At 63.2% G+C, this 114,425-nt stretch carries 100 protein-coding genes and 4 tRNA genes; 51 read left to right on the forward strand and 53 right to left on the reverse strand.

Translation table 11 applies throughout. The features are described 5' to 3' along the window. Positions 1-66: 66 nt before the first annotated feature. From Cth01_RS03720 to Cth01_RS03760, 9 genes are all read right to left on the reverse strand, one after another. Positions 67-1,041 carry an NAD(P)H-dependent flavin oxidoreductase gene (locus tag Cth01_RS03720; protein ID WP_045838564.1) on the reverse strand — a complete coding sequence of 325 codons (975 nt, stop codon included), beginning with the start codon at positions 1,039-1,041 and terminating at the stop codon, positions 67-69. Positions 1,042-1,048: 7 nt separating this feature from the next. After that, entirely contained in the window at positions 1,049-2,062 is a 1,014-nt protein-coding gene (locus Cth01_RS03725; RefSeq protein WP_034392121.1) for a Bug family tripartite tricarboxylate transporter substrate binding protein, read from the reverse strand. Positions 2,063-2,319: 257 nt separating this feature from the next. Continuing rightward, positions 2,320-3,336: a Bug family tripartite tricarboxylate transporter substrate binding protein gene (locus Cth01_RS03730; protein ID WP_045838565.1), complete on the reverse strand. Its 1,017-nt coding sequence runs from the start codon at positions 3,334-3,336 to the stop codon at positions 2,320-2,322. Positions 3,337-3,550: 214 nt separating this feature from the next. Then, the gene (locus tag Cth01_RS03735; RefSeq protein ID WP_034356038.1) at positions 3,551-4,798 is read right to left on the reverse strand and encodes a CaiB/BaiF CoA transferase family protein; all 1,248 of its coding nucleotides are present in this window, start codon (positions 4,796-4,798) and stop codon (positions 3,551-3,553) included. Between the two features lie 40 nt (positions 4,799-4,838). After that, positions 4,839-5,630 carry an oxepin-CoA hydrolase, alternative type gene (locus Cth01_RS03740; protein WP_045838566.1) on the reverse strand — a complete coding sequence of 264 codons (792 nt, stop codon included), beginning with the start codon at positions 5,628-5,630 and terminating at the stop codon, positions 4,839-4,841. Positions 5,631-5,809: 179 nt separating this feature from the next. After that, positions 5,810-6,937, reverse strand: a complete 1,128-nt coding sequence (locus tag Cth01_RS03745; protein WP_045838567.1) for an acyl-CoA dehydrogenase family protein — start codon at positions 6,935-6,937, stop codon at positions 5,810-5,812. 139 nt (positions 6,938-7,076) lie between these two features. Beyond that, complete coding sequence (locus Cth01_RS03750; protein ID WP_034377742.1) at positions 7,077-8,276, reverse strand: acyl-CoA dehydrogenase family protein; 1,200 nt, start codon at positions 8,274-8,276, stop codon at positions 7,077-7,079. A 148-nt stretch (positions 8,277-8,424) separates the two neighbouring features. Further along, positions 8,425-9,621, reverse strand: coding sequence for an acetyl-CoA C-acyltransferase (locus Cth01_RS03755; RefSeq protein ID WP_003062624.1), 1,197 nt, complete (start codon positions 9,619-9,621; stop codon positions 8,425-8,427). 260 nt (positions 9,622-9,881) lie between these two features. Then, positions 9,882-11,999 (reverse strand): 3-hydroxyacyl-CoA dehydrogenase NAD-binding domain-containing protein, encoded by a 2,118-nt coding sequence (locus Cth01_RS03760; protein WP_045838568.1) that lies wholly within the window; start codon positions 11,997-11,999, stop codon positions 9,882-9,884. A gap of 112 nt (positions 12,000-12,111) precedes the next feature. Between Cth01_RS03760 and Cth01_RS03765 the strand changes: the two genes are divergently transcribed. Beyond that, entirely contained in the window at positions 12,112-13,029 is a 918-nt protein-coding gene (locus Cth01_RS03765; protein WP_034356056.1) for a LysR family transcriptional regulator, read from the forward strand. Positions 13,030-13,083: 54 nt separating this feature from the next. Here Cth01_RS03765 and Cth01_RS03770 read toward each other — a convergent pair whose 3' ends face one another. Continuing rightward, positions 13,084-14,100, reverse strand: a complete 1,017-nt coding sequence (locus tag Cth01_RS03770) for an AraC family transcriptional regulator (protein WP_045838569.1) — start codon at positions 14,098-14,100, stop codon at positions 13,084-13,086. A 349-nt stretch (positions 14,101-14,449) separates the two neighbouring features. Here Cth01_RS03770 and Cth01_RS03775 point away from each other — a divergent pair, with 349 nt between their 5' ends. Then, the gene (locus tag Cth01_RS03775; protein ID WP_003062631.1) at positions 14,450-15,292 is read left to right on the forward strand and encodes a TauD/TfdA dioxygenase family protein; all 843 of its coding nucleotides are present in this window, start codon (positions 14,450-14,452) and stop codon (positions 15,290-15,292) included. A 750-nt stretch (positions 15,293-16,042) separates the two neighbouring features. Here Cth01_RS03775 and Cth01_RS03780 read toward each other — a convergent pair. Continuing rightward, the gene (locus Cth01_RS03780) at positions 16,043-17,101 is read right to left on the reverse strand and encodes a beta-keto acid cleavage family enzyme (RefSeq protein WP_034356064.1); all 1,059 of its coding nucleotides are present in this window, start codon (positions 17,099-17,101) and stop codon (positions 16,043-16,045) included. A gap of 299 nt (positions 17,102-17,400) precedes the next feature. Continuing rightward, a complete protein-coding gene (locus Cth01_RS03785; protein ID WP_034377747.1) occupies positions 17,401-17,880 on the reverse strand; it encodes a VOC family protein in 480 nt (159 codons plus the stop codon). Between the two features lie 452 nt (positions 17,881-18,332). Between Cth01_RS03785 and Cth01_RS03790 the strand changes: the two genes are divergently transcribed. From Cth01_RS03790 to Cth01_RS03805, 4 genes are all read left to right on the forward strand, one after another. Then, positions 18,333-18,941: a (2Fe-2S)-binding protein gene (locus tag Cth01_RS03790; RefSeq protein WP_034377748.1), complete on the forward strand. Its 609-nt coding sequence runs from the start codon at positions 18,333-18,335 to the stop codon at positions 18,939-18,941. A gap of 2 nt (positions 18,942-18,943) precedes the next feature. Beyond that, a complete protein-coding gene (locus tag Cth01_RS03795; protein ID WP_045838570.1) occupies positions 18,944-21,238 on the forward strand; it encodes a xanthine dehydrogenase family protein molybdopterin-binding subunit in 2,295 nt (764 codons plus the stop codon). Positions 21,239-21,261: 23 nt separating this feature from the next. Then, positions 21,262-22,557, forward strand: coding sequence for a c-type cytochrome (locus Cth01_RS03800; protein WP_034392141.1), 1,296 nt, complete (start codon positions 21,262-21,264; stop codon positions 22,555-22,557). Between the two features lie 168 nt (positions 22,558-22,725). Next, positions 22,726-23,799, forward strand: a complete 1,074-nt coding sequence (locus Cth01_RS03805; RefSeq protein ID WP_034358116.1) for an XdhC family protein — start codon at positions 22,726-22,728, stop codon at positions 23,797-23,799. A gap of 11 nt (positions 23,800-23,810) precedes the next feature. Here Cth01_RS03805 and Cth01_RS03810 read toward each other — a convergent pair whose 3' ends face one another. Further along, positions 23,811-24,539, reverse strand: coding sequence for an aspartate/glutamate racemase family protein (locus tag Cth01_RS03810; RefSeq protein ID WP_045838571.1), 729 nt, complete (start codon positions 24,537-24,539; stop codon positions 23,811-23,813). Between the two features lie 57 nt (positions 24,540-24,596). Between Cth01_RS03810 and Cth01_RS03815 the strand changes: the two genes are divergently transcribed. Together Cth01_RS03815 and Cth01_RS03820 are read left to right on the forward strand one after the other, a co-directional pair. Then, positions 24,597-25,397, forward strand: coding sequence for an AraC family transcriptional regulator (locus tag Cth01_RS03815; RefSeq protein WP_034377756.1), 801 nt, complete (start codon positions 24,597-24,599; stop codon positions 25,395-25,397). Positions 25,398-25,515: 118 nt separating this feature from the next. After that, on the forward strand, positions 25,516-26,559 hold the full coding sequence (locus Cth01_RS03820) for a DNA/RNA non-specific endonuclease (RefSeq protein WP_045838572.1): 1,044 nt from the start codon (positions 25,516-25,518) through the stop codon (positions 26,557-26,559). Positions 26,560-26,900: 341 nt separating this feature from the next. Here the strand turns inward: Cth01_RS03820 and Cth01_RS03825 are convergent, their stop codons facing one another. The 4 genes from Cth01_RS03825 to Cth01_RS03840 form a co-directional block, all read right to left on the reverse strand. Next, the gene (locus tag Cth01_RS03825) at positions 26,901-27,257 is read right to left on the reverse strand and encodes a DsrE/DsrF/TusD sulfur relay family protein (protein ID WP_034358124.1); all 357 of its coding nucleotides are present in this window, start codon (positions 27,255-27,257) and stop codon (positions 26,901-26,903) included. A gap of 149 nt (positions 27,258-27,406) precedes the next feature. Continuing rightward, a complete protein-coding gene (yedF, locus tag Cth01_RS03830) occupies positions 27,407-27,646 on the reverse strand; it encodes a sulfurtransferase-like selenium metabolism protein YedF (RefSeq protein ID WP_034358126.1) in 240 nt (79 codons plus the stop codon). A gap of 17 nt (positions 27,647-27,663) precedes the next feature. Beyond that, positions 27,664-28,920, reverse strand: coding sequence for a selenium metabolism membrane protein YedE/FdhT (yedE, locus tag Cth01_RS03835; protein ID WP_072248277.1), 1,257 nt, complete (start codon positions 28,918-28,920; stop codon positions 27,664-27,666). A gap of 189 nt (positions 28,921-29,109) precedes the next feature. Continuing rightward, positions 29,110-31,320: a hypothetical protein gene (locus Cth01_RS03840; protein WP_034377823.1), complete on the reverse strand. Its 2,211-nt coding sequence runs from the start codon at positions 31,318-31,320 to the stop codon at positions 29,110-29,112. 267 nt (positions 31,321-31,587) lie between these two features. Between Cth01_RS03840 and Cth01_RS03845 the strand changes: the two genes are divergently transcribed. From Cth01_RS03845 to Cth01_RS03865, 5 genes are all read left to right on the forward strand, one after another. Beyond that, entirely contained in the window at positions 31,588-32,322 is a 735-nt protein-coding gene (locus Cth01_RS03845) for a GntR family transcriptional regulator (protein ID WP_034377758.1), read from the forward strand. Beyond that, positions 32,319-33,140: a 3-hydroxybutyrate dehydrogenase gene (locus Cth01_RS03850; protein WP_045838573.1), complete on the forward strand. Its 822-nt coding sequence runs from the start codon at positions 32,319-32,321 to the stop codon at positions 33,138-33,140. The genes Cth01_RS03845 and Cth01_RS03850 overlap by 4 nt, the downstream gene beginning before the upstream one ends. A gap of 118 nt (positions 33,141-33,258) precedes the next feature. Continuing rightward, the gene (gene fahA / locus Cth01_RS03855; protein WP_045838574.1) at positions 33,259-34,572 is read left to right on the forward strand and encodes a fumarylacetoacetase; all 1,314 of its coding nucleotides are present in this window, start codon (positions 33,259-33,261) and stop codon (positions 34,570-34,572) included. A 98-nt stretch (positions 34,573-34,670) separates the two neighbouring features. Beyond that, positions 34,671-35,936 (forward strand): SPOR domain-containing protein, encoded by a 1,266-nt coding sequence (locus Cth01_RS03860; RefSeq protein WP_034377761.1) that lies wholly within the window; start codon positions 34,671-34,673, stop codon positions 35,934-35,936. Between the two features lie 156 nt (positions 35,937-36,092). Then, positions 36,093-36,440 (forward strand): I78 family peptidase inhibitor, encoded by a 348-nt coding sequence (locus Cth01_RS03865; protein WP_224648727.1) that lies wholly within the window; start codon positions 36,093-36,095, stop codon positions 36,438-36,440. Positions 36,441-36,454: 14 nt separating this feature from the next. On the opposite strand, the gene hemW is transcribed toward Cth01_RS03865, so the two are convergent. The 4 genes from hemW to Cth01_RS03885 all read right to left on the reverse strand — a co-directional run bounded on the left by hemW (position 36,455) and on the right by Cth01_RS03885 (position 40,500). Beyond that, positions 36,455-37,684, reverse strand: a complete 1,230-nt coding sequence (gene hemW, locus Cth01_RS03870; RefSeq protein ID WP_012839580.1) for a radical SAM family heme chaperone HemW — start codon at positions 37,682-37,684, stop codon at positions 36,455-36,457. Positions 37,685-37,873: 189 nt separating this feature from the next. Continuing rightward, entirely contained in the window at positions 37,874-38,473 is a 600-nt protein-coding gene (locus Cth01_RS03875; protein ID WP_034377763.1) for a non-canonical purine NTP pyrophosphatase, read from the reverse strand. Positions 38,474-38,566: 93 nt separating this feature from the next. Further along, positions 38,567-39,472, reverse strand: a complete 906-nt coding sequence (locus tag Cth01_RS03880; RefSeq protein ID WP_012839581.1) for a PP2C family protein-serine/threonine phosphatase — start codon at positions 39,470-39,472, stop codon at positions 38,567-38,569. Continuing rightward, positions 39,469-40,500, reverse strand: a complete 1,032-nt coding sequence (locus Cth01_RS03885) for a serine/threonine protein kinase (protein ID WP_034358139.1) — start codon at positions 40,498-40,500, stop codon at positions 39,469-39,471. Before Cth01_RS03885 ends, Cth01_RS03880 begins: the two co-directional genes overlap by 4 nt. 89 nt (positions 40,501-40,589) lie before the next feature. Between Cth01_RS03885 and Cth01_RS03890 the strand changes: the two genes are divergently transcribed. From Cth01_RS03890 to Cth01_RS03910, 5 genes are all read left to right on the forward strand, one after another. Next, the gene (locus Cth01_RS03890) at positions 40,590-41,483 is read left to right on the forward strand and encodes a YicC/YloC family endoribonuclease (RefSeq protein WP_034377826.1); all 894 of its coding nucleotides are present in this window, start codon (positions 40,590-40,592) and stop codon (positions 41,481-41,483) included. Positions 41,484-41,544: 61 nt separating this feature from the next. Continuing rightward, positions 41,545-42,174 carry a guanylate kinase gene (gene gmk / locus Cth01_RS03895; RefSeq protein WP_003062692.1) on the forward strand — a complete coding sequence of 210 codons (630 nt, stop codon included), beginning with the start codon at positions 41,545-41,547 and terminating at the stop codon, positions 42,172-42,174. Positions 42,175-42,192: 18 nt separating this feature from the next. Continuing rightward, complete coding sequence (gene rpoZ, locus Cth01_RS03900) at positions 42,193-42,396, forward strand: DNA-directed RNA polymerase subunit omega (RefSeq protein WP_003052081.1); 204 nt, start codon at positions 42,193-42,195, stop codon at positions 42,394-42,396. Positions 42,397-42,500: 104 nt separating this feature from the next. Next, positions 42,501-44,756, forward strand: a complete 2,256-nt coding sequence (locus tag Cth01_RS03905; RefSeq protein WP_034358144.1) for a RelA/SpoT family protein — start codon at positions 42,501-42,503, stop codon at positions 44,754-44,756. Positions 44,757-44,876: 120 nt separating this feature from the next. Beyond that, positions 44,877-46,211, forward strand: a complete 1,335-nt coding sequence (locus Cth01_RS03910) for a lytic murein transglycosylase (protein ID WP_034358146.1) — start codon at positions 44,877-44,879, stop codon at positions 46,209-46,211. A gap of 131 nt (positions 46,212-46,342) precedes the next feature. Here the strand turns inward: Cth01_RS03910 and greB are convergent, their stop codons facing one another. The 3 genes from greB to Cth01_RS03925 all read right to left on the reverse strand — a co-directional run bounded on the left by greB (position 46,343) and on the right by Cth01_RS03925 (position 47,310). After that, the gene (greB, locus tag Cth01_RS03915; protein WP_045838671.1) at positions 46,343-46,909 is read right to left on the reverse strand and encodes a transcription elongation factor GreB; all 567 of its coding nucleotides are present in this window, start codon (positions 46,907-46,909) and stop codon (positions 46,343-46,345) included. Between the two features lie 101 nt (positions 46,910-47,010). Beyond that, positions 47,011-47,087, reverse strand: a tRNA-Arg gene (locus Cth01_RS03920). Positions 47,088-47,233: 146 nt separating this feature from the next. Then, a tRNA-Arg gene (locus Cth01_RS03925) sits at positions 47,234-47,310 on the reverse strand. A 276-nt stretch (positions 47,311-47,586) separates the two neighbouring features. Between Cth01_RS03925 and pdxR the strand changes: the two genes are divergently transcribed. Further along, a complete protein-coding gene (pdxR, locus tag Cth01_RS03930; RefSeq protein WP_034377768.1) occupies positions 47,587-49,110 on the forward strand; it encodes a MocR-like pyridoxine biosynthesis transcription factor PdxR in 1,524 nt (507 codons plus the stop codon). 52 nt (positions 49,111-49,162) lie between these two features. Here pdxR and Cth01_RS03935 read toward each other — a convergent pair whose 3' ends face one another. Continuing rightward, positions 49,163-50,599, reverse strand: a complete 1,437-nt coding sequence (locus Cth01_RS03935; RefSeq protein ID WP_012839587.1) for an amino acid permease — start codon at positions 50,597-50,599, stop codon at positions 49,163-49,165. A 189-nt stretch (positions 50,600-50,788) separates the two neighbouring features. After that, positions 50,789-51,187 (reverse strand): nuclear transport factor 2 family protein, encoded by a 399-nt coding sequence (locus Cth01_RS03940; RefSeq protein ID WP_012839588.1) that lies wholly within the window; start codon positions 51,185-51,187, stop codon positions 50,789-50,791. Between the two features lie 754 nt (positions 51,188-51,941). Here Cth01_RS03940 and Cth01_RS03945 point away from each other — a divergent pair. The 4 genes from Cth01_RS03945 to Cth01_RS03960 all read left to right on the forward strand — a co-directional run bounded on the left by Cth01_RS03945 (position 51,942) and on the right by Cth01_RS03960 (position 56,664). Next, positions 51,942-53,363: an NAD(P)/FAD-dependent oxidoreductase gene (locus Cth01_RS03945; protein WP_034392176.1), complete on the forward strand. Its 1,422-nt coding sequence runs from the start codon at positions 51,942-51,944 to the stop codon at positions 53,361-53,363. Between the two features lie 564 nt (positions 53,364-53,927). Next, entirely contained in the window at positions 53,928-54,935 is a 1,008-nt protein-coding gene (gene tauA / locus Cth01_RS03950; protein WP_003062701.1) for a taurine ABC transporter substrate-binding protein, read from the forward strand. Between the two features lie 66 nt (positions 54,936-55,001). Further along, entirely contained in the window at positions 55,002-55,790 is a 789-nt protein-coding gene (locus tag Cth01_RS03955) for a taurine ABC transporter ATP-binding protein (protein ID WP_034355629.1), read from the forward strand. Beyond that, positions 55,783-56,664 (forward strand): ABC transporter permease subunit, encoded by an 882-nt coding sequence (locus Cth01_RS03960; protein WP_034392179.1) that lies wholly within the window; start codon positions 55,783-55,785, stop codon positions 56,662-56,664. The genes Cth01_RS03955 and Cth01_RS03960 overlap by 8 nt, the downstream gene beginning before the upstream one ends. A gap of 147 nt (positions 56,665-56,811) precedes the next feature. On the opposite strand, the gene Cth01_RS03965 is transcribed toward Cth01_RS03960, so the two are convergent. Genes Cth01_RS03965 through Cth01_RS03975 form a run of 3 tightly spaced genes read right to left on the reverse strand, consistent with a single transcriptional unit; the run spans position 56,812 to position 60,309 of the window. Continuing rightward, positions 56,812-58,512, reverse strand: a complete 1,701-nt coding sequence (locus tag Cth01_RS03965; RefSeq protein ID WP_045838577.1) for a cobaltochelatase CobT-related protein — start codon at positions 58,510-58,512, stop codon at positions 56,812-56,814. Then, complete coding sequence (locus Cth01_RS03970) at positions 58,509-59,492, reverse strand: AAA family ATPase (RefSeq protein WP_045838672.1); 984 nt, start codon at positions 59,490-59,492, stop codon at positions 58,509-58,511. Before Cth01_RS03970 ends, Cth01_RS03965 begins: the two co-directional genes overlap by 4 nt. Further along, entirely contained in the window at positions 59,485-60,309 is an 825-nt protein-coding gene (locus tag Cth01_RS03975) for an IclR family transcriptional regulator (RefSeq protein ID WP_034377779.1), read from the reverse strand. Before Cth01_RS03975 ends, Cth01_RS03970 begins: the two co-directional genes overlap by 8 nt. A 134-nt stretch (positions 60,310-60,443) precedes the next feature. On the opposite strand from Cth01_RS03975, the gene xsc reads away from it, so the two are divergent. Continuing rightward, positions 60,444-62,255, forward strand: a complete 1,812-nt coding sequence (gene xsc, locus Cth01_RS03980; protein WP_003052049.1) for a sulfoacetaldehyde acetyltransferase — start codon at positions 60,444-60,446, stop codon at positions 62,253-62,255. 223 nt (positions 62,256-62,478) lie between these two features. Next, entirely contained in the window at positions 62,479-63,444 is a 966-nt protein-coding gene (locus tag Cth01_RS03985) for a bifunctional enoyl-CoA hydratase/phosphate acetyltransferase (protein ID WP_045838578.1), read from the forward strand. A 124-nt stretch (positions 63,445-63,568) separates the two neighbouring features. Here Cth01_RS03985 and Cth01_RS03990 read toward each other — a convergent pair. The 5 genes from Cth01_RS03990 to Cth01_RS04010 form a co-directional block, all read right to left on the reverse strand. Continuing rightward, positions 63,569-63,645: transfer RNA gene (locus tag Cth01_RS03990), tRNA-Arg, on the reverse strand. 2 nt (positions 63,646-63,647) lie between these two features. Then, positions 63,648-63,737, reverse strand: a tRNA-Ser gene (locus tag Cth01_RS03995). A gap of 31 nt (positions 63,738-63,768) precedes the next feature. Next, positions 63,769-65,085 carry a serine--tRNA ligase gene (gene serS / locus Cth01_RS04000; protein WP_003065910.1) on the reverse strand — a complete coding sequence of 439 codons (1,317 nt, stop codon included), beginning with the start codon at positions 65,083-65,085 and terminating at the stop codon, positions 63,769-63,771. Between the two features lie 182 nt (positions 65,086-65,267). After that, complete coding sequence (gene ispH / locus Cth01_RS04005; RefSeq protein ID WP_003065908.1) at positions 65,268-66,257, reverse strand: 4-hydroxy-3-methylbut-2-enyl diphosphate reductase; 990 nt, start codon at positions 66,255-66,257, stop codon at positions 65,268-65,270. Between the two features lie 164 nt (positions 66,258-66,421). Further along, the gene (locus Cth01_RS04010; protein WP_003052041.1) at positions 66,422-66,892 is read right to left on the reverse strand and encodes an FKBP-type peptidyl-prolyl cis-trans isomerase; all 471 of its coding nucleotides are present in this window, start codon (positions 66,890-66,892) and stop codon (positions 66,422-66,424) included. Positions 66,893-67,008: 116 nt separating this feature from the next. Here Cth01_RS04010 and radC point away from each other — a divergent pair, with 116 nt between their 5' ends. After that, positions 67,009-67,701 carry a RadC family protein gene (radC, locus tag Cth01_RS04015; RefSeq protein ID WP_034355793.1) on the forward strand — a complete coding sequence of 231 codons (693 nt, stop codon included), beginning with the start codon at positions 67,009-67,011 and terminating at the stop codon, positions 67,699-67,701. Further along, complete coding sequence (locus tag Cth01_RS04020; RefSeq protein WP_034355642.1) at positions 67,698-68,354, forward strand: Smr/MutS family protein; 657 nt, start codon at positions 67,698-67,700, stop codon at positions 68,352-68,354. Before radC ends, Cth01_RS04020 begins: the two co-directional genes overlap by 4 nt. Before the next feature lie 66 nt (positions 68,355-68,420). On the opposite strand, the gene Cth01_RS04025 is transcribed toward Cth01_RS04020, so the two are convergent. The 5 genes from Cth01_RS04025 to Cth01_RS04045 all read right to left on the reverse strand — a co-directional run bounded on the left by Cth01_RS04025 (position 68,421) and on the right by Cth01_RS04045 (position 74,202). Then, a complete protein-coding gene (locus Cth01_RS04025; protein ID WP_034355645.1) occupies positions 68,421-69,449 on the reverse strand; it encodes a M48 family metalloprotease in 1,029 nt (342 codons plus the stop codon). Positions 69,450-69,453: 4 nt separating this feature from the next. After that, complete coding sequence (locus Cth01_RS04030; protein ID WP_034391628.1) at positions 69,454-70,041, reverse strand: LemA family protein; 588 nt, start codon at positions 70,039-70,041, stop codon at positions 69,454-69,456. A gap of 97 nt (positions 70,042-70,138) precedes the next feature. Further along, positions 70,139-72,229 carry a bifunctional 2',3'-cyclic-nucleotide 2'-phosphodiesterase/3'-nucleotidase gene (locus Cth01_RS04035; RefSeq protein WP_034355651.1) on the reverse strand — a complete coding sequence of 697 codons (2,091 nt, stop codon included), beginning with the start codon at positions 72,227-72,229 and terminating at the stop codon, positions 70,139-70,141. A 94-nt stretch (positions 72,230-72,323) separates the two neighbouring features. Further along, positions 72,324-72,728, reverse strand: coding sequence for a group II truncated hemoglobin (locus Cth01_RS04040; RefSeq protein WP_003065899.1), 405 nt, complete (start codon positions 72,726-72,728; stop codon positions 72,324-72,326). Continuing rightward, positions 72,718-74,202, reverse strand: coding sequence for an MFS transporter (locus tag Cth01_RS04045; protein ID WP_045838579.1), 1,485 nt, complete (start codon positions 74,200-74,202; stop codon positions 72,718-72,720). Before Cth01_RS04045 ends, Cth01_RS04040 begins: the two co-directional genes overlap by 11 nt. 216 nt (positions 74,203-74,418) lie before the next feature. Between Cth01_RS04045 and Cth01_RS04050 the strand changes: the two genes are divergently transcribed. Beyond that, positions 74,419-75,294 carry a LysR family transcriptional regulator gene (locus tag Cth01_RS04050; RefSeq protein ID WP_045838580.1) on the forward strand — a complete coding sequence of 292 codons (876 nt, stop codon included), beginning with the start codon at positions 74,419-74,421 and terminating at the stop codon, positions 75,292-75,294. Positions 75,295-75,307: 13 nt separating this feature from the next. Here Cth01_RS04050 and Cth01_RS04055 read toward each other — a convergent pair whose 3' ends face one another. After that, a complete protein-coding gene (locus Cth01_RS04055; protein ID WP_082085631.1) occupies positions 75,308-77,878 on the reverse strand; it encodes an ABC transporter permease in 2,571 nt (856 codons plus the stop codon). Positions 77,879-77,923: 45 nt separating this feature from the next. Here Cth01_RS04055 and Cth01_RS04060 point away from each other — a divergent pair, with 45 nt between their 5' ends. The 6 genes from Cth01_RS04060 (at position 77,924) to Cth01_RS04085 (ending at position 81,667) form a co-directional block, all read left to right on the forward strand. Then, on the forward strand, positions 77,924-78,709 hold the full coding sequence (locus Cth01_RS04060) for a sulfite exporter TauE/SafE family protein (protein ID WP_034377784.1): 786 nt from the start codon (positions 77,924-77,926) through the stop codon (positions 78,707-78,709). 50 nt (positions 78,710-78,759) lie between these two features. Next, on the forward strand, positions 78,760-79,830 hold the full coding sequence (locus tag Cth01_RS04065) for an adenosine deaminase family protein (protein ID WP_034377787.1): 1,071 nt from the start codon (positions 78,760-78,762) through the stop codon (positions 79,828-79,830). 101 nt (positions 79,831-79,931) lie between these two features. Beyond that, on the forward strand, positions 79,932-80,300 hold the full coding sequence (locus Cth01_RS04070) for a hypothetical protein (protein ID WP_034377788.1): 369 nt from the start codon (positions 79,932-79,934) through the stop codon (positions 80,298-80,300). Beyond that, the gene (locus Cth01_RS04075; RefSeq protein ID WP_080747099.1) at positions 80,297-80,788 is read left to right on the forward strand and encodes a low molecular weight protein-tyrosine-phosphatase; all 492 of its coding nucleotides are present in this window, start codon (positions 80,297-80,299) and stop codon (positions 80,786-80,788) included. The genes Cth01_RS04070 and Cth01_RS04075 overlap by 4 nt, the downstream gene beginning before the upstream one ends. A 12-nt stretch (positions 80,789-80,800) precedes the next feature. Then, a complete protein-coding gene (locus Cth01_RS04080; protein ID WP_034377839.1) occupies positions 80,801-81,340 on the forward strand; it encodes a CbrC family protein in 540 nt (179 codons plus the stop codon). 3 nt (positions 81,341-81,343) lie between these two features. After that, complete coding sequence (locus Cth01_RS04085) at positions 81,344-81,667, forward strand: hypothetical protein (protein WP_052052998.1); 324 nt, start codon at positions 81,344-81,346, stop codon at positions 81,665-81,667. 272 nt (positions 81,668-81,939) lie between these two features. Here Cth01_RS04085 and hppD read toward each other — a convergent pair whose 3' ends face one another. The 4 genes from hppD to Cth01_RS04105 form a co-directional block, all read right to left on the reverse strand. Then, a complete protein-coding gene (gene hppD / locus Cth01_RS04090) occupies positions 81,940-83,028 on the reverse strand; it encodes a 4-hydroxyphenylpyruvate dioxygenase (protein WP_003065874.1) in 1,089 nt (362 codons plus the stop codon). A 41-nt stretch (positions 83,029-83,069) separates the two neighbouring features. Continuing rightward, on the reverse strand, positions 83,070-83,450 hold the full coding sequence (locus Cth01_RS04095) for a RidA family protein (protein ID WP_003065871.1): 381 nt from the start codon (positions 83,448-83,450) through the stop codon (positions 83,070-83,072). 68 nt (positions 83,451-83,518) lie between these two features. After that, positions 83,519-84,919 (reverse strand): amino acid permease, encoded by a 1,401-nt coding sequence (locus Cth01_RS04100; protein ID WP_034377789.1) that lies wholly within the window; start codon positions 84,917-84,919, stop codon positions 83,519-83,521. A 48-nt stretch (positions 84,920-84,967) separates the two neighbouring features. After that, positions 84,968-86,293 (reverse strand): NAD(P)/FAD-dependent oxidoreductase, encoded by a 1,326-nt coding sequence (locus tag Cth01_RS04105; RefSeq protein WP_034391646.1) that lies wholly within the window; start codon positions 86,291-86,293, stop codon positions 84,968-84,970. Between the two features lie 228 nt (positions 86,294-86,521). Between Cth01_RS04105 and Cth01_RS04110 the strand changes: the two genes are divergently transcribed. Further along, a complete protein-coding gene (locus Cth01_RS04110; RefSeq protein ID WP_034355669.1) occupies positions 86,522-87,157 on the forward strand; it encodes a TetR/AcrR family transcriptional regulator in 636 nt (211 codons plus the stop codon). A 113-nt stretch (positions 87,158-87,270) separates the two neighbouring features. Here Cth01_RS04110 and Cth01_RS04115 read toward each other — a convergent pair whose 3' ends face one another. From Cth01_RS04115 to apbC, 6 genes are all read right to left on the reverse strand, one after another. After that, positions 87,271-88,170 (reverse strand): DMT family transporter, encoded by a 900-nt coding sequence (locus tag Cth01_RS04115; protein ID WP_034405189.1) that lies wholly within the window; start codon positions 88,168-88,170, stop codon positions 87,271-87,273. A 159-nt stretch (positions 88,171-88,329) separates the two neighbouring features. Then, the gene (locus Cth01_RS04120; RefSeq protein ID WP_045838581.1) at positions 88,330-88,569 is read right to left on the reverse strand and encodes a formate dehydrogenase subunit delta; all 240 of its coding nucleotides are present in this window, start codon (positions 88,567-88,569) and stop codon (positions 88,330-88,332) included. Then, on the reverse strand, positions 88,569-91,499 hold the full coding sequence (fdhF, locus tag Cth01_RS04125; protein ID WP_045838582.1) for a formate dehydrogenase subunit alpha: 2,931 nt from the start codon (positions 91,497-91,499) through the stop codon (positions 88,569-88,571). The genes Cth01_RS04120 and fdhF overlap by 1 nt, the downstream gene beginning before the upstream one ends. 10 nt (positions 91,500-91,509) lie before the next feature. Then, entirely contained in the window at positions 91,510-93,654 is a 2,145-nt protein-coding gene (locus tag Cth01_RS04130; RefSeq protein ID WP_045838583.1) for a formate dehydrogenase subunit gamma, read from the reverse strand. 113 nt (positions 93,655-93,767) lie between these two features. Beyond that, on the reverse strand, positions 93,768-94,709 hold the full coding sequence (locus Cth01_RS04135; protein ID WP_034391654.1) for a LysR family transcriptional regulator: 942 nt from the start codon (positions 94,707-94,709) through the stop codon (positions 93,768-93,770). Beyond that, positions 94,709-95,800: an iron-sulfur cluster carrier protein ApbC gene (apbC, locus tag Cth01_RS04140; protein WP_045838584.1), complete on the reverse strand. Its 1,092-nt coding sequence runs from the start codon at positions 95,798-95,800 to the stop codon at positions 94,709-94,711. The genes Cth01_RS04135 and apbC overlap by 1 nt, the downstream gene beginning before the upstream one ends. 123 nt (positions 95,801-95,923) lie before the next feature. On the opposite strand from apbC, the gene Cth01_RS04145 reads away from it, so the two are divergent. From Cth01_RS04145 to soxZ, 11 genes are all read left to right on the forward strand, one after another. Then, a complete protein-coding gene (locus Cth01_RS04145) occupies positions 95,924-96,493 on the forward strand; it encodes a restriction endonuclease (protein ID WP_003065830.1) in 570 nt (189 codons plus the stop codon). 93 nt (positions 96,494-96,586) lie between these two features. Further along, a complete protein-coding gene (locus Cth01_RS04150) occupies positions 96,587-97,873 on the forward strand; it encodes a patatin-like phospholipase family protein (protein WP_045838585.1) in 1,287 nt (428 codons plus the stop codon). Between the two features lie 75 nt (positions 97,874-97,948). After that, positions 97,949-99,694, forward strand: coding sequence for a GGDEF domain-containing protein (locus tag Cth01_RS04155; RefSeq protein ID WP_045838586.1), 1,746 nt, complete (start codon positions 97,949-97,951; stop codon positions 99,692-99,694). 229 nt (positions 99,695-99,923) lie between these two features. Next, positions 99,924-102,071, forward strand: a complete 2,148-nt coding sequence (gene metG / locus Cth01_RS04160; protein WP_034377801.1) for a methionine--tRNA ligase — start codon at positions 99,924-99,926, stop codon at positions 102,069-102,071. Between the two features lie 184 nt (positions 102,072-102,255). Further along, positions 102,256-102,525 carry a hypothetical protein gene (locus Cth01_RS04165; protein WP_231905935.1) on the forward strand — a complete coding sequence of 90 codons (270 nt, stop codon included), beginning with the start codon at positions 102,256-102,258 and terminating at the stop codon, positions 102,523-102,525. A 339-nt stretch (positions 102,526-102,864) separates the two neighbouring features. Then, positions 102,865-103,194 (forward strand): c-type cytochrome, encoded by a 330-nt coding sequence (locus Cth01_RS04170; RefSeq protein WP_034391663.1) that lies wholly within the window; start codon positions 102,865-102,867, stop codon positions 103,192-103,194. After that, a complete protein-coding gene (locus Cth01_RS04175) occupies positions 103,194-104,471 on the forward strand; it encodes an NAD(P)/FAD-dependent oxidoreductase (RefSeq protein WP_045838587.1) in 1,278 nt (425 codons plus the stop codon). Before Cth01_RS04170 ends, Cth01_RS04175 begins: the two co-directional genes overlap by 1 nt. Positions 104,472-104,658: 187 nt before the next feature. Then, entirely contained in the window at positions 104,659-105,681 is a 1,023-nt protein-coding gene (locus Cth01_RS04180) for a YeeE/YedE family protein (RefSeq protein ID WP_034355697.1), read from the forward strand. Positions 105,682-105,865: 184 nt separating this feature from the next. Next, on the forward strand, positions 105,866-107,197 hold the full coding sequence (locus tag Cth01_RS04185) for an NAD(P)/FAD-dependent oxidoreductase (protein WP_034355815.1): 1,332 nt from the start codon (positions 105,866-105,868) through the stop codon (positions 107,195-107,197). A 159-nt stretch (positions 107,198-107,356) separates the two neighbouring features. Then, entirely contained in the window at positions 107,357-107,857 is a 501-nt protein-coding gene (locus Cth01_RS04190; protein WP_045838588.1) for a thiosulfate oxidation carrier protein SoxY, read from the forward strand. Between the two features lie 190 nt (positions 107,858-108,047). Next, positions 108,048-108,377, forward strand: a complete 330-nt coding sequence (gene soxZ / locus Cth01_RS04195) for a thiosulfate oxidation carrier complex protein SoxZ (protein WP_045838589.1) — start codon at positions 108,048-108,050, stop codon at positions 108,375-108,377. Positions 108,378-108,522: 145 nt separating this feature from the next. Here the strand turns inward: soxZ and Cth01_RS04200 are convergent, their stop codons facing one another. Next, complete coding sequence (locus Cth01_RS04200; RefSeq protein ID WP_003065804.1) at positions 108,523-109,230, reverse strand: YitT family protein; 708 nt, start codon at positions 109,228-109,230, stop codon at positions 108,523-108,525. A gap of 318 nt (positions 109,231-109,548) precedes the next feature. After that, entirely contained in the window at positions 109,549-110,055 is a 507-nt protein-coding gene (locus Cth01_RS04205) for a hypothetical protein (protein WP_045838590.1), read from the reverse strand. 106 nt (positions 110,056-110,161) lie between these two features. On the opposite strand from Cth01_RS04205, the gene Cth01_RS04210 reads away from it, so the two are divergent. The 5 genes from Cth01_RS04210 (at position 110,162) to Cth01_RS04230 (ending at position 113,118) form a co-directional block, all read left to right on the forward strand. After that, entirely contained in the window at positions 110,162-110,623 is a 462-nt protein-coding gene (locus tag Cth01_RS04210; RefSeq protein WP_045838591.1) for a hypothetical protein, read from the forward strand. Between the two features lie 62 nt (positions 110,624-110,685). Then, complete coding sequence (locus tag Cth01_RS04215) at positions 110,686-110,892, forward strand: DUF3460 family protein (RefSeq protein ID WP_003051953.1); 207 nt, start codon at positions 110,686-110,688, stop codon at positions 110,890-110,892. Between the two features lie 70 nt (positions 110,893-110,962). Beyond that, positions 110,963-111,820, forward strand: coding sequence for a segregation and condensation protein A (locus Cth01_RS04220; RefSeq protein ID WP_003065796.1), 858 nt, complete (start codon positions 110,963-110,965; stop codon positions 111,818-111,820). Positions 111,821-111,956: 136 nt separating this feature from the next. After that, on the forward strand, positions 111,957-112,595 hold the full coding sequence (gene queE / locus Cth01_RS04225; RefSeq protein ID WP_034355711.1) for a 7-carboxy-7-deazaguanine synthase: 639 nt from the start codon (positions 111,957-111,959) through the stop codon (positions 112,593-112,595). A 157-nt stretch (positions 112,596-112,752) separates the two neighbouring features. Next, on the forward strand, positions 112,753-113,118 hold the full coding sequence (locus Cth01_RS04230; protein WP_003065792.1) for a 6-pyruvoyl trahydropterin synthase family protein: 366 nt from the start codon (positions 112,753-112,755) through the stop codon (positions 113,116-113,118). Between the two features lie 165 nt (positions 113,119-113,283). Here the strand turns inward: Cth01_RS04230 and Cth01_RS04235 are convergent, their stop codons facing one another. Then, on the reverse strand, positions 113,284-114,312 hold the full coding sequence (locus Cth01_RS04235) for a porin (RefSeq protein WP_034355713.1): 1,029 nt from the start codon (positions 114,310-114,312) through the stop codon (positions 113,284-113,286). Positions 114,313-114,425 lie beyond the last annotated feature (113 nt).

Genomic DNA, 114,425 nt, shown 5'->3' on the forward strand with positions numbered 1-114,425 from the left:
GACACGCTTGACGGGTACAAGGATTTTCATGAGAAAGCTCTTTCCTGGTTTTGAAGAGTGAAAGGCTTAGCGGGCCAGGCCCGCTAGCCGCTCGTTGATCAGTGCATGGGCCTCGCCCATGATGCCGTCGATCAGTTGCGCAACCGTCGGCACATCGTGGATCAGGCCAGCCACCATGCCGCAGGACCAGACGCCCGCGTCCATGTCGCCGTCGTGCATGATGCGCGGATAGACGCCAGCCACTTCGGGCGCAATGTCGGCAAAGGTGATGGCCGCGCCCAGCTCGCGCTCTTTTTGCAGCAGGCGTTCGGTGGCGGAGTTGGTCAGCACGCGCTCGGTGTTGCGCAGCGGGCGCATGACCAGGCGGGTGTCCAGCTCGCTGGCTGCAACGATAGCCTGCTTGACCTTGTCGTGTACGGGTGCCTCTTTCGTGGCGATGAAGCGCGTGCCCATGTTGATGCCTTCGGCGCCCAACGCCAGCGCGGCCACCAGGGAGCGACCGTCGGCCATGCCGCCCGAGGCGACAAAGGGAATCTTCAGTTCTTCGGCAGCGCGCGGCAGCAGGATGAAGTTGGGGATGTCGTCCTCGCCCGGATGGCCGCCGCATTCGAAGCCGTCCACGCTGATGGCATCGCAGCCGATGGCCTCGGCCTTGAGCGCATGGCGCACCGAGGTGCACTTGTGGATGACCTTGATGCCAGCTTCCTTGAGCGCGGGCAGCCATTTCTGCGGGTTGTTGCCGGCCGTCTCGACCACCTTGACGCCGCCTTCGATGATGGCCTTGACATAGCCCGGATAGTCAGGCGGGTTGACCGAAGGCAGAAAGGTCAGGTTGACGCCAAAGGGCTTGTCCGTCATCTCGCGGCAGCGCGCGATCTCGCGCGCCAGCAACTCGGGCGTGCGCTGTGTCAGGCCCGTGATGATGCCCAGTCCTCCGGCATTGGAGACGGCAGCGGCCAGCTCGGCCAGGCCCACATGGTGCATGCCACCCTGGATGATGGGGTGCTCCATGCCAAAGAGTTCGGTGATGCGTGTCTTCATGTAGTTGTCACTCCACTGCAATGCCCTTGTCGCGGATCAGCTGGCCCCAGCGCGTGTAGTCCTGCTGGATGCGCTGGCCCAGCTGGGCGGGATTCTGGAAGGTGGCGATGGCGCCCGCGTGGAGCAGCTTGCTCTGGATGTCCTTGTCGGCCAGTATCTGCTGGACTTCGGAGGCGATGCGGTCAACCACGGCCTTGGGCGTGTCCTTCGGCGCGAGCAGACCACCCCAGGAAACGGCGTCATAGCCCTTGATGCCCTGCTCGGCAATGGTCCTGGTGTCGGGCAGCATGCTCACGCGCTGGGGCGAGCCCACGGCGATGGCTCGCAGCTTGCCGGCCTGAATATGAGGCAGCGCAGCCACGAGGTCTGCATACATGATGGGCACCTGGCCGCCGATGGTGTCGGTGATGGCGGGCACGCCGCCCTTGTAGGGCACATGCTGCATGTCGAAGCCGGCCATCTGCTTGAGCAGCTCCATGCTCAGGTGGCCGAAGCTGCCGGCGCCCGAGCTGGTGTAGTTGAGCGCTGATTTCCGGGCCTTGGCGTGGGCGATCAGGCTCTTGAGATCGGTGACATCGGGCAAAAGCGTGGGATTGACCACGATGACGATGGGCAGGTCATAGACCGTGGCCACGGGCGCGAAATCCTTGACGGTGTCGTAGCCGGCCTTCTTGTACAGATGGGGGGCCAGCAGCGTGGGCGTGGCCAGCATCATCAGCGTGTAGCCGTCGGCCGGACTCTTGGCGACCTGCACGGCCGCGATGGAGCCCGAGGCGCCGGGGCGGTTTTCCACCACCACGGTCTGCTTGAGGCGCTCGCCCAGCTTCTGGCCCACGATGCGCGATGCCGTATCGGTAGGGCCACCGGCCGGAAAAGGCACGACCAGGCGCAGCATCTTGGCTGGCCAGTCGGTCTCGGCCAGTGCGCCGCCGGCCAGGCCGGCCAGCAACGGCGCGGCAGCCAGTGCCAGAACGCTGCGCCGGCTGGTGCAGGCCTTAAGTGCGGGATTGCGCTTGTGCATGAAGTCTCCTGTCAAAGCTGTCTCAGCAGTCGTCGGTGGTGGCCCACTGCCGCAGGCCGTAAAAATCAGTCACTCAGTGATCCATGGCGCTGCGCGCCACCCGCAGCCCATGAACCCGGCGCAGCCCAAAGCCAGGGGCAGCGAGCAAGGGCCTACGCCGGCCGCGCCGCCCCGCAGCGAGGGTGTCGCCGGCCGCCCGTATGCCCCCCTTCAAGGGGGAAGGCGCGGGGCCGCCCAGGCGAAGCGACTCAGGGGGTTCAATCAAGCTTGGCGCCAGCCTGCTCGACCAGCGCTTTCCAGACCGGCATATCGCGCTGGTAGTTGTCGCGGAAGGCCTGGGGGCTGTTCATCATGGGGATGAAGCCGGCGCCCGTGATGCGCTCCAGCACCTTGGGGTCCTTGATGATCTCGCGCAGGTGGCCATAGAGCTGGTCCACGACTTCCTTGGACGTGCCGGCAGGCGCGCCCATGGCCACCCAGCCGTAGATCGAATAGGCGTCGTCGGTCACGCCCTGCTCGAAGATGGTTGGAACCTTGGGCAGGATTTCCATGCGTTCCTTGCCGGTCACGCCGATGGCCTTGAGGCGGCCCGAATCGATGAAAGGCTTGGTGTTGAGGGCGCTGGAAAAGCACAGCTGCAGCTGGCCGCCGATCAGCTCCTGGATCATGGGTGCCTCGCCCTTGTAGGCCGCATGGTTCATGTCGGCATCCATGGTCTTGCTCATATAGGCACCGGCCAGATGGGCGTACGAGCCCACGCCCCAGGAGCCATAGGACAGCTTGCCCTTGTGTGCTTTCACATAGGCCAGCAGCTCCTTCATATTGTTGGCCGGCACCGAAGGATGGACGACCAGCGTTACGGGCGCCGCGGCGATCTGGCTGATCAGCGCGATGTCTTTTTGCGGGTTGTAGGGCAGCTTGGTGTAGAGGAACTGGTTGATCAGCATGGAGGTGCTGAGCGAGACCATCAGCGTATGGCCATCGGGCGCGGCCTTGGCCACGGCCTCGGTGCCGAGGATGCCGGCCGCGCCGCCGCGGTTGTCGATGACCACGGGCTGGCCCAGGCGCTTGGCCAGGACCTCGCCGATGGTGCGCGCGATGATGTCGGTGGCGCCGCCCGCGTTGAAGGGCACGACCACGCGAATTGGCTTTGCGGGCCAGGCCGGCTTGCCTGCCTGCGCAAGGGCGCTGCCGGCACCCGTGGCCAGCAGGCTGCCGCCGCCGATGGCGGCCAGCCCTTGCAGAAGATCGCGGCGTGTGACTTGGATGCTCATGGTTTGTCTCCTATGAAGTCGCTGTCTTTATCTGCCGTCTTGCGCGGCCTTTAATCTTGCTTTTGAGTTATTTATGGCTCTAGAAGATGTCCGCGGCCTGTGAGCCTGACACGGCCCAACAGGGACACCGAGCAAGGGCCGCCCCCGCAGCGAGGGTGTCGTCCCCTCCCGCGAAGCGAGAGAGGGGAAGCCGCACAGCGGCTCAGGGGGTGCTTCATGAAGGCTCCTGGGGCAGCGTGAGAACGCCCTTGGCTTGCAGGTCCTGCAATTGCGCATCATCGAGCGTCAGCAGGCGCTGCAGCACTTCTCGCGTGCCCTCACCCAGCGTGGGCGGTGCATGGCGGATGGGCAGACGCTGTCCGTCCAGGCGGTAGGGCGGCGCGAACACGGGCGTGGTGCCGACCACGGGATGGGGCATGTCGCGCAGCAGGCCGCTGCGGCGCGTGCGCTCGCTGGTCAGGGCCTCGTGCAGGCCGGCCACACGGCCGCAGGGAATGCCTGCAGCCGTCAGGCGCTCCAGCAACTGGTCGCGCGGGAAGCTGCCAATCAGCGTCTTGAGCATGGGCAGCAGCTCCAGCCGGTTCCTGGCCCGGTTGACGTTGGTGGAGAAGCGCTGGTCCTCGACGATGTCAGGGCGCATGATGACTTGACGGCAGAACTTGTCGAACTGACTGTTGTTGCCCACGGCAATGATCAGCGGACCGTCGGCGGCCTCGTACATGCCGTAGGGCACGATGGAGGGGTGGGCATTGCCGTAGCGCTCGGGGTCGCGCCCCAGTTGCAGGGCATCCAGGCCGTAGTAGCCTGTGACCGTGATGCCGCTGTCGTACAGCGCCATCTCTATGAGCCGGCCCTTGCCCGTGCGCTCGCGGCGGAACAAGGCGGCCAGCACTGCCTGGGCTGCATACATGCCGGTTACCAGATCCACCACGGCCACGCCGAATTTGAGCGGCGGCATGCCTGCCTCGCCGTTGAGCGCCATCAGGCCCGCCTCGCCCTGAATCACCAGATCGTAGCCGGGGCGCTTGGCCTCGGGGCCGCTGCTGTCATAGCCAGCCACTGCGCAATAGATCAGGTCGGGCTTGATGGCCTTGAGCTGCTCGTAGCCCAGACCCAGCTTCTCGGCGCCGCCGGTCTTGAAGTTGTGGATGAGCACGTCGAACTGAGGCAGCAGTTCATGGAGGATCTTCACGCCCTCGGGCGTTTGCAGATCCAGCGTGATGGACCGCTTGTTGCGGTTCATGCTGTTGTAGTAAGTGGTCTCGGTCTTGCCGATGCGAATGCCCCAGTCACGCGTATCGTCGCCGCGGCCCGGGTGCTCGACCTTGACCACCTCGGCGCCGAAGTCGGCCAGAACCATGCCGCACAGCGGCCCGGCGAAGACGCGGGACAGATCAAGTACTCGCACCCCCTCCAGCGGGAAGTCGATGTCCTGGTTCTGTTCGGTATTGCTGTCGGCCATCTGCCTTTTCTCCTTGGAAAATCTTGGTTTCGTCGAGCGCTCAAGCACGCAGTTTGGTGAAATCGGCGCTGCGCTTTTCGAGAAAGGCTGCAATGCCTTCACGGGACTCCTCGCTCCCCTGCGAGCGCACCATGTGCTGCGCTTCCAGCTCCAGTTGCTGCTCCAGCGTATTGCGCGGCGCCTGCCGGCACAGGTCCTTGATCAAGGCCGTGGCCTGGTCCGGGCCGGTAGCGATCTGGGCGGCCAGCGCGACGGCATCGACCAGAGCCTGGCCGGGCTCGGCCAGGCGGTTGACGGGGCCCAGAGCGTACATGCGTTCGCCGCTGATGCGCTCGCCGGTCAGGCACAGCTCGGTCAAGACCTGCCGCGAGACGAACTCGGCCAGAAAGGCCGTGGCGCCACCGTCGGGCGTCAGACCCACTTTCACATAGGCCACTGAGAACAGGCTGTCGCGGGCGGCCACCAGCATATCGCAGGCCAGGGCCAGCGACAGGCCCGCGCCCGCTGCCGCGCCTTCGACGGCAGCGATGACGGGTTTGGGGCAGTCGCGCACGGCACGAATCAGATCGTGCAGGCCTTCGAGCTTTTCTCGGCGCTGCCCCACGGGCAGTTCGCGGCGCCTGGCCAGTTGGCGCAGATCGCCACCGGCGCAGAAATGGCCGCCCTCGCCCGTGAGCACGACCGCGCCCACACTGGCGTCAGCCGCAGCATCCGCCAGCGCGGTCGTGACGGCCGCGTAGAACGCGGGCGACAACGCATTGCGCGCAGCCGGATTGTTGTTGCTCAGCACCAGTACGGCACCTTCGCGGCGGGTCAGCAGGACTTCACTCATCTTCGTTCTCCAGTTTTAGGCAGCACTTACCGCCTGTAGCCGCCCCCCTCCGCCAAGGACAGCCAGCAAGGGCCTACGCCGGCCGCGCCGCCCCGCAGCGAGGCTGTCGTCCCCCTCCCCTAGCGCGCAGCGCGTAGAGAGAGGGGGAAGGCGCGAAGCGACTCAGGGGGTAGCTCATTTCAGCCCAAGGCCATGAAACGCGCCAGGTGATGATCCTCGTCGCCAAACTGGTGGTCGATCATGACCAATCGCTTGGCGTAATGCGACAGCGGCAGCTCCCAGGTCATGCCGATGCCGCCATGCATCTGTATGCTTTCCTCGGCCACCAGGGTCCCCACGGAGCCCACGGTGTACTTGGCGGCTGACAGCATCTTCTCGCGCTCCGTGCCCTGGGCGTTGTCGATGGCATCGGCCGCATTGATGACGGTGGAGCGCACCTGCTCCACCTCCAGCAACAGATCGGCCATGCGGTGCTGCAGCGCCTGGAAGCTGCCGATGACCACGCCGAACTGCTTGCGCGTCTGCAGATACTCCAGCGTGTTCTGCTTGGCCACATCCATGGCGCCCAGGGCCTCGGCAGCCAGCGCCAGCAAGGCAAAGCCCTGCACATGCTCTAGCACGGCATGGCCCCGGCCCTCGGCACCCAGCAGCGCATCCTCACCCAGCTGCACGTTTTCGAAAGTCAGCTCGGCGGCGCGGCCGCCTTCCATACGGCTGTAGCCACGCTTGACGATGCCGGCGGCGTTGCCGTCGACCAGGAACAGGCTGATGCCGGCAGTATCGAACATGCCGCCTGCAGTGCGCGCCGACACCAGCAGCAGACCGGCCTTTTCGCCAAAGGCCACCACGCTCTTGGCGCCGTTGAGCACCCAGCCCGTGGCGGTCCTGGCCGCCGTGGCCGTGACCTTGTTGAGCTCGTAGTGACTGCCCGGTTCGTCGTGCGCCAGGGCAGCGATCACGCCGCCGGCGATGATGTCCTCCAGTTGGCGCTTCTGCGCTTCGGTGCCGGCCGCAATCAGGGCCTGGCCCACGACCAGCGCCCCCAGCAAGGGCTCGGCCACCAGGCCACGGCCCAGCGACTCGAACACCACGCTGATGTCAAAGCCCGATCCGCCAAAGCCGCCCTCCTCTTCGGGGAACAGCGCGCCGATCGCGCCCAGCTCGGCAAATTGCGCATACAGCGCCGGGCTGTGACCTTCTGCACCATAGGCCAAATGGTTGCGCTGTTCGATACCGTACTGCTCGGCCACAAAGCGGTTCAGGCTGTCCGCCAGCATGCGGCGGTCTTCGGTGTGTGTGAAGTTCATGACAAATTCTTTCTACCCAATCGAACGAATCGGTGTCGCATGCCACCGCCCGGTTCGCCAGGGACGCCCAGCAAGGGCCGCCCCGCAGCAAGGGCGTCGTCCCCCCGGGGGGAAGGCGCGCAGCGACTCAGGGGGGATTTCACAAGCCCAGAATCATCTTGGAGATGATGTTCTTCTGGATTTCGTTGGAGCCACCGAAGATCGACAGCTTGCGGTAGTTGAAGTAGTTGGCCGAGGCCGTGGCGGCTTCGTCGATGCCGCCTACGGGCGCCTGGTCATGGCCTTCGTACTGGGCCTCGTCGATATAGGGCACGGCATACACGCCCATGGCGCGGCGGATCAGCGACAGGATTTCCTGGCGGATCTCGGTGCCGCGAATCTTCAGCATGGAGCTTTCGGCACCGGGCACGCCGCCACCGGCCACGGCGGCAATCACGCGCAGATTGGTGGTCTTCATGTTCTCCAGGTCGATCTCGACGCGCGCCATGCGGGCCGCGAACAGCGGGTCCTGGTTCAGCGGCTGGCCGTTCTTGTGCACCTTGGCGGCGATGACCTTGAGCTTGGCCAGAGCCGAGATGCAAAAGCCCACGCCAGCAATGCCGGTGCGCTCGTAGGTCAGCAGATACTTGGCATAGGTCCAGCCCCGGTTTTCCTCGCCCACCAGATTCTCGACAGGCACCTTCACATCGGTGAAGAAGACTTCGTTGACTTCCTTGTCGCCGTCCAGCGTGCGGATGGGGCGCAGCTCCACGCCGGGGCTGTTCATGTCCACCAGCAAAAAGCTGATGCCGGCCTGGGCCTTGGCCTCGCGGTTGGTGCGCACCAGGCAGAAGATCATATTGGCGTGCTGGCCCTGGGTGGTCCAGGTCTTCTGGCCGTTGACGATGTAGAAGTCCCCATCGCGCACGGCCGTGGTCTTCACCGAGGCCAGATCGGAGCCCGCGCCGGGCTCGGAATAGCCCTGACACCACCAGTCCTGCCCGCTCAGAATGCGCGGCAGCCAGTACTTCTTTTGCTGCTCGTTGCCGTACTTGATCAGCACCGGCCCCAGCATGTTCACGCCGAAGGGCACGATGCGCGGGCCACCGGCCAGGGCGCATTCGGTGTCGAAGATGAACTTCTCGACCGCCCCCCAGCCCGGGCCGCCATGCTCCTGGGGCCAGTGATTCGCATACCAGCCGCGCTCGTTGAGAATGGCATGCCATTCATCCTGATCAGCCTTGCTCAGGCGCTGGCCGGCCTTGACCTTGGCAGAAATATGCTTGGGCAGCTTTTCCTTGAGAAAACTCTGCACCTCGGCGCGAAACGCCTCTTCCTGGGGGGTGAATTGCAAATCCATTGCTATTTCCTGGTAGTCCATGGCGCTGCTTCTGGCGCCTTTAATCTTCAAACTGGCATGCTCTTGCGCCAGAGGCTGCAAGCAAGGGCCGCCCCGCAGCAATGCAGCCGTCCCCCCTTGGGGGAAGACGCGCAGCGGCTCAGGGGGATCAAAAGATCTCGAACAGGCCAGCAGCGCCCATGCCGCCGGCGATGCACATGGTCACCACGCCGTACTTGACCTTGGGGTTGCGGGCCTTGCGGCGCTGACCTTCGAGCAGAATGTGGCCGGTCAGGCGTGCGCCCGTCATGCCGAAGGGATGACCGATGGCAATCGCGCCGCCGTTGACATTGAGGCGCTCGTTGGGAATGCCCAGCTGACGCTGGCAATACAGGGCCTGCGAGGCAAAGGCTTCGTTCAGCTCCCACAGGTCGATGTCATCCACCGTGAGGCCGTGGCGCTTGAGCAGCTTGGGCACGGCAAACACGGGGCCTATGCCCATCTCGTCAGGCTCGCAGCCGGCCACGGCAAAGCCGCGGAAAGCGCCCAGGGGCTTGAGACCCAGACGCTCCGCCAGCCTGGCTTCCATCACCACGCAGGCGCTGGAGCCGTCGGACAGCTGCGAGGCATTGCCGGCCGTGATGAAGTTGCCCGGGCCCTTCACAGGCTCCAGCTTGGCCAGCCCCTCCAGCGTGGTGCTGGCGCGGTTGCAGTTGTCCTGCGTGGCCACCACGTCGCGGTAGGTGACTTCGCCGGTTTCCTTGTTCTTCTCCATCATGCGTGTGGAGCAGGCAATGATCTCGTCCTTGAACAGATCGGCGGCCTGGGCCGCAGCCGTGCGCTGCTGGCTTTGCAGCGAGAACGCATCCTGGTCTTCCCGCGTGATGCCGTAGCGCTTGGCCACCACATCGGCGGTGTCGATCATGGCCATGTAGAGTTCGGGCTTGTGCTCCACCAGCCAGGGGTCCATGTCGGTGGGCAGATTGTTGCCGGCGCGGATGCCGGAGATGGTTTCGATACCGCCGGCCAGCATCACGTCCACGCCTTCGGCCACGACGCGCCCCGCCGCGATGGCGATGGATTGCAGACCCGAGGCGCAAAAACGCGTGATGGTGGTGCCGGCGATCGACAGCGGCAGCCCGGCGCGCAACACGGTCTGGCGACCCAGATTGCGGCCCTGGAAACCGTCGGGGTTGCCGCAGCCCAGAATCAGGTCCTCGATCATTTCGGGATCGACACCCGATCGCTCCACCGCCGCCTTGACGGAGAAAGCAGCCAGCTGGGCGGCAGGAGTGATGTTGAACTCGCCACGATGCGACTTGGTCAGCGGTGTGCGGGCGGTGGAAACGATAACGGCTTCACGCATGGTGCTTGTCTCTGTGAATGTTGAAAACTATTTTTGATAGCTTTTATCGCTTGCCATTCATTGATTTCAGATTCTTTTCATACTGAAACCCATACAAATCAAGCGCTAGCAGCTACTTTTTTAAATTAACCGGGCGATAAAAACTGGCGCACTCCAAGCGCGAGACGCCGAGCAAGAGCCGCCTCGCGGCGGGGCCGCCCAGGCGATGGCGTCGTCCCCTCCCGAAGAGAGAGGGGAAGCCGCGCAGCGGCTCAGGGGTGTTACTTGTTCAGGCTTTCGAAGTTGCGCCCCTCGGCCACCAGCTTCTGCAGCAGCGGCGCAGGCTTCCAGAACAGCGCGTCTTCCTTGGCAAAGGCTTCGATATCGGCCAGCACCTTGGGAAGGCCCTGCATATCGGCCCATTTCATGGGGCCGCCGCGGTGGCGCGGAAAGCCGTAGCCGGAGATAAAGGTCACGTCCACATCCAGCGGGCGCAGCGCAATGCCCTCGCCCACCACCTTGGCGCCTTCGTTGACCATGGCGGCCATGTAGCGGCGCATGATTTCCTCGGCCGTGAACGAGCGCGCTGTCACGCCCTTCTTGGCGCGCTCGGCATCCACAATCGCCAGCACTTCGGGGTCGGGCTGACCGATGCGCGCGCCTTGCGGATAGAGGTAGAAGCCGCGTCCCGTCTTCTGGCCGAACCAGCCGTTTTCACAGATGCGGTCGGCAATCTCCACATAACGGGCCTTGGGGTCGCGCGTGGCAGCACGGCGCTTGCGTGTGGCCCAGCCGATATCGCCACCGGCCAGGTCGGTGACCTGGAAGGGCCCCATGGCAAAGCCAAAGCCGCGCACGGCTTCGTCGATCTCGTAGGGACTGGCACCGTCTTCCATCAGGTAGTCGGCGGCCTGCTTGTAGGTGGCCAGAATGCGGTTGCCGATAAAGCCGTCGCAGACGCCGGCGCGCACCGGCACCTTCTTCATCTTCTTGGCCAGCTCGAAGGCCGTGGTCACCACATCGGGCGCCACCTTGGCTGGCACGACGATCTCCAGCAGCTTCATGATGTTGGCCGGGCTGAAGAAGTGCAGACCGATCACATCCTGCGGGCGGCTGGTGACGGCGGCAATCGCATCGATGTCCAGATACGAGGTGTTGGTGGCCAGCACGGCGCCGCTCTTGCAGACGCGGTCCAGCTCCTTGAACACCGCCTTCTTGACCTCCAGGTCTTCGAAGACCGCCTCGATCACCAGATCCACATCGGCAATGTCGTCATAGCGGGTCGAGGGCGTGTAGCGCGCCATGATGGAGGCCTTGGCCTCCTCGCTCATGCGGCCCTTGGCGATCAGGCCGTTGTAGACCTTCTCCACGTTGGCCTGGCCGCGTGCGATGGATTCGGCATCGCGCTCGATCATGGTCACGACGAGGCCGGCATCCAGCGCCGAGACGGTGATGCCCGCGCCCATGGTGCCGCCGCCGATGATGGCGATCTTGCTGAAGGCGCGCGGCTGGGCGGCGCGGGCTTCGGGAATCTTGGCTGTCTCGCGCTCGGCAAAGAAGGCATGGATCAGGCCGGCGCGCTGCGGGCTGTCGATGCAGGCCAGAAACTGGGCACGCTCGAACTTCAGGCCTTCGGCAAAAGGCAGATCCAGCGCGGCCTGCACGCAATCGATGATCTTCAGCGGCGAGAACAGGCCGCGCGACTTCTTGGTCGTGTCCGCACGCAGCGCATCGAGTTCCGCCTGGGCGGCAGCCTTGTCGGCCAGGCGTCCTGGCGTGGCGCTGACAGGACGCAGCGACGCGCCCTGCGCCAGCAGTTCACGCGCATAGGCCAGGCCCGCGGCTACGGGGTCCGTGCCCTCTTCCAGCTTGTCCACCAGACCGGCTGCCAGTCCGGCTTTGGCGCCGATCTGCTGGCCGCTGAGCATCAGCTCGGTTGCGGCCTTGACGCCCATCAGGCGCGGCGCACGCTGCGTGCCGCCAGCGCCGGGCACCAGGCCCAGGGAGACTTCGGGCAGACCCAGCTTTGCGCCAGGCAGCGCCAGGCGGTAATGCGCCGACATGGCGATCTCCAGGCCACCACCCAGTGCCGCGCCATGAATCACGGCCACCACGGGCTTGCTGCAGGCCTCAATACGGTTGCAGACATCGGGCAGGAAAGGCTGGACCGGAGGCTTGCCGAATTCGCGAATATCGGCACCGGCGATGAAAGCCTTGCCCTGACCCACGATGACCACAGCCTTGACCGCGGCACTGGCATCGGCCTGTTCCATGGCCGCCATCAGACCCTGGCGCACGGCAGCGCCCAGCGCATTGACGGGCGGATTGTTGACGCTGACGAGCAGGACGTCACCGTCTTGCCTGAGTTCGACGACAGAGGTGCTGGCTTGGGCGGTCATGCGAGTCTCCTGAATCTCTTTATGGAATGGGCTTTATTTTTACGGCGACAATGTTTTCTAACAATCCCATGAATCATTGACAGACTGTCAAAGGAAATTGGACAAACACGCCATGGACTCGCAATCGCTGACCCTGCTGGTCGAAATCATTGATAGCGGCAACCTCAGCCAGGCTGCGCGCAAGCTCAAGATGACGCGCGCCAATGTGAGCTATCACCTGACCCAGCTGGAAAAGGCAGCGGGCGTGCAACTGGTCAAGCGCACCACGCGCCGCGTGGAGCCCACAGAGATCGGCATGCGCCTGTACGAGCACGGGCGCAACATCCACAACGAAATGCTGGCCGCACGCGAGGCCATCACGGCGCTGGGCCAGAGCCTGCAGGGCCGCGTGGGCATCAGCGTGCCCAGCGGCTACGGCCAGATCGTGATGAGCGAATGGCTGATCGAGTTCAAGCGCCTGTACCCGGGCATCGTGCTCGACGTGCTGTTCGAAAACCGGGCCGACAATCTGCGCGACGATGTGGACATCATCGTGCGCGTGATCCAGGAGCCGCCCCTGTCCCTGGTGGCGCGCAGCCTGGGCACGGTGCGCTACCTGGCCTGCGCCTCACGCGAATATGCGCAGACTCACGGCCTGCCCAAAACCCTGCATGCCCTGCGCGCCAGCCCGCTGATCACCGCCGGAGTCACGGGGCGGCAATTGCGCCTGGCCGCCTATCTGGGCACCGAGCGCCACGAAGTGATGCTGGAGCCCACCATGATCTCCGAGCATTTCCCTTTTCTGCGCGACGGCATCCTGGCCGGCCTGGGGGTGGGCCTGGTGCCCGACTATGTGGTGCAGGACAAGCTGGCCACGGGCGAGGTGCTGAGTACGCTGGACGAGTACCGGCTCAGCATTTTCGGCACCCATATGTATCTGCTCTACCTGCCCAACCGGCATCAGACCAAGGCCGTGCGCACCTGCATCGATTTTCTGCTGGCCAAGGCCCAGCCCGAGGCAACCCGGCTGGCCGCGATGCCCCAGCCCTGAGCCGCAACGCAAAACGCCAGCGAGCAGGCTGGCGTTTTCATTCGGACAGAGGCCTCAGGACAGGCTGCGGCTCAGATTCTGCTGTCGCCAGCTGCTGGGGCTTTGCTGAAAATGCTTGCTGAACCAGCGCGTGAACGAGCTGTTCTCGGCAAAGCCTGCCTGAGCGGCCGCTTCACTCACCGACAGCTGCGGATTCTGCAGCGCACGCAGCGCGGCCTGGCTGCGCACGGCGTCCAGCGTTTCCTGAAAGCTGGTGTTCTGGGTTTCGAGGTGCCGCTGCAGCGAACGGGCCGTATAGCCAAGCGCGCCGGCCACATGGGCAATGCTGTGGCGCCCATGGGGCAGCAGCGACTGCAAGGTGCTGCGCACCTGCTGCTCCAGCGATCTGGTCGTGGGCCGCGGCGCATGGCTCTCCATCAGGCTGCGGGCGTGGCTCTCCATGAGGCTGTCGTGATCGGCATCGATGGCCTCCAGATCCTCGTTGCTCACCACGATGCCATCGAAGTCAGAGCCGAACACGATCTCGCTGCCCAGCACGCGGCGATGGCTCATGGTGCTGCCTGGCGAGCTGTGCGAGAAGTGGATGCTGGCCGGGCTCCAGCCCCTGCCCAGCTGATATCGGCACAGACTCATCAGCGCCGTGATGCCCAGCTCGACCGGGTGGCGCCCCGGGTTCTCGCGCTCGGTATCCAGGTTCAGCTGGATGATGGAATAGCGCCCCTGGGTCACCACCTCCGTGCCCACGGTGGTGCTGATCATGTGGTCATAGTCCTTGAAGGTCTTGAGCATGCTGGAGAGGCTGGCCTGGTGCTGCAGCAGCAGGCTGATCGACCCGAAGTCGGACAGACGCCAATGCGAGCCCATGAGCAGGCCCAGCGAGGCATGCCCTGCCTGGGCGGACGAAACCTCAAGCAACTGCGCAAACGCAGCTTCGGGAACCATGAGATCGGGAGAATTCAGGCAGCTGTGGTCCAGCCCCACCTGGCGGAACATGCGCAGCGGGTCGATGCCGAGCTCATTCGCCACCTTGGCGTATTTGCACAGGCTCACACTTCGGATACGGGGCTTCATCGTGACCAGGAAAACGGTTGACCCGGGTACTGCGCAACAGGCCCGGATTTCATGGATGGACACAGGCCTTATGGGCAACCTGCGTTTCGGGTGTTGATGTTTATCAATATCACAACAAGCAGTCAATCAATGGATACCAGTAGATCACGACAGATATGACGCCTCGGCGCACAGATGCGTCCACTTCAAGACACCCCAGGCCTGGCCCTAGGGTTTTCCTTGCACCCACCCAAGAGGGCAACAAGCTGACGCGATCGGTCAAGCCCGGCGGCCGTTGCTGCGCCGAGAATTTTTCCATCAGACGGCGGCGTCCTGCATCAAGGCCTTGCCGGGTACTTAGGAGAAGACCATGAAAGTCGAACAACTGACCTGCAGCATCGGCGCTGAGGTTTCCGACATCCACCTCGGCGATGCGTCCCGCGACAAGGGCCTGGCCGAGGAAATTCGCGCCCTGCTGCTGCAGCACAAAGTGCTGTTCTTCCGCGATCAGGACATCACGCGTGCCGAGCATGTGGGTTTTGCCCGCCACTTCGGCGATCTGGAGGATCACCCCGTGGCCGGCAGCGACCCCGACCACCCCGGTCTGGTGCAGATCTACCGCAGCGAAAAGCGCGAAAACTACGAGAACACCTATCACACCGACGGTCAGTGGCGCGAGAACCCGACCATGGGCTGCGTGCTGCGCTGCATCGAAGGCCCTGCCGTCGGTGGCGACACCATCTGGGTCAATATGGCCGAGGCCTACCGCAATCTGCCCGAGGACATCAAGAAAAAGATTGACGGCCTCAAGGCCAAGTCCAGCATCGAGCACGGCTTCGGCGCCGTCATGCCCGAAGAAAAGCGTCTGGAGCTGGGTCGCCAGCACCCTCCGGTCGAACATCCCGTCGTGCGCACCCACCCCGAAACCGGCGAGAAAATTCTCTACGTCTGCAGCTTCACCACCCACTTTGCCAACTACCACACGCCCGAGAACGTGCGCTATGGCCAGGACAAGACGCCCGGTGCCAGCATGCTGCTGAACTATCTGATCAGTCAGGCGGCCATCCCCGAGTACCAGGTGCGCTTTCGCTGGAAGCCCGGCAGCGTCGCCATGTGGGACAACCGCTGCACCCAGCATTACGCCGTGCAGGATTACTGGCCCGCCGCGCGCAAGATGGAGCGCGCTGCCATCATCGGCGACAAGCCTTTTTGAGCGAGCTATCCGAGCCGCTTTTCTGCCCCTTTTTCTGACCAGCTATTGCCAGCCACCTGCGCCGCATGCCGGCGCCGGAACACGGTGCATCACATCGGTACTGCACAAAAAACAATAGCTGGCATCGCTTGACTGCCATCAAATATAAATTTATAGCTGCCTGAAACGCTTTTAAATCAAGCGCAGGCAGCTATTATTTTTTCATCATCACCTCCTGCATGAATGTGCGCCTGACCAGGCCCCGCCTTGCGCCAATCGTGCCCTGAGGCCGATGACAGAGCGCAGGCCCGGGAGGGCGACAGCACTGCAAGATACAGAGATACAGCCTGCCATTGCTGTGAGCCATGGCACGCGCGAGCCTGACGAGCCTGAATATGACAATGGTGATCCTCGTCAACCGCGCCTGCAGCATCTCTGCTCGGCGAGCCGGTGGCGAGCACTGCAGCGTGCGGTGTGGGGCGCGCGGCGTGCGCATCACGGACCTCCCGCTCCTCCCGCGCCTTGACAGCTGCGAGCTGGCCAGAGGCATGCTCAAGACCATCCATCCGCAGCCGCCGGCCCAGACGCCTTCACCAGGCCTGTCTCAGGCCCGGCCCCAGCCTTGCCAGAGCCATTTTTCCAGGTCTGCCCGAAATCATCCGGGCATGAAAAAGGCCTCCATCGCGGAGGCCTTTTTTGCGCATGTCGGTTCAGCAGAGACCGCTGCAGGCGAGGCCGTGATCGCCTTGCCTGCAAGCCTGTCCCGGAAGATCAGGAGGTCTTCCTGAGGAAACCCTGGTTGGCACCGGGCCGGTTGGGCGCAAAGCCGTTGGCGGCCAGGCTTTCCTCCACGCTGTCGTAGAACACGCCGATCTTGCTGATCTCGCGCGCCTCCTTGGCGGTGGCGACAGGACGACCGAATTCGCGCGAGATGCGCACCAGTTGCTCGATCTGCGAGACGGTGCTGGCCTTCTCGGTACGCGTCTGGTTCCACAGGCAGTCTTCGGTGCCGCAGCGCACATGCAGACCGGCGGCAATACCCCACATATTCACGGGCAGCACGTTGCGCACATTGCTTTCCACGGTCAGCACGGCGCCATCGGGCACGGCGCGCACAAAGTTGGCCAGGCTGTACAGGCTGGGCGTGTCCATGCCGCCAGCGATCGCCACCCAGTTCATGACCAGCGGGCCCATGTAGAAGCCGCGGCGCATCAGGCGCTCCACCGACTCGAAGCTGTTCAGGTTGTAGCACTGGAAAGCGCTCTGGATGCCGGCCTTGGTCAGGCGGCGCACATGCTCCTCCACCCAGCCCGGCTGGGCGGGCACGGTCATTTCCTTGTAGGCATTGAACAGCGTGGGATTGGCGCGCGAGGTACCAGCAAAGTCCGCGTCTTCGGCCTGATCGGTCACGTTCATCTGCGAGGTGTTCACCGTCACGGTCACCTGATCGGGCACAGGGTCCAGATCGGCCAGCATGTGGCGGGTGTCGTCGGAGAGCCATTTGGCCGCCTGACCTTCGTCTTCGGGAGCAAAGCTGATGGAGCCGCCGACCTGGATGATCATCTCGGGCACGGCCTTGCGCACGCCGGAAATCAGCTCGTTGAACTTGGACAGGCGCTTGCTGCCCTTGCCGTCCAGCTCGCGCACATGCAGGTGCAGCACCGTGGCGCCCGCGTTATAGCAGTCCACGGCTTTCTGGATCTGCGCCTCCATGGTGACGGGAATGTCTTCGGGGAAGTCCGAAGGCAGCCAGCCCGGTGCATAGGGCGCCGCCGTGATGATCAGGGGTTGCTGGTTTTCGGGGAACAGATGGCCGTCGAGAAAGTTCATGACATGTCTCCAAGTGAATGCAGGCTTCGACGCACAGCCACGGGCGCGGCTTGCCCGCCCTGTGCAATGCCGCCAGGCATTCAGAAGACATGGGCAACACCGGCCGGCAGGTACCGGATCGTCGAAATTGAAAGCAATTTCAATGTAGGAGAGCTGTCCGCAAAGCGTTTGCCCTAAGACGTTCGAGTCTTGGCAAAGTGCGCCAGCGCATGCGGGCGCCCCGATGCGCCCTCGGGCCGGCCCGACCGGGCCCGCCGCGACGATGAATGCAGCCCGGCCTTGCGATCGCTGCCGGCCGCCTAGCCGCGCCAGGCAGCCTCGATGGCGGCGATATCGATCTTCCTCATCTCCATCATGGCTTCAAAAGCCCGCCTGGCCGCCGCACGATCCGGGTCGGCAATGGCCGTGGTCAGCACACGCGGCGTGATCTGCCATGACAGCCCCCAGCGGTCCTTGCACCAGCCGCACTGGCTTTCCTGGCCGCCGTTGCCGACGATGGCGTTCCACAGGCGATCCGTTTCCTCCTGATCGTCCGTCGCGACCTGAAACGAAAACGCCTCGTTGTGTTTGAAGACAGGGCCGCCGTTCAGGCCCAGGCAGGGAATGCCCATGACCGTGAATTCGACCGTCAGAACATCGCCCTGCTTGCCGGAGGGGTAGTCGCCCGGTGCGTGGTGAACCGCGCCCACGGCGCTGTCGGGAAAAATCTGGGCGTAGAACCTGGCGGCTTCCAGGGCCTCGCCCTCGTACCAGAGACAAATCGTGTTTTTGCTGACCATCTTGGCTCTCCTGAACAGGAACTGATGAATGTCTGCAAACCCGCAGACCGCGGACCCCTCTCTATCGGGACACCGATGCACTGGCGGCTTTCGGCGTCTGTGCATTGAAGCCGCATTTCCCCAGCGCTTCAATCCCCATATCAGAGGCGCAGGGTCATCCCCCCGATATAGCCATGGCACCTCTGCTCTCACGAAGACGCCGGAAATGGATCAGGCTGCATCAGCCCTGCCGGTCTCAAGTCCGGTCAAGGCCGCCTCCGGAACCACGCCAGTCCCGCCCTGCTGCCGCAGATCCTGGGCTCAGAAGCAACTCCTAGGCACCGGCCCGGCCTTGCCTCGCTGGCGCACACCAGAGCAATCAAATCTGCTTTAGATCAAGCCAATGCACTTTATTTTTGTCTAGTCATATAATTGACTACACATATATAAGACTGACACTTGAAACCTACGTCATGAAATTCACTCTGAACGGCCAGGAAGTGGACGCGCAAAGCGCCGCTGCCGACACACCTCTTTTGTATGTGCTGCGCAACGACATGCAGCTCAACGGCCCCAAGTTCGGCTGCGGCCTGGGCGAATGCGGTGCCTGCGCCGTGCTGATCGACGGCAAGGTGGCGCGCTCCTGCTCCGTGCCGCTGAAGGCTGTCGACGGCAAGAAAGTCACCACGCTGGAAGGCCTGTCGCCTGACGCCAGCAAGGCCGCCAGCGCGCAAGCCCTGCAGGACCGCGCCGTGCTCGATGTCAGCGCCGCCGAGACAAAGGCGCCTGCCACCCCACGCACCTACACCCTGCATGTGGTGCAGCAAGCCTTTGTCGATGCACAGGCTGCGCAGTGCGGCTATTGCACCAACGGAATGATCATGGCGCTGGTTGCCCTGTTCAACCAGCAGCCCAAGGCCAGCGACGAAGAAATCAGGCACGCCCTGTCCGGCCATCTGTGCCGCTGCGGCACCCATGTGGAAATCATGCAGGCCGCCGCGCGCGCCCGTGAGCTGATTGCCAAGGGCCACAGCCCGGCCCTCCCCGCCGCCGGCGCATCCACAACCGCAAAGGCTGCCTGATCATGAAATTCTTCACCAAAGACAATCACGCTCAACTGACTCGTCGCCAGCTGCTCAAGGCCGGCGGCATGCTGATGGTCGGCTCCGTGGCAGGCGGCCATCTGCTGATGGCCCAGACCGCCCCCGAAGCGGCGGCCAAGGGCGCTTTCCCCATTCCCTCGGCCAAGCTGGTGGACAGCTTCATCGCGATTGGCGCCGACGGCTCCGTCACGGCCTACAACGGCCACGTGGACCTGGGCACGGGCGTGCGCACGGCTCTGGGCCAACTGGTGGCCGACGAGCTGTATGTGGACTTTGCCGCCGTGACCATGGTGCTGGGCCACACCGCCCGCACCCCGGATCTGGGCCCCACCATTGCCAGCAACACCATCCAGGTGTCGTCCCTGCCCATGCGCCATGCCGCAGCGCAGGTGCGCCAGCTGCTGATCAAGCTGGCCAGCGAGAAATCCGGTGTTCCCGCCGAGCGCATCACCACCCAGAAAGGCTTTGTCATCGCCGGCGGCAAGCGCTACGGCTATGGCGAGCTGGTTCAGGGCCAGGATCTGCAGATCGAGGTCGACGACAAGATCGAGCTGCGCAAGTCCGGATTCGAGTACATCGGCAAATCGGTGCAGCGCGTGGACATCCCCAACAAGGTGCTGGGCGCGCTGACCTATATCCACGACCTGCGCGTGCCCGGCATGCTGCACGGCCGCGTGATCCGTCCTCCCTACACCGGCGCCGATGCCACGGCGCCGCTGGGCTCCAGCCTGGTGTCGGTGGACGAGAAATCCATCGCCCATCTGCCCGGCATCGTCAAGGTCGTGGTCAAGGGCGACTTCGTGGGCGTGGTGGCCGAGCGTGAAGAGCAGGCCATCGCTGCCATGCGCCAGCTCAAGGTCACCTGGAAGGAATGGAGCGGTCTGCCCGATATGTCGCTGAGCGGCCTGCATCAGACCCTGGTGGACCACGCCAAGACCGACCGCGTGCTGCAGGAAGACGAAGGCGCGCTGCAGGCCATCGAGCAGGTCAAGACTGCGCTGACCCGCGACTATGTCTGGCCCTATCACGCTCATGGCTCCATCGGCCCGTCCTGCGCGATTGCCGAAGTGGGTAACGGCCAGATCCAGGTCTGGACCGGCTCGCAAAACCCTCACGACGTGTGCAAGGACATTGCCAAGCTCATGGACGTGAATGCCGACAACATCAACGTCACCCGCCTCGAAGCCTCTGGCTGCTACGGCCGCAACTGCGCCGACGACGTCTGCTCGGATGCGGTGCTGATGTCTGCCGCCGTGGGCAAGCCCGTGCGCGTGCAGCTGATGCGCGAGCAGGAAGCCGGCTGGGAGCCCAAGGGCACGGGCCAGCTGATTCGCGTGCGCGGCGGCCTGGATGAGCAAAACAATGTGGCCGCCTACGAGCTGCGCACCTGCTACCCCTCGAACAACGCCTCGGCGCTGGCATTGATTCTGACGGGCAAGGTGTCCGCCAAGATCGAGGCTCAGCAAATGGGCGACCGCACTGCCATTCCGCAGTACGAATACCCCAAGATGCGCGTGATCTCCCAGGACGCCGTGCCCATCGTGCGCGCCTCGTGGATGCGCGGCGTCTCGGCCCTGCCCAATGTGTTCGCCCATGAGTCCTGGATCGACGAATGCGCCTACCTGGCCAAGGCCGACCCTATCGAGTACCGCCTGCGCTATCTCAAGGACCCGCGTGCCGTGGCGCTGATTGCCGAAGCCAAGAAGCAGTGCAACTGGCAGGAAGGCCCGGCGCGCCGCAATGCTGCACCTGAAGATCAGCGCCTGGTCAAGGGTCGCGGCTTTGCCTATGCCCGCTACTTCCACAGCAAGTTCCCCGGCTATGGTGCGGCCTGGGCGACCTGGGTGGTCGACGTGACCGTGGACCGCGAAACCGGCGAAGTCAAGGTCGACAAGGTCTTTGTCGCCCAGGACACCGGCGCCATGGTCAACCCCGCAGGCGTGCGTCATCAGGTGCACGGCAACGTGGTGCAGTCCACCAGTCGCGTGCTCAAGGAGTTCGTCACCTTCGACAAGAGCGGCGTCACCTCCGTGGAATGGGGCGGCTACCCCATCCTGCGCTTTGACGAGCTGCCCGAGATCGACTCGCTGCTGGTCGAGCGCCCCAACGAGGCCCCCATGGGCGCCGGTGAATCGGCCTCCGTGCCCAGCGCCGCCGCCGTGGCCAACGCCATCTTCGACGCCACCGGTGTGCGCCTGCTGGAAGTGCCGTTCACGCCCAGCCGCGTGCTGGCCGCGCTCAAGGCAGCCAAGAGCGGCGCCGTCTCGTCCAAGTGACTCCACCGATAAAGAACATAGATATGCGAACGTTCCAAAAGATTCTGGCGGGCGGTGCGGCTGTAGTGGTCGTGCTGGCTGCCGCCGGCCTGGCGCTCACCCACCAGGGCGAGATTGCGCCCCAGTCAGCCATTCCCGCTGCCGACTTCACGCCCCAGCAGATTGCCAAGGGCAAGCTGCTGGCCGCCATGGGCGACTGCGCCGTCTGCCACACTGCTCCCAACGGCAAGACCAACGCGGGCGGTCTGGCCATGCCCAGCCCCTTTGGCACCATCTACACCAGCAACATCACGCCCGATCTGCAGACCGGCATCGGCAGCTGGAGCTATGAAGCCTTCGAGCGCGCCATGCGCCACGGCGTGGACCGCGAAGGCCAGTACCTCTACCCTGCCTTCCCCTACACGGCCTTCAGCCGCGTGACGGATGAGGACATGAAGGCCTTGTACGCCTTTCTGATGAGCGAGCCTGCCGTGGAGAACGAGGCGCCCAAGACCGCGCTGAACTTCCCCTACAACGTGCGCCGCGGCATTGCGGCCTGGAACTGGCTCTACCTCAAGCCCGGCGTCGTCAAGGACGATGAAAAGCAGGCTCCCGAGTGGAATCGCGGTGCCTACCTGGTCGAAGGCCTGGGTCACTGCAGCGCCTGCCACACACCGCGCAACGGCCTGGCCGCCGAGAAAACCGGTGAGTTCCACCTGACCGGCGGCAGCGCCGAAGGCTGGGATGCTCCCGCTTTGACGGACAAGACTGCCTCGCCCCTGCCCTGGACCAAGCAGGATCTGGTCGACTATATGAAGACCGGCTTCTCGGCCCGTCACAGTGTGGCAGCAGGCCCCATGGCTCCCGTGGCCCACGGCCTGTCGCAGCAAAGCGATGTCGACCTCGACGCCATTGCCACCTATCTGATGAGCTACCGCAAGGCCGACGCCGCCCCCGGCGATGCCAAGGCACTCATCGAAGAGAAGACCGCCAAGCCCAAACTGGCACTCGATGCCGAAGGCTATCGCCTGTACCAGGGCGCCTGCATGGCCTGCCACAAGGCAGACCCTTCGGGCAGCAGCTTCGGCGTGCGTCCCCAGCTGGCCCTGAGCACCAGCCTGCACTCCGCATCGCCCGACAACGCCATCATGGCCGTGCTCGAAGGCGTGCAACATCCGGCCCATGCCGACCTCGGCACCATGCCGGCCTTCCGCCATGCGCTCAGCGATGCACAGATCGCCACCCTGCTCAACACCATGCGTGCCCAGTACGGCGTGGACGAGTGGAAGGACCTGCCTGCCAAGGTAGGCCAGCTGCGCAAGCAGACCCAGGCGCATTGACAGCAGGCGCTGCCAAAGCGCTGCACAGCTCTGCACAAGCCGGCCTTCCCTGTCCTTCAGGCCTCGGAAGGCCTTTTTGCGCATGATCATTTACGGGTAGCGCCGCTACCCGGTGCCCGCCTGATGCTTCAAAATTGCAGCGAGCGAGAGAAACAGAGAAAGCAAGCAATGGACAATATCGACGTCTTGGTACTCAAGGCACTGCGTGACTGGCGCTCGGCCGGCCAGCATGCCTTGCTGGCCACCGTGGTGCGCACCTGGGGCTCGTCCCCACGCCCCGTGGGCTCCATGATGGCCTTGCGCGAGGACGGACGTGCCATTGGCTCGGTATCCGGCGGCTGCATCGAAGACGATTTGATCGCCCGCCATACCAAGGCCCTGAACCAGAACCTGGGAATTCCCGACGGTCCGCCGCAGCTGGTGCGCTATGGCGTGAGTGCCGACGAAGCCCACCGCTTCGGCCTGCCCTGCGGCGGCACGCTGGAGCTGCTGCTGGAATTCAATCCCGATGCTGCCAGCCTGCAGCAACTGGTGGCCGAGCTGGAAGCCGGCTCACTGGTGAAACGCAGTGTCGACTGCAGCAGCGGCGAAGTCAGCCTGCAGACGGCCGAGCACCCCGACGCGCTGGAGTTTGACGGCCAGCAACTCGTCAACCACCTGGGCCCCGGCTACCGCATGCTGCTGATAGGCGCAGGCGCCCTGGCCGAATACCTGGCCACCATGGCCTTGTTCAACGGCTTCACGGTCACCGTCTGCGACCCGCGCGAGGAATACATGGGCAGTTGGTCGGTGGCCCAGGTCAACACCGTCACCGACATGCCGGACGATGCCGTCACAGCCTTCAAGCCCGATGCGCGCAGCTGCATCGTCGCCCTCACCCACGATCCCAAGCTCGACGATCTGGCCCTGCTCGAAGCCCTGCACAGCCCGGCCTTCTATGTGGGCGCCATCGGCTCGCGCCGCAACAACCACTCCAGGCGCGAGCGCATGATGGAACACTTTGGCGAGACCGAAGCCTCGCTGGCCAGGCTGCGCGGCCCCATCGGTCTCTATATCGGCAGCAAGACTCCGGCAGAGATCGCGGTCAGCGTGATGGCCGAGATTCTGGCCGTGAAAAACGCCGTGCCGCTGCCGCAAGCCATGTCGGTGGAAGTAGCCAAGCACGAGCATGACATCGCCATGAACGAGGCCAGCACGCATTGCGCCATTCCGGAAATCCTCCAGCCGGGCTCGGCGCGCTGATATCCGGCGGTTCAGGCCTGTAGCGCAAAATCCACGGCCGCTGCGGCGTGCAAGGCCGTGGTGTCCAGCACCGGCAGTACGCTGTCTGCGGGCTTGATGAGCATGCCGATTTCCGTGCATCCCAGCACCACGGCCTGCGCCCCGCGGGCCGCCAATGACTCGATGGCACGCTGATAGAGCTTGCGCGACACATCGCTGATCTGCCCCGCGCAAAGCTCCTCATAGATGATGCGATGCACCTGCGTGCGCTCGGCTTCGCCTGGCACCAGCACCTTCAGGCCGAACTGCTGCTCCAGCCTCTCGCGCATGAACGGCTGCTCCATGGTGAAGCGCGTACCCAGCAGCCCCAGCACCTGCACACCGGCTGCACGCGCAGCCGCACCGACCGGGTCGGCTATGTGCAAAAACGGGATCGACACGGCTGCTGCCACCTGATCCGCCACCTTGTGCATGGTGTTGGTGCAAAGTAGCACACAGTCGGCGCCACCGGCTTGCAGACGCTGGGCGGCATCGGCCAGCAGCGCTGCCGCATCGTCCCAGCGGCCTTCATGCTGGGCCTGCTCGACAGGGCCGAAGTCCACGCTGTACATCAGCAGCCTGGCCGAGCGCAACGCGCCCAGACGCTCCCGGACACCCTGGTTGATCAGGCGGTAGTACTCGGCGCTGGACTCCCAGCTCATGCCGCCGATCAGGCCTATGACGCGTTGCGGCCCGGTGCTTGTTTGCAGGTCTTGATTCATGAGCGCCAGTGTGAGGCCAGCCGGCCGCCATCGTCTATCATGAAATTTCAGCAAGCCATGAAGACCCATCTGATTCAGCCTTCGGCAACCGATACGCCAGCGGTACAGATCCATTTGCTCGGCCGCGCGCCCTACAGCAGCCGCGACCCGGTGCGCATGCATGCACTGGGCATTGCGCTGCAAAGACAGCAAGGCGTTCACGCCATTGCCTCCGACAGACGCGTGGACTTCGACACCTGGCCCGGCACCCTGAGCTATACGCCGCCGGGCGTCGAGGTATTTTCCGAGTCGGCCACCGGCGGCGAATACCTGGTGCTGCGCCATGGCGTCCATGAGACTGACGCTCCCAGGCCATCGCAGCGCGTCACACGACACGGTCAGCGCGCAGCCTTGCAGATAGCGCAGCATCTGCGCCTGCTGCTGCTCAGCCCCTGTCCGGACGCTCTGGCCATCGAGCAGGCTGCGCTGCGCTTCATGGCCTGCCAGGAGGGCAGCGCCTGCGGGGCCGACGCTCGCCCCGGCGCCGGCTATGCGCGCGTGCTGGACCGCATTGCCGCCGAGTTCGAGCGGCCGCTGAGCATTGCCGATCTGTCCGCCATGGTGGGCACCAGCCCCTTGCGCTTTCTACGTGAGTTCACACGGCTCACGGGCATGACTCCACATGCCTGGATCATGGAGACCCGGCTGCAGGCGGCCCGCACCATGATTCAAGGCTCTGATCAGCCCCTTCCGCAAATCGCGCTGGAATGCGGCTTCAACCACCAGTCGCATATGGGCCATGTGTTTCGCAAACACCTGGGCCTGACGCCAGGCCAGTACCGGCAACATCACGGTCTGAAGCACGCAGGCTGCCCCTGAATCGCCGGCCTCTGGGCCTATGGTTCACATACGGTTTCATTGCCGGACACACAAAGTGCGGCCTGCGGCCCGCACCACGCTTTAAGCAGCATTCAAGCGGCGTACCATTGCCGCCTGAATGACGACCGCCAAGAAAAAGAAAACGCCTGCGCGCAAGCGCGGCAAAGCTTCCAGGACTGCTGGCAACAGCCTCTCCCGCATCAGGCGCTTTGCCCTGTCTGCGGGCGCTGCGGCACTGGCCAGCTTCCAGATTGCCAGCTGCAGCTTCAATCCCAGCGTCTCCGCCGAGAAACTGCTGGGCCAGGCGCTGGCAGCCCTGCATATTCCCGCACTCGATGCGCTCAGCCAGACCCTGCAGGCCTTTCGCAAGAACGGCTGGCCGGATCTGGATGATCTGCGTTCCGGTTCCGGTTCCGGTTCCGGCTCCGGCGCCCACACGCCCAGCGTAGGCGGCAAGGTGGACAAGGCCGATGTCACGGCCACAGCCCTGCCCACGCACTTTGCCCGCTGCCCCCAGTTCTTTCCCGGCGGCAAGGCTCCGGCCCTGCAGCTTCAACCCCGTGAGCGCGAGCTGTGCTTTTCGGGTTTTGCCGTGCTGCACAACGGCAGCACCAAGACCCCGGTGTTTGTGGCCGAGCGCCTGAATCGCCAGATGCTGCAGCAGGCCCAGGGCTTGCAGCGCAGCGACAAGTTCTATGCCGACGCCCGCCTGCCGCGCGCCGAGCGCTCCGAGCTTGACGACTACAAACGCTCCGGGTTCTCACGCGGCCATATGGCCCCTGCTGCCGACATGAGCACGCCCGAGGCCATGGCCCAGAGCTTCAGCCTCGCGAACATGGTGCCGCAGAACCAGGTGCATAACGCGGGTGCCTGGAGCCAGGTGGAACAGGCCACGCGCAAATATGCGCTGCGCGCCCGGGGCGATGTCTTTGTCTTCACCGGCCCTGTCTTCAACAAAAACGCCTCCACCATCGGTGAGAGCAAGGTGGCGGTGCCCGACTACCTCTTCAAGCTGGTCTATGACGCCAGCACCGGCAAGAGCTGGGTGTACTGGCAGGCCAATAGTGCCGACACCCGCATGGGCCCGCCCATCAGCTACGAGGAATTCACGCGCCGCACCGGCATGCCGCTGCTGTCGGCCGTGAGTCTGCCTCATGCATAAAAATGAGCTGACTGCGCAAGCCATTCATTGTTCTCAACAGAATTTCATATGGAAACCAATGAATGACGTTCGCAAATAGCTAACTTTTTAATAGCAAACCAGACCCACAGAGACTCTGCGGATTCAAGCCTGCCCGCCCTCCAGCTTGAGCATCACATCCGACAGCAGCGGGGCCTTCTGGCGGGTGCGCTCATTGGCCATGCCGGTGAAACCACACTTTGAATACATGGACATCCAAGATGCTTCGGTGAGTGCAGAGCCGCACCCCAGGACAGCTGCTGCCCCAGCCTTCAATACCGCAACCATGCGGGCGATATTGAACGTTGGTGCGAGCTTCTTTCTTAGAAGGTGATGACCTTGTCGGCCGCCAGCGTCCAGTCGGCCAGTTCAGGCAGAGTACCGATTTCCACGCCGGCAATCAGTGTCAGCTCGGCCAGGCCTCGCGCCAGCGCGCAGGTGCGACACAACCTGACGCTCACGCCCTCGGCAACCAGATGCTCGACCATGGCTTGCAGACCGCTGCCCGCGCCATCGTGCTGATTGGGCAGGCCGACCACGGTGGCGTCGGACATCAAAAAGACTTTCACCTCAGGCCTGGAATCATGGCCGCGCAAGGCCGTCGCCACGCGCAGCGCCGACAGGCAGCGCTCGCTGCCATAGGGCGCGGCGTGAACGATGATGATAATTTTTTGTGTCATGGCGAAATCTCAAACAATGATGCAAGGCACAGCGCCTAAAACTGGCACAACCCAACAAGGGGACAGCAAGCCAGCGCCGCCGCGCAGCGAGGCTGTCGTCCCCCTCCGCGAAGCAGAGAGGGGGAAGGCGCGCAGCGCCTCAGCGGGAGTTACTTCCTGATCAGGTATCGAATCGTCGGCCCGTCCTGCTGAATCTCCAGCACCTCATAGCCGTGATTCCTGGCATCCAGCGGAATATTGTTGATGGACTGCGGGCAGTCCGAGACCACTTCCAGAATCTGGCCCGGCTGCAGGCTGGGCATGGCTTCCAGCGTGGCCACGGCGGGGTATGGGCAAGGCTCGCCCAGCATGTCGAGGCGGAAATCGGGAACGTATTTGGAGTCACTCATGATGGATTCCTTGAGATTCAGGCAATGCGCGAGGCAGCGGCGGCTGTTGTGGCAGCGGCCAGACGGGATTTTTTGGCAAAGAAATGCTTTTCCCACCACAGCACCAGAGCCAGCGAGATACCCAGCATCACATAGGTCAGCAACAGGCCGCCCTGCGGGCCCAGCGCCTTGAGCAGATTGACCTTGTCGTAACTGGTTGCCAGCACGGGCGAGATGTCGTCCCAGACCAGCGCCAGCAAGGTCGAGCCGATCACATTGCCCAGACCCACCCACCAGTAATGCACCTGGCCTTCTACGGCGCGGTACATCCAGCCGGTTTCACAACCGCCCGCCAGCACAATGCCGAAGCCGAACAGCAGGCCTCCGATGACGGCATTGGGGCCGGCCCAGAAGATCTTGGGGTCCATGCCCAGTTGCACATAGCTGTAGATGCCGATGGTGCCCACGGCCATGCCCGCGATGATGGCCTTGGCCATCTGCGTGCGGCCCGTGATCCACAGATCGCGAAAGGCCGAGGTGAAGCAGACCTGGGCGCGCTCGATGATCAGGCCGAAGGCCAGACCGAACAGAATCGCCATGCCCAGCCTGGGCGCTTCGGCAGCCTTGCAGATGCCCCAGACCACACAGGCCAGGAACAGCGCCACGCCGATGCGAAAGCGCCGCCTGGCCTGGGCCTCGCTTTGCTCCAGGGGCTTGGGTGCCGTCACTTTCTGCAGTTTGACGGGAATCCGGAACATTGGCAGCAGGCTGACCTTGGCACCGGCCAGCGAGCCGATGGCCGTGGCAATGGCGAAGAACCAGGCATGCAGCGAAAACTGCGGAATGCCGGTAAAGAACGCCGCCAGATTGCAGCCCATGGCCAGACGCGCGCCAAAGCCCGCGATGATTCCGCCCACAATGGCCTGAAACACGCGAATGCGGTGATTGGGCAGGCGCAGCTTGATGTTGTTGGCCCAGAGCGCAGCCGAGAAGCAGCCGACAAACATGCCGATGATCATCAGCCCGTCCACGCGTGTGAGCGGCGTGCCTTGCAGCCCGATGACCTTGAAATAGCCCCAATTGGAGAGATCGACACCGAGGAACTGCAGGATATGCCCGCCCCAGCGGGTGAATTCACCGGTCACGGCCCAGAAGGTGCCGGTAATGCCGAAGTAATATGCAGAAAGGACGCCGGCCGCAATCACTGCGGGCACGGGCGACCAGAAACGCACCAGATATTGGTGCTTGAAATCTTGCCAGCTCATTGCCTTGCTTTCTGCCACGCGAAACCGCATGGACGTTTTTCCAGTCGCACCAGCAAAAAAGACGCAAAAACCCTTGGCTTTTGCGTCTTCAACAAGCTGATGGATGGCTACAAAAGTGGCCCGCTCAGGGGCTAGAAATCAGGGTTAACCCTGACCTCAAACATGGCTGGCGATTATCCATCTGCATTCTTGCACATGCACAAGGCAGCTGTACTTACCTTACCTTGCTGCTGCGCCACCTGCAGGTGCAGCTGGCTCCATGGCCGTGGCTGCGCTAGCGACTGCAGAGCCGTGCTGCCAGCTGACAGGCAGCACGGCGTCCAGCCAGTGCATGCGCCAGGCCAGCAGCGCAGCGGCTGCCATCAGTGCCAGCACACACAGGCTGTTGCGCAGGCCGTGACTGTCCGCGTAAGGGTCGGCAATGTTGCGTTTGGCGTTGACAGGTACCTTGGCCGTCTGCGACAGGCTGCGGCCCAGGCCCAGATTGATGTTCATGCGGCCATTGATGGCCCAGCCGCTGGCATCCAGAATCGGTCCCAGGCTGCGCTGACGCAGCTTGAGCCAGGCAATCAGCATGCTGGGACCGGAAATGGCCAGGATAAGGCCCAGTATGGCCACCGGAATCCACGGCCCCAGTTCGATGAACTTGCCGAAGATGCCAACGATCACGGCGCTCAGCGAGCCCAGCGCCACGCCGATGGCGGCCACCGTCCCCACATCGGTCTTGCGCGCTGGAGCAGGTGCCTGGGCCAGGTCCTTGGGCGCCGTCACCAGCTTGGTCGCGTTGTCGCTGAGGCTGGTGTTGACCACATCGTTCTTGGCTGCGGCATGCTTGGCGACCTGCTCCTCGATCATGCGCAGGAACTTCTTGTAGGGCGAAAAAAAGGCCTGACCTATGCTGGTCGGGTTGTCGATGAGCTTGACGATGGTGGCATCCCAGTCATTGCCCGCACGGTCGTAGAACACGCCGTTGCGTCCCACGAACAGGAAGTCCACATCGCCTGCCGTGAAGGCCGCGACGATCGTCTTTTTCTGCCCCTCGCGCTTGCATTCGCAATAGGCCAGATAGGTTTTGGCCATGGCGGCCAACGTGGAGTGGGCTGCCGCATCGGCGACCTCCACGGTCAGATCGCAGCTGCGGCCGTCCAGGAACAAGGTACCGGCCTGGAAGGCCGCACCTTCGCGGCGATAGAAGCGGGAGAAGGAGACAAAGTTGTTGAGCAGCTCCAGCAGATCGCGCTGCAGACGGATCAGCTTTTCCAGAGCCATGGCCTGGACGGCATGCTCTTTTTCGGCATCGTCATGATCCAGCAACTGCATCACTGCGTCTTTCAACCCGCTGGACAGCAGTTGCTGAATTTCGGCCTCGCTCACTGCGCCCAGCGGCGTGGCCGGGCACTCCGACAACCATTGCTGGCAATGGGCCAGCATGGTCTTGAGCTGATCCCACTGCACCTCGGTCAGCGCCGTCAACGCTTCGCCGAACACGGGTTGCACGGCCTGCTCGCGCAAGGTCTGCAAGGCAGCAGCCCAGGCGGGATTGACGCCATTCACCAGCGGCAGGCTGCGCTCGCCGGTCACTGCGGCCAGCGGCAGCGCGGCCAGAGACTCCGATGCATTGCTGAGCACCTGCGCGCCCAAAGCGGCATAGCCTTCTTCCGTTGGGTTGAGCGGTGCACGTGCATTGGCATCGAACTCCACCAGTCGCGTGCGGGCAAAAAAGTCATCGACTTTGGCCTGCACCGCGTTTACGGCCTCCGCTGCCGCCAGCGCCAGTGCACGCGGCTGCAGATTGCAACCCAGCTCTGCCGCCTGGGCAAACCAGGTCTGCAGGGCTTGCACGTCTTCCCAGAAGGCCTCGGCCTTGCTGCGATCGATGCCTGCAACGCCATCGCTGCCGTCCACCGCGCCGTAAAGCTCCTGAATGCGCGCAATCAGACCGGCCAGGGCCTCGTCGCCTTCGGCCGTGGCTGCACTGACGACGCCGTCGCCATTGAAACGCAGGGCCTGCAGCGAAGCCATGCGCTCCTGCACCTGGGCCAGCGTGATGGACTGGGCATCGGGCAGGCCCGCGAGTTCCAGCACGCGTCTGGCCTCTGCCAGCAACAGCGCGCCTTCCTCCGTCGCATCGTTGATGCTGTTCAGTTGCAGCACATCGCCGCCATCGGCCAGAACCTGCGGATCACGCACTCTTGCCACGGCCCATTCACAGGCGGCCACCAGCTCCGGGGGGCGAATACGCCCGTCCTTGCTTTCGTCAATCAAATCCAGCGTTGCGCTGTCGAACTCGATACCTCGCGTGGGACAGGCCAGAGCCACCCACAGCTTCTGATCCAGCTCACCAATATGGGCAATGTCCTGGCCCGTGCGAATCACCACCTGATCCACCTCGCCGGCGCGGAAAAACTGCCACTCGTACTGCTTCTGCATGAAACTACCAACTCCCAGGCAAGGGTTGCCCTTGTCAAAGCACATTGCAACCAATGGCTGCCTGCACTATCTGCTATCAAAAGCGAGGAGTTTAAAAGTCATTTGCACTGTCTGAATGGTGACATTTGTGAACTCTTGCGCTTCTTTGGGCCGGTTTGCACTCCCGCCCGCTGCCTTATTGCGCCATCTTGAGTGTCTGCGGGTCTTTTTCAATAAAGTACTTTTTTAGATACTTTATTTGCTACACTGCCCCGCAAAACCGTGCTTATGACTGCTGCGCCCACCGCCTCCCAATCCCGCGACAAGCTGCACCTGCAGCTGGCCCGACTGTTTCGCAACAAGATAGCGACGGGCGAGTGGACGGTCGGACAAAGCATCCCCACCGTCGAGGAACTCGAGGCCCTGCACAGCGTCTCGCGCACCACGGTGCGCATGGCCGTGCATGCGCTGGTCGATGAAGGCCTGCTGCAGACCCGCAAGCGCGGCGGCACCAAGGTCGTTGGCCAGCCCTACAAGCCCCCATCCTTTTTGCTGCCAACGACCTGGCAGGAGCTGGTGGCCTTTGGTGAGCAGATTCAGCAGACCACGCTGCAGCAAGCGAATGACTGCGTGCCGCCCATTCCGGCCGGCTTCCCTTCCCCTGGCGAACTGGCCTCTGCCTATACCTATTTTTTGCGCGTACACAAGCACGGCGATGCACGCTTTTGCCTGTCCGAGCTGTACCTGGAACAAAACCTCTACCCCAGGCTGCAGGAACAGCTGGAGCGCACCACGCTGGCTCAGGCGCTGGGAAATGATCCAGCGCAGATCGCCACGGCCCGCCAGTACCTGAGCGTAGCCCCGGCCGACGAGCTGATTGCCGAGCATCTGGGCGTGCCGCTGGGCACGCCGTTGATGCAGGCGCTGCGCTGGGCCTGCAATCCACAGGGCTTGATCGTCTACTGGGCCAAGGTACGCTTCATCAGCGAATACGTGCATATCGAAATGGACCTGCTCAAATGACCACCGTCCTGCCCCAAGTCCGGCAGCTCTCCAGGCCCCATAGCGGCCGTGTGGCCTGGATCACCGGCTCCACCAGCGGCATCGGCTGGGCCATTGCCAGGCAACTGGCCGGCGAAGGCGCCGCCATTGCCCTGCATGGCAGCGCCCAGGCGTCTGCCAGCACCGATGAACAGCTGGCCGAGCTGCACGCACTGGGTGTGGCCGCCCGCTATTACCCACTGGATCTGAGCGACGGCCTGGCCATTGCCCCGCTGGCCCGGCGCATCACCGCCGAGCTGGGCGCTGTGGACATTCTGGTCAACAACGCGGGCATGCAGCATGTGGAATCCGTGCTCAGCTTTCCGCCAGACCGATGGAACACCATGCTGGCCGTCAACCTGAGCGCACCGTTTCACACCATACAGGCCTGCACGCCGGCCATGCTGGAGCACGGCTGGGGACGCATCATCAATATGGCATCCGTCAGCGGCCTGGTCGGCGTGGCCCACAAGCCCGCCTATGTGGCCAGCAAGCACGGCCTGCTGGGCCTGACCAAATCCGTGGCACTGGAGCTGGCCACCACGCCCGTGACCTGCAACGCCATTTGCCCCGGCTGGGTGCTCACGCCGCTGGTGCAGGCCCAGATCGATGCCCTGGCGCAGCGCGAGCAGCTGGACGAGGCGACAGCCCGCGCCAGGCTGCTGGGCGCCAAGCAGCCCTCGCAGGCTTTTGTGACGGTGGAACAGGTCGCGGCACTGGTCGGCTTTCTGGCCAGCGACAACGCCGCCCAGGTGCGTGGTGCACAGTGGAACATGGATGGAGGCTTTACCGCGGCATGAAGGATCCACAAGCCAGCACAAGCCAGATCCCATAGATCAGTCATAGATCGATGGCTGACAGCGCACAGCAGATCAGCGCTGCAGCCTGTTTTTATTCAAATCGTTTAAGGAGACGAACATGGCATTGAACGAAACCCACGACGCCGGCCTGCAAAGCTGGGTCGCCAGCGCCAACACGGGCAGCAGCGACTTCCCCATCCAGAACCTGCCGTTTGCAGTCTTTCGTCGCAAGAGCAGCAGCGAGGCTTTTCGCGGCGGCGTGGCGATTGGCGATCAGGTGCTGGACATGGCGGCCGTTCGCGATGCCAAGGCACTGGGCGGCGATGTGCAGGCCCAGGTCGACGCAGCGGCGCAAGCTCAGCTCAACAGCTTGATGGCCATGGGCCCGGCGTCTTGGTCGGCCCTGCGTCTGGCCCTGTCGCGCGCCCTGCGTGCCGGCGCTGCCCAGGAAGCCGCCCTCAAGGCCTGCCTCGTGCCCCAAGCCGATGTGGAATACAGCGTACCCGCACAGGTGGGCGACTACACGGACTTCTACACCTCCGTGCACCACGCCACCAACGTGGGCAAGCTGTTCCGCCCCACCAACCCGCTGATGGAAAACTACAAGTGGGTGCCCATCGGCTACCACGGTCGTGCCTCCAGCATCCGCATCTCGGGCGTGGACTTCAAGCGCCCCAACGGCCAGCTCAAGGCTCCCGATGCCGACCCCGTGCTCAAGCCCTGCAACCGCCTCGACTATGAGCTGGAGATGGGCATCTATGCCGGCTCGGCCAATGCCTGGGGCGATGCCATCAGCATCGAGGACGCCGAAAACCATATCTTCGGCCTGTGCCTGCTCAACGACTGGTCGGCACGCGACGTTCAGGCCTGGGAATACCAGCCACTGGGCCCTTTCCTGTCCAAGAACTTCGCCACCAGCATCTCGCCCTGGATTGTGACGCTGGAAGCACTGGAGCCCTATCGCACGGCCTTTGTCCGCCCGTCCGAGGACCCACAGCCTCTGCCCTACCTCAGCTCCGAAGCCAACTCGCAGCGCGGTGCGCTCGACGTTCAGCTCACGGTTGCCATCCAGACCGAGAAGATGCGCGCCGAAGGCAAGGCCGCCGAGCAGATCACCCGGACCAGCTACCGCCACGCCTACTGGACCATGGCCCAGCTGATTGCCCACCACACCGTCAACGGCTGCGATCTGCAACCCGGCGACCTGCTGGGCACAGGCACGCTGTCCGGCCCCACCATGGCCGAAGCCGGCGCCCTGCTGGAAATCACCGAAGGCGGCAGAAAGCCCCTGAGCCTGAGCAACGGCGAAACCCGCACCTTCCTGCTCGACGGAGACGCCGTGGTCTTTGCCGGCTGGTGCGAAAAGCCCGGTGCCGCGCGCATTGGCTTTGGCGAATGCCGTGCCACCGTTCTGCCCGCGCACCAGGCCTGAGTCTGCCTCGGCCATCCCGTAAAGAACCGGCCTGGCGCCGGTTTTTTGTTGGGAATCTGCCTTCGGCCTGCTCGTAACGCCATGACACAATTGCAGCCATGCCTTCCGCTTCGGACACCCCCACCCCTGCGCTCGCCCCTGCTGGCCGAAACCAGCGCCAGGAGCCCGTGCTGAACCAACCTGCGCGCTCGGATGCCAGCCCCTTGCCTGCCTCCATTGCAGGAGCCTTTGCAGCCGCGGCCTATTCCATGCAGCACAGTCTGCAACACGAGGCCGAGCAGAGCACTGCACCCGAAGAGGAGGACAGCGGCCTGCTGCCCCAGCTCTATGCCAGCCGCCTGAGCCCACGTTCACGCGACTTTTACCTGGCCCAGTTCAAGCGCTTCGATGCTCTGGACCGCAGCCTGCCCAGCTGGAATATGGCGGCAGCCTTCCTGACCCTGGCCTGGTGCAGCCTGCACGGTCTATGGCGCGAGGCGGGCAAATACCTCGCCACCGTCACGGCAACCGCGCTGATCTGGTGGTTTGGCCTGCGCCCGGCTCTGCCCGAGGCCATGGCTCTGGGCCTGGGCATTGCACTTTGGCTGGTGGCTGTGGCCGTGCCCGGCCTGCTGGGCAATGGCTGGTACTGGCGCAAGATCAGGGCCCAGACGCTACAGGCGATCACTGACGCGCCCAATATGGCCGTCGCCCATGCCGCCTTGCAGGCGCAGGTCGGCTCTCCCCGCAACAGAACCGCAGCCATGCTGGTGCTGGCCCTGCCTGTGGCAGCGGCCGCAGGCGCGGGCCTGGCCTTGCTGCCCGCCGACGGCCCGGCACCGACCAAGAGCGCAGCGCCTGCAGCCACCGCCGTGGCCAATCGTCCAGCTGCCAGCCCGGACCTGGCAAAGCCCGCCCCCGAGGAGCCAGACAACCGCCCGGCAGAGCCAGCGCCTACGACCGCCACCGAGACAGACACACTCGCAGAGCAAGCTGCGCCTGACGCAGCTGCCTCAGTGCCAAGCAAAGCGGCGGTCAAGGCCGAGCTGAGCGAAAAGCCGACAGCCAGGCCGGCGACAGATACAAAGGAACAAGCTGCCCCCTCGACACCCCATGCCGGCTCGGACCTGGTTCCTGGCAAGTTCTATCTGAATCTGGGCGTCTATTCCGAGGCCGGCAATGCCGACAAGGTGCTGGCGCAGTTGCAAAAGTCCAGACTGCCCGCGCTGACGCAGAAGATGGCCAGCAACAAGGGGGAAGTCACCCGAGTACGCAGCGGCCCCTTCGAGAGCCGAAAGCGCGCTGAAAAGGCTGCACGCAAGCTGCAGGCCGCGAATATCGATGCCGGCATCTTTCAAAGTGCAGAAGGAGCCCACAAGCCATAGACTCCGGCGCTGAAGATTCACAGTAAAAATGCCACCATTCCCTTGATGGAATTGCGCATGAAGCTATCAAATTTTCGCATTGCTTTGTTGCACCCGCTTGCACATCAAGGCTTGGTCTGGCATGCGCGAGCACCTGGGGGCGCTATGGTGTGGGGCATGAAGCATCGAACACCCACTCTGCATATTTCCACCCGCCCTTTGCTCGGCATGGCTGCTGCCAGCATGGCTTTGCTGATGGCAGGCTGCGCCAGCAACGGCATGGTCGCAGGCGGCAAGACCGCCCCGCCTGCGCGTCAGCTGCAGGTATGCCACGCGGAGCCGGTACAGATCTATATCGGCCACAACACCGTGGCATCGACGCTGGAAACCATCCGCCAGAAATCCGGCTCGTACTTGCTGCGCGTGCTGCGCGAGGGTCAGCCTGCCACCATGGAATACAACCAGGAGCGCCTGAACGTCATCACCAATGACGCAGGCAAGATCACGGCGCTGCGCTGCGGCTGAGCACCCGCCAGGACTTACAGAAACATTTCCTGCAGGTCGCTCAGAAAGTCAAAGCCGCGTTCCGTGGGCACCACGCGGCCCAGATCCCGGCTGATCAGGCCCTTGGCCTGTGCCTGATCGAGCCCCTTGGCAATGGCCGACATGGGCAGGCCCGTGCGCTCCATGAACTCCTGCAAGGCAAAGCCGCCGCGCAGGCGCAGCGCGTTGAGCATGTATTCAAACGGCAGATCGGCACGCTTGACCTCGTTGTCCTGTGCCAGCGGCGTGCCGGCCAGTGCCATGTCCATATAGCGGGCCGGATCGCGGAAACGCACCTGGCGCACGATGCGGTGGGCAAAGCTCAGCTTGCTGTGCGCACCGGCGCCAATGCCAAGATAGTCGCCAAACTGCCAGTAGTTGCTGTTGTGAAAGCATTGATGGCCGTCCTTGGCATAGGCCGAGACCTCATAGCGCTGCATGCCCGCGGCCCTGGTGCTGGCCGTGATCAGGTCCAGCATCTCATAGGCCGTATCGTCCTCCGGCACCACGGGCGGATATTTGGCGAAATAAGTGTTGGGCTCGATGGTCAGGTGATAGATCGACAGATGCGGCGGTGCAAACGACAGTGCCGTGTCCACATCGCGCTGCAGATCGACCATGCTCTGGCCGGGCAGCGCATACATCAGGTCGATATTGAAGGTCTCGAAATTGTCAGCCGCCTCGCGTACCGCAGCCTGGGCCTGCGCCGCATCATGCACACGGCCCACAGCCTGCAGATAGCGGTCGTCAAAGCTCTGCACCCCGATTGACAGGCGGTTCACGCCGGCCGCCCGGAAAGCTTTGAAGCGGTCCTTCTCAAAGGTGCCGGGGTTGGCTTCCATGGTGATCTCGCAATCGGGCTCCATGCGCAGACGCGCGCGCAGACCGGCAATCAGCTTGTCCATGGATTCGGGCGAGAACAGGCTGGGCGTTCCGCCGCCCATGAAGACGCTGTGCACCGTGCGCCCCCAGATCAGCGGCAGCGCAGACTCCAGATCGGCCATCAAAGCATCGATGTAGCGGTCCTCGGGCAGCGCATCTCCCTTGGCCCAGGCATGGGAGTTGAAGTCGCAATACGGGCATTTCTTGAGACACCAGGGCAGGTGCACATACAGCGACAGCGGCGGCAAGCTGCCCAGCTGCAGCGTGCCAGGCCGCATGTAATGCTGAATATCGCGCTGCACCGCCGCTTCGGCGGTCTCTGTTTGATGCTGAATGGGAATCATGGGAAATATGCTTTTCTAGCGCAAACAAAACCGACGCCGCTAAAACTAGCACACCCCAACCATGGGACAGCAAGCAAGGGCCTAGGCGGCCCCGCCGCCCCGCAGCGAGGCCGTCGTCCCCATCCCGCGAAGCGAGAGAGGGGGAAGGCGCGGGGCCGCCTAGGCAAAGCGCCTCAGGGGAACCGCTGGTTATAACCAGCGCTCTTTCACCATCTCGATCATGGTGCGCGAAGAACGACCGCGATGGCTGTGCGCATGCTTGAGCTCGGGCTCCATCTCGGCAAAGGTCAGGCCCAGCTCGGGAATAAGCAGTACCGGGTCAAAGCCGAAGCCATTGCTGCCACGGCGCTCGGTCGTGAGCAGAGCCTGCACGCGTCCTACGGCAATCAGCGGCTCGGGGTCCTTTGGCGAGCGCACGCCCACCAGGGTGCTGACCATGGCGGCACGGCGGTTGGTCACACCCTGCATCTGCTCGAGCAGCGCACGCACATTGTTGTCGTCGCTTTTCTCGTAGCCGAACTGGGTGCAATAGTAGGCCGTGTCCACGCCGGGCAGACCGCCGAAATGATCCACACACATGCCGGCATCATCGGCAATGGCGGGCAAGCCGGTCTTCTCGGCCGCAAAGCGCGCCTTGGACAGCGCATTCTCTACAAAGGTGCCATAGGGCTCGGGAGCTTCTCCCTCGAACAGATCGCCCTGACGAATCAGCTCCACGCCCAGCGGGGCAAACATGGCTTGCAACTCGGCGAGCTTTCCGCGGTTGTTGGATGCCAGCACAATTTTCATAATAAAAATCCATGGAAGCGCTTATGGCGCTTACGCAATCAGCTATTGATTCAGTAGTTTCAAGCCAGCGCCTATTGCAGCGTGCAACCGTGTTCAGGTCTTGGCTTTCTGGCGCTGTGCCGAACGGCGTATGGCCTCGTTGATCTCAGCAATCGATCGCTCGATGGCCTCGTCGTCGAGCTCATCCTCGCAGTCTTCGATCGGCCCCACCTGTATCGTGGACTCGAAGCCCTGATCCTCGATCTCCTGCGTGGAGATGGAAGACGGCTCGAAATTATTCGGTGTTTCCCATACCAGTGCCAGCACGGTGACATTGTCACTGCCGTCCCCGGCTCGCTTGAGCGCCGTATCGACCAGCATGGGCACAAAGTGGGCCACGGCCTTGCCGTTCATGATCTGGAGAATTTCCGGCGTCGGCACCGCCCCCCAGAGGCCATCGGAGCACAGCATCAGCTGATCGCCCTCCTCAAGCCGCCTTGTCTCGCTCACATCGAAGATGGGCTTGGAAGGCGAGCCCAGGCAGGTGAACAGCACATTGCGGTTGGCAGGCGCCAACGCACCGGAGACCTTGCGCATCTCGCTGTACGAATGATCACGCGTTCGCTCCACGAGCTGCCCGTCGCGCACCCAGTACAGACGCGAGTCGCCGCAGTGTATCCAGGTCACCTTGCCGTCCTGCAGCACGGCCGCCACCAGCGTGGTGCGCGGCGTGTCCATCATGCCCTTGGTGCTGGCATAACGCAGGATCTGGCGATGGGCCTGCAGCAGCGCCTCTTCCAGAAACAGGGCAGGCTCTTCCAGCATGGGCTTGGCCTTTTGCTGAAAAAGCGTGGAAACCACCTGCAATGCTATCTGTGCGGCCACTTCGCCGTCCGGATGCCCGCCCATGCCGTCCGCCAGCACGAACAACGCCGCCTCTCGCGTGTAGCAGTAGCCCATGCGGTCTTCGTTGAGGGCACGGCCTCCGCGGCGGCTGAGCTGGAAGACGGAAAATTTCATGGTTTGCGATTGCTGTCGGTCACCGCTCCACGTTCGGAGCCGCCGAGTTTCTGAAGATTCTTCCTGGCGTCATGCACCATGTTGTCAAACTGCATGCGCATGCGTTCCTGCATGCTGAGCTTGGTATAGCGACGCTCGCCTTCGCGGCTCAGCTCCTTTTGCAAGGCAAACACCGACTGCGGGCGCGAGAGCGGATCCATGGCCATGCACCACTCCACCACCTCGATCAGATTGTCCGAATACACGCCGCGCAGCTTGTTCAAGGCAAGGGCCAGCCGGTCCTTGTCCTGACGCTGCGGAGCTTCATTGGGCGGTATGCCCTGCATGCAGGCATAGATGCAGGCGCCAATGGCGTAAATATCGGTCCAGGGACCCAGCTGGGAATCGCGCCGGTACATCTCAGGGGCAGCAAAGCCCGGCGTGTACATGGGACGAATGAAGTTGCCCTCCTTGGACAGCACTTCACGCGCCGCGCCGAAATCGATCAGCACGGCCTTGTCGTCATTGGTGATGAAGATATTGGCGGGCTTGATGTCCAGATGCAGCATCTTGTGCTGATGCACGATGCGCAGGCCGCGCAGCACCTCGTCAAACAGAGAGCGGATGGTCGACTCCCTGAACACCTTGTCGGCCTTGAGCTCGCGCGCCGTGACGATGAACTCCTGCAGGGTCGCCCCTTCCAGGTAGTTCATCACCATGTAGACGGTTTCGTTTTCGCGAAAGAAATTCAGCACGCTCACCACGGAGGCGTGGGAAATCTGCGCCAGCGAGCGCCCTTCCTCGAAAAAGCTCTTGAGCCCGAGGCGATAGAGGGACAGTTTTTCTGGCGCCACCATGGGCTGCAGTTCGGCAGGCGCCCGAGTGGCAAGCGAAGCCGGCAGGTACTCCTTGATCGCTACCTGCTGGCCATCGGCGTCCAGAGCCAGGTAGACAATCCCGAACCCCCCCGAGGAAATCCTGCGCACCACCCGGTATCCACCTATTGTGCTGCCCGACGGTAGGGGCGCTGGCTTGGTTTTTGTAGACATTTTTTACCGGTAAACCTCAAGGATGATACGAAACCCGGATAATCGGGAAATTGCAAGCATCCATCAAAAGTCCAATGCCAGTTTACAGCATGACCGGATACGCCAGTGCCCAGCACAGCGCATCCGTTGAGGGTGGTCAAGAGTCCCAGTCCAACAGCCGTCTGGGCCTTGAGATCCGCGCGGTCAATAGCCGCTTTCTGGATTTGTCCTTCCGCCTTCCCGACGAACTGCGCGCCCTTGAACCGGCCCTGCGCACCTTGCTCACCGCGCGCCTCAAGCGCGGCAAGGTGGAAGTACGAGCCGCCATCGACGTCTCCAGCAACCAATCCCTGCCCATTCCCTCAGCCACCCAGCTGCAACGCCTGGTGACCCTGCAGGACTCGGTTCAGGCCTGGCTGCCCAAGGCACGCGACCTTTCCGTGGCCGATGTGCTGCGCCTGTGCAGCGGCACCGCCACCGCCGCCACGGACTGGAGCGAGATCGCTCCGTCCCTGGCCGAACAGGCCATCACCGAGCTGCTCGCGGCTCGCGCCCGCGAGGGCGAGCGCCTGGCCGACATGCTGCTCGACCGCATCAAGCAACTGCGCGAACTGGCCAAGACCGCCGCGCCGCTGGTGCCGCAGTTGGTGGAGCAGCAGCGCCAGAAATTCCTGGAGCGCTGGAAGGAGGCCATGGCCCTGGGCGAAGGCTCGGTTGCCCCCGAGGCCGCCCAGGACCGCGCCCTGGCCGAAGCCACGGCCTTTGCCATCCGCATCGACGTGGCCGAGGAAGTCACGCGCCTGGGCTCTCACCTCGACGAAATCGAGCGTCTGCTCAAAAAGGGTGGCGACATCGGCAAGCGTCTGGACTTCCTGATCCAGGAATTGCACCGTGAAGCCAACACCCTCGGCTCCAAATCAGCCACGCTGGAGCTGACCCGCATCAGCGTCGACATGAAGGTGCTGATCGAGCAAATGCGCGAACAAGTGCAGAACATCGAGTAAGCAAGCCCTGGGCGTACCTACCCCGTACGCTCGATTCATGCCCAAAGTCATGCCCAAAGTCATGGACCATCCCGGAAATCTATTTGTCGTGTCGGCACCCAGCGGTGCCGGCAAATCCTCTCTGGTACGCGCCCTGCGTGAATTCGACGCACGCGTCTACCCCTCCGTCTCTCACACCACGCGCGCGCCGCGCGGCCAGGAAAAACATGGCCGTGAGTATTACTTCGTCTCGGACGCCGAATTCGACGCAATGGTCGCCAACAACGGCTTTGTGGAATGGGCCAATGTGCACAGCCGCCGCTACGGCACGGCCAAGAGGTCTCTGGAAGAGCGCATCCAGAGCGGCACCGATGTGCTCCTCGAAATCGACTACCAGGGCGCATTGCAGGTCAAACGGGCATTTCCCAATGCCGTGCTGATCTTCATTCTGCCGCCCAGCTGGGACGAGTTGCGGGCCCGCCTGGAAAACCGTGGCGAGGACGCTCCCGAAGTCATCGAGCTGCGCCTGAAGAACGCCGAAGAGGAAATGGCGCAGGTCGCAAAATTCGACTTCGTTATAATCAACGAACTGTTTGAGAGTGCGCTCTTTGATCTCAAGGCGATCATTCACGCGCAACGCCTCAAATATGCGGCCCAGCGGCGCCTTCGCGCCGACACCTTCGAGTCGCTCAATATCCCTGAATCCAACTGACCGTTCCCGGAGTTCCTGATGGCACGCATTACTGTTGAAGATAGCCTGGAGCAGATCCCCAACCGCTTCCAGCTCGTTTTGGCCGCGACTTATCGCGCCCGCATGCTCAATCAAGGCCATACCCCCAAGATTGAAACCAAGAACAAGGCCAGCGTCACTGCCCTGCGTGAGATCGCAGACGGCAAGGTAGGCCTGGAAATGCTGAAGAAGGTGCCGGGTTGAGCTGTTGCATCGCAGCACCAAAATAGACAATTAAGCACCGCTCGTCGGTGCTTTTTTGTGCCTATCAGCTTGCACTCCATACTTGCAGGCTACATTTAAGGAATATGACAGCGGCCCAGAACTCGACGATTGCTCCTTCCTCTACGGCACCGGCCAAGCCTCAGCGCATGCCCGCTGAACAGGCTGCACGTGTGTCGGCTGCTGCTTTTGAGGGTTTGATGGAGCATCTGGGCTATCTGGATGCCGACAGCGCCGAGCGCGTGCGCCAGGCGTATATCTACGCAGATCAAGCACATACCGATCAGTGGCGCAGCAGTGGAGACCCCTATATCACCCACCCCATCGCGGTCACGGGAATCTGCGCCAACTGGAAGCTCGATGCCCCTGCCCTGATGGCGGCCCTGCTGCATGACTCCATGGAGGATTGCGGCATCACCAAGCTGGACCTGAAGGAACGCTTTGGCGAGGATGTGGCCGAACTGGTGGACGGGCTGACCAAACTGGACAAGCTGCAGTTCAACACTCGCGAGGAAAACCAGGCCGAGTCCTTTCGCAAAATGCTGCTAGCCATGGCGCGCGATGTGCGCGTCATCCTGATCAAGCTGGCCGACCGCACCCACAATATGCGCACCATGAGCGACATGCCGCGCAGCAAGTGGGGCCGTATCTCGTCCGAAACGCTGGAGATCTACGCACCCATCGCTCACCGCCTGGGTCTGAACCAGACCTATCGCGAACTGCAGGACCTGTCGTTCAAGCATCTGCACCCCTGGCGCTATGCCACGCTGGAAAAAGCCATCGGTCGCTCGCGTACACGCCGCCGGGACCTGGTCCATCGTGTGCAGGATGAAGTCAGCACCGCTTTTGCCACGCACAGCCTGTCGGTACGCCTGCTGGGCCGCGAGAGCACGCTGTATTCGCTGTACCAGCGCATGCAGAAGAACCAGCTGAGCTTTGCCAAGGTCACCGACATCTACGGCTTTCGCATCATCGTCCCCAAGACGCTGGACTGCTACACCGCCCTGGGCGTGCTGCACCAGAAATACAAGCCCATGCCGGGCCGCTTCAAGGACTACATCGCGATTGCCAAGAGCAATGGCTACCAGTCGCTGCACACCACGCTGGTCGGCCCCTCCAGCGTCAGCATCGAATTCCAGATTCGAACGGAAGAGATGAACATCGTGGCCGAGGCCGGCGTCGCGGCCCACTGGCTGTACAAGGCGCAACAAGGTCATGACTCCGAGCATCTGTCCACCCAGTGGCTGCAGTCCCTGCTCGACATCCAGAACGAGACCCGTGACGCGGCGGAGTTCTGGGATCACGTCAAGGTCGATCTCTTCCCCGATGCCGTGTACGTGTTCACGCCCAAGAGCGAGATCATGGCCATGCCGCGCGGTGCCACGGTGGTGGACTTTGCCTACGCCATCCACAGCAAGATCGGGCATCGCACCACGGCAGCCAAGATCAATGACGAGGAAGTGCCGCTGCGCACCGAACTCAAGAGCGGCGATGTGGTGCAGATCATCACCTCCGAAACCTCCACGCCCAACCCGGCCTGGCTGAGTTTTGTGAAAACCGGACGCGCGCGCTCCAAGATCCGCTCCTACCTCAAGAATGCGGCCCAGACCGAAGCCGGTCAGCTCGGAGAAACGCTGCTGGCCCAGGCTCTGCGTGCCGAAGGCATTGACAGCGTACCGTCGCAGGACGATGCCAACAAGAACGTCTGGGACGAGATTTTGCGCATCACGGGCAACCGCACGCCCGCAGACCTCATGGTCGATATCGGCATGGGCCGCCGCATTGCCTCGCTGGTGGCGGCGCGTATGACCGCCTTCATGACCAAGCAGGGGGTGCGCCCGGATGCCCTGCTCATCACGCAGGAGCGCTTCAATACGCACAACCGCCCCTTCCAGGGTGCGGTCACGCTCAACGGCGACGAGAGCAGTTCGGTCTATTACTCGCACTGTTGCCGCCCCGTGCCTGGCGACCCGATTCTGGGCTACCTGGGCGGTCAGGGCCTGGTCGTGCACCACGCCCATTGCAACAATGCCATCAAGCTGCGTGAAAAGGATGCCGACCGTTTCATCACCGTGGACTGGTCCGACGACATCACGCGCCTGTTCGAGGCGGGAATCGTGGTTACGGTGCAAAACAACAAGGGCGTGCTGGCCCGTGTGGCGGCAGAGCTATCGAACGCCGAAGCCGATATCGTGCGCGTCGAGATGACCGACGAAGCGGCGATCGGCACCACGGATCTGCGCTTCGTCATCTCCGTGCAGAACAGCGTTCAGCTGGAGAATGCGCTGCGCAATCTGCGCCGCCTGCACTCGGTCATTCGCGCCAGCCGCGTCATGGCCTGACCTCTTCCATGCTCCACAAGGCCGCCTCGGGCGGCCTTTTTCATGGGCGAAAGATTTTGTTGCATTCTGCGGGGGCTATCCCGCCATGCAACAGCCCCCAGGCCACGGCAGCAAGCGACAATGGCATTCATGCTCCAAACCGCACCTTCGCTTCTGAATGTCCGTCAGCCGTTGCTGATCACCGCCATCGCAGCAGCCCTGCTCGCAGGCTGCGCCACCCGGTCCGAGCCTCCTGCAGCGGCGGTGTCCGAACCGGCACAGCCTGCCAAAACAGAGCAAGGCACTGACGAAGCAGCGATGGAAAGTCCCATACAGGCCAGCAACTTCGCACACTGGAAGCAGGAATTCGCCCCACGCGCACGCGCGGCAGGCATTTCGGAGCGCACACTGCGCAGCGCATTGGCCGGTGCCAGACTCCAGCCCAGCATCGTCAGGCTCGACCGCTCCCAGCCCGAGTTCACGCGCACACCCTGGCAATACCTGGATAGCGCGGTCTCCGCACAACGCATCAGGACCGGCAAGCTCAAGATGCAGGAACACGGCGCCAGCCTGCAGGCGGCCAGCCAGCGCTATGGCGTGCCGGCGCCGGTGATTGCCGCCATCTGGGGCATGGAAAGCAATTACGGCAGCAACTTCGGCAGCTTCTCGGCCGTGGATGCGCTGGCCACTCTCGCCTTCGACGGCCGCCGTGCCGAATGGGCGCAGAAGGAGCTCATTGCCGCGCTGCGCATCATCGACAACGGCGACATCGACGCCGCCCATATGATCAGCTCGTGGGCCGGCGCCATGGGCAACACCCAGTTTCTGCCCTCGGTCTTCCTGCAATATGCAGTCGATGCCGATGGAGACGGCCGTCGCGACATCTGGGGCTCCATGGCCGATGTGGCCGCCTCCACGGCCAACTATCTTGCAAGCTCGGGCTGGAACCCCGGCGAGCCCTGGGGCGTTGAAGTGCGCCTGCCAGCCAATTTCGATTACGCGCGCACCGAGCTTTCCACACGCCAGAACAGCAATGCCTGGGCTGCAGAAGGCGTGCAAAGCATGAACGCTCAGGCCTTGCCTGCGATAGCCGGAGCCAGCATCATTGCACCGGCCGGTGCCCGTGGTCCGGCCTTCATGGTGGGCAGCAACTTCCGCGCCATCCTGCGCTACAACAACTCCACCAACTATGCACTGGCCGTGAGCCTGCTCGCATCGCAGCTGGCAGGCAATGGCGGTGTCAGCGCCGAATGGCCGCGCGATCTCAGCGCACTCACGCGTGAGCAGACACGGGCGCTGCAGACCGCACTCAGCCAGCGCGGCTTTGCCACCGGAGCGGCCGACGGCGTGATGGGTCCGGCCACCCGGGCCGGGCTGCGCCAATACCAGCAAAGCGAGGGCCTAGTGGCAGACGGCTACCCCACGCTGGAGCTGCTGCAACGCCTGCAGGCTGGCAACCCATCTCAAAAACAATAGCTTTTAGCGCTTGTTGATCAACGATTTCAATATTAAAACCATCTGAAATCATTGAATATCAAGCGAGTGAAGCTCACAAAATAAAAGCGCAGCTTCCACACGGAAGCCGCGCTTTTTTGTTGCCCCTGAAATCAGGATCGAGATGTGGGCTGAGGATAGCTGACGTCCAGAATCTCCAGCATGCGCACACCGGCCGGCGTGGGCAAGGCCACCTCGTCGCCCACGCGCGCCTTGAGCAGTGCACGCGAAACCGGGGCAATCCAGCTGACCTGGTTCTGCGCGCTGTCCGCCTCGTCAATGCCCATGATGGTGATGGTGCGCTCCACGCCCTCGTCATCGACATAGCTGACCGTGGCGCCGAAAAAGACCTGGTCGCTGCCCGCATGCACGGCAGGGTCGACCACCTCAGCAATCTCCAGTCTCTTGGTGAGAAAGCGGATGCGGCGGTCGATCTCGCGCAGACGCTTTTTGCCGTAGAGATAGTCGCCGTTCTCGGAACGGTCGCCGTTGCTGGCCGCCCAGTGCACGATCTCCACGATCTTGGGGCGCTCGTTGTCGATCAGATCCAGCAGCTCATCCTTGATGCGCTGGTAGCCCTGGGGCGTGATGTAGTTCTTGCCGCCGGCGGGCAATGGCGGCAGAGCGCCGACGTCATCATCGTCGTCGCCGTCCGATTCTTTGGTGAAAGCCTTGCTCATGAGGCCGATCTTCACACAGATCCGTGCTTGCCTTGACCAGCCTCTGTCAAAGCCCGGAAACGAAAAAGCCTCAGAACCTTGCAGTTCTGAGGCTTGTCGTTTGGTGCGGCTGGCAGGAATCGAACCCACGACCCCTTGGTTCGTAGCCAAGTACTCTATCCAGCTGAGCTACAGCCGCTAAGCCTCGAATTATATACAGATTCTGGAGCCGCTCGGTGAAAACCCGGATTTTTCTTCAAAGACATCCAGCACCGGCAATCCTGCCGCAACAGCCAAGGCAGAAACGAAAAAGCCTCAGAACTTTTCAGTTCTGAGGCTTGTGTTTGGTGCGGCTGGCAGGAATCGAACCCACGACCCCTTGGTTCGTAGCCAAGTACTCTATCCAGCTGAGCTACAGCCGCTAAGCCTCAAATTATATACAGATTTTGGAGCCTGCAGAAAAGGTCTCCAGGAATTTCAGATCCCGCGCGCTGCTTCAGGCTTGCGACCACATGAAAAGCCTGATTCCAAGCACATGCATATGCGCTAATCTTGAGCGTTGAAACCGGTCCGCCAGCAAGCTGCTGGCGGCCTCTGCGATGCCGCGTTCATGGACCCCAAAGAGCCAGGCCCCGCGCGTCAGGGCAGCCGGTCGCTCCAGGCCGCCGCACGCTGCGGCAGTGCATTCAGAACCATCAATGACGACAGACAGACAACAGGCCTCGCCTTCGATTCCTCCATCCGTGGCCATGTGGGAGCAGCTGTTTCGCCGCAGCGCCAGGCCCTCTCTGAGCCTTCAGGGTCAGATTCGCGAAATGCTGGTCGATGCCATCCTCACCGGCATTCTCGCGCCCGGCGACGCTATCCCCTCAAGCCGGGAACTGGCCAAGCTGCTGGGCGTGGGCCGCATCACCGTGGTCATGGCCTACCAGCAACTGACCGAAGAGGCCTTCTTGCTGAGCCGCGAGAGAAAAGGCCATTTCATCCACCCCGATGTGCTGCAGGGCCGCACGGCCGAGCGCACGCCGGGCAGCGGCAGGAGCACGGACGCCGAGGCGCACACGGACTGGTCGCGCCGCCTGTGGCTGCGCCCCAGCCTGCAGCGCAGCATCGTGAAGGAAGACGACTGGCAGCGGTTCCCCTATCCGTTTCTCTACGGCCAGTTCGACAAGGAGCTGTTTCCCACGGCCGCCTGGCGCGAATGCTGCCTCAAGTCCCTGGGCGTGGTGGACATCCGCATGTGGGCGCCCGATCACATCACCCGCGACGACGACAGCCTCATCCAGCAGGTGCAGACCAAGATCCTGCCGCGCCGCGGCGTCTGGGCGTCACCCGACGAAATCATCATCACGGTCGGCGCCCAGCATGCGCTGTACATGGTGGCCGATTTGCTGATGCGCGAGGGCACCTCCATCGGCATCGAAAACCCCTGCTACCCCGATGCGCGCAATATCTTCAGCAGCCGCACCTCGCAGGTCATCCCCATTGGCGTGGATGGCGATGGACTGCCTATCGTCAATGCCATGCGCAAGCTCGAGTACCTCTACGTCACGCCCAGCCATCAGTGCCCCACGGGTGTCACCATGCCGCTGGAGCGGCGCGAAGCCTTGCTCGAGGCCGCACAAAAGCACGATCTCATCATCATCGAGGACGACTACGAAAGCGAAAGCAGCTTCGACGAACAACCCATCCCGGCACTCAAAAGCCTGGACCGCAACAACCGCGTGATCTATATCGGCAGCCTCTCCAAGAGCCTGGCACCCGGCCTTCGCGTGGGCTATATCGTGGCTCCGCCCGAGCTGATCAAGGAGCTGCGCGCCCTGCGCCGCCTGATGATCCGCCATCCTTCCACCTTCATCCAGCGCACATTGGCCATGTTCATCTCGCTGGGCCACTACGAGGCCCAGCTGCGCCGCCTCGGCCAGGCCCAGAAAGAGCGTCATGCCGAGCTGACGGCAGCCATGGCTCGCTACCTGCCCCAATGCCGCATCACGCCGGTACGCGGCGGCGGCTCATGCTGGGTGCAACTGCCCGACCATGTGCCCGCGCAAGCGCTGGCACGCCAGGCCGCCGAGCATGGAGTGCTGATCGAGCCCGGAGATGTGTTCTTCACCTCCCCTCGCAACACGGGCAACTTCATACGCCTGGGCTATCAGTCCATTCCCGCAGGACAAATCGCCCACGGCATCAAGGCCCTGGCAGAAGCCATGCACTGCATGTAGAGGCGCAAAACAAAAGCCCCGGACTCAGGGTCCGGGGCTTTTGTGGGTCTCATCAATTCTTGCGCAGCTTGGGCGGAGCCAGCTCGTCGAGCAGCCCCTCGGGACTGATTCCGCGCCGCAAGGCCTGGCGCACGCGATAGGCAATCAGCAAGATGCACAGACTGGCCACACCCAGGGCCAGCGGCGTGCGCTGTTCGGGAATGAAGCCCATGGCCACCACGATGGACAGCATGCCCGCAATCGCCAGCCAGGTCAGATAAGGAAAGCACCACATGCGCACCTTGAGCAGATGCGGAGCCTCGTTCTCCAATCGATAGCGCAGACGCAACTGGGAAATCGCAATCAGGATGTAGACGAAGATGGCAACCGTTCCGTAGGAGTTCACGAGAAAGGCGAACACCTTGTCGGGAGACAGATAGGACATGACGATGGCACCGTAGCCGAACAAGGTGGCCACCAGAATCGCGTACACGGGCACGCCGTTGCGGCTGACCTGGGCCAGCACCTTGGGCGCATCGCCGCGTCGCGTCAGCGCAAACAGCATGCGCGAAGAGGCATAAAGTCCGGAGTTGAGCGCCGACAACACGGCGGTCAGCACCACGGCATTCATGATCTGGGCAGCGGCCGGCACGCCCATGGCATCGAGAGCGCTGACATAGGGCGTGGACATGCCGATGGAGTTCCATGGCACCAGGCAGGCCACCAGCAGCACCGATCCCACATAGAACACCAGCACGCGCAGGATGACCGAATTCGTGGCCTTGGCCACCGCCTTCTGGGGCTCGGCGGTTTCGGCGGCCGCAATCGTCACGATCTCCGCGCCGAAATAGAAGCCGGTCGCGGCCACGGCGCCCGTGAGCACCGGAACAATGCCGTTGGGCATGAAGCCGCCGTTCTGGCTCAGGTTGGCGACATGCATTCCGCTGCCTCCCGGTGTCAGGCCCAGCACATAGACACCGGCAATGAACAGAAACACCACGATGGCGGCCACCTTCACGGATGCCAGCCAGAACTCGCACTCGCCAAAGGATTTGACCGAGACCAGATTGGTCAGCGTCATCATGATCAGCAGGACCAGGCTGATGCTCCAGGCCGGCACGTCGGGCAGCCAGTAACGCACCAGCTCCGCCCCCGCCACCGCTTCGATCGCCACGACGATGACCCAGAAATACCAGTACATCCAGCCCGTGAGAAATCCCGCCAGTTGGCCCACGGCGGGCCGGTCGCGCCAGGCTTCCCGGGCGTACTCGTAAAACGAGCCTCCCGTCATGGAGCAGGCCATCTCGCCCAGCATGCGCATGACCAGCACCACCAGCAGGCCGGTGATCAGAAAAGAGATGACGGCCGCCGGCCCGGCCGACTTGATGACCACGCCACTGCCGACGAAGAGCCCGGCACCGATGACACCGCCCAGGGCAATCATGGTCATGTGCCGCTGCTTGAGACTGTGCGACAGCCCGTCCGGCGACGAATGCGGATTTCCAATCATTTTTGTCTCCTGTCTTGCCGGCCTGGAAATGCCGGTCGCCACGGCTTTATGTATCTGGCTGTGCCTTGCTGCTCATGCAGGCCGTTGCCGTGGTCGTTCAGTTATCTGCTTGAAAATTGTTGCGCGAAGCCATGCGTGCAGCGCCCCCTGCCGCGAGACAAGAATGCGCGCACGCAAACCAGGCTCGTGTCAGGAAATCGCCACAGGCGGGCGATCCTTGCGGTAGGCGTTCTTGACGGCGATCTTGCCGTCGCGGAAGGTGAACACATCGACCATGCGTGCCTCTACACGCAGGCCGTCGGCCTTGGTGCCCTTGAAGGTGCTCTCCGAAACACCGCGCGTGCCTTGCACAAAATGCTCTCCATCCACCCAGGCCGCATCGGGGAATGCCTGCCAGGCCAGCTGAAAGCCCTCACGCACGGCTTCACGACCCACGAAGCTGCGTCCCATCAGATCAGGGCCGGCAACGGCATGAAACTCGCACTCGTCGGCCATGAAGTCCATCAATGCGTCAATGTCATGGCGATTCCACGCGTCGGAGAAACGCGCCAGAAACTGGACATCGGGTTGGGATTCTTGCTTGCTCATATGCTCTCCAGATTGCTGTCATGTCATGGGGGTCGACCATTGCAAAAGCGCCCCCTTTCTATCGAAAAATGCCTGAAATTCCGATGGCTCATGGTAGGTAGCACTGGCTCCATTTCGTAGGGCCAGTTGCCGGCAATCGTTAAGTCCAAGGCCTTGCCGCGCAAGGCAGTGATCCCTCGCGAGATGACGGCGGCGCGCACCGAAAGATGCCTTGAGAAAGTCCGCTTCTCCTCTGAGCGCGACGCTCTGCCCCAGCTCTTGCGGATGCAGACCGAAGCCCGCCGGCAAATGCCTCTTGCGCCGCTTCATTTAGGTGAAAACGATAGGAGAGCATCAACACGCTCAATGCGGTCATCGCTGCCACAGGCGCAGGGGAAGTTCACGACCACGCCCGCTGTCTGCACAGGTGGCGGTGGACTCCAGTGCATACCCCCGAGGTGACGGCTGACACAGCCTGTGTCATGCCGATCTGAAGCAGGCCGGCGCGCAGCCCCGCCCGGCGAGCGCGACTCGATGGGTCGCCCGGTTTGCAGGAGACTCGCTGCAGCCCGTCTGCGGCAATCCCGAGATTCGGATGGCCAGGCTTGCGCGCTGGCTCCATCAAAACCTGTGCCGTGGCCCTAACCAGCTGCACAAGGGGCTGGCTATGCTGCTCTGGACATCGCAAGCAGTGCATCTGCATTGACTTTGCGTCCATCAATTCCATAGCAATAGAGCGCCGCTTCAAACGCAGCCACACCAGGAGACGACCGCCATGAAAGCCGAGGACATCCGCCCCAGCCATCTGAATCCATACGACCCGCAGTACGACCCCCTGGTGGCAAGAAACCCCGGACATGGCGCCGGCTACGCTCCGACCTACTGGGTAGGGACGGCAGGCCGGCCACCCGAGGACGATGGTCCGGTCTGCGGCGACATGGAAGCCGATGTGGTCATCGTGGGCTCGGGCTTCACGGGCCTGTCCACTGCGCTGTTTCTGGCCCGCGAACACGGCATTCGCGCCGTGGTTCTCGAGGCCAACCAGAGCGCCTGGGGCTGCACCAGCCGCAACGGCGGCCAGGGCCAGAATGCCAGCGGCCGCCTCTATCGCTCGCAGTGGATAGAGCGCTGGGGCAAGGACACAGCCCTGAAGCTGGATGCGGAGATCCGCGAAGGATTCGACACGTTCAAGAAACTGGTTGCGGAGTTTCCAGAATGCGAGCCGCAACCGGGAGGGCATTTGTATATTGCCCACCGCGACAGAAAAATGGATTTTCTGCGCAACGAGACCCGCGTCATGCGCGAAGTCTTCGGCTACGACGCCCGCATACTCAGCGTCGATGCTGTGCGCCGTGACTATGTCGATGACGCCGACTGCCGTGGCGCGATGCATGAGCCCGACGGCATTGGCGTGCATCCGCTCAAGCTGGCATTCGGCTATCTGCGCAAGGCCCGCGAGCTGGGAGTGAAGGTGCATCCCGCCAGCCCCGTGCTGGGCATGGAGACACGCAACGGCGTGCATTACCTCCAGACACCGGGCGGCACGGTCAAGGCACGCGCCGTCGGCTTTGCCACCGGTGGCTATACCAGCAACGGCCTTCACCGCAGTCTGCGCTCCAAGATCATGCCGATTCTCTCGAACTCGCTGGTCACCAGACCCTTGACGGAAGAAGAGCTGGCCGCCACCAATTTCAAGACCACGCAAGTCATCACCGACACCCGTACGCTGCGCTTTTACTACCGCAAGCTGCCCGACAACCGCGTGCAGATCGGCAGCCGCAGCGCCGTCACCGGCGCCGATGCGCCCAATCCGGTCCATATGGCCAAGCTGGTCGAGGGCCTGCACCACAAGTTCCCGGCCCTCAAGGGAATCCAGGTGGACTACTCCTGGTGGGGATGGGTCGATGTAAGCCACGACATGATGCCGCGTATCACCCAGCCAGATCCAAGGGAAAGCGTCTTCTATGCGGTCGGCTATGGCGGCAACGGCGTGTCGTTCTCTGCGCATGCAGGCCGTCGCATGGCCCAGCGCATCGCAGGCCAGAACATCAAGGCCTTCGAGTTGCCAATCTACAACTCATCGCTCGAATATCCGAATGTGTTCAATATGGTGCGCTCGGAGGCATTTGCACCATTTCGCCGCATGGGGCAGCGCTTTCTCTACCACTGGTATCACATGAACGACGAGAAGAACTGACCCTGCCAGCCGCCGTTCGGGCTTCACGCAACGAAGAGCACCTTCCGCCAGGAAGGTGCTTTTTTCATGCTATCTACGGATGCGGTGCGGCGCACACCCCGGCGCCCCGGCCACAGGAAAAGCCGCCTCTCTGGCACGCATATTGCGCAAGCATTCATGCCTCTCGGACAGCACAATCCTCCCTCATCTGTCTGCGATCAGTGAAACCACCTAAGCCCATGCAGATGCCGCAAAAACGCCCTTCACCAGGACCGAGATATACCGCGCAAGCCGCGCCATGCAAGGCTTTGCAATGCACGGTCGCGGTGCATGCCGACCCATGCTGCGCGCCCCATCTCAGGCCGTGCGCGACTGGACCTAACGATTCACAGCAACTGGCCCTACTGGCTGCGCAAGGTTGCTCACTACGATCCGCTCAGAAAGCTCTTTGAGCCTCGCGATGCGGCTTTCTACCGGTTCAGCCAGAAGCGGGAATGGGAAAGCAAGTCAGCAAGAGTGAGCACAGCAAGGGTTCTCTGGTCTAAGTCTTCAACCGATATCGCTCTAACCATGGAGAAATTGGCAATGAAAATGCAAAAACGATGGATGCTGAAAGCGGGTGCCGCAACAGCAGCACTGGCCATGACCGGCTTCGCGCTGGCGCAGCAGAAAACCGTGACCTTCGCCAACCAGGACATGCTGGTGCCTCTGCGCTTGGTCATGGAGTCGGGCGAGGTGGAAAAGGAGACGGGCTACAAGATCAACTGGCGCATGTTCTCGGGCGGCGGCGACGTGATACGGGCGATGGCCTCGGGCGACGTGCAGATGGGAGAGGTGGGATCCAGCCCGCTGACCGCTGCCGCCAGCCAGGGGCAGGACATCAAGCTGCTCTGGATCTCCGCGGATATCGCCGGTGCCGAAGCCCTGGTGGCACGCGATGGCGGCGGCATCAGCAATTTCAAGAGCATGGAAGGCAAGCGCATAGGCGTGCCGTTCGTCTCCACCGCGCACTACCAACTGGTCGCTGCCCTGGGCAAGGAAGGTGTCGACGCGCGCAAGGTCAACATCATGAACATGCGCCCGCCAGAGATTGCCGCGGCCTGGGAGCGCGGCGATATCGATGCCACCTTTGTCTGGGATCCGGTACTGGCCAAGGTCAAGCAAAAGGGCAAGGTGATTGCCACCTCCGGCTCCATTGCGCAGATGGGCTATCCCACCTTCGAGGGCATTGCCGTGAGCAGCAAGTTCGCCCAGGAAAATCCCCAGTTCATGGTGGCGTTCATCAAGGCCCTGAATCGGGCCAGCGCCCAGGTGCGCGACAACCTGGCCAGGTGGACTCCCGATTCGCCCGAGATCAAGGCGATTGCCAAATGGAGCAAGGCCGACCCCAAGGACGTGCCCGCAGCCATGGCGCTTTACCGCTTCCCCAGTGCTGAAGAGCAGCTCGGCGTGCAGTGGCTGGAAGGCGGTGCGGCCAAGGCAATGACCAATACTGCAACGTTTCTGAAGTCGCAGGGACGAATCCAGGAGGTCAGGCCCGACTACGCCGCGTACGTGACCAGCAGCTATGTCAAGCAGGCTCTCGGCCGCTGACTGCCCGCCCACGACGACCAACCCCGTCGTGGCTCCCAGCTTTGTTTCACATAGGAGGGCAATGTCATGCCGACTCTGGATATACGTGACCTGACCGTCAATTATGAGGTCAAGGGCGGACACTTGCAAGCCCTGGCCCCCGTCAACCTGACCATGAACGAAGGCGACTTCGTGGTCGCTCTGGGTGCATCGGGCTGCGGCAAGACAACACTGCTCAACTGCATGGCAGGCTTTCTGGCCCCTTCCAGCGGCCAGATCCTGCTGGACGGCAAGCCCATTCAGGGTCCAGGAGCCAATCAAGGGGTGGTGTTTCAGAAGCATGCGCTGATGCCTTGGCTCAATGTGATCGACAACGTCGCGCTGGGACTGCGCATGCGCGGCATGGATCTGAAGCAGCGCACACAGATCGCGGAAGAAAAACTGGGCCTCGTGGGCTTGCAGAACTACGCCAGGCGTGCCGTGTATGAACTCTCGGGTGGCATGCAGCAGCGTGTCGGCATTGCCCGTGCACTGGCCAACGATCCTGCACTGCTGCTGATGGATGAACCCATGGGTGCGCTGGACGCCTTCACGCGCGAGCAGGTTCAGGAAATCCTGCTGCGTGTCTGGCATGCCACCCACAAGATGGTGTTCTTCATCACCCATTCGGTGGAGGAGGCGCTGTTTCTCGCCAGCCGGCTGATCGTCATGAGCCCCAGCCCGGGCCGCATCTCCCATGTCTACGACGACATGCCGTTCTGCCATGAGTTTCTGCGCACCGGCGATGCGCGTGCCGTCAAGTCGCGCCCCGACTTCATCAGGATGCGCGAAGAAGTTCTGAGTCTGATTCACCACCGGGAGCCTGCCAATGTCTGAAGCAGTCCAAATCAACCATCTGCCCGCCACGACAGCGCGCGTGCAGCCCAAGGCCACTGCCCCGCAGGCGTCGGGACCGGTGAAGACCAGTCGCTTCAAGACCCCCGGCGAAGGCTCCAGCCTCGGCATCAGCATCGTCACCGTGGCCTTGCTGCTGGCACTGTGGTTCGCCGCCACCAATCTCGGCTGGATCAAGCCCTTGTTCCTGCCCAGCCCGCAAGCGGTGTTCCAGCAGTTCTATGAATACCTGACCGGGCAGGCCAACGACAAACCGCTGTGGCAGCATTTCTCTGCAAGTCTGCTGCGCGTGACCGTGGCGTTCTGGCTGGCCTTCATGATTGCCGTTCCGCTGGGCATCGCGATGGGAATGTCACGCTTTGCACGCGGCATCTTCGACCCCCCCATCGAGTTCTATCGCCCCCTGCCGCCACTGGCCTATCTGCCGCTGATCATCATCTGGTTCGGCATCGATGAAACGCCGAAGATCCTGCTGATCTTCCTGAGCTGTTTTGCGCCCCTGGCTCTGGCAGCCCGCTCGGGCATGCGCAGCGCAGCACAGGAGCAGATCAACGCCGCCTATTCGATGGGAGCGAGCTACTTCCAGGTGATCCGCCATGTGATCTTGCCGGCGGCCCTGCCCGACATTCTGGTGGGCATGCGCATTGCCATCGGCTTTGGCTGGACAACTCTGGTTGCCGCCGAAATGGTGGCGGCGAACGTGGGTCTGGGTCAGATGGTGCTCAACGCCTCGAACTTCCTGCGCACCGACATCGTGATCATGGGCATCATTGTCATCGGCGTGATCGCCTATGTGTTCGACCTGTTCATGCGCTGGGTCGAAAAGCGCCTGGTTCCATGGAAGGGACGCATGTAAGTCCGGTCGATTCCCCGGCGGGGATGGCTCCGGCAAGCAGACAGCGGGCAGGCATTGCGCCTTCCCGCTTTTCTGTTTTCCGTTGTTTCGGCTGGTCGCCTGAGCTTGCTCGGCCTTGTGCGATACCTGTCGCACGCGCCATTCCCGTCATCGTTTACACAGCATCTCGGCCACCGAAAACAGCAAGGCCTCGTCGAGATCGTGCTGCAGATCGACGGCAAGCCTTTGACGGTAGAAGACCCCCAGATCCAGCCCGACGCCCAGGGCGCAGACCTTCATGCCTCCCATGCGTTCCTGGGCGGCAAGAACCTGCCTCAGATGCTGATCCAGATAATGCTCGTCATTGGCCTGATGGGTGGCCGTATCCATGGGACAGCCATCGGAGATGACCAGCAGGATGCGACGTTGCGCGGCCTTTGCACGCAGCCTCTGGCACGCCCATTCCACCGCCTCGCCGTCGATGCCTTCACGAAAGATGTCGGGCTTGCGCAGTGCCGCAATGCCGTGCCGGGCATGACGCCAGGGCCTGGCACCGTCCTTGAAGACAATGTGCAGGCGCTCGTTGAGACGCCCCGGAAACTGCGGCTGGCCGGCGCGCTGCCAGCGGCGGCGTGCTCTGCCGCCATTCCAGGCCTGCGTGGAAAAGCCCAGTATCTCCACGCTTGCGCCGGCCATCTCCAGCGCCCGCCCCAGCACGTCGAGCAATAGCGACAGGGGCCTGGCATAGGTTTTCATGGAGCCCGAGCAGTCCATGAGAATGGTGACGGCGGTCTCGTTGACGGGGCGCTGCATTTCGTCCTTGAAGATCGCGCGCTGCTGCGGGTCCGTTACCAGCTGGGACAGGCGGCTGCCGTCCAGATGGCCTTCCTCCAGCCCGAAGCTCCAGCCGTTGCGCTGCGTGCTGGCCAGGCGCTGCTGCAGATAGCGTGCCAGCCGCCCGGCCTGCAGCAATCCCGAGCGCGCCAGCTCCTCGTCCATCTGCTCCCGGAACTGGGCCAGCTGCAGCGCACGGATCAGCTCGGCGGCCTGCACTTCCCTATCGAACTCGCGCGTGAAAACCCGGTAGCTTTGCGCTGTGCCGGTCCATGCCCGACTGTCGCCGCTTTGCGCCACGGGCATGCCGTCCTGACTCTGGGACTCAAAGTGCAGAGGCAGGGCAAAACTGCTGCGCCGCCTGGGGCCGCCGGCACCGCGCGGCGCATCGTCCTGCGCCGCACGCACCGCCATGCCGACCCAGCGGCTGACGGCCAGGGCAGGCTCGACAAACTGCTGCTGCCGGTCTCTGGCGCGCCGCAGCCGATCCCAGTGCCGGCCCAGCGGAGAAGCCATGGACATCCGCGTGGACTCCACCAGATCGGCCATGCGTTCCGGTATCTCATGCCCGGTCAGTCGGCTCCAGGCCGTGATGGCCACCGTAAACAGCAAAATTCCCAGACTGCTCTCCGTCAGGCCGGAATCCATGAAGGCCTGGCACCAGTTCACAAAGCGCTGGCGCATGTTCTCGCGCGCTCCGGGCCATGTCTCGGGAACCAGGCTCTCCACGCGCAGCTGCTCCAGCAGCTCGAACACCATGCGCTCCACCGGTTCCTGGGGCAGATGAGCCTGGAATAGTGCCTGGTCGCTCCAATGCAGACGCAGTCCCATGCTGTCGAGCAGGCCGCGCTGATCCGTCTGCTGCACCGGCACCTGGCTATGATGGGCCGCCGCCTGGAGTATGGGCGTGGTGCCGCGATACAGCGTCTGACCGCTCCATTGCAGGCTGGCGTCGCCGGTTACGGCGCGCAGCATGGCGCCACCCCAGGCTTCCATGCGGGACAGCGAGGCAGGGCCGGAGGTCCCGGCGCTCATGCCAGAAACGCCAGTGCTGGTTCTGCGGGCTGCGTCAGCTCCTGGGCAAAGCAGCGCTGGAAATATTCGCTCACGATGGCGCGCTCTGCAGGCTCGCATTTGTTGAGGAATGACAGCTCGAAGGCCTGCCTCAGGTCATGGAAGATGGCGATGTTCTCGGCCCAGGTAATCACCGTGCGCGGAGACATCAGCAAGGACAGATCCCCCACTGCAAAGCCCTTGCGTGTCAGCCCGGCCAGCGCCACCATGGCGTCCACCTTGCGGCGCCCATCGGCCGTGGCAAGCTCCGGCACACGCGCCAGCACGATGGCCGCCTCCTCGGCCGGGGGCAGATAGTTCAGGCTGGTGACCAGATTCCAGCGATCGAGCTGGGCATGGTTGAGCTGCTGCGTGCCGTGATAGAGCCCGTTGAGATTGCCCTGTCCCAGAGTGTTCATGGTGGCAAACAGCCGAAAACAGGGATGCGGCTGGATCACCCGCTTTTGATCGAGCAGGGTAAAGCTGCCTTCACGCTCCAGAACCCGCTGGATGACAAACATCACATCGGGGCGTCCGGCGTCGTACTCATCAAACACCATGGCCACGGGCCGCTGCAGCGCCCAGGGCAGAATGCCTTCCTGGAACTGGGTCACCTGCTTGCCTTCCTGCAGCACGATGCTGTCCTTGCCCACCAGATCCAGGCGGCTGATATGACCGTCCAGATTCACGCGCACGCAGGGCCAGTTCAACCTGGCGGCCACCTGCTCTATATGCGTGGATTTTCCCGTGCCGTGCAGGCCCTGAATGACAACGCGCCGGTTGTGCGAGAAGCCCGCCAGAATGGCCTGCGTCACCTGCGAATTCAGGCGGTAGGCCTTGTCAATCGCGGGAACATGTTCGCCCGGCTCGGCAAAAGCCGGCACGGTCATGTCCGTGTCGATGCCAAATACATCGCGCACGCTGACGGTACGGGTGGGCTGCAGCAGGCTCAGGTCAGTCATCATCGGCTTCCGGTGGAACGTCATCGTTAATGCGGGCGATCGCCGCGACGGCCGCCTGCAGCTTGGGAAGAAAGGACAAGGCCTTCTCCTTGGAAAAACGCATGATGGGCGCCTGCACCGCAAGCCCCATATTGGAGTTGCCATGGGGTGCGGGCACCAGCACGCCAAGGCACAGCAGCCCGGGCAGGAACTCCTCGTTGTCGAAGGCATAGCCCTGGGCGCGCACCTGATCGAGCTCCTGCTCCAGCGCCTCGAAGGTCGTCAGCGTGTTGCCGGTGAACGCCTCCAGCGGCACATTGGCCAGCAGCCGGCGGCGCTGGGCGGGCGACATCTGGCTCAGGAACAGCTTGCCCGTGGCCGAACAGTGCGCGGGCACGCGCGAGCCCGGATGCAGATAAAAGCGCAGCGGAGCCGGCGTCTCCACGCGGTCCAGATACAGGACCTCGCTGCCCGAAAAAGCCGTGATGTTGCAGCTCTCGCCGAGCTCGCGCACCAGCTGGGTCAGCACCGCATGCCGCGCGCCATGCGTGGTGTTGTTGAGCAACACGTTCTCCGCCAGCCGCATCAGCCGCTGGCCCGTGCCGTAGTGGCGGCCGTTGCCATCTCTTTGCAGGATTCCGGCGCTTTCCAGCTGCGCAAGCATGCGGTGCATGGTCGGCTTGGGCAAGCCTGTCTCTTCCACCATGGTTTGCAAGGTGAAGGGCTGGCTCTTCTGCGCCACGGCTTCCAGCAGCGCGAACAAACGCAGATTGGGCGTGTCTCCGTCCAGGCGAGCCGAGGGGATGTCTTCGCTGTGCTTCATATCGTTGTCGATCATATTAATTTCCATTTTTCGAGTCAATTTATTCCATAAAAAGAAATTTACTTGCACAAAAACAAAAAAATGCCATAGACTGACATCGTTATTTCTTTTTTCGGAACCATAGGTTTCAAATTTTCAAGGAGACAGAGATGGCTGCAACGGACAATCGTAAAGTGGTTGAAGGCGTTCACAAGATGACCCCTTCGGAAGCATTCGTGGAAACCTGCGTCGCCAATGGCGTCAGCGAGATGTTCGGCATCATGGGTTCCGCCTTCATGGATGCCATGGACATCTTCGCCCCCGCAGGCATTCGCCTGATCCCGGTGGTGCATGAGCAAGGTGCGGCCCACATGGCCGACGGCTATGCCCGCGTCTCGGGTCGCCACGGCGTGGTGATCGGCCAGAACGGCCCCGGCATCAGCAACTGCGTGACCGGGATTGCAGCAGCCTACTGGGCGCACAGCCCGGTGGTGATCGTGACCCCCGAGACCGGCACCATGGGCATGGGCCTGGGCGGCTTCCAGGAAGCCAATCAGCTGCCCATGTTCCAGGAGTTCACCAAATACCAGGGCCATGTCTGCAACCCCAAGCGCATGGCCGAGTTCACGGGCCGCGTCTTCGACCGCGCCATGTCCGAGATGGGCCCGACCCAGCTCAATATTCCGCGTGACTACTTCTACGGCGAGATCGAGTGCGAGATCCCCAAGCCCATGCGTGTGGACCGCGGCCATGGCGGCGAAGCCAGCCTGCAGGCCGCCGTGGAGCTGCTCAAGACCGCCAAGTTCCCGGTGATCCTGGCCGGCGGCGGCGTGGTCATGGGCGATGCCGTAGAGGAAGCCAGGCAACTGGCCGAGCGCCTGGGCGCACCCGTGGCCACAGGCTATCTGCGCAACGACGCCTTCCCTGCCAAGCACCCGCTGTGGGCCGGCCCTCTCGGCTACCAGGGCTCCAAGGCCGCCATGAAGCTGATCGCCCAGGCCGACGTCGTGATTGCGCTGGGCTCGCGCATGGGTCCCTTCGGCACCCTGCCCCAGCATGGCATGGACTACTGGCCCAAGACCGCCAAGATCATCCAGATCGAGGCCGATCACACCAATCTGGGCCTGGTCAAGAAGATCGCCGTGGGTATCAACGGCGATGCCAAGGCCGTAGCGGCCGAACTGAGCAGGCGCCTGGCCGATGTGACACTGGGCTGTGACGCCACCAAGGCAGCGCGCGCCGACACCATCGCCACGGAAAAAGCCGCCTGGGAGAAGGAGCTCGACGGCTGGACCCACGAGCGCGACCCCTACAGCCTGGACATGATCGAAGAGGCCAAGGGCGAACGCACGCCGACCGGCGGCAGCTATCTGCATCCCCGCCAGGTGCTGCGCGAACTCGAAAAAGCCATGCCGGCGCGCGTCATGGTGTCCACCGACATCGGCAATATCAACTCGGTGGCCAACAGCTATCTGCGCTTCGACGAACCGCGCAGCTTCTTCGCCCCCATGAGCTTCGGCAACTGCGGCTATGCCCTGCCCACCATCATCGGCGCCAAGTGCGCAGCCCCCGATCGCCCGGCCATCGCCTACGCCGGTGACGGCGCCTGGGGCATGAGCATGATGGAAATCATGACTGCCGTGCGCCACGACATTCCCGTGACCGCCGTGGTGTTCCACAACCGCCAGTGGGGTGCGGAAAAGAAGAACCAGGTGGACTTCTACAACCGCCGCTTCGTGGCGGGCGAGCTGGAGAGCGAAAGCTTTTCCGATATCGCCAAGGCCATGGGCGCCGAAGGCATCGTGGTGGACCACATCGAGGACGTGGGCCCGGCACTGCAAAAAGCCATCGACATGCAGATGAAGGAAGGCAAGACCTGCGTGATCGAGATCATGTGCACCCGCGAGCTCGGCGATCCCTTCCGCCGCGATGCCTTGTCCAAGCCTGTGCGCATGCTGGACAAGTACAAGGACTTTGTCTGACGCCGTCTGACACCCCCTGAGGCGCTGCGCGCCTTCCCCCTCTCTACCCGCTGCGCGGGGGAGGGGGACGACACCCTCGGTGCGGGGCGGCCCTTCCTCGGTGTCCCTTGGTCGGGCCGCGCCAGCTTCATGCGCCTTGGGTAAAGCGCAAGGCCCTCGAAAGCCGACTCCCAGACCCCCTGCGTTGCTCGCGCCGGGCCCTGTACTTCCCGCAGGAGCATTCATGACTCCCCCACTCTCTCTTGCCGTGGCCGCCGACGACGCGCCCGCCACGCCTCGCCCTCATCTGCAGCACCTGCAGGAGCTCGCCCGCGCCAAAGGTCCGGTCGCCGTGGCCGTGGCCTACCCCTGCGATACCGGCTCTGTGCAGGCGGCCCTGCAAGCGGCGGAGGCCGGCCTGATCAGGCCACTGCTGGTAGGACCGCGTCAGCGCATCGAAGCCGCGGCTCGCTCTGCGGGTCTCGATCTGTCTGCCGCCGAGATCCACTCCACGGCGGACGACCCTCGCATCGCTGCGGCCCAGGCCGCAGCCCTGTGCCGCGATGGCCAGGCCCGGTCCCTGATGAAGGGCAGCCTGCACAGCGACGATCTGCTCGGCGCGGCCGTGGCGCGCGAAGCCGGCCTGCGCGGCAGCCGCCGGGCCAGCCATGTATTCATCATGGACATCCCCGGCTATGACCGCCCGCTGCTGATGACCGACTGCGTGGTCAACATCTTCCCCAGCCTGATGGAAAAGCGCGACATCGCCCAGAACGCGGTCGATCTGGCGCAGGCCATAGGCATAGTCCAGCCACGCGTGGCCCTGCTGTCGGCTGTGGAGACCGTCAACCCTGCCATTCCCGGCACCATCGATGCGGCAGCCCTGTGCAAGATGGCCGACCGCGGCCAGATCACGGGCGGGATCTTTGATGGTCCACTGGCCTACGACAACGCCATCTCCCTGCATTCGGCACACAACAAGGGCATAGTCTCCGATGTCGCCGGTCGCCCCGATATCTTGCTGGCCCCCAATCTGGAAGCCGGCAACATGATCTACAAGCAGCTGGTCTACATGGCCGACGCCGAATGCGCGGGCCTGGTTCTGGGCATGCGCGTGCCCATCGTGCTGACCAGCCGCTCCGACTCCGTGGCCAGCCGCATCGCTTCCTGCGCCCTGGCCGTGCTGGCCAGCGCAGGGATGCAGGCATAGAGCAAGACCTGATCAAGGCCCGACCGGACACTGCTGTGTCCGGGCCTTTCTGTCAAACGCCTATCTCCCGCAGACGCCAGAAACGAAAAAGCCTCAGAGTATTTCTACTCTGAGGCTTAACGTTTGGTGCGGCTGGCAGGAATCGAACCCACGACCCCTTGGTTCGTAGCCAAGTACTCTATCCAGCTGAGCTACAGCCGCATTGGCGGAGAGGGTGGGATTCGAACCCACGGTACGTTTGCACGTACGCCTGATTTCGAGTCAGGTACATTCGACCACTCTGCCACCTCTCCTGTGTCGAAGCATCTATTGTAGCCTAAAAAATCAGGCCTTCAGCAAAGTTTTGCCGCCCATGTACGAAACCAGTGCTTCGGGAACGGTGATCGAGCCGTCGGCGTTCTGATAGTTCTCCAGCACGGCGACCAGCGTACGGCCCACAGCCAGGCCGGAACCATTGAGCGTGTGCACCAGTTCGTTCTTGCCCTGCGCATTCTTGAAGCGGGCCTGCATGCGGCGCGCCTGGAAGGCTTCGCAGTTGGAGACCGAGCTGATTTCGCGATAGGTGCCCTGTGCCGGCACCCAGACTTCGAGGTCATAGGTCTTGGCGGAGCCAAAGCCCATGTCGCCCGTGCACAGGCTCATCACGCGGTACGGCAGACCCAGCTTCTGCAGCACGGCTTCGGCGTGACCAGTCATCTCTTCCAGCGCTTCATAGCTTTTTTCGGGATGCACGATCTGCACCATCTCGACCTTGTCGAACTGGTGCTGGCGGATCAGACCGCGCGTGTCGCGGCCGCCCGAGCCGGCTTCGGAACGGAAGCAGGGGCTGTGTGCGGTCAGCTTGATGGGCAGGCGGTCTTCGGCCAGCACTTCATCGCGCACCAGATTCGTCAGCGGCACTTCGGCCGTGGGAATCAGGTACAGAGCCGCGGTATCGGGCAGGGGCTCGGCATCCTGGCCGCCCTTCTGGGCAGCAAACAGATCGCCTTCGAACTTGGGCAGCTGGCCCGTACCCTTGAGCGAATCGCTGTTGACGATGTAAGGCACATAGCATTCGGTGTAGCCATGCTGCTCGGTCTGCAGATCCAGCATGAACTGGGCAAGCGCACGGTGCAGGCGCGCGATCTGGCCCTGCATCACGGTGAAGCGGGCACCGGAGAGCTTGACGCCGGCTTCGAAGTCCAGGCCGATGGGCGCACCCAGATCGACGTGATCCTTGATCTCGAAGTCGAAATTCCTCGGCGTGCCGAAGCGGCGCACTTCCACATTGCCTTCTTCGTCGGCGCCCACGGGCACGGACTCATGAGGCAGATTGGGCACGGCCGCCAGCATGGCCTGCAGCTCGGTCTGGATCTGATCCAGGCGCGTGGCCGATTGTTCCAGCTCGGTCTTCATGGCTGCCACTTCGGCCTTGGCGGCTTCGGCGGCGTCCTTTTCGCCCTTGCCCATCAACATGCCGATCTGCTTGGACAGCTGGTTGCGCTTGGACTGCAGCTCCTCCGTGCGCGTCTGGATGGACTTGCGTTCGGATTCCAGCGCCTTGAAGGCTTCCACGTTGAGGAAGGCTTGGGGGTTCTTGCGGGTTTGCAGTCGGGCGACGACTGAATCCAGGTCTTTGCGGAGAAGTTGAATGTCGAGCATAGATGGGGATTTTAGAGCGACTGGCCGCACCCGGCCGATACACGGGGGATGGCAGCAGTCAGCTATCAAAAGCAAAGCGCCTTGCGCAGGCTATTCATTGAATTTCAGCATAAAACTATCTGAAATTACCGAATACCATGCGCAAGGCGCTATGAAGTTGCAAGCATTCAGCTTGCCATGACTCAATGTCCGGTCTCGGGCGCCTTGCGCACTTCGATCTCCAGGCCCGTGGCCGCGTCGATCTTCAGACCCTTGGGCAGCGGGAACTTGATGGTTTCCTCGATACCGTCCATCTTGCGCACGGCGACTGCGCCCAGTTGCCGGATGCGTGCGATGACCTCGTCGACCAGCACTTCGGGCGCCGAGGCACCGGCGGTCAGCCCCACGCGGGCCGCATCGGCAAACCACTCCTGCTTGAGCTCGAGCGCGTTGTCCACCATATAGGCAGGCGTGCCCAGGCGATCGGCCAGCTCACGCAGGCGATTGCTGTTGGAGCTGGTCGGGCTGCCGACGACGATGACCAGATCCACCTGGGGTGCCAGCACCTTCACGGCGTCCTGGCGGTTCTGCGTGGCATAGCAGATGTCCTGCTGCTTGGGCTCGCGCACCAGAGGAAAGCGTGCCTTGATGGCGGCCTTGATGCCCGCAGCATCATCGACCGACAGCGTGGTCTGCGTCACCACGGCCAGCTTTTCGGTCTGGCGCGGCGCCACCTTGGCCACATCGCCCTCGTCCTCGACCAGATGAATGCCTTCGGAGAGCTGGCCCATCGTGCCTTCGACCTCGGGATGGCCCTTGTGGCCGATCATGAGGAATTCGTAGCCTTCCTTGGCCAGCTTGGCGACTTCCACATGCACCTTGGTGACCAGCGGGCAGGTCGCATCGAAGATGGCAAAGCCACGGCGCTCGGCCTCCTGCTGCACGGCCTTGGAGACGCCGTGGGCCGAAAAGATCAGCGTGGCGCCGGGCGGCACTTCGTCCAGCTCCTCGATGAAGATGGCGCCCTTGGCCTTGAGATCGTTGACCACAAAGGTGTTGTGCACGATCTCGTGGCGCACGTAGATGGGCGCGCCGAACTTGGCCAGCGCCCGCTCCACGATCTCGATGGCGCGATCCACCCCGGCGCAAAAGCCGCGCGGCTCGGCCAGCAGGACTTCCTTGGCTCCCACCATTTCAATACCCCCTGGCGCTACGCACCACTCGCACGGCATGACACTGGCGCGCTTGAAGCGCGGGACGGCGGCGCGGGCCGACCGCAGCAAGGGCCGCCCCGCAGCAAAGGCCGTCGTCCCCCTTGAAGGGGGAAGCTGCGCAGCAGCTCAGGGGGTGTGTCATTTCAAAGTACCCCGATCAGCTTCACTTCAAACGTCACGGGCTGGCCGGCCAGCGGGTGGTTGAAGTCGAACAGCACGGCGCCGTCCTCGCGCACCTGCACCACGGCGCCGGCGTAGCTGCCGCTGCCGTCGGGCGTGGGGAACTGCACCACATCGCCTGCGGTGTATTGCTCATGCGGGTCGCCGAGCTCGTTCATGAGCTTGCGGGCCACCCACTGCATCATGTCGGGGTTGCGCTCGCCAAAAGCCTCGCCTGCAGGCAGCTCGAAAGTCGTGTGCGTGCCCTCGGCCAGGCCGATCAGCTTGTCTTCCATGGCCGGCGACAGCTCGCCCGCACCCAGCGACAGCGTCGCCGGCTTTTCGTTGAAGGTATTGATCACATCGCCCGCAGGGCCCGCCAGGCGGTAATGCAGCGTGAGAAAAGAGCCTGCCTGCACGACGGGCAGATCCGAAGGGGTTGCGCTTGTGGTCATGAAAGTCCCGATAAACTGGGCTGCATTGTAAGAGCGAGCCTATAACCTCTTCGCCGCTGCGTTGAGATGGCCGACCCGCCCCTTCCCCCGCCTTGTGCAAGCGAGCACTGACGCCCATGCCCATCAAAGACCTGCCCCTGGATGCCCAGCCGCGCGAAAAGCTCGCGCAGCGGGGTGCGGCTGCGCTCTCGGATGCCGAGCTGCTGGCCGTCATTTTGCGCACCGGCATAGCCGGCAAGACGGTGCTGCAGATGGCGCAGGAGCTGCTGGAGCTGCCCGGTGATGGCCAGGGAGCAGGCGGTCTGGCCAGACTGCTGGCCGCCGACTACAAGGCTTTGACAGCCGTCAAAGGCCTGGGCCCAGCAAAGCGAGCCGAGCTGATGGCCGTGCTGGAGCTGGCCCGCCGTGCCACGGCACAGCAGCTGCGCGAGCGGGAAGTCTTTTCCTCCCCCGAGGCCGTCAAGCACTATCTGCAGCTGCATCTGGCGGCCAGGCCGCACGAGGTGTTTGCCGTGCTGTTTTTGGACAGCCAGAACCGCTTGCTGGCTCTTGAAGAAATGTTTCGCGGTACCTTGACGCAAACCTCCGTCTACCCTCGTGAAGTCGTGCTGCGCGCCCTGCACCATCAGGCCGGCGCGGTGATCCTCGCGCACAACCACCCCAGCGGCAACGTGCAGCCCAGCAGTGCCGATAGCGCGCTGACCGCCACTCTCAAGGCCGCTCTGGCTTTGATCGATGTACGCGTGCTCGACCACATCATCGTCGGGCCGGGCGCCGCCTGCTCCATGGCCGAGGAGGGTCTGCTATGAGCCACGCACACCGCTCGCTGCAGGATCTGGCCGGCATCTCCCGCCATCTCAAGCAGATGCGCGAACAGGCCGAAGCCCTGGCCCTTGCGCAGGCCGAGGCGCGTGCAGCGCGCGAGCGTGAACGCAATCTGTTTGCGCTCAGCGTCGGCAAGGTCACGCCACTGCGCTCGCGCAACGAAGTCAGCTTTCTCGAGCCAGCGCCCTCCCCGCTGCCGCTGCAGATGGTGCTGGACGAACAGAATGTGCTGCGCGAAGCCATGAGCGACGAGTTCGATGTCAGCACCCTGCTGGACGTGGACGATCAGCTGAGCTTTCGCCGCCCCGGCATTGGTCTCGACGTGACCCGCAAGCTGCGTGGCGGCCACTGGAGCATTCAGCGCCAGCTGGACCTGCACGGCCTGCGCTCGGACGAAGCCCGCGAGGCGCTGGGCCAGTTCATCCGGCTGTCGCACCGCACGGGCGTGCGCTGCGTGCGCATCGTCCACGGCAAGGGCCTGGGATCGCCGGGGCGCACCCCCGTGCTCAAGGGCAAGGTGCAGCGCTGGCTGGTTCAGAAAAAAGAGGTTCTGGCCTTTGTCCAGGCCCGCCCGGCCGAGGGTGGCGCGGGCGCGCTGGTGGTGCTGCTGCAGCCGGGCAAGCGCAAGCTGTTCTAACTGTTTTAGGATCCAATCTGATAGCCACCTGCACCTATGTGCATTGGGTTTCAGGCCTGAAACAGCTTATCTTCCCTGCGGCACGGTGTTGAGCGGCAAGGGTAGCGGCCGCATATTGCGGCCGTAGATGCGGCGTATGCGCTCGGGCACCGTCGGGTGGGATTCCAGCCAGTCTTCGAGGCGGCTGGCATGGGGTGTTTCGGCCAGCAGCATATGCTGCACGATGCGCTTGTCCAGCCCCTGGTGGCTGCGCGTATCCTGCTGCCAGCTGCCGTACTGCTGCTCGGCCAGTTCACGCTGCGTGAGCACCTTGCGCAGCACGCCGCCCAGCCCATCCTTGCTGCGCGTCCACTGCACGGCACGCGCATCGGCCAGATACTCGCGCTGGCGCGATACGGCGGCCTTGAGCAACTGGCCGCCCAGCCAGCCGACAAAGCCCGCAGCCTGGATAAAGAGGCCGAACCATTGCATAAGAATGCTGTCGCGCTCGCGCAGGCTCTGGCCGAAGTTGTGGATCAGCTCCAGCCCGTAGACCATGCCGGCCAGCTGCATGTTCAGGCGCGTGTCGCCCTCGCGCAGATGGGACAGCTCATGCGCCACCAGGCCCTGCATTTCCTCACGGCTGAGCTGGTCCAGCGCCCCCTGGGTCACGGCGATGACGGCGTCCTGCGCATCCCAGCCCGCCGCAAAGGCATTGATGGCCTCGGTACGCGCCAGCACCGCGACCTGGGGCGCAGGCCAGTGCGCCGCAATGCACATTTCATCGACGATATTGCACAGCTGCTGCTCGGCCAGCGAGCTGCCGGGCCTGGCCTCGCGCGCACCCACACGCTGAGCCAGCTTGCGCCCGCCATGGCGCAGCTGGTCCAGCTCTATCCAGCAGCCGCCCAGCACCAGCAGCAAGGTCACGCCGATATTCACAGCCGCAAAGCCAGTGGGATAGTCCCAGCCGCCGAATGCCAGAGTGCCCAGCCACCAGGCCAGCATCAGGCCCAGGTGCACCGATGCCACCACGGCCAGCACGCACAGGCCGAACACCAGCAGCAACCAGCGCGTGCTGCGCCTGGCCTGGCGCTGTCGCTCCCAGAAACGCATGCGCTCAGAACCTGACCTGAGGAACGGCGCGCTCCTGCTCGCTCTGGGTCGAAGCCAGCATGTCCATATGCACAAAACCCACCAGCCGCGCCACGATCAGATCCGGGAACTGTCCGGCCTGGTTGTTGAATTCCAGCACCTCGTCGTTATAGGACTGACGCGCAAAACCGATGCGGTTCTCGGTGCTGGTAATCTCTTCGCTGAGCTGCTGCATGCGGGCATCGGCCTTGAGCGTGGGATAGGCCTCGGCCAGCGCCATCAGACGCCCCACCTGACCGCCCAGCACCTGCTCCGCAGCCATCAGAGCCCCCATGGCCTGCGCCTTGCCCGGCGACTGACGGGCCTTGTCGGCAGCGCTGACGGCCTCGCCTCGTGCTCGAATCACAGCCTCCAGCGTCTGGGCTTCGTGCTGCATATAGCCGCGTGCAACCTCCACAAGATTGGGAATCAGGTCATGACGGCGCTTGAGTTGCACGTCGATCTGCGCAAACGCGTTCTCCACCTGGTTCTTGTGCGTGCGCAAGCGGTTGTAGAGGGCAATTGCCCAGATCACGATCACCACAACCACTGCCAGCGCGATATATGCCGTCATACCCTCTCCCTGAAAATTTTCTCGCATCATAGCCAGTCCCAGAAAAAAGCCGCCGTGGCCTTTGGAGCCACGGCGGCAGTTGTTGCGGCAACGCTGCCTACTTGGACAGATCGAGCTGGTATTTGCTCATGCCCTTGCCCGAGCCGTCATCGGCCGCCAGCACAGACACTCCCGTCAGGCCTGCCGCCTGGGCCACGCTCAAGGCATTGGTGCCGGAGCTGAACACCACCGGGCCGGCCGTCGTCACCTTGGCAAAGCGCCAGCTCTTGGCTGCGCCATTGGCCGCTCTGGTGATCTGCGGATTCTTGCGCACATACTCGATCACCACATCACGGTTCGCATCGGGCGATGCCCAGATGGCCGACGAGCCGTCGAGCTTGGGGATGAAGCTGGCACCGCTGGTGGCCCGGTAGTTGTTGGTGGCGATCACGAACTCCTGCGCCGTATCCATGGGCTTGCCCAGATAGCTGAGGTTCTTGATACGGCTGCCCAGCGGCTGGGTCACATCGATCTCGTACTGCACATCGGCGGTGGTGAACATATCGAAGTTGTAGCCCGGGAAGCTGCTGATCAAGGGCTGCTCGGCGGTCTTGTTCACGTCGATCTGGTTGAAGCGCTTGGCTGCAGCCTCCAGCCAGCTCTTGATGTCCGCGCCATTGACCTTCACCGCATATACGGTGTTGGGGTAGAGATACAGGTCGGCCGCGTTGTAGATGGCGAGCGAGCCGGCAGCCACATCGGTGAAGTCCTTGCCGCCCTGGAAGCCGGACTTGAACGGCGCGCTCACCGACAGCACGGGCAGGCTGGCGTACTGCGGCAGATTGGCCTTGATGTAGCTGGCCACATAGGCCTGCTGGGCCTGGTTGACGATCTGGATGGCACCGGGGTCGCCCACATCGGCAAACAGCGTGCTCATGCGGAAGTCCGTGCTGCCTATGGGCGTCTTCACGTAGCTGATGGCCGCCTGATGCTGTGCCTCGATCAGCGGCGCGACGGCCGGGTCGGCATCCACAAACACCGTGGCACCCGCGGCATCCTTGTTCTGGATGTTGCGCAGCTCGCTCTTGCTGCCGGTCTTGGCCACGCTCCACTTCTTGCCGTCCCATTGCAGCGGCAGCTGGATCACGCCCAGAGCCTTGCCCCAGGAGCTGGCCATGACCGCAGGCACGCCGTTGATGGTGCCAGCCTGGTTGTCCACACCGTTCTGGCTGTAGGCAGGCTTGGCCGACAAGTCGGGGAACACGCTGTGCTGATGGCCCATGACCATGGCGTCGATGCCCGCCACCTTGGACAGATACAGGCCGGGGTTCTCCATGGTGGCCGAATAGGCCGAGCCGTCCAGACCACCATGCAGCAGCGCCACCACCACATCGGCACCCTTGGCGCGCAACTCTGGCACGTATTTGCCGGCAGCCTCCACCGCACCTTCGGTGTAGACCTTGCCTTCGAGATAGCGCTTGTCCCAGTTCATGATGCCCGGCGTGGTGAAGCCGATCACGCCGATCTTGATGGGCAGCTTGACTTCCTTACCATCGCTGCCCTTGGCCACCATGGTGCGCTCCAGCACGGCATAGGGCTGAACCAGCGGCTTCCTGGTCTTGCTGCTATAGACATTGGCCAGTACGGCTGGATAGCCGTTGCCCGCACATTTCTGGCTGGCATCCACGCCATCCACATCCAGACCGCCGCCCAGCACCTGGTTGAGAAAGGGCAGGCCGTAGTTGAATTCGTGATTGCCCAGCGTGCCCGCGTCAAAGCTCAACGCGCCCATGGCCTTGTACATGGACAGCTGCTGCGTGCAGGGTATGGGCTTTACCTCGGCCTCGTAGTCGGCCAGGGCCGTGCCCTGAATGGTGTCGCCGTTGTCCACCAGCAGCGTGTTGGCAAATTCCTTGCGAGCCGCACGGATCAGCGTGGCCGTGCGCTCGAAGCCATAGGTCTTGTCCTCGGCCAGCTTGAAATAGTCATAGCTGCGCACATTGAAGTGCAGGTCCGTGGTCTCCAGAACGGCCAGCGTCGCCGTGGCAGGCTGCGCGGTCACAGGCGTCGTGCTGCTGTCGTCGCTGCCGCCGCAGGCGGCCAGCAATGCGGCACAGCCCACGGCCGTCAGCACATGGCGGCGTTGTTGCAATGCCGAGAAGAAACCGCCCGAGCGCAGCTTTGCGCCAGGCAAATCGAAATCCTGCATGGTTGACCCTGCTTGTTGAAAAACAGGCAGTGTCGGCAGGGCTTCTTACAGCATCGTGAAGGAAATTTGACGCTTTGAAACTGGGCTCAGGAACTCAGGCGCCGCGATTGCGCATCCAGTCCGCCGTGTTCATGAAGCTGGCCTTGAGGCGCGTGCGCAAGGCCTCGGGCACCTCGGTCTCGCCCATGGCCTGATCCATGCAAGCCACCCACTGGTCGCGCTCCTGGATCCCAATGGAAAACGGCATATGGCGCATGCGCAGACGCGGATGACCGAAACGATCCTGGTAATAGTCGGGGCCGCCCAGCCAGCCGCAGAGAAACCAGAACAGCTTCTGGCGCGCATCGGCCAGCGTGCTGCCATGGGCGGCGCGCAGCTCCTTGTAGCCGGGCTCCAGATCCATGAGGTCATAGAAGCGGGTCACCAGTTGCTGGACTTTCTCTTCCCCGCCTATCCATTCGTAGGGGGTATCAAACGGGGGCTTTTCTTCAATCTGCATGTGTAGCGGCTTTGCGAGTCAGTCCCGATTGTCGGACATGCGGCATGTCCATACCCGAGCGCAGGAATGCGAAAACCCCAACGGCCGTCAGCACCGTCACGCCTGCCAGCACATCGAGCAAGGTGGAAAAAGCCAGGCCATAGGCCTTGAGCAGCTCGGCGGCCGACGCATCCTGCATCAGCGCCTGCACTCCCTGCATATTGCCGGTGACCAGCATCTGGGCCACGGCCGAGCCCTGCGTCATGGAGGGCGAGAGAGCAGCCAGCTCCCGCGTCAGCAGCACGGCCAGCGCTGCCCCGACCACGGCCAGGGCAATGCCCTCGCCCGCCACACGCACGGTGCTGAAGATGCCCGTGGCCATGCCTGCACGCTCGCGCGGCACCACGGTCACGGCAAGCCCGTCCATCAGCCCCCAGGGCAGGCCTATGCCCAGACCGATCAGCAGCAGCGGCGCGGCCATCTGCGCCAGCTCCGAGCCGGGTGGACAGCGCCCCAGCCACAGCAGGCCCACGGCGCAGACCAGCAGCCCCGCGCCGCACAACAGGGCTGCCGACAGCCAGCGCGCAAGCCAGCCCGCCAGCAGTGGTACGAACAGCATGGGCAGCGACAGTACGAACATGCGCTGCCCGGCCGCGAGCGGCGCCAGGCCTTCCACGCCGATGAAGCGCAGCGGCAACAGCACCAGCAGCACCACAAAGGCGTAGGCCGGTGCTGCGGCCAGCAGCTGCACACCGACAAAGCGCGGATAGCGGAACAGCGACAGGTCCAGCATGGGGTGAGCACTGCGGCGCTCGATCTGTACAAAGGCCGCTGCCGCCAGCAGGGCAGCCGCCAGGGGCAGCCATGTGCGGCCATGCGACCAGCCCGTTTCCGGGACTTGCAGCATGCCCCAGGTCAACAGCGCCAGCGCCAGCGTGAACGACAGCGCGCCCGGCAGGTCCAGCCGCTGTGCCTGCGGATTGCGCGATTCCGGCATATGGCGCAGGCCCAGCAGCAGCGCAGCGGATGCCGCGGCGGCTGCGCTGAGCACTACGCTGCGCCAACCCCAGCTTTGCAGCAACCAGCCCGACAGCAAGGGCCCGAAGGCCAGTCCCACACCAAAGGAGGTGCCCACGAAACTGAAGGCACGGGTACGCCGGGCTCCATCGTAGGCCTGGGCCAGGCCGGCGGTGCCTGCCGCCAGTGCAGCGGCCGCGCCCAGTCCCTGCAGCGCCCGCAACAGATCGAAGCCGATGATGGCCCCCTTGCCCTGCAGACAGACCTGCAGCAGCACGCTGCCCACCACGACGGCCAGCCCCGCAAGAAACACGCGCCGCCGCCCGTAGACATCGGCCAGTGCTCCTGCCGCCATCAATGTGGCGCCGAAGCTCAGCATGAAGGCATTGGTGACCCAGTTCAGCGCCAGAGGGCCGCCGCCCAGAGCCTCACGCAGCGCCGGCAGCGCCACGGCCGGCCCGGTAAAGCTCAGCGGCATGGCCAGCGCGGCCAGGCAGACCGACAGCAGCCCCCATGCAGGCGATGCGCGGCGGGTGCAAAAAGAAAGGTCCGCGTGCGGGCGGGATGGGGAAGTGGGGCAAGACATGGAGGGCTGGCGTCGTGAATCAATCAGACATGCAAGATAAAAGCTCTCCAATGAAACGAAAATAGCTTTAGCACTCCACACAATCCCAACCAAAGGTTGCCAATCACCATGGACAGCTTCAGCGGACTTGAGTCCTTTGTACGTGCCGCCGATCTTCTGAGCTTTGCCGAGGCCGGTCGCGCACTCGGCATCTCGGCCTCGGCCGTGGGCAAGAACGTGGCGCGCCTGGAGCAGCAGCTAGGCCTGCGCCTGTTCCATCGCACCACGCGCCAGGTTCGCCTCACTCAGGAAGGCAGCCTGTTCCACGAGCGCTGCCGACGCATCCTCGACGAGCTGCACGATGCACGCGCCGCCATGCAGGCCGCCGCCGAAGCGCCGCGCGGCCGGCTGCGCGTGAGCCTGCCCACCATCGGCTACCGTTTTCTGCTGCCCGTGCTGCCCGAATTTCAGGCCCGCTATCCCGAGGTGGAGCTGGATCTGGACTTCAACGACCATCTGGTCGATGTCGTCGAAGCCGGCCTCGATGTGGTCATCCGCAGCGGCGAGCTGGCCGACTCGCGGCTGGTGGCGCGCCGACTGGGGCCGTTTCGCTTCATTCTGGCAGCCTCGCCGGCCTATCTGTCCAAGCGCGGCGTGCTGCTGACGCCGCCCGACCTTGCCGGACACAGCAGCCTGCGCTATCGCTTTCTGAACAGCGGCAAGCTCGAGGAGTGGATGCTGCCCGGGCTGCCGGCCATGCCCATCGCCCTGGTCTGCAACAATATGGAAGCCATGCTGGGCGCGGCCGTCTCAGGCCTGGGCCTGGCCTATATGCCCGACTTCCTGGCCCGCGACGCACTGGCGCGTGGCGAGCTCCAGCAGGTGCTGGCCGAGCAGCTCACGCATAGCGGGCAGTTCTCGGCACTCTGGCCCTCCAGCCGCCAGCTCTCGCCCAAGGTCAGGGCCTTTGTGGACTTTGCGAGCGAGCGGTTGTTCAAGGGCTAACCTTAGAACATTCTTATTCCGCCGCCTGGCGCAGCGTGATCATCACGGGGCGGCTGACCACCTCGCGCAAGGCCCACCAGCCGGCCAGCCAGGCCAGCAATGCGCCCGCCAGCGCGCCCACCAGGGGCACCCACCAGAGCACATTCCACTCGAAATCAAACACCCAGCGCGCCAGCGCCCAGCCCACAGCAAGGGCCACACAACTGGCCAGAAAGCCGGCCATCAGGCCCACTCCGGCCAGCTCGGCGCTCTGCACCTGCTGCAGCAGGCCCGACCTGGCGCCCACGGCGCGCATGATGGCGTATTCGCGCGCTCTTTCCTCACGTGTGCCGGTGACGGAAGCAAACAGCACCACCAGCCCCGCCACCAGCGTGAAGCCGAACAGAAACTCCACGGCGCGTATGACCTGGTCCATCACCTGCTGCACCTGGGCCAGCGTGCTGCTCAGGTCGACATTGGTGATGTTGGGAAATTCATTGACCAGTGCATTGTCAAAGCCCTTGATGTCGGGCGCACGATAGGCCGCCAGATAGGTCACGGCCACGTTCTCCAGGTGCTGCACGGGGTAGATCACAAAGAAGTTGGCGCGCATGGAACTCCAGTCCACCTTGCGCAGGCTGGTGATGCGGGCTTCGCTTTCCTCGCCGCCGATATCGAAGCGTAGCGTGTCGCCCAGCTTCAGGCCCAGGGTCTTGGCAATGCCTTCTTCCATGCTGATCGCGCCCTGCTCGCCCGCCTGCCAGCGGCCGCCCACGATCTGGTTGTGATCCGGCATGGTTTCGGCAGTGGAGATATTGAACTCCCGGTCCACCAGGCGCTTGGCACGGTCTTCCTCATAGTCATCGGGGCTGACGGCCTTGCCGTTGACGGCGATCAGCCGGCCGCGAATCATGGGATACCAGTCATAGCTGTGCACGCCAGCCTTTTTCAGCGCGGCCTGAAAGTCCTGCGCCTGATCGGGCTGGACATTGATCACAAAGCGGTCGGGCGCATTGGCAGGGGTGGCCTTGCGCCAGCTGGCAATCAGATCGGTGCGCAGCAGTACCAGCAGCACCAGGGCCAGCAGCCCCACGGCCAGCGAGCTGACCTGCACCACGGCATACACGGGCTTGGCCGAGACCTGGCGCGTGGCCATTACCAGCCATCGCGGCGCCGTGGCCTCATTGACCACCTGGCGCAGCAGCTTGACGGCCAGCCAGGCCAGGCCCGCGAACAGCAACACGGCCACGGCAAAGCCGCCCACGGCAATCAGGCCCAGCTTGATGTCGCGGCTGGCCACCATCAGCAAGGCCGCAAACCCCGTCACGCCCACGCCCAGCACCAGCCATGAGGCGGGTTTGAGCGCCCCCAGATCGCGCCGCATCACGCGTAGCGGTGGCACCTGGGCCAGCTGCAGCACGGGCGGCAGGCCAAACGCCAGCAACAGGGTCAGCCCCATGCCCATGCCGAACAATGCGGGCCACAGGCTCGCCGCAGGCAGGGCGGACTCGACCAGTCCGGCCAGCAGCCAGACAAACACATGGTGCACGGCCCAGCCCAGCAGCACGCCGGCCGCGCTGGCGGCCAGGGCAATGCTCACGAATTCCACGACATAGGCCAGGGCAATACGGCGCTGACTCTGGCCGAGCACGCGCAGCATGGCCGACGCATCGAGATGGCTGTTGGCAAAAGCACGCGCCGCCAGTGCCACGGCCACGGCCGAGAGCAGCGCCGATAGCAGCGCCACCAGACTCAGGAACTTCTCGGCCCTGTCCAGGGTCTGGCGCATCTCGGGGCGGCCGCTTTCCAGCGATTCCACACGCACGCCATGCAGGCTCTTGGCCAGCTCCTGCGCCCAGCCCAGATAGTCTTGCGCAGCCCGTTCTGCGCCGCGCCCGGCGTCTGCCTGCGCAGCCACGGCCAGTCGATAGGTGATGCGGCTGGCCGGCTGTACCAGGCGCGTGGCGGGCAGGTCGGCGCTGTTGATCATCACGCGCGGGGCAAAGCTCATGAAACCCGCGCCACGATCGGGCTCGATGGCGATGATGTGCGAGATATGAAAGCTCGCATCGCCCAGCAGCAGTCTGTCGCCGAGCTTCAGGCCCAGCGCCTCCAGCAGCGGCGCATCGACCCAGGCATGGCCGCTTTCGGGAATCGCCCGCACTTCCAGATCCGGCTGGCCCGTCCCCTGGTTCAGATTCAGCACGCCGCGCAAAGGATAGCCGGGCTCCACGCTTTTGAGCGCCACCAGACGGCTGGCACCACCCTGCTCCTGAGCGGCCCGCGCCATGGTCGGAAAGCTGGCCGTGGCCACGGTCTGCAGCCCCTGCTGCCTGGCCTGCTGCACAAAAACCGCGGGAGCGGGGTTGTCGCTGACCACCACCACATCGCCGCCCAGCAACTGGCGGGCGTCACGCTGCAGGCCTGCCTGCAGGCGGTCGGCAAAAAAGCCCACCGAGCTCAGTGCCGCCACGGCCAGCAGCACGGCCACGATGATCAGGCGCAGTTCGCCAGCGCGCAGATCGCGCCAGAGATTGCGCAGCCCCAGAATCCAGACAGATGATGCTTGCATGGTCTGCACGATAGCGCAGCGGCCTGCCGCCATGCCAGAACTGCATGGCAATGTCCTGCTTGAGCGGGACGATAATCGGTGCCTTCAGACGGAGGCCAGAACGTGGAAGTGATCTTGGTGGTGGCCCTGGGGGCTGCGGTGGCAGGCTTTGTGCAAGGGCTGTCGGGCTTTGCCTTCGGCATGGTGGCCATGTCGTTCTGGGCCTGGGTGCTGGAGCCGCAACTGGCCGCCGTGCTCTCGGTGTTTGGCTCGCTGACGGGGCAGATCATTGCGGCCTTCACCGTGCGGCGCGAATTTCACTGGAAGTCGCTGCTGCCGTTTATCGCCGGCGGTCTGGCCGGCATTCCCATGGGCGTGGCCGTGATGCCGCATCTCAATATGGACTGGTTCAAGTTCGGCCTGGGCTGTCTGCTGGTGCTGTGGTGTCCCACCATGCTGCTCAGCGCCCACCTGCCCCGGCTGACGCTGGGCGGCGGCCTGCTGGCCCGCTGCAGCGATGCGATTGCGGGGCTCATCGGCGGCGCCATGGGCGGGCTGGGCGGCTTCAGCGGCACCGTGCCCACGCTGTGGTGCACGCTGCGCGGCTTTGAACGCCATGTGCAGCGCACGGTGATCCAGAACTTCAACCTCTCGGTGCTGGCCGTCACCATGGCCAGCTATCTGGCCACCGGCCTGGTCAAGCCCGCCATGTGGCCCTCGTTCGCCATCGTGCTGCCGGCCGTGCTGGTGCCCGTGATCTTCGGCACCCGCGTCTACAAAGGCGTGAGCGATGCCCGCTTTCGCCAGATCGTGCTGGGCCTGCTGACCTGCTCGGGCATCGCCATGCTGGCGGCGTCCGTGCCGCGGCTGTTCCTTGCACCCTAATGTAAAACTGCCTACGGCAAGGCTGATCGCAAGCCACTACCATCTGCGGCATGAATGCCGCGCCTACTGCCCCCACACCTGAACTGACCGCCTTTGCCCACGCCATCCCCAAGATGGAGTTGCACTGCCATCTGCTGGGCACGGTCAGAAAAAACACCTTCATCGAACTGGTGCAGCGCGCCAAGGCGCCGCTGACTGCCGAAGAGATCGAGGCTTTCTACACACGCGGCGAAAAGCCCGTGGGCGTGCTGCGCGTGCTGCGCGCACTCGACGAGTGGCTGCTGCAGACGCCGGCCGATCTGGAGCGCATTACCTATGAATATCTGCAGGATGCCGCCGCCCACCAGGTGCGCTATGCCGAATTCTTCTGGAACCCCACGGGCACGGTGCAATGCTCGGGCATGAGCTATGCCGCCGCCCAGCAAGCCATCCTGGCCGGCGCCGCAGCCGCGCAAAAGGATTGCGGCATACGTGGCCGCCTGGTGCCGTCCATCGACCGCGAAGCCCCGGCCGAGGCCGCCGTGCAGATGGTGCAATGGATGCTGGACAACCGCCATGACGATGTGCCCGGCATCGGCATCGACTACCGTGAAAACGAGCGCCCGCCCGAGCTGTTTGTCGAGGCCTATGCGCTGGCGCGCCAGAACGGCCTCAAGACCACGGCCCATGCCAGCGAGTTCGGCCTGCCCTGGAACAATCTGCAAACGGCCATAGAGACTCTAAAGGTGGACCGCGTCGACCACGGCTACACCGTCATCGACAACCCCGAACTGGCCCGGCGCTGCGCCGATCTGGGCATTGTGTTCACCGTGGTGCCGACCAATTCCTACTACCTGCGCACGCTGGCACCCGAGCGCTGGGCGCTGGACCACCCGATACGCCAGATGCCCGGCCTGGGCCTTCGCGTGCATCCCAACACCGACGACCCCACGCTGCACCATGTGGACCCCACAGGGGCCTGGACCAAGATGGTCAGCGACTTTGGTTTTTCGATTGCCGACCTCAGGGACTTCATGCTCAATGGCATCGATGCGGCCTGGATAGACGAGAGCGAAAAGCGCAGCCTGCGCCAGCAGTGGAGCGCAGAGTTCGATGCATTGAGCAGCACACACCACTTCTAATCAAATATCGCTGCAGCGCTTTCCCATAAAGTGCCTTCAGCTATCAAAATCAATTCAAGCAGGCAGAACACCCGCCTCCTCTCTTAACGACCATCTGCCCTATGCCGTCAGACAAGCCCTCCAGCCTTGAAGAGATTCAGGCGTCCATTGCCAAACTCAGAGTCACCGAACAGCAGCTCGAAGCCACCGCGCAGAAGTACGAAAGCAAGATGCAGAGTTCGAGGAAATGGAACTATCTTGCCGTGGCCATGGCCGTGGTGGTCTGCGCCGTCGCATGGCTCAATCAGGCCTCGCCCTGGCTGCGCTGGGGTGTTCTGCCCGTGGTGCTTTTCATGGTGCTGTTCTTCGAAGGCATGCGTCGCCTGCTGGGCGTGACCATGCAAAGCAGCATGCGCCAGCTCAAGACCCAGATCCGCACACTGGAAACCAGGATGGCCGAGGTACAAGCCACAGTGAAAGATCAGTCATGACTGCCGCCAAACCCGTTCGCGTTCTCATGGTCTGCACCGGAAACATCTGCCGTAGTCCCACTGCCCACGGCGTGCTGGAAAAAATGGTGGCGGATGCGGGTCTTCAGCATCTGGTGCAAGTGGACTCCGCCGGCACGCACGGCTATCACGTAGGGGAGGCTCCCGATGCCCGCAGCCAGCAACATGCGCGCCGCCGGGGCTATGACCTCAGCGGGCAGCGTGCGCGGCAGCTGACGAAGCAGGATTTCGACGCTTTCGACCTGGTACTGGTGATGGACAGTGCCAACGAAATCGCTGCGCGCCGCATTGCCACACCCGCCCAGCAGCAGCGCATGAAGCGGCTGACCGACTACTGCCAGCGCTTTGACGAGCGCGAAGTGCCCGATCCCTACTATGGCGGCGACAGCGGCTTCGAGCATGTGCTCGATCTGGTGGAAGATGCCTGCCGAAATCTGCTGCAAAACATCGTCCAGAATCGCCAGACCTGAATGGAGCTCTCCATGGATTTGCCGAAATTCCGACTCAGCCCCAATGCCTATGCACTGGATCTGTTTGTGGCTGAAAGCGGTACCTGCTCCTGCTGTGGCCAAGCGCGTGAGCTCAAGTACAACAGCTCGTTTTACAGCCGCGAAGAGCCGGACTATCTCTGCCCCTGGTGTATTGCCGACGGCAGCGCGGCCAAGCACTATGAGGGCGAATTCAACGACTACCTGGGCATTGAAGGCGTGAGCGCCGATCCCGACGAACCTGACAGCATCGTCATGGATCGCGTGCTGCTGCTGGAAGTCTGCGAACGCACGCCCAGCTATCACAGCTGGCAGCAGGAGCAGTGGCTGGTGCATTGCAACCAGCCCTGTGCCTTTCTCGGCTATACCGATTACGCCGAAATCCAGCCCCTGCAGGCCGAGTTGCAAGCCGATATAGCCAACATGCCGGAGCGCTATCTGCAGGCCATCAGCAAGACCGGTGATCCGGTGGGCGGCTACCTGTTTCGCTGCGTGAAGTGCGGCATGCACCGGCTGCACACCGATTGCACCTGAGGCATGAACACGGACATCATGCGGGTGGAGTTCAGCCACCATATCGACGCCAGCGAAGCTGACGCCGAAGGCTTTTACGAGTACTACTACGAGTACGACATCTACCGCTTTACGCTGGGCGGCCTGAGTCTTGTTGTGCGCAGCTATAGCGATACCTGGGAGCAAGCCAGCGTGCTGCGACTGGAAGAAGCCGGCAAGTCACGCCCGCTGCAGCCCAAGGATCTGAAAATGCCTCTTGTCCAACAGGCGCGGGAGCATCTGCAAAGCCTGGGCAAGCAGGAACTGCGCTGGTTCAACCCCAGGCACGCGCGCTACGACCCGCTTTGAGCAAGCCGCTGAAGCGCTCAGGCTACGGCGCACCCACCGCCAGTTCATGACGGCCGCAGACACCCGGCACCGTAGCGCCCGGAAAATGCAAGCCTTCGGAAAGCGCCTGGCGCAGGGCCTGGCGCTCTTGCCGCGTGGCCCGCATCAGTCGATACATGCCCGCATGGTCGATGAAGCCGGCGGTGCGCAGTCCAGCCCCTAGTTGCCGATGGCGACGCCAATACGCCAGCCGCTGTCGTCCACCGTACGGAAGCGATCGATCTTCATGGTGCTCACTCCTTGGCGGTTTCGAGCACGCCGCGGTTGATCTGGTCGCGTTCCATGGACTCGAACAGCGCCTTGAAATTGCCCTCGCCAAAGCCTTCGCGGTAGTTGCCCTTGCGCTCGATGAACTCGAAGAACACGGGTCCCAACAGCGGCTCGGAGAAAATCTGCAACAGCAGGCGTGGCTGGCCGCCTTCGGTGGTGCCATCCAGCAAGATGCCACGCGACTGCAACTCGCCCACGGGCTGGCCGTGGCCGGGAAGGCGCTTGGCGAGGTTCTCGTAATAGATGTCGTTGGGCGCAGTCAGCAGCGGAATGCCAGCCATCTGCAGGCTGTCGATGGCCGTGGGCAGGTCTTCGCACAGCAGCGCGATGTGCTGTATACCCTCGCCATTGAACTTCATCAGGAATTCCTCGATCTGGCCACCGCCCTGCTTGGCTTCCTCGTTCAGAGGAATGCGGATCAGGCCGTCAGGCGCAGTCATGGCCTTGGAGGTCAGGCCCGTGTACTCGCCCTGGATGTCGAAGTAGCGGATTTCCTGGAAGTTGAACAGCTTGTTGTAGAAGTCGGCCCAGTAGGCCATGCGGCCGCGGTAAACGTTGTGCGTGAGGTGATCGACGACCTGGAAACCGTGGCCCTTGGGATTGCGGTCCACACCGGGCAGAAACTCGAAGTCGATGTCGTAGATGGACTTGCCGTCTTCGTAGCGATCGATCAGGTAAAGCGGCGCACCACCGATGCCCTTGATGGCGGGCAGGCGCAGCTCCATGGGGCCGGTGGGAATGTCCACGGGCTGGGCGCCCAGCTCCAGCGCGCGCTTGTAGGCCTTGTGCGCATCCTTGACACGGAAGGCCAGGCCGCAGGCACTGGGGCCGTGCTCGGCCGTGAAATAGGCTGCCTGACTCCTGGGCTCGCGGTTGATGATGAAATTGATGCCACCCTGGCGATACAGCACCACGTCCTTGGAGCGATGCTTGGCCACCAGCGTGAAGCCCAGCTTCTCGAACAGCGGCTCCAGCACGCCGTCTGCAGGCGAGGCGAACTCGACGAACTCAAAGCCGCACAGGCCCATGGGGTTTTCGAACAAATCGGTCATGAGGAGGTTTCCTGAAAAAAATGAAGTTGATGATGGCGCGATCAGGCGGTTTTATCCAGCGCCTGGACTTCGATCTCAACGCCTACGCCAAAAACCAGCTGAGCCTGCACCAGGCTGCGCACCGGGTAACGGCCTTCCTTGAAATAGCTTGCATAGACCTTGTTGAAGGCATCGAAATGAGCCAGGTCGCTGAGCCAGATATTGGCCTTCACCACATCGTCCAGCGAGCTGCCCACCGCCTCCAGCCGCGCCGCGATGGCCTTGAGCACGGCATGTGTCTGCTCTTCGATGGGGCCGGTGAGCGGACGCTTGTCCTCGCCGAAGGGGATCTGCCCCGACAGCATCAGAAGGCCGCCTGCGCGGACTGCGGAAGAGAAGGGCATGCCGCCGGGCGCGGGATAAAAGGTTGCAGTGGAGTTCATCGAAGTGCTCTCAAGGTTCAGGTGGTTACAACAGGCTGGCGCCAAGGTCTGCGCAAGCCCTCATTCAATCAAACCGCAGTCTGCACCAGCCGGACGGGCTGGCGAAACACCATGCGGTACATGGCATAGACCGCCAGCACCCACACCGGAATGGCATAGGCAGAGGCACGTACTCCGGGAGTGAGCAGCATCACGACCACCACCAGCGCCATGGCCGCCAGACAGATGTAGTTGGTCAGCGGGAACAGCGGCGCCTTGAAGCTGCGCGGCGTGCCCTTGGCATCATGCAGCTTGCGGTAGTTCAGGTGCGAAATGATGATGATGGTCCAGATGATCACCAACGCCGCCGTGATCAACGAGATCAGCAGCTCGATCACGCCGGCAGGCGCCACATAGTTCAGCACCACGCAGAAGGCAGTGACGATGCCGGGATAGACGATGGCCTTCACGGGCACACCGCGTTTGTTGACTTCAGCCAGCGACTTCGGTGCGTTGCCTTCCTGGGCCATGCCATACAGCAGACGGCTGGAGCTGTAGACCATGCTGTTGTAGACCGACAGCGTAGCGGTGAGGATCACGAAATTCAGCATATGCGCGGCCAGGTGCTCGCCCATGCCCGAGAACACCAGCACAAAGGGACTGCTGCTGTAGGTGCCGCCACCGGCCTTGAGCTGGGCCACCAGATCAGTCCAGGGCGTCAGCGACAGCAGCACGGCCATCGAGCCCACATAGAACAGCAGCACGCGCACCATGAGCTGGTTGATCGCCTTGGGGATGACCTTGCGCGGCTCTTCGGTTTCTGCAGCGGCAAAGCCCAGCATTTCCACGCCGCCGAAGGCGAACATGATGAAGGCAAAAGCCATGAACAGACCCTTGACGCCGTTCGGCAGGAAACCGCCTTGCGTCCACAGGTTGCTGATCGTCTGTGTGGGGTTGTGCGTGGTGGACAGCAGGTAGATGCCCGTAGCGATCATCGCCACCACGGCCACGATCTTGATCAGTGCGAACCAGAACTCAAACTCGCCATAGGCCTTGACGTTGATGAAGTTCACGCCGTTGATAAGCACAAAACAAACGGCGGCCGTCACCCAGACCGGGATATCGGGCCACCAGAACTGGATGAACTTGCCCACGGCGGTCAGCTCCAGCATGCCCACCAGCACATAGAGGGCCACGCAGTTCCAGCCCGACAGGAAACCGGCAAAGCGCCCCACGTAGCGATTGGCGAAATAGCTGAACGAACCGGCAGAAGGCTCCTCGACCAGCATTTCGCCCAAGAAACGCATGATGAAGAAGATCAGCAGGCCGCCGATGGTATAGCCCAGCAGCACGCCAGGGCCGGCCAGCTCGATGATGCCGGCCGAGCCCAGAAACAGCCCGGTGCCTATGGTGCCGCCCAGCGCAATCAGCTGGATATGGCGGTTCTTGAGCTTGCGCTCCAGATGCCCGTTGGAGGAAGGGGTATGCATGGTTTGTCTCCTGTTATCTATATCTACCTATGCGGATCCGAAAAGCGCTTACTGCTCGGCCCTGCCGCGCCACATATCCCATGCCAGCGTGAGTCCCACGCCGATGTCGCGCAGCGGGCGCGGCGGGATGTAGTTGGCAGTGCCCTCGACGAGGAAGTCGTCGATCAGCGGGGTCTTGCGGCCCAGCGCCAGGTCGGCGATCAGCATGCCGGCAGCGGTATGGCGCACGATGCCCGAGCCGTTGCAGCAGGACGCTGCCCAGGCGTTGTCACCAATCCGGCCAAAGGCGGGCGCATGGTTGTGCGAGACCGCCAGCCAGCCCATCCAGAAATGCTCGAGTTCGATGGCCCCGAGCTGTGGAAAGCGGCGGCGCAACAGCGCCTGGTTCATGGCCCTGGCCTTGGCGCGGCGCCCGTCAGTGGTGCGCAGGCTGGGTGAATACTCGAACCCCTGGCGGATCATCAGCCGCCGGTCGTGCGTCAGCCGTACCGTGGAACCCGCCACGCCATGCGCGGGCGTCACACCCCAGGCGACATCCGTTCCCAGCTGAGCGATCTGGGCATCGCTGAGCGGGTGGGTGAGGCTGGCGAACAGCAGAATCGGTACCTGGCGCTCCTGGTAGACGCCGAATGACTGCGAGAACGCATTGACGGCCAGAATGGCCTTGCGCGCACGGATGCTGCCCTGGGCCGTGCGGACAAAGGGAGCCGCGCCTTCGAGCTTCGCCTCGATGACCGGCGAGTTCTCGAACAGCTGTACCTGGGACGGCAAGCTGTCGGCCAGACCACGCACCAGCGCCGCGGGATTCATGAGGCGCGTGCCCGGCGTGTAGACCGCTGCCGCGTAGTAATCGGTGCCTATGCGCTGGCGCAGCGCATCACGATCCAGATATTCATGGGACTCCTGCCAGGCATCCAGATTGCGTGCATAGGGCTTGAGCGACTTCTGCGCCACCTCCTCCGTCACCGCCACGTGGTAGCGGCCGCGCTTTTGCCAGCCACAGGAGATGCTGTGCTCAGTCACTGCCCGCTCCAGTGCATCCACGGCAAAGCGGTTGACGCGGATCACGCGGCGGCCCGCCTCGACCGCAGCATCGGAAGGCGCCGAGCTGTGCGGCAAATCGATCGCGAAGCCCGAGTTGCGGCCCGAGGCGTTCTCCCCCACCACGCCCGCATCCACCACGGCGATGGAAGCATCAGGTTGCTGTTGTGCCAGCTGGCGTGCTGCCGCCAGCCCCGCATAGCCGGCGCCCACGATGACCCAGTCCACCGCCACATCGCCCTGCAGCGGCGCCTTCGGCTGGCGAGTTCCCAGCAGCGCGCTCCATCCATTGGTGCGGTCGTCGGCGGGAAGGCAGTAAACAGAGCGTGACATGGCGGTTTCCAATAAGAGCCCTCGGAAGCTGACTCGCTCTCCAAGGTCGCTGATGAACAACAATGGAGGCGGAGTCTAAAACATAAAACATTAAACGTTTAATCTTTATTTATCATGGATTACCCGAGGGTGAAATTACCCAAGCAGGCCCATCCAGCCGTCAGTGCCGGAGCGTGTAGCATCTGGTGTGGTGCGTCATCGACGCCTTATGAATCACACACGCAGCCCATGAATCAAACAGGAAGCAAAACCGCCCCCCGCCGTACCCAGGCAGAACGCAGTCAGACCACTCAGCGCAAGATCATCAAATCCGCCATACGACTGCTACAGAAGGTTGGGTTTCAGCAGACCAATCTGCAGGAAATTGCGCGTGGCGCCAAAGTCACGCTGGGGGCGGTGCAGCACCAGTTCGGCAGCCGTCAGGCGCTGATGGAGCAGGTGGTCGATGAAATCATGGCGCCGCTGGCGGCTGCGGGCGCGGGCTGGCCCGAAGATGCCGCCCAACTGCCGCTGGAGCCGCGCGCTCGCGAATTCGTGCGCAGGGCCTGGCAAAGCGTCTATGCCCAACCCAGCTATGTGGCGACCTGGAGCATGTTTTTCGGCTGCAAGAGCACACCGCTATTCGAGCGCATCAACGCGCACCGCTCCCAGCATGACCCAGCCTCCTTCGAACACTTCGTGAAGGTTTTCCCGGAAATCGCCGAGCGCCATCCTCAGCCCAGCCACTTTGCATCTGTGGTGTTTGCTGCGCTGCGAGGCCTGGCCGTCATGCGTCTGTTCGAGATCGACGATGCAGCAGCCGAACATCAGTTGGAGGTGATCTCCCAGATGATCGTGAACGCAGGCACGATCAACCAGGCTTGAGCCGCAGGCAGCAGCGGCTTTCGCACCCTGAACAAGCCAGGCCCATATTAACCAAATCGGCTTGAAATGCTTTCTTTACAAGCGCTTCACGCTATCAAACATGAGCTCCAACCTCAGGCTGTTGACCGACGCCCCCAGTTCATCACGGCTGTACCCAGCACCGCCATGGCGCCGCCGAGCACCATGGAGCCTTCAATGCTCTCGCCCAGCAGCAGGGCAGAAAGCAGCACGCCGATCACCGGCACCAGCGTGATATAGCCCGAGGCCGCACCTGCGCCCAGCGATTTGACGCCCGCGAAGTACCAGGCATAAGCCAGGGCCGTGGAGCCATAGGCCATGAAGACCATGGCAGTCCAGGCAGTGCCGCTGGCCTGAAATGCCGAAACCAGCCCCTGCGGGCCTTCCAGCACCAGGCTGGCGGCCAGAAGCAGCAAGGCGCCAAAAATGGAAGTCACGGTGGTCGCAGCCAGCGCATCCACGCCTGCCAACATGGCGCGGCCAATCAGCGTGTAGCAAACCCAGCAGGCCACGCAGCCCAGAATCAGCATCTCGCCCACCCCTACCGTTCCGTTGAGCAATTGCATAGGGTCGCCATGCGAGATGACCACCACGGCGCCGCAGGCCGCCAGCAACATGCCCAGCGCAATGGTGGCGTTGATGCGCTCCTTGAAAAGCCACACCGCAAACGCCAGCGTGACCACCGGATTGAGCGTGATGAGCAGCGCCGCCTTCCCCGCAGGCAGATACTGCAGACCCGTGAGGAAAAAGCTGGCGTAGCCGAACACCCCGGTCGCGCCTGCGGCAAACATGCCCAGCCAGGTCTTGACAGACCAGTGCCTGAGAGCACCCAGCCCGCCCGAGAAATACAGCCAGGGCAGCAACAGGGTCGCAGCCAGCAAAAAGCGCAGCGCCGATGCCGCCAGAGGCGGCATATTGAGCGCCAGAATGCGGCCTGCCGGCCAGGAAGCGCCCCACATCAGGGCCATGCCCAGAAGACGCAGGTGTGCGCTCATCAAAGAGCTCTTGACGGATTCGGAAATCATGAAGATGGCCAACAAAAAAAGCCGCGGCCATTCGATCGCGGGCAGCGGCTCAGATCAGGGATCTAAAGACCCAATATACCCGCAACACATTCCGGATGGATGCATGCCGCTACCGTCTGGCGCACTGTGCTATGCCTGCACAGGCCTCAGCCGCGCGGCATGCTTGTGCAACGCATCGCGCACCAGAGGCCGCAGCTGCGCAGCCTCCGAAGGCTCATTCAAAGCCGCCAGAATGCGAAGCCGCATGCGCGGCTCCCAGAACTTCTGGATATGCTGGGCCACACCGTCGAGCGCCTCGTCATGCTCTGGCATGGCCTCGAAGAACTCGGCTATGCGATTGGCCATGCGGATCAGGTTGTTCACATCCATCACTGACTTCCCATCTCCAGTTGGGCTGCGGCCAGATGACCGAGCTGCTGGTCGTTGAAACGCCTGTAGCCCTGCTGCCAGCTTGAAGGCTGCGCCACGGGCAATACCTGCACGGCCGTCACCTTGTACTCGGGGCAGTTGGTGGCCCAGTCCGAACTGTCGGTGGTGATCACATTCGCGCCCGACTCGGGGAAATGGAAGGTGGTGTAGACCACGCCGGGCTGTATGCGCTCTGTCACCGTGGCGCGCAGCACCGTCTGGCCGGCGCGGCTTTCAATGCCCACCCAGTCGCCATCGCGGATGCCACGGTCCTGTGCGTCATGCGGATGAATCTCGAGCCTGTCCTCACCGTGCCACTGGTTGTTGGCCGTGCGCCGCGTCTGCGCGCCCACGTTGTACTGCGAGAGAATGCGCCCCGTGGTCAGCAGCAGCGGAAAGCGCTGCGTGACCTTTTCATCGGTGGCCACGTACTGGGTGATGATGAAGCGGCCCTTGCCACGCACGAATCTATCCTGGTGCATGATGGCCGTGCCCGCCTCTTCGGTGCCCTCGTTGCAGGGCCACTGCACGCTGCCCAGGCGCTCTATCTTCTCGTAGCTCACGCCCGCGAAAGTCGGGGTCAGTGCCGCGATCTCGGCCATGATCTCGCGCGGATGGGCGTAGTTCATGGGATAGCCCAGCGCGTTGGACAGCAGTTGCGTCACCTCCCAGTCGGCATAGCCGGCCAGCGGCTGCATGAGCTGGGTCACGCGCGAGATGCGGCGCTCGGCATTGGTGAAGGTGCCGTCCTTCTCCATGAAGGACGATCCGGGCAGGAACACATGGGCGTACTTGGCGGTTTCGTTGAGGAAGATGTCCTGCACCACCACGCACTCCATGGCCGACAGCGCTGCCGTCACATGCTGGGTGTTCGGGTCGGACTGCACGATGTCCTCGCCCTCGCAGTACAGGCCCATGAAGCTGCCTTCCAGCGCGGCCTCGAACATATTGGGAATGCGCAAACCCGGCTCGGGACTGAGCTTCACGCCCCAGGCGCCTTCAAACTCGGCCCTGGTGATGCTGTCCGAGATATGGCGATAGCCCGGCAGCTCATGCGGAAAGCTGCCCATGTCGCAGGATCCCTGGACATTGTTCTGCCCGCGCAAGGGATTCACGCCCACACCTTCACGACCCACATTGCCCGTAGCCATGGCCAGATTGGCAATGCCCATGACCATGGTCGAGCCCTGGGCATGCTCGGTCACGCCCAGGCCGTAATAGATGGCGGAGTTGACCTGCCTTCCCTGCGGATGATCCGCACTGCCCAATGCATACAGCCGCGCCGCACCACGCACCAGCTCGGGAGCCACACCGGTGATGTCGGCCGTGGCCTCGGGCGAGTTCTCCGGCCTGGCGACGAACTCCTTCCATTGCGCAAAGGACTTGGCATCACAGCGCTCGTCAATATAGGCATCGGCCAGCCAACCCTCGGTGACGATCACATGGGCCAGCGCCGTGATCATGGCCACATTGGTGCCGGGCTTCAGCTGCAGGTGGTAGTCGGCCTTGACATGGGGCGAGTTGACGAGCTCGATCTCGCGCGGGTCGATCACGATCAGGCCGGCGCCGGCACGCCGGGCATCGCCATGCCGGGCGTCGCCACGCAGCCGCTTTTTCATGCGTGAGCCGAACACCGGGTGCGCCGCCGTGGGATTGGCGCCTATCACCATGATCACATCGGAGTGCTCGACCGACTTGAAGGTCTGCGTGCCTGCCGATGTGCCATAGGTCTGGCCCAGGCCATAGCCCGTGGGCGAGTGACAGACACGCGCACAGGTATCGACATTGTTGTTGCCGAAGGCCGCGCGGATCAGCTTCTGCACCAGATAGGTTTCCTCATTGGTGCAGCGCGACGAGGTGATGCCGCCAATCGAGTCCCTGCCATGCTTGGCCTGGACGCGGCGGAACTCGCTGGCCGCGTGGGCAATGGCCTCCTCCCAGCTCACTTCGCGCCAGGGATCGGTGATCTTCGCGCGGATCATGGGTTGAGTGATACGGTCCTTGTGCGTGGCATAGCCCCAGGCAAAACGCCCCTTGACGCAGGCATGGCCTTCGTTGGCCTTGCCGTCCTTCCAGGGCACCATGCGCACCACCTGCTCGCCCTTCATCTCGGCCTTGAAGCCGCAGCCCACGCCGCAGTAGGCGCAAGTCGTGATCTCGCTGTGCTCGCTCTGCCCCAGCTCGACCACGGTCTTTTCCTGCAGCGTGGCCGTGGGACAGGCCTGCACGCAGGCGCCGCAGCTCACACAGTCGCTGGCCATGAAGCCGTCGCCCTGACCTGCCGTGATGCGCGACTCGAAACCGCGTCCGCTGATCGTCAGTGCAAACGTGCCCTGCGTTTCCTCGCAGGCGCGCACGCAGCGATTGCAGACAATGCACTTGCTGGGGTCGTAGTTGAAATACGGGTTGGAGGTATCGACCTCAGCCTTGGCCTCGCCCTTGAAGTGGTTGGCTCCATCCATGCCATAGCGCACCTCGCGCAGGCCGACCACTCCGGCCATGTCCTGCAGCTCGCAGTCGCCGTTGGACGAGCAGGTCAGGCAATCGAGCGGGTGGTCGGAGATATAGAGTTCCATCACGCCCTTGCGCAGCTCCTGCAGCTGCGGACTCTGGGTGCGCACCCTCATGCCCGCTTCGGCAGGCGTGGTGCAGGACGCAGGAAAGCCCTTGCGCCCCTCGATCTGCACCAGACACAGCCGGCAGGAACCAAAGGGCTCCAGCGAATCCGTGGCACAGAGCTTGGGCACCTTGATACCGCCATCGACAGCGGCGCGCATCAGCGATGTGCCCTTGGGCACGGTGACCTCGCGGCCGTCTATATGCAACGTGACCAGTTCCTCGGACAGGCTGGCAGGCGTTCCGCAATCGGTGTTCTTCAGATGTTCCAGCATGGCTCTCTCCTCAGGCGGGGTTCACGGTCTGCACGGGCTCGATACCGAAGTCCTGCGGGTAGTGCTGCAGCGCAGAGCGCACCGGATAGGGGGTCATGCCGCCCATGGCACACAAGCTGCCATGCTGCATGGTGTCGCACAGGCTCTCGAGCAGCGCCACATTGGCCGCATGCTCTGCACCGCCTTGACGCGTGATGCGGTCTATCACCTCCACCCCCCGCGTGGAGCCGATGCGGCAGGGCGTGCATTTGCCGCAGGACTCGATGGAGCAGAACTCCATGGCATAGCGCGCCAGCTGCGCCATATCGGCGCTGTCGTCATGCACGACCAGACCGCCATGGCCGACCACATTGCCCTTGGCGGCATAGGCTTCGTAGTCCAGCGGATCATCCCAATCCTCGGGCGCCACATAGCTGCCCAGCGGGCCGCCAACCTGAATGGCCTTGACGGGCCGACCGCTGGCCGTGCCGCCGCCAAAGTCCTGCACCAGCTCGCGCAGCGTGAGGCCGAAAGCTTTTTCCACCAGTCCGCCACGTGCGATATTGCCCGCGAGCTGAAAGGGCAGCGTGCCGCGCGAGCGCCCCATGCCATAGCCCTGATAGAAGGCCGCACCCCTGGCCAGGATGATGGGTACGGTCGCCAGCGTGATCACATTGTTGATGACCGTGGGCTTGCCGAACAGGCCTTCGATCGCGGGCAGCGGCGGCTTGGCGCGCACAATGCCGCGCTTGCCTTCGATGCTCTCCAGCATGGCGGTCTCTTCGCCGCAGACATAGCTGCCAGCCCCCTTGCGCACCTGCAGAGAAAACGCCTTGCCGCTGCCGGCCACATTGGCGCCCAGCCAGCCCGCCGCACTGGCGCGTGCAATCGCCTCGTTCAGCACCGCAATCGAGTGCGGATATTCACTGCGCACATAAATATAGCCCTGAGTCGCACCCACGGCCAGACCAGCGATCGCCATACCCTCGATCAGGCAGAACGGGTCGCCCTCCATCAACAGACGGTCGGCGAACGTGCCCGAATCGCCTTCGTCGGCATTGCAGGCAATGTATTTCTGCGGCCCTGTTCCCGCACTTTCTGCAGCCGCAACGGTCTTCCATTTGATCCCTGCGGGAAATGCCGCCCCGCCGCGACCGCGCAGGCCGGAGTCCAGCACCTGCTGGACGATGGCTTCGGGCGCCATGGCCGCAGCGGCCCTGAGACCTTGCCAGCCGCCATGGGCCTCGTAATCCCGCAGGCTCAGCGGATCGACGATGCCCACGCGTGCAAAAGTCAGACGTTCCTGCCGTGCCAGATAAGGCATCTGTTCGGTCAGCCCATGGCATAGCGCATGGGACTGGCCCTGCAGCATGCCGGCGTCCAGCAGACCCGGCACGTCAGCCGCCTGAACCGGGCCGTAGGCCACGCGGCCCTGTGCAGTCTCAATCTCGACCAGGGTCTCCAGCCACAGCAAGCCACGCGAGCCGTTGCGTACCAGCTCCACCGCCAGGCCTCGCGCCTCGCACTCGCGCTGCAGCGCCTGGGCCACCGCATCCGCGCCCACGGCCAGGGCTGCGGCATCGCGCGGCACATAGATGCGTGCGGCAGCAAAAGCTTCATTTTCGATAGCTGCTTGCGCTTCATCTGCCTTGGCTTCAAGTCGTTTTTGCTGTATTTCCTCCAGCAGGGCATCGAGCCGGTCCGCAGTCATTCGCGCATGGACTTCGCTCTCATCGACCATCACGGCCGGCGACTGGGCGCACAGCCCCAGGCAGTAGACAGGCTCCAGCGTCACGCTGCCATCGGCGCTCGTGCCATGGGCCTGGCAGCCCAGTGTCTCTTGCGCATGGGCGAACAGTGCATCGCCACCACGCGACTTGCAGGCTTCGGCCCGGCAGATCTGGATCAGCGTCCTGCCATGCGGCTGCTCGCGCAAATGCGGGTAATAGCTGACAACACCATGGACCTCGGCACGCGAAAGATTCAAGGCCTCGGCAATGGCGGGCACGGCGGCGCGCGGGATGAAGCCCAGGCTGTCCTGCAGGGAATGAAGCAGTGGCAGCAGGCCACCGGGTTCCTGGCCAAAGCGGGCCAGACAGTGCGTCAGGGCGTCCTGCTGTTCGGGGCTGAGCAGCTGCGCAGACTCCTGCGGCTGCTCAATAGGGTGATGGGGCATGGGGCGACCTTGTTATGAGGGCGCACCAGCGCCCTTTGTCTCATGCCGTATTTCAGCCCCGGCCGTATCTCAGGTCAAATTCTTTGAATTGATGACGCGATTCAAATTGCAAATCAGCGCACGGCCCCGGCAAAGCTGGCACATTGCTGGCGCCAGGCCTGGGACTGCATGAGCGCCAGCGCGGCCTGCTGCGCGCGGGTCGCCTGCTCCTGCGAAGGGGTCAGGAAAGCAATGGCCGTCTGCACCTTGGGCGCAATTAGAGGACGCACCGAGATCCGGGCCGACTCGGGCAGCGTCGCCACCAGCGCACCGGGCAGCACGCTGTGCAGACCGCCTTCGGTCACGGCCAGCATCAGGCTCAGCACGGAATTGGTCTCCATGGCCGCACTGACCTCGCAGCCGGCTGCCACAAAGCTCTGATCCACAATCAGCCGGTTATGCATGTCCGGCGTCAAAAGACATAGCGGCAGCCTGGCCGCCTGAGCCCATTTCACAGGTTTCTGGCTCTGCTCCTCAGCCGCAGGACTGAGCAGGAAATAATGCTCCTGATACTGCGGCCACATGGTGATGCGGGCGCTGCGTGCCGTGCGGCGGCCCGACTCCAGCCTTTCGCTGTAGCCCAGGGCCAGATCTAGCGAGAGATCTTCGAGTCCGGTTTCTATCTCAAGCGAGCTCATGGAGAGCACCATGGGCGTGATGCCCGGGTGCTGGACCCGCAACAGCGCGGCAAAGCGCGTCAGCATGGGGATGGCCGTAGGCACGGCAGCCATGCGCAGCAGACCCTTGAGCTGGCCGGCTGCGGCGCTCAGATCCTGTCTCAGCGCCTCCTCGGCCCTGAGCATGGACAGTGCCGTGGCCAGCACCTGCTCGCCCTCGGGAGTCAGCCCGCCAAACACGCGGCCGCGCCTCACGATGACGGCACCGAACTCGTCCTCCAGCGCCTTGAGCGCATTGGACAGTGCAGGCTGCGTGATATGACAGGCCTGCGCCGCCCTTGCGAAATGGCGGTGCTCGTTGAGCGCCACCAGATAACGCATGGAGGTCAGAAGGTTCATCAGGTATCGCTGCTAACCGTGATCGTGGGGAACTTGCTGGAGAAGTCCTTGGCCTTGAGAGCCACCTTCACGGCCAGATCGCGCGCCACCTTTTTGTAGACCTGTGCGGCTTCACTCTCGGGCTCGGCCACCACCGTGGGCTTGCCGCTGTCGGCCTGCAGACGGATCTGCAGCGACAGGGGAAGCGCCCCCAGATAGTCGATGTTCTGCTCGCCCGCCATCTTCTTGCCGCCGTCTGCGCCAAAGATATGTTCGACATGGCCGCAGTTGGTGCAGACATGGGCAGCCATGTTTTCGACCAGGCCGAGAATCGGCACACCGACCTTCTCGAACATCTGAATGCCCTTCTTGGCATCGATCAGGGCAATGTCCTGGGGCGTGGTCACCACCACGGCACCCGTCATGGGCACGCGCTGGGACAGCGTCAGCTGGATGTCGCCGGTTCCGGGCGGCATATCGACCAGCAGATAGTCCAGATCCTTCCAGTTGGTCTGGCGCAGCATCTGCTCCAGCGCCTGGGTGGCCATGGGGCCGCGCCAGATCATGGCCTGGTCGTTGTTGACCAGCAGACCGATGGACATGACCTGCACGCCGTGGTTCTCCAGCGGCTCCATGGTCTTGCCGTCATGGCTTTCGGGCTTGCCCGAAACACCCATCATCATGGGCTGGCTGGGGCCGTAGATGTCGGCATCCAGAATGCCCACGCGGGCACCTTCGGCGGCCAGCGCCAGCGCCAGATTGGCCGTGGTCGTGCTCTTGCCCACGCCGCCCTTGCCGGACGAGATGGCGATGATGTTCTTCACGCCGGGCAGCAACTGCACGCCACGCTGCACGGCATGCGAGGCCACCTTGGTGGTGATGTTGACCGAGACATTGCCCACGCCAGCCACAGTCCTGGCCGCAGCGATGAACTGGCTGCGCAGGGCAGGCTGCAGGCTCTGGGCCGGATAGCCCATCTCCACATCGAACGAGACGTCGTCACCGGCAATCTGCAGATTGCGCAGGGCGCGCGTGCTCACAAAGTCCTTGCCAGTGTGCGGATCAAGCACGGTGGCCAGCGCGCTCAGAAGCGCTTGTTCTGTAACAGCCATTGGATTTAGTTTTCCAGAGGTTTCTTCAATGAGGGATAGTCTAGCGAAGCTGTCCAACCCCTGTGCACAGGAGACAATGCAGCCCTTTGCCCAAGATTTGAGAGACAGCCCGTGAAATTGAAGATGGCCGAAAATTCCCTGTTTGCAGTCCTGATGCGCTCACGCTGGTGGATCAGCTTTGCGATCTGCGCTGCGGTGGTGCTGGTGTCGCTGGCGGTGTTCCCCAAGGACATTTCGCCTTTTGCCGCTCTGGGAGCCTTCCCGTTCTTCGTCGTCGGCTGCATTGCCTGCTACAAGCAGCTGCGGGCCCCCAGCCCGGCCAGGCTGGAGCAGATTCAGCAGGTGATCGCCGAGCAGTCCTGGGCCGACTTCAGTGCACAGTTGCAGACAGCCTGGCAAGCCGAAGGCTATGAGGTTCAGCGCCTGAACCAGGCCGGTGCCGATCTGCTGCTGACGCGCAACGGCCAGACCAGCGTGGTCGGCGCGCGCCGCTGGAAAGCCGCCGCCCATGGCGTGGAGCCGCTGCGCGAGCTGCAGGCCGCACAACACAAGCTGAAAGCCGATCTCTGCGTTTACGTGGCTCTGCAGCCTCTGGGCGAAAATGCCGCCAGCTGGGCCGCGCAAAATCAATTGGTCGTGCTGGATGCCAAGTCCATCGCCACGCTGATTGCCAAGAACCAGAAAAAGAGCTGACGGCCGCCGCAGACTGTCACCTGGGCCGCCGCCGGCCCGTTCGATGGCCCGGCCCACCTACCGCCCGCGGCCCAATCCGGGCACACTGCAGCCATGGCGGCAGTGCAGTTCTCTCCCACCCTCCCACCCAGTCTTGCCGAAGCAGAGCGGCAGAGCTCCATAGGCCCTAGCTCCAGCATCGGGCAGACCGGCCTGTTGCTCAGCGGCGGCGGCGCCCGGGCTGCCTACCAGGTCGGCGTGCTGGCCGCCATCGCCGAGCTGCGCCGCGCTCGCGGTCTGCAGCATGGCCCCAATCCCTTTCCAGTGCTTGCAGGCACATCGGCAGGCGCCATCAATGTCGCAGCCCTGGCTTGCCATGCCGATGCCTTTGACAGCGCAGTGCGGCGCATGTTGCATGTCTGGGGCCATATGCATACCGAGCAAATCTACAAGGCCGACTCTCTCAGCGTGCTGCGCAGCGGCGCACGCTGGCTGACGCTGTTGTCGCTGGGCTGGGCGCTGGCCCGCTGGAGCCGCATGCGCCCGCGCTCGCTGCTGGACAATGCTCCGCTCAAAACCCTGATGAACAGCGGCCTCATGCCTTTCGAGCGCATCCCACAACTCATCGACAGCGGTCATCTGCACGCCCTGGCCATTACCGCATCCAGCTACAGCAGCGGTCAGCACATCACTTTCTTTCAGACTCGCGAGGCCTTGAGCCCCTGGGTGCGCGACCAGCGCAAGGCCGTGCAGACCCTGCTGACCGCCGATCACCTGCTGGCCTCGTCGGCCCTGCCCTTCATATTTCCAGCCATGCCGCTGCCCATGGACGGACATCTCGAGCATTTCGGCGACGGCTCCATGCGCCAGACTGCGCCCCTGGCACCAGCGATTCATCTGGGTGCCTGCAAACTGCTGGTCGTCGGCGCGGGCAGACGCCACGAGCCCGTGAGCAGCCAGCCGCAGGTCGATGCCAGCTATCCCACACTGGCCCAGGTGGCCGGGCACGCGCTGTCCAGCATTTTTCTGGACACGCTGGCTGTGGACATAGAGCGTGCCGAACGCATCAATCACACGCTGAGCCTGATTTCTCCGGCCGAGCGCATTCACAGCCGGCTGCGCCCTATCGAGGTACTGGCCATCACCCCCAGCGAGCGCATCGACGATATTGCCACGCGCCACATCGACAAGCTGCCGCTGCCGGTGCGCACCTTGCTGGCCACGCTGGGCGTGCGCTCAGGCACGGGCAACCCCATGCGTGACGGTGCGCTGGCCAGCTACCTGCTGTTTGAGCAAGGCTATACCCGTGAACTGATAGCACTGGGCCGCAAAGACGCACTGGCCCGAAGTGAGGAGCTGTGCGCCTTCCTGGGTTGGCCTCAAGAATGTAACAAATGTTAATGATGCGAAAGGAGCTAGGCAAATGATGCGTGAGACACTTTGCATGACCTTCATCATCTTTCCGGCAATCGCCTAGTGACTCCATCCCCACAGCCCATCCGCGCTTCCAAATCGCTCAAGCTCTCGCTGATCCTGCCTTTTGTTGCACTGATTGCGCTGCTGACATCGGCCCTGGGCATGCTCTGGTACTGGACGGGCAGCAACACGGTGTCCGCCTTGTCCGAACAGGTGATGGAAGAGAAAGCCGAGCGTATCGCGCTGATCGTGGATCGTCACCTGCACCCGTCCAGCGCCGTGCTGGAGGCTGCGTTTCCCAGCGGCCAGCCCGTAGCTGCCGACATCCGCGAACATATTCCCGACCTGATCTCCCGGCTGTGGGTAGCGACCTCGCTGCATACCCGGCCCAATGACTATGTGTATTACGCCAATATCGCGGGCCAGGGCATTGCTCTCAAGCGAGTGGCGCCAGAACTGGGCCAGTTGCGCCTCAAGATTCAGCCCGGCGAGCACCGCAGCTACTTCAAGGTCGCCGGCATGCATGCCGAGCCGATCTACGAATCCACCGAAACCAATCTGTTCGAGCCGCGCCAGCGCCCCTGGTTCAAGCTTGCGGCGGAGTCGGCCGATGTGATCTGGACGCCTGCCTATATCGACTTCAGCGCCAAGGACCTGGTGCTCACTCGCGCACGCCGCATTCTCTCCAGCAAGGGCAGCCTAGAGGGTGTGGTTGCCACTGATATTTCGCTGCGCGCGCTCAACGAATTCGTCAACCAGCTGCATCTGAGCGAACATGGCCGCGCCTTCATCATCGAGGCCAACGGCTCCCTGATCGCAGCCACCGGCATGCCCAACATCCACCGGCGCGAAGACGGCAAGCTGGAGCGCATGAGCGCCGCCAACAGCCAGGACCCGCTGATTCAGGCGGTGTACGACAAAATCCAGGGCGCCTTCCAGTCCTCGCTGCCCAGCGACGGCCCCGGCACGGCCCTGCTCGAAGATGACAGGCACAACCATATTCGCATTGCCTACCGGCGCCTGAGCAATGGGGCCGGTCAGGACTGGATGGCCGTGGTGGCCGTGCCGCACAAGGACATGCTGGCCGGCGTCTACCGCCATATGGCCCTGGTAGGCAGCCTGGGCCTGCTGGCCCTGGTCGTGGCCGTCGTCATCGGCACCCGCATCTTCGGCGCCGTGGCCAACGATATGCGCTCGCTGACCCGCGCCGTGCGCCGCGTGGGCCTAGGCGAAATCGACACGCCGATCGAAGTGCAGCGCCGCGATGAAATTGGCGAGCTGGCCCACAATTTCCACCGCATGCGCCACAGCCTGTTTACCGATCCACTGACCGGGGCCAGCAACCGCAGCGCACTGCAGCATATTCTGACCACACTCACCCGCCCCCTGCCCGGCCAGAACATGGCCGCCCCGTTTGCCCTGCTGTTTGTGGACCTGGACCGCTTCAAGCCGCTCAATGACCGCTGGGGCCATGACAACGGCGATCTGGCTCTGGCCGAGATCAGCCTGCGCCTGCGCAATCTGCTGCGCCCCGATGACGTCGTGGCGCGTCTGGGCGGTGACGAGTTCATCCTCATCCTGCGCGGAGTCAGCGACGAGGAGCAGGTACAGGCCGTGCGCCTGAAGATAGAGCATGCGCTGCAGCAGCCGCTGGGCACGCTGCAAGGCATTCCCGAAGGCGAAGCCGTGACCGTGGGGGCATCCGTGGGACAGGCCCTATATCCCAGGGATGCCCAGGATGCACAAAGCCTGCTCAAGGTGGCCGACCAGGACATGTATCGCAACAAAAGGCCTTCGGTGGGCTGAGCGCAGCCTCGGCTATCGCTTCCAATTTTGAAGCTGCTTACGCTTTATATTCATAGAATTACTATTAATTTCAGCTTGAAAACAATATGTGCACTATGTAATTAGCTATAAAAAGCAAAGCGAATGCCGCTCCCGAACGAACTCGGCGGGCACCGCCGCAAAACCCGCGCCCGCAGCCTGATGCCAAGCCCTTCTAGAATGACGGGTTCTCTGTGAAAGCTGTTTCCTCATGACCGCACGCAAACTATTCGTCACCACCGCCCTGCCGTACGCCAACGGCAACTTCCACATCGGCCACATCATGGAATACATCCAGGCCGACACCTGGGTGCGTGCGCAGCGAATGCAGGGCAATGCGGTCAACTTCGTGGGTGCCGACGACGCCCACGGCGCGCCCATCATGATTGCCGCCGAAAAGGCCGGCAAGACGCCCCAGCAGTTCGTGGCCGACATCGCCGCCGGCCGCAAGCAGTATCTCGACGGCTTCCATATCGCCTTCGACAACTGGAGCAACACCGACAGCGCCGAAAACCACGAGCTGTCCAAGCAGATCTATCTGGACCTGAAGAAGGCCGGCTTCATCGAAACCCGCACCATCGAGCAGTTCTTCGATCCCGAGAAGAACATGTTCCTGCCCGACCGCTTCATCAAGGGCGAATGCCCGCGCTGCCACGCCAAGGACCAGTATGGCGACAACTGCGAAGTCTGCAGCTCGGTTTACGCGCCCACCGACCTCATCAACCCGTTCTCGGCCCTGTCGGGTGCCACGCCGGTGATGAAGTCGTCCGAACATTTCTTCTTCAAGCTCTCCGATCCGCGCGCCGTAGAGTTCCTGACCGAGTGGACGCAGAACGGCAAGCATGTGCAGCCCGAAGTGGCAGCCAAGATCAAGGAATGGTTCGGCGTGCGCACCAACCCCGACGGCTCGACCAGCGAAGGCCTGGACGACTGGGACATCAGCCGCGACGCGCCTTACTTCGGCATCGAGATCCCCGACGCGCCGGGCAAGTACTTCTATGTCTGGCTCGATGCGCCCGTGGGCTATCTGGCATCGCTCAAGGAACTGCTCAACCGACGCGGCGAAGACTACGACGCCTATATGGCCGACCCCGACCTGGAGCAGTACCACTTCATCGGCAAGGACATCATCACCTTCCACACCCTGTTCTGGCCTGCGATGCTCAAGTTCAGCGGCCGCAAGACGCCGACCAGGATCTGCGTGCACGGCTTCATGACCGTGAACAACGGCGAGAAGATGAGCAAGAGCCGCGGCACCGGCCTCGACCCGCTCAAGTACCTGTCGCTCAAGATGAACCCCGAGTGGCTGCGCTACTACCTGGGCGCCAAGCTCAACGGCAAGAACGAAGACATCGACTTCAATCCCGAAGACTTCATGCTGCGCGTCAACTCCGACCTGATCGGCAAGTACGTGAACATCGCTTCGCGCGCCGCAGGCTTCATCAGCAAGCGCTTTGACGGCAGGCTGGGTCAGGTAAGCGAAGACGGCCAGGCCCTGCTGGCCGCGCTTCGCGAGCAGCAAACCGCCATCGTCGCCGCCTACGAGGCCCGCGACAGCGCCCGCGCCGCGCGCGAGATCATGCTGCTGTGCGACAAGGTCAACAGCTATGTGGACGCCAACAAACCCTGGGAACTGGCCAAGAAGGAAGGCATGGATGCGCGCCTGCACGATGTGTGCACGACCTGCATCGAAGCCTTCCGCATCCTGACCATCTACCTGAGCCCCATCCTGCCCGGCGTGGCCGCCGAAGTGGCCCGATTCCTCATCGTGCCGCCCGAGAGCTTTGCCGACGTGGTCAAGCCCCTGGGCGCAGGCCACCAGATCGGCATCTACCAGCATCTGATGCAGCGCGTCGATCCCAAGCAGCTCGAAGCCCTGTTCGAAGCGCCCGCCGGCCAGGCCGCCCCCGCCACCGAACCCGCCAAGGCCGAGAAGAAGGCTGCCAAGAAGGCCGAGCCCGTGATCGACCCCAATGCCCCCGGCGGCGAGCCGCTGGCCGAGACCATCAGCATCGACGACTTTGCCAAGGTCGATCTGCGCATCGCCAGGATTCTGGAATGCAAGACGGTCGAAGGCTCGACCAAGCTGCTGCAGCTGACGCTGGACGTGGGCGAGAAGGACGAAAACGGCCAGCCCAGGACCCGCAACGTGTTCAGCGGCATCAGCAGCATGTACCAGCCTGAGCAGCTGCAGGGCAAGCTGACGGTGATGGTGGCCAATCTGGCACCGCGCAAGATGAAGTTCGGACTGTCCGAAGGCATGGTGCTGGCCGCCAGCCACGCTGACGAGAAGGCCCATCCCGGCATCTATGTGCTGGAGCCCTTCCCCGGCGCCATGCCCGGCATGCGGATTCATTGATCTCATGATCCCCCCTGAGTCGCCTTCGGCGCCTTCCCCCCGAGGGGACGACACCTTCGCCGCGAGGCGGCAGGGCCGCCTTAGGCGCTTGCCCGGTGTCTCCTCCCGGGGGCGTGCCTCATCAGGCTCCTGCGGCTTCTGGCTGGCTGGAGTTTTTTTATGCCTGGCGCTTTCGGGCTGCACCGTGATCGCCGTCACCGGCACTGCCATCAGCGTGACAGCCGGGGCCGTGGGCCTGGCCGCCGATGCCGCCATCGGCACAGCCAAGATCGTGGGCAAGGGGGTTGGCAAGGCCGCCGATGCCTTGATGGATGAGGATCAGCCCGATGCCAGCGGCGTGAATATTCGCTACCGCGATCCGTCGGCAAGCGCTCCCGCAGCGGCAGAAATGCCGGCAGCGACCGCCAACACCATGCCTGCCGCGCCCTCTGACGGACTGCCGCCGCAAAACTGACGAATCACCCGCATCCGTTCACAGGAAACCGCATCGCGCTACACATCAGATAGCGCAATGCGGTTTTTTCATGCCCTGGCGCGCACCCACAAGCACAAGCGCAGCGCATAACTAAATAACCAATAACTTCCTGTTACACCACCGGGATATTGAGCTTGTCAGAGCCGGTCCGCTTCCTAGAATCCGACTCCATCAGCTCTGCCTGCTCCGCCCCTGCCCAGAAGAATGCTCGACATTCACCACACATAACAAAGGCCGCGCACATTCAGGCATCGAGGTCATAAATCCCCCACGCGGCCTTGCGTGGGGACAACGGGAGGCCCCATGCGATCGAAACCCTTGCTCACTTCAGCGCGCTCTGCGCTATGGCTGGCTCTTGCCCTGGCAGCGCCGCTGCCCAGCCTGGCCAGCTCTGCTGCCACCTCCTTGCGTGTGCAGGATGTGGCCGTGCTGGCTGCCAGCTGCGCCAACTGCCACGGCCCGGACGGCCGCTCCACGGGCGTCATTCCCCAGCTGCGCGGCCTGCCCGAGGCCCATCTGCTGCAGCGCCTGCAGGCCTTCAAGGCCGGCACCGCCAAGGACGCCACCGTCATGACCCGTCTGGCCAAGGGCTACGACGATGAGCAACTCAAAGCGCTGGCCCAGTGGTTCAGCAAGAAGGGCCAGTAATGCAGATCAATCGTCGTCAAATTCTCGGCGGTGCCGCCGCCGGCGCAGCCAGTTTCGCCGTGCCCGCCATCGTGCAGGCCAAGGCAGCTTCGGCCCACGTGGTCGTGATCGGAGGCGGCTTTGGCGGAGCCACGGCCGCGCGCTATCTGCGCCAGTTCGCACCGCATATCCAGGTCACACTGGTGGAGCCGGCCGAGCGCTTCTATACCTGCCCCTTCTCCAATCTGTACCTGGCCGGCCTGCGCAGCTGGGACAGCATAGGCCACGGCTACGGCGGTCTGCGCAAGGCCGGCGTGAACGTGGTCCATGCACGTGCCGACCAGGTCCTGACCGACTCCAGGCGCGTGCTGCTGTCCAACGGTCAGGCGCTGAGCTATGACAAGCTGGTACTCTCGCCCGGCATCGACATGCGCTGGAATGCACTGGAAGGCTATGACGAGGCGGCCGCCCAACTCGCTCCCCATGCCTGGAAGGCCGGAGCACAGACCCAACTGCTCAAGAAGCAGCTCGAAGCCATGCCCGACGGCGGCAAGTTCGTGATGGTCATCCCTGCCAACCCTTTCCGCTGCCCGCCCGGTCCCTACGAGCGCGCGGCCATGGTGGCGCACTACCTCAAGAAGCACAAACCCCGGTCCAAGATTTTGCTGCTGGACGACAAGGATGCCTTCTCCAAGCAAGGCCTGTTCATTCAGGGCTGGAAAGCGCTTTATGGCGACATGATCGAATGGGTCAAGCAGGCCGATGACGGCAAGGTCACACGCGTGGATGCCAAGAACCTGGAGGTGGAAACCGCGTTCGGCACCAGGCACAAGGCCGATGTGCTCAACGTCATCCCACCCCAGAAGGCCGGCTTTATTGCCGACCGCGCCGGCGTGACCAATGCCAGTGGCTGGGTGCCCGTCAAGCCCGAGTCCTTTGAGTCCACTCAGGTTCAGCATGTCTATGTGCTGGGCGATGCCACGATTGCCGCGCCCATGCCCAAGTCCGGCTTTGCCGCCAATACGCAAGGCAAGGTGGCCGCTGCCGCGATTGCCGCCGAGCTGAGCGGCCAGCCCCTGCCTGCGGCGGCCTTTGCCAACACCTGCTACAGCTTGATCGGCACCGACTACGGCATCTCCGTGGCCGGCGTCTACCGCACGGCGGCGGGCAAGCTGATCGAGGTGCCAGACTCCGGCGGCGTGAGCCCCTTGAACGGCGATGCGGCCTTCCGCAAGGCCGAGGCCGACTACGGCGCAGCCTGGTACAAGGCGATCAGCGCGGATATCTGGGGTGGTTGAATAGAGGCATCCCCTGAGGCGCTGACGTGCCTTCCCCCTTCTCTCGTTGCGCTTCGCTTGCGGGAAGGGGGACGCTGGCTTTGCTGCGGGACGGCCCTTGCTCGCCAGCCCTAGCGAAGCTTCACACTTCATGCGCCTGGTGTGAATCTTTGCCACCCGCCCTCCTCTGCTTTATTGAACGACTGATATGTTGTTGTGGTCTGTTTTTTTGCTGGGCATGGCCTTCGGCGTCGCCGCGCGTCTGGGGCGTTTCTGTCTGCTGCGCGGCCTGCGCCAGCAGATGGGGCGAGATACCGAAGTCGCTGCGGGCCAGGCACCTGCACTGCAGGCCTTTGCCCTCGCATTGGCCGTAGCCTTGCTGGCCTCGCAGGGGCTGCAGGCTCTGGGAATGCTCGATCTGAGCCAGGCCGCCATTGCGCGGCCCAGCTTTTCCATGGCTGGCGTGCTGATTGGTGGTTTGCTGTTTGGCATCGGCATGGTGCTGGCACGCGCCTGCGGAGCACGCTCTCTGGTGCTGCTGGCGGGAGGCAATCTGCGCTCTCTGGTCACCCTGGTGTTTCTGGCGCTGGGCGCGCAACTGGCCATGACTGGTGTGCTGACGCCTCTGCGCCTGTGGCTGCAGGCCCTCGCCCCCCTCACGCTGGCCCAGGCCACCTTGCCCGCCTATCTGTCTTCCCTGAATACATGGCTGCTGACGCTTGGGCTGGCCTTGCTGCTGCTGGCCTACGCCCTGCTGCGTCCCGGCCTGCGTCAAAGCCGCTTGCAGTGGAGCAGCGCGTTGCTCATAGGCCTGCTGGTGGCTGCCGGCTGGTGGCTGACTGCGCATATCGGGGTCGATGAGTTCGAGCCGGCCCGCCTCACCTCGCTGAGCTTCATCGGCCCGATCGCCGAGGCCCTGCTCTATCTGCAACTGTCCGTGGGTCGCGAGCCCGGCATAGGCCTGGCGCTGACGGCGGGCGTGCTCGCCGGCGCATTTCTCGCAGCCCTTGGCAGTCGCACGGCGCGCTGGGAAGGCTTTGACTCAACCAGCCGCCTGGCTGCCAGCGCCGGTGGCGGCCTGCTGATGGGAGTTGGCGGCGTGCTGGCCGCAGGCTGCTCCATCGGCCAGGGGCTGAGCGGGCTGTCCACGCTGTCGCTGGCCAGCTTTGCGGCCGTTGCCGGCATCCTGCTCGGAGCGCTTCTCAGCCTGCGCCTGCTGCGCCAGCAATAGCGCTGGCTTCGCTTGGGTATTCACCTCCGGATCAGGACCTGCTCCTAGAATCTCCAGCCACCAGCTCTGCTTGTGCCGCGTGTCGGCTGAGAGGCAATCCCATCGCGCTGCGCCCAAGCTTGCTTCCCTCCACCGAATCCGAGGCCTGGATCAGGCCCTCATTCCCATTACAGGAGCAATGCTCATGCAACGTCGCCATTTCCTCTGGACTCCGCCCGCACTCGCCCTGGGCGCCGCTGCCGGCCCGGCAATGGCAGCACCCGCCATCATCAGCAGCCAGTCGCCCATCCTGCCGCGCAAGGGCAAGGGGCCTCGCATCGTGATCTGCGGCGGCGGCTGGGGCGGCATGACGGCGGCACGCTATCTGCGCGAGCTGATTCCCGCTTCCGACGTCGTGCTGCTGGAGCGCAATCCGACCTTCTGGTCCGGCCCCATGAGCAACAAGTGGCTGGTGGACATAGTTGGCACGGACTTCGTGAACCGCGACATGCTGCACCCGGCCAACAAATACGGCTACACGCTGCTGCAGACCGAAATCACGGGCTTCGAGCGCGACAAAAAGCTGGTGCGCACGGCCCATGGCCTGATCGAGTACGACTTCCTGATTCTCTCGGGCGGCATTCGCAACGATTACGAGGCCTGGTTTGGCAACGACCAACGCGCCATCGAGTACACGCGCACCCACTTTCCCAACGCCTACATCCCCAATCAGGAAATGCTCTCGCTCAAGAGCAAGGTCAAGAACTTCAAGGGAGGCACGCTGGTGATGACGCTGCCGCCTCCACCGCATCGCTGCCCGCCCTCGCCCTATGAGCGCGCCTGCCTGATCGCCTGGCATATCAAGAAGAACAAGATTCCCGGCAAGATCCTGATCCTCGACCCCAAGCCCAAGATCGCCCCCATAGGCGTGGGCTACAAGCAGGCTTTCGAGGAGCTGTACGCAGACATCATCACCCATGTGCCCAATGCCGGCGTCAAGGAAGTGGACCCCTTCAACAAGCAGATCAAGACCGCTGCGGGCGACTTCAAGTTCGACGACGCCATCCTCATGCCGCCCCACCAGGCCGCCGACATGGTCTGGAAGGCGGACCTGATAGGCAAGGATGCCGCCACCGGCAAGCCCACGGGCTGGGCCGATATGCATAACCGTCTGTTCCATGCCAGGAGCGACGACCGCGTCTACTTTGTGGGCGATCTGATGGGCGCGATCTCGCCCCAGTTCGGCCACTATCCCAAGAGCGGCCATGTGGCCAACTACATCGGCAAGATCGTCGCCCGGAACATTGCCGAGCGCGTGGCCGGCAAGGAGGTCGTGGCCCGGCTGCCCGACAACCTCTGCTACATGATGGTCAACGGCGACCCTCAGGAAGAAATTTCGGTGAAGTTCGAATACGAGGTGGACGCCAGCGGCCAGGTCAACCAGACCCAGATCGACATGGACGTGCGCACCTCCGATCTCGTCAAGGAAGACTTTGCCTGGATCAACGGCAAGTTCGGTGATTTCTTGGGCACTTAAATCTCCCCCTGAGCGGCTTTGCCGCTTCCCCCTCTCTCTTCGGGAGGGGGACGACGCCCTCTGCTAGGCGCCCCCGCCGCGAGGCGGCTCTTGCTTGGCGTCTCTCGCTTGGAGTCGGTGCGATTTTTGAAGTTTTGTTAATTGGATTGAAGAGAAGCAATGTTCAAGAACACCACCCGTAGAAGCATGGTGCTGAGCTCGGCGGCAGTCGGGGCCAGCCTGGCTCTGCCCGCATCGGCTCTGGCGCAAGCCAGCAGCGCGGCCAAGAATCCGCTGGTCGGGCCACTGGCGCCGAACCCAGCCGAGTTCAAAAAGCTCATGGAGCAATTCACCGGCGGCAAGGCCACTCAGGCCGATGGTCTGCAGCTGGAGGTGCCCGTGCTGGCCGACAACCCCAGCGCCGTGCCCGTCAAGGTCAAGGTGACGCTGCCCATCACCGAGCAGGACTGGTGCGAGGAGATCATTGTGCTGGCCGAGCTCAACCCCTCGCCGCTGACCTGCCGCATGCAGTTCACCGCAGCAGCCGGAACGGCCGAGGCGGCGGTGCGCATACGCCTGTCCCAATCGCAGACTGTTCACGCGCTGGCGCGAATGAAGAGCGGCAAGGTGCTGGTCGCCAAACAGGCGACGACCGTGGCCGCCAGCGGCTGCGGCATGTGAATCTGGAAACACCCCCTGAGTCGCTGCGCTCCCTCCCCCTCTGTTGTGCCACGCTTTGCGTGGCCGAGGGGGACACCGCCCGCGCGGCAGGGCGGCCTTTGCGCGGCGGTTGCTGGCCCAGGCCCGCTTCTGGTATGGAGCGTAGTTGCATCCACATTCACGATAGATGCCTGAACTGAAAGGAATTTTGATGAATAAACCACCCCGCGTATGGGTCAGCAATGCCACCCCCAAGAAAGGCGAAGTGCTGCGCGTGCGCGCGCAGATGGAACATGTGATGGAAAGCGGTCTGCGCACCGACCCGGCCACGGGCAAGGTGCGCCCGCGCAATATCGTCAGCCGTTTCGAAGCCCGGCTTGGCAACGCCTTGCTGTTCAGTTGGGAGCCCGGCATCTCGATTGCCCAGAACCCCTATATCGAGTTCACCTTTGTCGCCCGGGAAAGCGGCGAGCTGCAGATGCAGTGGAAGGACGAGCAGGGCCAGACACTGAGTGCACAGAAGACAATCAGCGTCGCCTGATCGCGAGAGCCATGAGAAGTGGCGCCCCACGCTTGCCCACTACGTGTGGCCGCGGCCCCGGCGTTTTCATCTTGGGGCGGCCCGGCGATGAAAAAGCCCCGCCCGGTTTGCACCGGCGCGGGGCTTTTTTCATGGATGACAGACCTCAGTTGCCCTGATAGCGGCCGGGGCGATGGCTGATCCACAGGAACATGCTCATGATGACCGCAGCGAGCACCGAATACGCCACACGCTCCAGCGGCACGATGGCCAGCGCCAGCAGCACAACAGTGCAGTCGATCATCATCTGCACCTTGCCGGCGCGAATGCCGTAGCGGTCCTGCAGATAGAGCGAGACGATGGTGGCCCCGCCCAGGCTGGAGTGATGGCGTGCCAGGAACAGGCAACCCGATCCCATGAGCAAGCCTCCAGCCACGGCCGCATAAAGCGGATTCAGGTAGTCGATATGAATGAAGCGCGGGCCCACATCGGCCATCAGCGCCAGCATGGCAACCGAGACAAAGGTCTTGATCGTGAATTCCGCGCCCATGCGCTTCCAGGCAAACCAGTAGAACGGCAGATTGATGACGAAGAAAATGGCACCGAAAGGCAGTCCCGTCACATAGTGCAGCAAAAAGGCCACGCCCGCCGTGCTGCCCGTGAGCAGTCCCGCCTGCGCAAACAGCATCATGGTGATGGAGACAAACAGCGAGCCCGTGAACAGGGCCTGCGCGTCCTCGAAGCGGCCATGGCGCAGGCCCGAAGTGGCCGGCGCAGCAGCAGCGGGGGCATCCATGCGGCCGGCCAGAGCAGAGCTGGCCGAAGAAGATAGCGGTGTCGACATGTCGGGTAAGACAGCAAGATTGATGCCCATGATCTCGATAAAGACCGGGGCGAGCCGGTGCGGATAACACCGGGAAACCCCTTAATTTTACGGATGGACTCATGCTGTATGCACATGATTTGCTGCAACGCAACAAATCCCGAAGGGGAATTTCAGGCGCAATTCCGCCGTATATTTCACTCTTTCTAGCTTCCGTCGCTTACAGGTAAAGCGCTAATAGCTATCAATTCAGAAGCATCTCGCCCCCCGCCACCACAGCATTCAGGCCCTCTTCAGACCAGAGGCAAAAAGCCCTGTCTGCATCATCGCAAACAGGGCTTTGAAGAGATCCGGTGGCTTTGCAGGCGATCAGCCGCGCGACTCGTCGGGCAGGCGTTCGCGGTTGAGCGTGCGCAGCACCCGGCCATCGGAGCCAAAGGTCACCGTGAACTGCATCTCGCGCGTGGGCGGATCGATGTAGTTCCAGTCCCAGTCGGTTTCCTGCTTGAGCTTGTAAGTCATCATCTTGGCGGGCTTGCCCAGCATGCGGCGCACCTCGTTTTCCTCCATGCCGGGCACGACCTTGGCAAACACATGCGGAGCCAGCACCTGACGCAGCGCACTCATCTTGCCGTCCGCGCCTATGGTGATCATGTAGTTCCTGGCGCCGGCAGGCTGACGGTTGTACTCGAAGGTGCGCGAGCCATCTTCCTCGTTCCAGATGCGCTCGGGCTCGCCAAACTTCGCACGCACATCGGCCTCGGTGGACAGGCCTTCCTCCAGCTCCTTGATCTTCTGCTCGTCACAGCCCAGCAGCGCCAGGGTGCTGATTGCAGCCGCCGCCAGGGCCGCCGTCAAACGGGAAAAAATATTCATGGGCTTGAATCACAATGCTTGCCAGACAGAATGCGAATTCTGACATCAAGCCACCCGCGCACACGCGCCACTTTTGCAAACGCTTGTCAAAACGGAGTCATCCCCAGTGAGCACAACCCTAGAACAACTGTTTTCCCAATTCAGCAGCGCAGCACAGGCGGCCCGGGATCAGCAGGACAAATGGCTGATCATTGATCCCGTCTACGAACACCTGGAGACACTGCAGGACGCCGCACTGGAGCAGGTCCTGCCCCATATCCTGGCGCTGATCGAAACCTATCCCGAACTGGACTACGGCGGCCCCGGTCCGTTCGGCAGCCTGATCGAGGAGCACCCCATGGCCTCCTACACCCCGGCCTTGCTGGCGTCGCTGGAGCGCCAACCCAGCGTGCAGGTGATAGGCTGGCTGGACCGCACCATGCGCGTGGACGAGGACTTCCAGCGCAATGATCCGAACCCGGTCGGATCCGCCGAATTTGCCGCTGTGCTGCGCAAGATCGTCGATTCGCCATTGGCCTCGGACGACTGCAAGGAGTTCGCGCAGATCTGTCTCAAGGATCTGAAATAGCCCGGTGCGGGCCTGGCGCCCGCGTCGGGCTAAAATCCGCTGTTCTGAGAGGTTTTACACATATGTCTTTCTTCCGTCGCCCCGACTACCGTTCCGACACCACCAACTTCATCAACGACCTGAAGCAGCAAAAGCCCGAGCTGGACAAGCAACAGCAAGCCGGTCGCGCCCTGCTGTGGGACAAGGACGTGAACTATGAAGTCTGGGAAGATCTGCGCGCCGGTCGCGTGGAACAACAGCCCTACGTGTACCAGACCAACCACTCCTGATCTTTTCGATGAAATCAGCCTCAAGCGCTTACTCATCAAGCGCGCTCAGCTCTGCAATCCATAGCAGACCATGAGCGAGGCTGAAGAACAGACCCTGTTGCCGGGCCAGAACCCGGACGCTTCTGATCCGTCGCCTTCGGTCGTCGATCAGGTGGCCCTGGCACGCCTGTACGGCGAGCCCCTGTTTGCGCTGCCCCAGGATCTCTATATCCCGCCCGATGCGCTGGAAGTCTTTCTCGAAGCCTTTGAAGGCCCGCTGGACTTGCTGCTCTACCTGATCCGCAAGCAGAACTTCAATATCCTCGACATCCCCATGCTGGACGTGACGCGCCAGTACATGACCTATGTGGACGAGGTGCGCAGCCGCAATCTGGAGCTGGCAGCCGAATATCTGCTGATGGCGGCCATGCTCATCGAGATCAAGTCGCGCATGCTGCTGCCGCCCAAGAAGCAGGAGGACGGCGAGGAAGCCGAGGATCCGCGCGCCGAGCTGGTGCGCCGCCTGCTCGAATACGAACAGATGAAGCTGGCCGCCCAGCAACTGGGACAGCTGCCCACCTACGGGCGCGACTTTCTCAAGGCCACGGTCTATATCGAGCAAAGCCTGCAACCGCGCTTTCCAGATGTGGAAATCGGCGAGCTGCAAGCCGCCTGGCGCGACATCCTCAAGCGCGCCAAGCTGGTGCAAAGCCACAAGATCACACGCGAAGAGCTCTCGGTGCGCGAATACATGAGCCAGATCCTCAAGCAGCTGCAGGGCCAGCGTTTCGTGGAGTTCGAGCGCATCTTCAATCCGGAAAAAGGCTCGACCGTGCTGGTCGTGACCTTTATCGCCATGCTGGAGCTGGCCAAGGAAACGCTAATCGAAATCACCCAGGCCGAAGCCTACGCGCCCATTTATGTGCGCCTGGCCTATACCCCGGTGTGAGGCCGGAGAACAGTTGCAGGGCCTCGGCCTTGCAACCCTATGGCCCACCAGAAGTTCAGCAAGGGCTTACATTCGCATCCTGGGCTGCAGCACGCCAGCCTCCTGTTCCACCGCGCCTTGACGCGACACCTACGACATGACATACAGCGTCAAAGAAATTTTCTACACCTTGCAGGGCGAAGGCGGCCAGGCCGGCACGCCGGCCGTGTTCTGCCGCTTTGCGGGCTGCAATCTGTGGACCGGCCGCGAGCAGGACAGGCCCAATGCCATCTGCCAGTTCTGCGACACCGATTTTGTCGGCACCGACGGCACCCTGGGCGGCAAGTTCGCCACGGCCGATGAACTGGCCGAGCGCATCCTGAGCCAGTGGCCTGCCGACGACAGCCGGCACCGCATGGTGGTGCTGACTGGCGGCGAGCCTTTGCTGCAGGTCGACCCAGCCCTGATCGCCGCCCTGCATGCGCGCGGTTTTCGTATTTCGGTGGAAAGCAATGGCACGGTGGCCGCACCCGAGGGCATAGACTGGCTGTGCATCAGCCCCAAGGCCGGCGCCGACTGGATTCAGCGCAGCGGCCAGGAGCTCAAGCTGGTCTGGCCTCAGCCCACGTTCGATCTGGCGGCCATTGAAGCCAGCACCGAGTTCCAGCACTATTTTCTGCAGCCCATGGACAACGCCCAGCAGGGCAGCAATATTGCCGCCTGTATCGCGCAATGCATGCAGCGCCCCGGCTGGCGCCTGAGCCTGCAAACCCACAAGCTCACGGGCATTCGATGAAACACCCCCTGAGTCGCTTCGCGCCTTCCCCCTCTCTCGCTACGCGGGAGGGAGACGACAGCCTCGCTGCGGGGCGGCGCGGCCGGCCCAGGCCCTTGCTTGCTGTCACTGGCGTTGGTGCGTGCCGGTTGCATGCGCAAAGCCAGAAATAACGTTTATGCAGTTCACCGTTCACCAGCGTTTTTTCTTCGATGCCGCCCATACCCTGGAGCGGGCTATCGAGACCGAGAGCAGCCGCCGCATTCACGGCCATACTTACTGGGCGGAGGTCAGCGTGAGAGGCCCGCGCAATCCGGACAACGGCATGGTCATCGACCTCGGCCACCTGCGCGCGCGCCTGGAGTTGCTGCGCGATCAGCTAGACCATCACTTTCTCGATGAAGTGCCGGGCCTGGGCAAGCCCACGCTGGAAAACCTCTGTCTCTTCATCGCCAATGCCCTGGCCGACCTTGAGCCTGCGCCCAGCCGCATCCGCGTCTGGCGCGACAGCATCGGCGACGGTTGCGTGCTCGATCTGTCCTGAAGACAGCCGCCGCATAAGCCCCGAAACAAACCCCAAAAAAAGGCCCCGCTATTGCGGGGCCAGCTTGCTGAGAGTCAGACGGCTTCCCCACCAGGAGGCCTAACTCGGCAAGATCATCAGGCAGCAGAGTGCGGCAGCCGCCGCAGCTCTTTGCTGCCCATGCTCTTAGAAATTGTGGCGCAGGCCGATTTCGTAGCCCGTCAGGCTCTTGCCCACAGCGGGTGTAGGGCTCAGCGACGAACCCAGCTTGCGGGAAGCCTTGTCGTCATTGCTCATGCGCGCCACGGCTGCATAGATTTCGGTGCGCTTGGACAGCTTGTAGCCATAGCCCAGAGCAAGACGCTGGGAGTCCGCATCGCTTTGCTTCTTGTCCTTGTACCAGGTGTAGGCAGCACGCAGTTCGCCGGCGCCCAGAGGCATTTTCACGCCCAGGCTGTACAGATCGACACGCTTGCCGTTGCCGCGGTCGGACGCGATCAGCAGCATGGGAGTGACAACGCCGAAGTTGTAGGAAGCGCCCAGATTCATGGTCTTATAGTCCACGCCAGCGGCAGCCGTGCCGCCGCGGGCGATGCCGTAGGCTGCGGCAACGTTCAGGGGACCGTTGGCATAGCCCAGACGCAAGCCGGTGGAGCTGGCCAGGCTGTGGTCGTCGGCCTGCTCGCCGAAGCTGTGGGTCAGCTGACCGTAGACGCCACCCAGCTTGGGCAGCAGATAGCTGATGGCATTGGAGTTGCGCTTGGGGTTGGAACCTTCGGAGGTGCCTGCAGCCGAGCCGCTGATCAGGTTATGGCCGTTGATGGCGCCCATGCCGGTGTCGCCAAAGGCATGGAAGGTTTCCAGGTTCTGGTAGGCGGGGGTCTTGTCGCGACCCAGGCGGACTTCACCGAAGTTGCCCAGCAGGCTGACGGTGGAGCGGCGATCGAACTTGAAACCGGAAGCCGTGCCGTCGTCCACGCTCAGGCTGCCCTCCAGCCAGAAATCGGCCTTCAGGCCGCCGCCCAGATCTTCCACGCCGCGAAAGCCCAGACGGCTGCTGGAGTTACCGCCGTTGGCCAGGCCGGAAACGCTTTTGCCGGTCGTGGAGATGTGGGCCACCGACACGTCGGCCACGCCAAAGACGGTCACGCTGGATTGAGCCAGGGCACCGGCGGAAACGGTCAGGGCGGCAAGGGCGAGAAGAGTTCGTTTCATGCTGTTCACTTGTTTGTAGAAATGAGAAAGCCCATGCAGTACGGAAATGGCCTGCCTTGGACGGGCCCCGTCTGGGACTGAAGTCATTAAACAAAGTGAAAATGAAACATTAG

This window comes from Comamonas thiooxydans, from assembly GCF_000964545.1.
GTDB classification, from domain to species: domain Bacteria; phylum Pseudomonadota; class Gammaproteobacteria; order Burkholderiales; family Burkholderiaceae_C; genus Comamonas; species Comamonas thiooxydans.

Coding starts and splice junctions, on each gene's coding strand:
- Cth01_RS04040 (WP_003065899.1), bottom strand. CDS start 72,728: ATGCAGATTGAAGAAAAGCCCCCGTTTGATACCCCCTACGAATGGATA.
- Cth01_RS03800 (WP_034392141.1), top strand. CDS start 21,262: ATGCGAACGTTCCAAAAGATTCTGGCGGGCGGTGCGGCTGTAGTGGTC.
- pdxR (WP_034377768.1), top strand. CDS start 47,587: ATGACGACAGACAGACAACAGGCCTCGCCTTCGATTCCTCCATCCGTG.
- hppD (WP_003065874.1), bottom strand. CDS start 83,028: ATGACCGATTTGTTCGAAAACCCCATGGGCCTGTGCGGCTTTGAGTTC.
- Cth01_RS03730 (WP_045838565.1), bottom strand. CDS start 3,336: ATGAGCATCCAAGTCACACGCCGCGATCTTCTGCAAGGGCTGGCCGCC.
- Cth01_RS04145 (WP_003065830.1), top strand. CDS start 95,924: ATGGCCGAAAATTCCCTGTTTGCAGTCCTGATGCGCTCACGCTGGTGG.
- Cth01_RS03970 (WP_045838672.1), bottom strand. CDS start 59,492: ATGACTGACCTGAGCCTGCTGCAGCCCACCCGTACCGTCAGCGTGCGC.
- Cth01_RS03935 (WP_012839587.1), bottom strand. CDS start 50,599: ATGATTGGAAATCCGCATTCGTCGCCGGACGGGCTGTCGCACAGTCTC.
- Cth01_RS04075 (WP_080747099.1), top strand. CDS start 80,297: ATGACTGCCGCCAAACCCGTTCGCGTTCTCATGGTCTGCACCGGAAAC.
- apbC (WP_045838584.1), bottom strand. CDS start 95,800: ATGGCTGTTACAGAACAAGCGCTTCTGAGCGCGCTGGCCACCGTGCTT.
- Cth01_RS03795 (WP_045838570.1), top strand. CDS start 18,944: ATGAAATTCTTCACCAAAGACAATCACGCTCAACTGACTCGTCGCCAG.
- Cth01_RS03905 (WP_034358144.1), top strand. CDS start 42,501: ATGACAGCGGCCCAGAACTCGACGATTGCTCCTTCCTCTACGGCACCG.
- Cth01_RS03725 (WP_034392121.1), bottom strand. CDS start 2,062: ATGCACAAGCGCAATCCCGCACTTAAGGCCTGCACCAGCCGGCGCAGC.
- soxZ (WP_045838589.1), top strand. CDS start 108,048: ATGAATAAACCACCCCGCGTATGGGTCAGCAATGCCACCCCCAAGAAA.
- Cth01_RS03960 (WP_034392179.1), top strand. CDS start 55,783: ATGTCTGAAGCAGTCCAAATCAACCATCTGCCCGCCACGACAGCGCGC.
- Cth01_RS04100 (WP_034377789.1), bottom strand. CDS start 84,919: ATGCATACCCCTTCCTCCAACGGGCATCTGGAGCGCAAGCTCAAGAAC.
- Cth01_RS04020 (WP_034355642.1), top strand. CDS start 67,698: ATGAGCCACGCACACCGCTCGCTGCAGGATCTGGCCGGCATCTCCCGC.
- Cth01_RS03810 (WP_045838571.1), bottom strand. CDS start 24,539: ATGAATCAAGACCTGCAAACAAGCACCGGGCCGCAACGCGTCATAGGC.
- Cth01_RS03805 (WP_034358116.1), top strand. CDS start 22,726: ATGGACAATATCGACGTCTTGGTACTCAAGGCACTGCGTGACTGGCGC.
- Cth01_RS03865 (WP_224648727.1), top strand. CDS start 36,093: ATGAAGCATCGAACACCCACTCTGCATATTTCCACCCGCCCTTTGCTC.
- xsc (WP_003052049.1), top strand. CDS start 60,444: ATGGCTGCAACGGACAATCGTAAAGTGGTTGAAGGCGTTCACAAGATG.
- Cth01_RS03720 (WP_045838564.1), bottom strand. CDS start 1,041: ATGAAGACACGCATCACCGAACTCTTTGGCATGGAGCACCCCATCATC.
- Cth01_RS04025 (WP_034355645.1), bottom strand. CDS start 69,449: ATGCGTTTCTGGGAGCGACAGCGCCAGGCCAGGCGCAGCACGCGCTGG.
- Cth01_RS04230 (WP_003065792.1), top strand. CDS start 112,753: ATGCAGTTCACCGTTCACCAGCGTTTTTTCTTCGATGCCGCCCATACC.
- Cth01_RS03945 (WP_034392176.1), top strand. CDS start 51,942: ATGAAAGCCGAGGACATCCGCCCCAGCCATCTGAATCCATACGACCCG.
- Cth01_RS04055 (WP_082085631.1), bottom strand. CDS start 77,878: ATGGCGGCAGGCCGCTGCGCTATCGTGCAGACCATGCAAGCATCATCT.
- Cth01_RS04120 (WP_045838581.1), bottom strand. CDS start 88,569: ATGGATGTGAACAACCTGATCCGCATGGCCAATCGCATAGCCGAGTTC.
- rpoZ (WP_003052081.1), top strand. CDS start 42,193: ATGGCACGCATTACTGTTGAAGATAGCCTGGAGCAGATCCCCAACCGC.
- Cth01_RS03750 (WP_034377742.1), bottom strand. CDS start 8,276: ATGGATTTGCAATTCACCCCCCAGGAAGAGGCGTTTCGCGCCGAGGTG.
- Cth01_RS04080 (WP_034377839.1), top strand. CDS start 80,801: ATGGATTTGCCGAAATTCCGACTCAGCCCCAATGCCTATGCACTGGAT.
- Cth01_RS04185 (WP_034355815.1), top strand. CDS start 105,866: ATGCAACGTCGCCATTTCCTCTGGACTCCGCCCGCACTCGCCCTGGGC.
- radC (WP_034355793.1), top strand. CDS start 67,009: ATGCCCATCAAAGACCTGCCCCTGGATGCCCAGCCGCGCGAAAAGCTC.
- ispH (WP_003065908.1), bottom strand. CDS start 66,257: ATGGTGGGAGCCAAGGAAGTCCTGCTGGCCGAGCCGCGCGGCTTTTGC.
- Cth01_RS03860 (WP_034377761.1), top strand. CDS start 34,671: ATGCCTTCCGCTTCGGACACCCCCACCCCTGCGCTCGCCCCTGCTGGC.
- Cth01_RS04030 (WP_034391628.1), bottom strand. CDS start 70,041: ATGACGGCATATATCGCGCTGGCAGTGGTTGTGGTGATCGTGATCTGG.
- Cth01_RS03845 (WP_034377758.1), top strand. CDS start 31,588: ATGACTGCTGCGCCCACCGCCTCCCAATCCCGCGACAAGCTGCACCTG.
- Cth01_RS04180 (WP_034355697.1), top strand. CDS start 104,659: ATGTTGTTGTGGTCTGTTTTTTTGCTGGGCATGGCCTTCGGCGTCGCC.
- Cth01_RS04135 (WP_034391654.1), bottom strand. CDS start 94,709: ATGAACCTTCTGACCTCCATGCGTTATCTGGTGGCGCTCAACGAGCAC.
- Cth01_RS04085 (WP_052052998.1), top strand. CDS start 81,344: ATGAACACGGACATCATGCGGGTGGAGTTCAGCCACCATATCGACGCC.
- Cth01_RS04205 (WP_045838590.1), bottom strand. CDS start 110,055: ATGAATATTTTTTCCCGTTTGACGGCGGCCCTGGCGGCGGCTGCAATC.
- Cth01_RS03790 (WP_034377748.1), top strand. CDS start 18,333: ATGAAATTCACTCTGAACGGCCAGGAAGTGGACGCGCAAAGCGCCGCT.
- Cth01_RS03965 (WP_045838577.1), bottom strand. CDS start 58,512: ATGAGCGCCGGGACCTCCGGCCCTGCCTCGCTGTCCCGCATGGAAGCC.
- Cth01_RS03735 (WP_034356038.1), bottom strand. CDS start 4,798: ATGGCCGACAGCAATACCGAACAGAACCAGGACATCGACTTCCCGCTG.
- Cth01_RS04175 (WP_045838587.1), top strand. CDS start 103,194: ATGCAGATCAATCGTCGTCAAATTCTCGGCGGTGCCGCCGCCGGCGCA.
- Cth01_RS04065 (WP_034377787.1), top strand. CDS start 78,760: ATGAATGCCGCGCCTACTGCCCCCACACCTGAACTGACCGCCTTTGCC.
- Cth01_RS03825 (WP_034358124.1), bottom strand. CDS start 27,257: ATGACACAAAAAATTATCATCATCGTTCACGCCGCGCCCTATGGCAGC.
- gmk (WP_003062692.1), top strand. CDS start 41,545: ATGGACCATCCCGGAAATCTATTTGTCGTGTCGGCACCCAGCGGTGCC.
- Cth01_RS04110 (WP_034355669.1), top strand. CDS start 86,522: ATGAATCAAACAGGAAGCAAAACCGCCCCCCGCCGTACCCAGGCAGAA.
- Cth01_RS04050 (WP_045838580.1), top strand. CDS start 74,419: ATGGACAGCTTCAGCGGACTTGAGTCCTTTGTACGTGCCGCCGATCTT.
- Cth01_RS03745 (WP_045838567.1), bottom strand. CDS start 6,937: ATGAACTTCACACACACCGAAGACCGCCGCATGCTGGCGGACAGCCTG.
- Cth01_RS04235 (WP_034355713.1), bottom strand. CDS start 114,312: ATGAAACGAACTCTTCTCGCCCTTGCCGCCCTGACCGTTTCCGCCGGT.
- queE (WP_034355711.1), top strand. CDS start 111,957: ATGACATACAGCGTCAAAGAAATTTTCTACACCTTGCAGGGCGAAGGC.
- Cth01_RS03985 (WP_045838578.1), top strand. CDS start 62,479: ATGACTCCCCCACTCTCTCTTGCCGTGGCCGCCGACGACGCGCCCGCC.
- Cth01_RS03785 (WP_034377747.1), bottom strand. CDS start 17,880: ATGGTCAGCAAAAACACGATTTGTCTCTGGTACGAGGGCGAGGCCCTG.
- Cth01_RS04220 (WP_003065796.1), top strand. CDS start 110,963: ATGAGCGAGGCTGAAGAACAGACCCTGTTGCCGGGCCAGAACCCGGAC.
- Cth01_RS03770 (WP_045838569.1), bottom strand. CDS start 14,100: ATGAAGCCCCGTATCCGAAGTGTGAGCCTGTGCAAATACGCCAAGGTG.
- Cth01_RS03775 (WP_003062631.1), top strand. CDS start 14,450: ATGAAAGTCGAACAACTGACCTGCAGCATCGGCGCTGAGGTTTCCGAC.
- Cth01_RS03955 (WP_034355629.1), top strand. CDS start 55,002: ATGCCGACTCTGGATATACGTGACCTGACCGTCAATTATGAGGTCAAG.
- Cth01_RS03815 (WP_034377756.1), top strand. CDS start 24,597: ATGAAGACCCATCTGATTCAGCCTTCGGCAACCGATACGCCAGCGGTA.
- Cth01_RS03940 (WP_012839588.1), bottom strand. CDS start 51,187: ATGAGCAAGCAAGAATCCCAACCCGATGTCCAGTTTCTGGCGCGTTTC.
- Cth01_RS03880 (WP_012839581.1), bottom strand. CDS start 39,472: ATGAAATTTTCCGTCTTCCAGCTCAGCCGCCGCGGAGGCCGTGCCCTC.
- tauA (WP_003062701.1), top strand. CDS start 53,928: ATGAAAATGCAAAAACGATGGATGCTGAAAGCGGGTGCCGCAACAGCA.
- Cth01_RS03820 (WP_045838572.1), top strand. CDS start 25,516: ATGACGACCGCCAAGAAAAAGAAAACGCCTGCGCGCAAGCGCGGCAAA.
- Cth01_RS04115 (WP_034405189.1), bottom strand. CDS start 88,170: ATGAGCGCACACCTGCGTCTTCTGGGCATGGCCCTGATGTGGGGCGCT.
- Cth01_RS03975 (WP_034377779.1), bottom strand. CDS start 60,309: ATGATCGACAACGATATGAAGCACAGCGAAGACATCCCCTCGGCTCGC.
- metG (WP_034377801.1), top strand. CDS start 99,924: ATGACCGCACGCAAACTATTCGTCACCACCGCCCTGCCGTACGCCAAC.
- greB (WP_045838671.1), bottom strand. CDS start 46,909: ATGAGCAAGGCTTTCACCAAAGAATCGGACGGCGACGACGATGATGAC.
- Cth01_RS04035 (WP_034355651.1), bottom strand. CDS start 72,229: ATGCAGGATTTCGATTTGCCTGGCGCAAAGCTGCGCTCGGGCGGTTTC.
- yedE (WP_072248277.1), bottom strand. CDS start 28,920: ATGCGGTTTCGCGTGGCAGAAAGCAAGGCAATGAGCTGGCAAGATTTC.
- Cth01_RS04095 (WP_003065871.1), bottom strand. CDS start 83,450: ATGAACTCCACTGCAACCTTTTATCCCGCGCCCGGCGGCATGCCCTTC.
- Cth01_RS03780 (WP_034356064.1), bottom strand. CDS start 17,101: ATGAACTTTCTCGACGGCCATCTGTTCCCCGAAAACCAGCAACCCCTG.
- Cth01_RS03840 (WP_034377823.1), bottom strand. CDS start 31,320: ATGCAGAAGCAGTACGAGTGGCAGTTTTTCCGCGCCGGCGAGGTGGAT.
- fahA (WP_045838574.1), top strand. CDS start 33,259: ATGGCATTGAACGAAACCCACGACGCCGGCCTGCAAAGCTGGGTCGCC.
- Cth01_RS04200 (WP_003065804.1), bottom strand. CDS start 109,230: ATGGGCATCAATCTTGCTGTCTTACCCGACATGTCGACACCGCTATCT.
- Cth01_RS03740 (WP_045838566.1), bottom strand. CDS start 5,630: ATGAGTGAAGTCCTGCTGACCCGCCGCGAAGGTGCCGTACTGGTGCTG.
- Cth01_RS03890 (WP_034377826.1), top strand. CDS start 40,590: ATGACCGGATACGCCAGTGCCCAGCACAGCGCATCCGTTGAGGGTGGT.
- Cth01_RS04130 (WP_045838583.1), bottom strand. CDS start 93,654: ATGCCCCATCACCCTATTGAGCAGCCGCAGGAGTCTGCGCAGCTGCTC.
- Cth01_RS04190 (WP_045838588.1), top strand. CDS start 107,357: ATGTTCAAGAACACCACCCGTAGAAGCATGGTGCTGAGCTCGGCGGCA.
- Cth01_RS03755 (WP_003062624.1), bottom strand. CDS start 9,621: ATGCGTGAAGCCGTTATCGTTTCCACCGCCCGCACACCGCTGACCAAG.
- Cth01_RS03765 (WP_034356056.1), top strand. CDS start 12,112: ATGGACTCGCAATCGCTGACCCTGCTGGTCGAAATCATTGATAGCGGC.
- Cth01_RS04070 (WP_034377788.1), top strand. CDS start 79,932: ATGCCGTCAGACAAGCCCTCCAGCCTTGAAGAGATTCAGGCGTCCATT.
- Cth01_RS03910 (WP_034358146.1), top strand. CDS start 44,877: ATGGCATTCATGCTCCAAACCGCACCTTCGCTTCTGAATGTCCGTCAG.
- Cth01_RS03850 (WP_045838573.1), top strand. CDS start 32,319: ATGACCACCGTCCTGCCCCAAGTCCGGCAGCTCTCCAGGCCCCATAGC.
- Cth01_RS04215 (WP_003051953.1), top strand. CDS start 110,686: ATGTCTTTCTTCCGTCGCCCCGACTACCGTTCCGACACCACCAACTTC.
- serS (WP_003065910.1), bottom strand. CDS start 65,085: ATGCTCGACATTCAACTTCTCCGCAAAGACCTGGATTCAGTCGTCGCC.
- fdhF (WP_045838582.1), bottom strand. CDS start 91,499: ATGCTGGAACATCTGAAGAACACCGATTGCGGAACGCCTGCCAGCCTG.
- Cth01_RS04105 (WP_034391646.1), bottom strand. CDS start 86,293: ATGTCACGCTCTGTTTACTGCCTTCCCGCCGACGACCGCACCAATGGA.
- Cth01_RS04010 (WP_003052041.1), bottom strand. CDS start 66,892: ATGACCACAAGCGCAACCCCTTCGGATCTGCCCGTCGTGCAGGCAGGC.
- Cth01_RS04045 (WP_045838579.1), bottom strand. CDS start 74,202: ATGCCGCTGAGCTTTACCGGGCCGGCCGTGGCGCTGCCGGCGCTGCGT.
- Cth01_RS03885 (WP_034358139.1), bottom strand. CDS start 40,500: ATGTCTACAAAAACCAAGCCAGCGCCCCTACCGTCGGGCAGCACAATA.
- yedF (WP_034358126.1), bottom strand. CDS start 27,646: ATGAGTGACTCCAAATACGTTCCCGATTTCCGCCTCGACATGCTGGGC.
- Cth01_RS03875 (WP_034377763.1), bottom strand. CDS start 38,473: ATGAAAATTGTGCTGGCATCCAACAACCGCGGAAAGCTCGCCGAGTTG.
- hemW (WP_012839580.1), bottom strand. CDS start 37,684: ATGATTCCCATTCAGCATCAAACAGAGACCGCCGAAGCGGCGGTGCAG.
- Cth01_RS03760 (WP_045838568.1), bottom strand. CDS start 11,999: ATGACCGCCCAAGCCAGCACCTCTGTCGTCGAACTCAGGCAAGACGGT.
- Cth01_RS04150 (WP_045838585.1), top strand. CDS start 96,587: ATGGCGGCAGTGCAGTTCTCTCCCACCCTCCCACCCAGTCTTGCCGAA.